This window comes from Vibrio vulnificus NBRC 15645 = ATCC 27562, from assembly GCF_002224265.1.
GTDB classification, from domain to species: Bacteria; Pseudomonadota; Gammaproteobacteria; order Enterobacterales; family Vibrionaceae; genus Vibrio; species Vibrio vulnificus.
In genome coordinates this window covers 2247428-2362770 of sequence record NZ_CP012881.1, presented here as the reverse complement: position 1 = coordinate 2362770, position 115343 = coordinate 2247428, and the positions used below count along the sequence as shown (strand labels likewise).

The window sequence follows — 115343 nt, the reverse complement described above, 5'->3', positions numbered from 1 at the left end:
TGGTGATTTGGAAAGAGAGCTCTGAAGGCGCCATTATCCGTACCGTTTTCTATAAAGTACGTTCAGGTGACACCATCAGCGCTATTGCGACCAAGTTTAAAGTCAAAAGCAACGACATTGTGAAGTGGAACGCGCTACAAAATCAAAAGTACCTGAAACCAGGTCAACAATTAAAACTCTACGTGGATGTAACTAAGGTAAGTGTATGACCCCTTCCAGTAACCCGTTTGTCATGATGCTTGACATATTTCGCTCTCCAACCTCATGTTTTCTCGCGCTTTATCAGCGTGGTGCTTGGGGCTGGCAACCGTACATTGTTCTCATATTGACCCCATTCCTGTTTTGGGGAGCGTATTTTTCTAATGTGGACTTCCAGTGGTTGAGCCAAATTTTAACCCCTCAATTTCAACAAATTAATCCAGAACAATTAAAATTCTTGGACGATCCAAACACCTTGATGGCGAGTGAGATCATTAGCGATGTGTTTGGACGAACCTTGACGATTTTGATGTTGGCATTTTGGTTCACTCTGGCAACCAAGCCCAGCCAGCATCAACACGGGTTTTGGAAATGGTTTGCCGCTGCAGCAGTGATCACCTTCCCAGCGGTGTTAGGCGACTTCGCTAGCTATGCAAGTTTGATATTGAAACATGGTCAAGTGGTGATTTACGCCGCCGATCTCAATAGTCTCAATGGGTTGATCAAGCTACCATTGACAAACGAATGGTCTCAGTTTGCCAGTTCAATGCCTTTGCTACTTCCTTGGTACATTGTGCTTGGTTATGCAGCCGTGCTGACATGGACAGAGTTTGAACGTGGACAAGCTTTGGTGATCGCCGCCCTTCCTTGGGTGGGATACTATCTGATTTGGGCTATTTATCTGTTGGTAATGTAAAGCTGACCAACAGTGGATTATGATCAGAGGCGTCCGTTTGAGGCGCCTCTGCTTTTTGCACTTCTAAGCCTTTGTAAAACACATGATCAAGCGGCAGCCCTGTGATAAAACGAGTTCGCTGATCGGGTGAGAAAGCAACTTCAATAAGCCCAGCGTTTTCCAATCGTTCCGTTACCGCTTGCAAACGTTTTTCGCTCCAAGTATTAAAATCACCCGCGACAATTGCAGGCCCTGGATGCTCTTTTAACGCCGCAATCAGGTCATTGACTTGTTGCTGATATTCTTGCACACCCCAAGTGAAATTGACGGCATGCAGGTTAACCACGATCAACATTTGGCCATCGGAGAGCGGGTACTCCGAATACAATCCCGATTTAGGCAAGCGAATCCACGGCTCCAATTGGGTGTAGCCACACGCCAAGCGAGGCTTACGCCAGCCTAATGTCAAGACGCCAGCGGCTTTATCAAACGCTTTAAACGCGTTCACTTGCTCGCCGCTCCAACCACCAGAGGCTATCCAGCGTTTTAACCCATCTTCTAAGCTGGCTTCTTGCAACAGAATTAATTGTGCCCCAACACTCATTTGGGTCAGCACAGACTGCCAATTAGCGCGATTCTGTTTGTAAATATTCCACACCAACAGGTTCAGACGCCCCTCTTGATCAATGCTGGCACGCGTTGAACTTTCATAACAATGCAGTTGCTGGTTAAACGAACCGTCGCTGATAGTGGTCATTTCAGGCTGTTCAGGGATGTGGAAAACGGTGTGGAATGCAAATATCCCACCAAACACCAACGCCAATGGCAGCCCCACCCAAATGCGTTTTCTCATTCTCTTAATCTCTACTAAATGTCAGCACTAAAAAAAGGAGCCTTAGGCTCCCTTTTTGTGTGATTAAATCGCGTCTTCATCTTCTTCACCGGTACGGATACGTACCACGCGTTCGACGTTTGTGACGAAAATCTTACCATCACCAATTTTGCCAGTTTGTGCAGTTTCGATAATGGTCTCTACGCATTTATCCGCCACATCTTCTGTTACGACGATTTCCAGTTTCACTTTTGGCAGAAAGTCGACCATGTATTCCGCACCACGGTAAAGCTCAGTGTGGCCTTTTTGACGGCCAAACCCTTTCACCTCGGAAACGGTCATTCCCGTAATACCGACTTCAGCTAGCGCTTCACGAACATCATCGAGCTTAAAAGGCTTGATAATTGCTTCAATTTTTTTCATGTTCATCCCTTAAACTTCAATTTGTTAACCTATTATCGGTGAGCCATCGACAACATTCAATCACAAACCGCCCTATTCTCCCTGTATAAGACGAAAAAGCCAGAGCAACGGCTCTGGCTTTCGTCAAATCGATTTAATTATTTCAGGCTCGCATAATAAGCCGCCAAATTAGCAATATCCGCATCATTTAGCATTGCCGCTTGCGCTTGCATCACGACCGCTAAGCCGCCGTTACGCTCTTTGTTTTTGTACGCTTTGATAGCAGAGACAAGATACTGCTCATTTTGACCTTTGAGATTTGGGTAGCCCGGGATCGTAGCCATGCCATCCGCACCATGACAAGCGGCACAAACCGCAGCTTTTGCTTGCCCTGCAGCGACATCACCTGCAGCTAGAACACTTCCACTCATCAGGCCTAACCCTAGAGCCAAACCAATAGCGACTTTCTTCATTGCTTTTCCTTTTTTATATCCATGATGGTTATTATATCCATACGATTTTTACATGAATTTGGATTATTTGCGCCAAAACAGCTCACAATCTTGACCAATAAACTGGCGATCCACAAACAATCCCGCCACCGCCACAACCTGTTGGTGATACATCAAAATTGGCGTGCGACGGCGCAACCAACTTGGTACTTGGTATTCTTGAAACAGCTTTTTCAACTTCCGACTGTGACCTCGCTCCGCCGGATGGGCACTTAGCCCCTCTGGGTTAAAGCTTATCCACAACGCCTCACTTTGCTCTGGAAGCGCGATTTGACCGAAACCACGACTTAGCGTTAACTCAATCGTCCCTAAACCATCAGGCAAAGCAAGCGGTGTATTGAGCGTGATCGGCGCATGCCAAGCAGAGAGATCCTGGTTGTCTGCAACCAAATAAAGACGCTGATTGAAACGGCGTACCTGCCCTTGGCTCAGTTGCAATATTGGATTGGCATCTGCTTGAGAAAGCGCGACTTGCTGCCAAATGAGTGACAACTGATGACGCGTTGGCATAGGATGCCCAAGCTTTGCCAGCCACATTCTGAGCAACTTAAAACGAGCCAGCTCACTTTGCTGTGACAACAGCGTGATAGCTAAGCTCTGGTCTTCGCCAAACAGTTTCTCAAATACCGGTAACAGCAGCTCATCCAGTAACGCCTCTTGCTCCGCACAGAGCGTGGCACTGCGTTGAACAGACGCCGCAAAACTTGGCCATCGTTCAGACAGCGCGGGAAGGATTTGTTGGCGAAGAAAATTACGGTCATACCGCGTGTCTTGATTGCTCTCATCTTCCACCCAATGTAAACCGATGGCATGCGCACATCGTTCAATCTCTTGGCGTCGAACGTCGAGCAGTGGACGAATCAACCGCCCTTGAGAAAAGGGCATTTGCTGAGCCATGGACGACAGTCCCTTGGGGCCACTGCCTCGTTTTAGCGCCAGCAGAAAAGTTTCCACCTGATCATCCGCGTGCTGACCGGTGAGAAGAAGATCATCGGCGTTAATATGCGAAGATAAAGCTTGGTATCGTGCGTTGCGCGCTTCTTCCTCAATGCTATTCCCTTGGCTCAAATCCAATTGAACTCGCTCCACCGTCAGTGGAATCTGTTTTTCTTGGCACCAGGCTGCGCAGCATTGAGCCCATTGATCGGCATTGCGGCTCAAACCATGGTGCACATGAACCGCACAGCACGGCAACAGGTGCTCTTGAGCGTAACGATGAGCCAACTCGAGCAGCACCCTAGAATCTACCCCTCCACTAAAGGCAACCACTAAGCGAGTGTTCGCTTTGCGGTGTCGTTCCAGTACTTGAGAGAAGTGAGAATAGAGAGCGTCCATAGTGACTCCAAATTAAAAAAGGGGCTGAACACACGGTTCAGCCCCTTATTGTATACGATGCGTCTTGTAACCTAAAACTACGGTTTAGCAGTATCCGTAATTCATTAGGCGCTGGTAACGACGCTCAAGCAACACGTCTTGAGGGAACTGTTCCAGCTCCGCTAATTGACGTAGTAGCGTTGCTTTCATGTTCGCTGCCATTTGTACATGGTTGCGATGCGCACCACCAAGTGGTTCTTCGATGATTTCATCAATCAGTTCAAGCTCTTTTAGGCGAGATGCCACAAGGCCCATCGCTTCTGCAGCCTGTGGGGCTTTGTCAGAATCACGCCACAGAATAGAGGCACAACCTTCTGGTGAAATAACAGAGTAAGTCGAGTATTGAAGCATGTTCACGTAGTCGCCCACGCCAATGGCTAATGCGCCACCAGAACCACCTTCACCAACCACGTTACAGATCACTGGCACGGTTAAACCCGCCATCTCTTTTAGGTTGGTGGCGATCGCTTCTGACTGACCACGCTCTTCCGCACCGACGCCAGGGTATGCGCCAGCAGTGTCAATAAAAGTGATGATTGGCATTTGGAAACGCTCTGCCATTTTCATTAGGCGCAGTGCTTTACGGTAGCCTTCTGGCTTTGGCATACCAAAGTTACGCTTCACTTTTTCACGAGTCTCACGACCTTTTTGGTGGCCAATGATCATCACAGGACGACCTTCTAAACGGGCAATACCTGCAACGATCGCTTTGTCATCGGCATAAGCACGGTCACCCGCAAGTTCATCAAACTCTTCAAATACGTGTTTGACGTAGTCGAGCGTATAAGGGCGTTGAGGATGGCGAGCTAACTGCGCCGTTTCCCATGCACCAAGATCACTGAAAATTTTCTTCTTCAGTTCGAGGCTCTTCTTTTCAAGCTGTTCAATCTCTTTGTCAAGGTCAATAGCTGAATCTCCGCCATGACGAGAGACGTCGCGTAGGGCTTCAATTTTTGCTTCTAGTTCAGCAATCGGCTTTTCAAATTCTAGAAAATTCAGGCTCATCTATGAATCCTTGTTGATTCGGCTCGGTTAGCCAAATTTAGTTAAATTCGAGTTCTACCTGGTCTTTACCAAGCAACATTTTTAATTCATCAAGTAATGTATCACTAGGCGTTACTCGCCATTCCGTGCCCAATGTTAACCGCGCTCTGGCGTCGGCACGCTGGTAGTATACATTGACAGGAATCGTTCCGGCTTTATGCGGTTCTAAGATCCGACTAAAGCGCTCAAAAAACTGGTCATCAATCTGTGATGCGGCAATCGAAACAGACACCCCTCTGGCGTATTTTTCACGCGCAGAACCGAGGTCCATAACTTCGCGAGCCGTCATTTTAAGGCCACCATTGAAGTCATCAAAGCTGACCTGTCCAGAAACCACCAAGATTTTATCTTTTTCCAGTAGATCTGCATACCGTTCTAACGCATCTGAGAACAACATCACTTCCATACGACCGCTGCGATCATCCAATGTCATGATACCGATACGCGTACCACGCTTGGTGGTCATCACACGGGCGGCGATCACTAAGCCAGCCAGTGTCAGTGATTGATCACGACGCGTTGGGGTGGCGTCTTTTAATCGACAACTGGTGTACTTATTGAGTTCCGTGAGATACGCATTAACTGGGTGCCCTGTCAAATAAAGGCCCAGCGTTTCACGTTCCCCTTCAAGCCACACTTTTTCTGGCCAAGGTTCCACTTGAATGTATTTGTGTTCCACCTCTTCCGGCGCATCGGTCAATACACCAAACATATCGGCTTGGCCAAATGCTTCCGCTTGATGGTGTTGGCTCGCCGCTTTCACCGCGTCATCCAATGACGCCATTAATGCAGCACGATGCGGGCCAAGTCGGTCCAACGCACCTGCGTAAATCAGTTTCTCAATCACACGCTTGTTGACTTTCTTCAAGTCAATACGCGCACAGAAGTCAAACAAGTCTTTGAAGTGCCCACCTTTGGTACGCGCTTCGAGAATCGCATCAATCGGGCCTTCACCAACCCCTTTGATCGCGCCAATACCGTAAACAATTGCGCCATTTTCGTCCACGTTGAAACGGTACAGACCTGAGTTAATATCCGGTGGTAGTACCGTGAGTTTCATGCGGAAACATTCGTCCACCAAGCCAACCACTTTTTCAGTGTTGTCCATATCTGCGGTCATTACCGCGGCCATGAACTCGGCTGGATAATGAGTTTTCAGCCAAAGGGTTTGATATGACACCAAAGCGTAGGCAGCAGAATGCGATTTGTTGAAACCGTAGCCCGCAAATTTCTCTACCAAGTCGAAGATTTTCATCGCCAACTCGCCATCGACGCCATTTTTCACCGCGCCTTCTTCAAAGGTAGCGCGTTGCTTGGCCATCTCTTCTGGTTTTTTCTTACCCATAGCACGGCGCAGCATGTCCGCACCACCAAGGGTATAACCAGAGAGTACCTGAGCGATTTGCATAACCTGTTCTTGATACAGGATGATGCCGTAGGTTGGGTCAAGAATCTCTTTTAACGACTCATGTTGCCACTTTTCATCCGGATAAGAGATGGCTTCTCGGCCATGTTTACGGTCGATAAAGTTATCTACCATGCCCGATTGCAACGGCCCCGGACGGAACAGCGCCACCAGTGCGATGATGTCTTCGAAACAGTCTGGCTGAAGGCGTTTGATCAGCTCTTTCATGCCGCGCGATTCAAGCTGGAATACCGCTGTCGTTTCCGAGTTTTGCAATATACGGAACGATGCCGGATCGTCGAGCGGGATGGACTCAATGCGAACTGGCACTTTGCCTTCACGCTCTAAGCGCGGATTAATCAAACCTAACGCCCAGTCGATAATGGTTAACGTGCGCAGTCCCAAGAAGTCAAACTTAACCAAACCGGCGGTTTCAACGTCGTTTTTATCAAACTGAGTAACGGGGAAGTTACCTTCTGCATCGGCGTAAATCGGCGCAAAATCGGTGATCGTGGTTGGAGAGATCACCACCCCACCCGCGTGCTTACCGGCATTTCGTGTACAGCCTTCCAAAATGCGGCACATGTCGATGAGCTCTTTCACTTCCTCATCAGCTTCATACAGCTCAGGTAATGCTGGCTCCGCCTTAAATGCTTTCTCCAGCGTCATACCCGGATCGGGCGGCACCAATTTTGAAATGCGATCAACAAAACCAAACGGATGGCCAAGTACTCGGCCCACATCGCGAATAACGGCTTTGGCCGCCATGGTACCGAAGGTGATGATCTGTGATACCGCATCTCGGCCATACATTTCGGCCACGTGGTCAATCACTTGGTCACGTTTATCCATACAGAAGTCGACGTCGAAATCGGGCATGGATACACGTTCTGGGTTCAAGAAACGTTCGAACAGCAGATCATATTCCAACGGATCAAGATCGGTGATTTTCAATGCGTAGGCCACCAGCGAACCCGCACCAGAACCACGGCCAGGCCCAACAGGAATACCGTTGTCTTTCGACCACTGGATAAACTCCATTACGATCAGGAAGTAACCCGGGAAGCCCATTTGGTTAATCACATCGAGTTCGACCTGCAAACGTTCGTCATACTCAGGACGACGTTGCGCGCGAATCTCAGGATCAGGGAAAAGAAACTCGAGACGCTCTTCCAAGCCCTCTTTGGATTTCATCACCAAGAACTCGGTTTCTGCCATCCCTTCGGTTGGAAACGCAGGAAGGAAATATTCCCAAAGACGCACAGTAACGTTGCAGCGCTTGGCGATCTCAACACTGTTTTCAAGCGCTTCAGGAATATCGGCAAACAGCTCGCACATCTCTTCTTCGGTGCGTAAATATTGCTGAGGGCTGTAATTTTTAGGGCGACGTGGATCTTCTAACGTATAGCCATCATGAATCGCAACGCGAATTTCGTGAGCGTCGAACAGCTCTTGTCCAATAAAGACCACTTCGTTAGTGGCCACCACAGGGAGATCGTATTGCTCTGCCAGTTCGATGGCAAAATGCAGGTAAGTCTCTTCATCTGAACGGCCCGTTCGGATCAACTCTAGGTAGAAACGGTCGGCAAAGTGTTGCTGGTAAAACGCCACACAGCTTTCGACCAATTTTTGATTGCCTTTCAGCAGTGCTTTACCTATTTCACCGTTACGTGCACCTGAAAGGATGATCAATCCTTCTGATAGCTCAATCAACCACTCTTTATCGATGACAGGTTGATGTTGAACATGACCTCGCAAGTAGGCTTTGGAAATCAGCAGGGTCAGGTTTTTGTAGCCGGTATTATCTGCCGCCAAGACGGTTAGCTGGGTAAGTTCGTCACCAAATTCGGGCGATTGCATTTTGAAATCAGCACCAATGATAGGCTTAATGCCGTTACCATGGGCTGCGCCATAAAATTTCACCAAGCCACATAGGTTGGTAAAGTCTGTCAGCGCCATTGCAGGCATACCGAGCGCCGCCACCTGTTTGACCAGAGCCGGAACTTTATTGATGCCATCCACCATTGAAAAATCACTGTGTATTCGCAGGTGAACAAATTTTGGGTCAGACATGACGTGATACCGTTTTTAACTTCTGTTTTGTGCCGATTTTACCCCAAGAAAAGGGACAAGTGACACCCTTTACGCTGGGTAACATCAGGCAGTTTGCAGTACCTGCTGCTTTGTTACTCTTCAATGCCTAGTGCTTTCTTAACCGGCTTGAAACTTTTGCGGTGTTGCTCAATCACACCGTGCTTTTCGATTGCATCAAAATGCGCTTTGGTTGGGTAGCCTTTGTGCTGAGCAAAACCAAATTGTGGGTACTGCTTGTCGAGCTCTTCCATCTCTTGGTCACGTACGACTTTGGCGATGATAGAAGCCGCACTGATTTGAGCTACGCGTAAGTCACCTTTAACCACCGCTTGACTGTCCATTGGTAAAGCTGGGCAACGGTTACCATCAATCAAAACCAAATCGGGCTGTATCCCAAGCCCTTCAACGGCGCGTTGCATCGCCACCATGGTTGCTTGCAAGATGTTCAACTGGTCGATTTCTTCTGGCGAACAGCGGCCAACAGCCCACGCCAGCGCTTTCTCTTGAATTTCTGGCAACAAGGCTAAGCGTTTTTTTTCGCTCAGTTTTTTTGAATCGTTCAACCCTTCTATCGGATTGTTCGGATCTAAAATCACCGCTGCGGTGACGACATCCCCCACCAGTGGGCCTCGCCCCACTTCATCCACCCCCGCAATGCAGTGATAGCCCTGAGGATATTCAAAAGGAGGTAACTCTTTGGTTTCTTTTGCTGCCATCTTCTATTTCTCAATCAACTTTAACACTGCATTAGCCGCTTGTTGGTCGGCATCTTTGCGGATCCAATGATGCATCTCGGTGAACTTATCCAACATTTGGTGGTTGTCACCTTCTAACAAGCGAGATACCTCGCCAAACAAATTGTCTGGCGTGCAGTCATCTTGAAGATATTCTTTTACCAACTCAGTGTCGGCCAGAATGTTTGGCAATGAGACGTATTGGGTTTTAAGCAGGCGCTTAGCGAGGAAAGCCGTCACTGCATTGACACGATAGCCCACCACCATTGGGCGCTTAAGTAACATGCATTCGAGTGCCACGGTACCCGAGGCCAGCATGACCGCATCTGAGGCGGTAATGACATTTCGCGCGGTATCATCCACCAGTTTGAAATCCAACTCTGGCGCGTATTCTTTCCACGCTTGTTCAAACTGCTCGCGGCGTTTTTGGTTGACTAACGCGACAACAAACCCCAGTTCTGGGAATACCTGTTTCAGTTTCTTACATGTTTCAATGAATGGCTGCGATAGCATTTTCAGCTCACTACCACGGCTGCCTGGCAGCACTGCCAGCCATTGCTTATCTTGTTCCAACCCGAGCAACTCACGGGCTGGTGCTTTGTCTGATTCCAACGGAATAGCATCGGCGAGAGTATGGCCAATAAACTCACAAGGGACATTAAATTTGTCGTAAAAGGCTTTTTCGAAGGGCAGAAATGCCAATACCAAATGGGTGGCTTTCGCGATTTTGAAAATGCGTTTTTGACGCCAAGCCCATACCGAAGGACTCACATAATGCACCGTTTTAATGCCGGCGTTTTTCAGATCTAACTCAAGGCGTAAGTTAAAGTCTGGCGCGTCTATACCGACAAATACATCAGGAGGATTTTCGGTAAAGTAACGCGCCAGTTCCGCTTTCACTCTCAGTAAGCGAGGTAAGCGCCCCAAGACTTCCACTAGCCCCATCACCGCCAACTCTTCCATATCAAACAGTGACTGGCAGCCTTGAGCGATCATCTTTGGCCCACCGATACCAACAAATTCTGCATCAGGATGAACGGCTTTGATTGCTTTGATAAAGCCTTCACCTAGCGTATCACCAGAGAGCTCTCCAGCGACGATTCCAATACGCAATGGCTTGTTGCTCATGGTTTACTGACCTTTTTTGTTCCACGCTAAAAACACAAAAAGACCGCCATCAGAGACGGCGATCTTTTGTACAGTATGTCAAATCCGGACGATTAGCGAATAATGCCACGCTGTGATTTTTCCAAAAACTCTAGGAAAAGTTTCACCGCAGGAAACGCTTCCGTCTCTTTCGCGATTTCTTCTTTTGCCGCTTCTAGGGTTAAACCACTGCGGTAAAGCGTTTTGTATGCACGGCGAATAGCAAGAATTTCTTTCTTCTCAAAGCCACGGCGCTTCAAACCTTCCACATTGATGCCAAACGGTGCGCAATGATTACCTTGTGCCATCACATAAGGCGGCACATCTTGAACCACAATAGAACCGCCACCCAGCATACAGTGATCACCGATATGACAGAACTGGTGAATCGCAGACATACCACCGACAATCGCTTGGTTACCGACTTTGACGTGTCCAGCTAATGTTGCATTGTTAGCAAAAATACAGCGGTCGCCGATAACACAGTCGTGAGCAACGTGCGCATTGATCATAAACAAGTTATCACTACCAACGATGGTAATACCTTTGTCTTGTACCGTGCCACGGTGCATGGTGACACTTTCACGAATGGTGTTTCGATCGCCAATAATAAGCTGCGTATCCTCACCTGCAAATTTGAGGTCCTGACACGCTTCACCAATTGATGCAAACTGGAAAATGCGGTTTTCTTTACCAATTTTGGTTGGTCCTTTCACCACAACATGAGAAAGCAGTTCCGTGCCTTCGCCAATTTCAACTTTGCTATCCACATAGCAAAAAGGACCAATTTTAACGTTGGCACCTATCACAGCGCCTTCTTCTACCACCGCTGTTGGGTGGATTTGCGCAGTTGCATCAATCATATTAAAACTCTCTACGAGCACATTTCAGTTCAGCAGAACAAACAACGTCACCATCCACTTTCGCCACACCGGTGAAAGCGGCAATACCGCGACGCTCTTTAATGAATTCGACTTCGATGATAAGTTGGTCACCGGGTACAACTGGTTTACGGAACTTAGCACCATCAACGCTGGCGAAGTAATACAGCTCGTTCTCAGAAGGAGCGCCAAACGATTTAAATGCCAATAAACCGGTTGCCTGAGCCATGGCTTCAAGAATCAGAACACCAGGGAAGACCGGAAGTTGCGGGAAATGACCTGTAAACTGAGGCTCGTTAACCGACACATTTTTAATCGCATGAAGATATTTTTCTTCTTGGAAATCTACGACACGGTCGATCAGCAAGAATGGGTAGCGATGAGGAAGTAGCTCTTGAATTTCAGAGATATTCATCGTTTTCTTTTCAGTAGTCAAAGTCTTATTCCTATATTAATTCTTGGAAATATAGCGCGTCATTATAGAAGAAAAAGACTCGCTGTTGGCGAGCCTTTTGCAAGAAATTGGAATTAATCTTCCTTTTTCTGCTCGACGATTTTCTCAATCGCCTTCAAACGCTTATTCATTTCTTCAATGCGATGGACGCGAGCTGCGGTTTTACGCCACTCTTTATTGGTTTGCAACGGAATACCTGAAGAATAGACACCTTTTTCTTCGATGCTGCGCATCACCATGCCCATACCGGTGATATTGACACCGTCAGCAATGGTAATGTGACCGTTGATCACCGATGCTCCACCAATCGCACAATACTTACCAATGGTAGTACTGCCGGCGACTACTGTACCACCAGGCATCACGGTACCATATCCGATGTGCACGTTGTGTGCGATTTGCAGTTGGTTATCCAACACCACGTTGTCTTCGATGATCGTATCATCAAGCGCACCGCGGTCGATGGTGGTACATGCACCAATCTCCACACGGTTTCCGATGCGCACGGAACCCAACTGTGGGATTTTAATCCACTCGCCACGGTCATTTGCATAACCAAAACCATCCGAACCAATCACGGTGCCCGCTTGGATTAAACACTCCGCACCAATTTGAACTTGATGGTAGATGGTGACATTAGCCCACAACTTGGTATTTTGACCTATTGTGGCATTTTTACCGATAAAGCAACCCGCGCCGATGGCGACGTTATCGCCAAGCGTCACACCTGTTTCGATCACTGCATTTGCGCCGATAGAAACGTTCTCACCCAATACCGCGTCAGCAGCAATTACTGCCGACGACGCAATGCCATCCGCCGGTTTTGGTGTGGTGTCTAAGGCTTGCGCGACTTTAGCAAAAGCAACATAAGGGTCGTCGACCACAAGAACGTGACCAGAACAATGCTTACGTTGATCTGCCTTGAGCATCACAACCGTCGCCTTACACTCGGCTAAATGTACTGCGTATTTTGGATTAGAAAGAAACGTGACGTCTCCTTCACCCGCTTTATCCATTGGAGCCACACGCGAAACGCAAACCGTTTCATCTCCGTGCAACTCTCCCCCGGTAATTTTTGCTAATTCAGCTAATGTCAGTGTCATCATAAGAATAATTATTTAATTGATTTAATCACTTTCTCAGAGATATTGTACTCAGGCTTACCATATTGTAGTGCAGTGATGTCGATGACCATGTCGTAGCCTTCTTTCTCTGCAACCACTTTGACGGCGTCTTGAATCACTTTAAACAGTTTTTGTTTCTCTTCCGCTTCGCGACGCGCGCTCGCTTGCTCTAGTGCTTGTGCTTTGATCTTGTACTTGCTGTCTAGCTGACCAATCTCGATGCGCAGTTTTTCAACTTCTTCTTGACCTAAAAGCTCGCCATCGCGTTTTAGCTTTTCGATCTTAGTCTTAGCTTCCGCCTGAATCGCTTGCAGTTCAGCGGCTTTGTCTTTGAACTCTTCCTGCATTTTCTGCAATACCACTTCACGCTGTGGCAATGCTTGGAAAACTTGCGCTGTGTTGATGTAAGCAACTTTCTGCGCAGCTTCAGCTGCCGTTGCAAACATAGAAGAACTTAGTACTAGAAGGCCAACACCAGCCGCTTTGATCATTTTGTTCAAAATCATTTCCTCTGTTTTAGAAGGTTCTGCCGATTGTGAAAGTGAAGAATTCTTCGTCGTCACCTTCGTAAATATTAATAGGTTTCGCTAACGAGAAGACCAAAGGCCCCATCGGCGACATCCATTGCAACGCCACACCGTAAGATGAACGGTAATTGGTTGGATCGGAGTAATCGTAGTAGTACTGATTGCCGTAATCGGCACCGGATTTACGGTAGTCAAATTCCGTATCCCAAACGCTCGCCATATCATAGAAAATACTGGTACGGATTTGGCTACGCGCTTCATCAGACGCAAATGGGGTTGGAACGATCAACTCAATACTGGCCAGTGCAATGGCATTACCACCCACCGAATCATCCGTCGCGGTATCCGAACCGTTATTTGAACCACTGTAGTCACGATAAACCGCTTTCGGGCCTGCTGAGTTCGAACCGAAGCCACGCAAGGTGGTAAAACCGCCTGCGTAATAGTTTTCATAGAATGGGAACAAGTTGTCATTGCCATCCGTTTGACCATAACCATTACCGTAACCCAAGCGACCACGGAACAACAAAGTGAACTCATGTTTCTTCGTTAACGGAACATACTGTCTCACATCGTACTGCATTTTAAAGTACTGAACGTCAGAGCCAGGTACGGTCATCTTGTAAAATGCACGCTGATGGTTACCTGCGGTTGGGAAGTAACCACGGTTCAGGTTGTTACGCGTCCAGGACAGTGTGACATCAAAGTCATTGGTGTTTAAAGCCCCATCAGAGTCAATATTCGACGCTTGTGCTTGTAGGAATTGTTCTACCTGTAAGTAAGGTGACAAGTTACCGATCTTGTTGTGGGTATAACCCACACCAATTTCGAAACGGTTCAACTCATCGAAGGGGAAGCCCCATGTCAAGTTGGCCCCATAACTTTCATTGGTATAGTCAACAATGCCCGCTTCAGATGCTTCAAACTCGTTGTAGAAGATCTTACCGCCTAAGCTCACACCATCGAGGTTCCAGTATGGGTCACGATAATCTAAGCTCACGTTCTTTTGGTAATCGTTCATCATCGCGCTGATACCAACGCGGTTTCCGCTACCCAAGAAGTTCTCTTGCTGCAAACCAACCTGGAAGCTCACGCCCGACTCAGTACCGTAACCAATACCAAAGTTCACGCTACCTGAGTTTGCTTCTTTTACGTTGTAAACAAGATCTACTTGGTCTTCGCTGCCCGGTACACGAACGGTTTGCACATCCACCGTTTCAAAGAAACCGAGACGATTCAAACGCGTTTTACCCGTTTCAATCGCTTTTGAGTTCAGCCAGCTACCTTCCATTTGACGCATTTCACGACGCAACACTTCATCACGTGTTGAGTTGTTACCGGTAAAGCGGATATCACGAACATAGATACGGTTACCAGCTTCAACGTGAACAACCAGTGAAACTTGTTTGTTCTCATCGTCAAATTCAGGAATCGTGCTCACTTTAGGGTAAGCGTAACCTGCTTCACCCAATACACGTTTGATGTTTTCTTCAAGCGTAGTGACGGCAGAACCGTTATACGTTTCACCTGCTTCAAAAGGCACGAGAGCCTTAAACTCTTCCTCTTTGCCAATCAGTTCACCACGGAAGTTAACCTCTTTGACGCTATACGGTTCGCCCTCATCCAGCACGAGAGTGATATAAACACCCTTCTTGTCCGGTGAAATAGCCACTTGAGTCGATTCCACATTGAACTTTAAGTAACCTCGGTCAAGGTAGAAAGAGCGCAACGCTTCAATATCACCAGACAGTACTTGTTTCTGGTACTTCTCGTCAGCAAGGAAGTTCCACCAAGGCACATCCACGTTCAAGTTAAAACGAGAAAGTAGCTCGTCGTCAGCGTAAACGGTATTGCCGATAAAGTTGATTTGCTGAATTTTGGCAGATACGCCTTCAGTGAAGACAAATTTTAAATCGGCACGATTACGTGGCAATGGCGTCACAACCGCTTTTACTGTTGCGTTGTATTTGCCCACGCTGTAATAGAAATCTTCGAGACCTTTCTCAATATTGCTGATGGTCGTTCGATCAAGCGCCTCGCCCTCACGGATACCTGAAGCATCAAGGTTCTGTTGAAGCTGTTCTTCTTTGATCGCTTTGTTACCAGAAAACGAAATACTCGCGATCGTTGGTCGCTCTTTCACTTGCACTATCAGCACATCGCCATCACGGAGAACTTTGACATCCTCAAAGTTACCTGATGCGTATAACGCCTTAATGATTGCCGATACGTCTTTTTGTTCAACCGTATCACCCACGCGGACGGGCATTTTAAGCAATGCAGCACCGAGTGCTACACGCTGTAGTCCTTCAATTTTAATGTCTTGTACAACAAAGTTTTGGGCTCCGTTTGCGGACACGCTGGTTGCCAATAATGTTGCGAACAGAATCTGCTTGATCGCCATAATTGTTTTAATTATTCCTTGCTACTGCTCTTTGTCTCTGAACCATCACAGACGAGTAAAATCATTAAATAATGCCAACGCCATCAGTGAAAAAATCACTGCACCGCCGATGCGGTATCCCATTTCCTGAATTTTCTCAGGCACTGGGCGTCGGATGACTGCCTCAATGGCAAAAAACAACAGATGTCCACCATCTAACATTGGAAGTGGCACTAAGTTAATTATCCCTAAGTTGATACTGATAAGGGCAAGAAAGCCAAGAAAGTAGACTAAACCATAGTCTGCTGTGGCACCTGCGCCTTTGGCAATAGAGATCGGCCCGCTTAGGTTATTTAAACCCACATCACCAGTTATCAGCTTCTTCAGCATGCTAATGGTCAGATCGATAACTTGCCCAGTTTTCTCAACGGCTTTGGCTACAGATTCGAATACACCAAATTGGAGATCGAAGCGATAACTTTCCGGCCATTCTGCGACTTCTGGAGCAATACCTGCAAAACCGATCACACTACCATCAGACAAAGAACGGCTGTCTGGTGTTAATGTGAGCACTTGCCTCTGCCCAGCACGCTCAACTTCAACGGACAACGATTTAGAAGGATTCGAACGAATCCACTCTACAACATCATCCCACTGTTCAATTGGTTGTTGATCGATGGACACTAATCGGTCACCGTTCACTAAGCCCGCTTTTTCTCCTGCGCCGCCCTGAGAAACATTGGCTAAACGCGTGAAAATTTCGGGTGAAAAAGGACGAAAACCGAGTGACAACATCGCTGACTCTTTTTCAGGGTCAAACTTCCAATTGGAAATATCCAACATCACCGTGCGTTCGGAGCCTATTTCCTCGGAAGGCGCTACCGTAAGCGCCATCTGAGCATCACCAATATGAGAAATCAACTGCATGTTGACCGATTCCCAATCGGGAGTTTTGATACCTGAAATGGCTTTTAGTTCCATTCCGGTTTCAATTCCCGCTTCAGCGACAATAGAGTTTGGGGTCACAGAGCCAATCACAGGTTTGACGGCGGGTATACCGATGAGAAAGACCAACCAGTAGGCAAAAATCGCAAACAAGAAGTTAAATATCGGCCCTGCAGCTACGATGGAAGTACGCTTCCATAACGGTTTGCTATCAAAAGCATATTGACGGTCATCGTCATTGAGTTCATCAACGCGTCCATCCAGCATTTTGACGTAGCCCCCTAAAGGAATTACGGAAATACTGTACTCGGTGCCGTCTTGGCCGACCTTACTCCAAATGGATTTACCGAAGCCAATTGAAAACTTCTCTACTTTCACGCCACAGCGGCGTGCGACCCAAAAGTGGCCAAACTCGTGCACGGCCACCAAAATGCCCAGCGCAACGATAAAGGAGACTAGGTTCCACAAGATATCTGTCATTGTGCACGCTCTCTAACAACTTCATCGGCTAATGTTCTTGCCATTCTATCGAGCTCTAATAAGCTTTCCAAGCTATCTAGGCCGGATGCTAACGACTGTTTACATACTTGGTTTAAAACTGAGTCATTCACCCGTGCGATATCTGTAAATTTAATTTGGCGAGCAAGAAATGCCGCCACCGCCACTTCATTGGCTGCATTGAGCGTCGTTGTCGCATGCTGACCTAAGTAACACGCCTCAATCGCTAGTGCCAAACATGGGTAACGTTCGAAATCAGGTTGTAGGAAAGTGAGTTCGCCAATTTGCGTGAAATCCAACGGTTTCACACCTGCTTTAACGCGTTCGGGGTAAGAGAGGGTTAACGCTATCGGCGTCGCCATATCTGGCTCGCCCATCTGAGCCAACACCGAGCCATCGAGATATTGCACCATCGAATGGATCACTGACTGGGGATGAATGATCACTTTAAGCTGATCTCTGCTGGCATTAAATAACCATTTGGCTTCGATATACTCTAAGCCTTTATTCATCATTGTCGCAGAATCAACCGAAATTTTTGGCCCCATCGACCAGTTAGGATGCGCAATCGCCTGCTCTGGTGTCACGGCTTCTAATTCGGCCACATCAGTGTAACGAAACGGCCCGCCAGACCCTGTCAATAAAATATGACTCACCCCTTGAGACGCTAAGTCACAGCGACCAAGGTTGCCCTGAACGGTTTGAGGTAAACATTGAAAAATGGCGTTATGTTCACTATCCACAGGCAACAACTGAGCGCCTGATTTTTCGACTTCATCAATAAACAGCTGCCCAGACATGACTAAGGCTTCTTTGTTCGCCAGCAAAATTCGTTTGCCTGCTTTGACTGCCGCCATGGTAGGGACTAGACCTGCCGCTCCAACAATCGCGGCCATCACGCTGTCTATCTGCTCAAGCGTAGCGACATAGCAAAGTGCTTCTTGTCCGCCAAGAACTTGTGTGTTGGGAGCCAAGACGGCAAGCGCCATTTTAAGACGCAGCGCAGCTTCTTTATTGGCCATAACAGCGTATTCCGGCTGCCATCGTTGGCAAAGTTGCTGCATTTTCTCCACATTTGAATCTGCAGCCAAGGCAACCACAGAAAACTTATCTGGGTTTTGTTCAATGACTTTTAGAGTGCTTGCACCAATTGAGCCTGTTGCACCTAGAATCGTTAGCTTTTGCATAACTGTTGACCGAATAGAGAAACAAAAGGGGAAACGGCATCATCTCCCCTTATAAATATCAGAACAAGAAATAAAGAAGAGCAAAAATCGGAAATGCGGCAGTAAGGCTATCGATTCGGTCAAGGATACCGCCATGACCAGGAATGATATTACTGCTGTCTTTGATGCCCGACTCTCGCTTAAACATACTTTCGACAAGATCTCCAAGCACCGAAATAACCACGGTGGCAAGCGTAATCAAAACCATGTGTAGTGGACTAGAGAATGGAATGTCAAACCAACCAGAGAAGAACCAACCAACAACAATGGCAGTAATAACACCACCAATAAGGCCTTCAATGGTTTTATTTGGACTCACTTTAGGCGCCATTTTACGCTTACCCAACGTTTTACCAGCGAAATAGGCACCGCTGTCTGCAGCCCAAACCAAGAGACACACAAACATCACCAGTTTTGCACCAAAATAAGGGGCGCTTTCAATATCAACGGCGCGTAATAAAATCACACTCCACATAAAAGGGATAAGGGTAAGCAAGCCAAAAAGGTGACGTAGAGATTTGTGACCTTGCCAACTCTGTGTGGATTTAGGATAAGTGATGGCCAAAGCACTGGCATAGAGCCACCAGATACTGCCTGCAGCGAGCATAAGATAGTGCGGCAGGCCAATTTGGTTCAGACTGGCAGAATCAGCTTCAATCCAGAAAAAACTGCCGATCGTCACAACAACCGCTGGCAGCATGGCTTTGATACGAGACTTTGCCTCAACAAATTGAGTCCACTCCCAAAAACCCAAAAAAGTCACGGCTGTAAGCGCTGCGATAAAAAGTGGTAGAGATAATTCAAAAATCCCCAGAATTACCAAAGGTGCAAGAATTAGTGCAGTAATTATTCTTTGTTTCAAACTCATTGATCCTTATTGAGCACTCATCAGGGCCTTGATTTGCTCGCCAGTACAACCAAAGCGGCGCTCGCGATTTACAAACCATGTGATCGCCTCAATCAGGCTTTCTTCACCAAAATCAGGCCAAAATACGGGCGTAAAGTACATTTCAGCATAGGCCATTTGCCACAACATAAAATTACTAATGCGGCATTCTCCACTTGTGCGAATGAGCAGGTCCACTTCTGGCAGATCTGACATGGTCAGATGCTTAGCAATGTCGTTTTCCGTAATGCCCTCAGCCGACAACTCACCAAGTGCCACTTGCTGCGCCACTTTTTGTACGGCCTGAGTGATATCCCATTTGCCACCGTAGTTAGCAGCAACATTAATCACCATACCTGTGTTACTTGCTGTTAGCTCTTGTGCTTCTACAATCTTTTTTTGCAAACGTTCGCTAAAACGTGAGGTATCACCGATGATGCGTAAACGCAGGTTGTTCTTATGTAATTTCTTCACTTCGCTAGACAGTACGGTGATGAACAGTTCCATCAACAATCCGACTTCCTCTTCAGGACGACGCCAGTTTTCACTACTAAAAGCAAACAACGTAATGGCTTGGATATTCAGTTTCGATGCAGCTGCGATGGTTTTACGAACGGCGCTAACCCCTTTTTTATGTCCGAAGACGCGAGGTTGACCCTTAGATTTAGCCCAGCGACCATTGCCGTCCATAATAATGGCAATATGCTTAGGAAGAGATTCGGTGAAGAGTTGAGAATTTTGCATAAAGAGTTAACTGAGTTCCATCAGTTGGATAGAGTAACACAAAAAAACGCTGTGCTGCGAACACAGCGTTTTCCAACAGTGATGTGAATGGAAATATTAAACTTCCATCAACTCTTTTTCTTTTGCCGCAAGAACGTCGTCGATCTTCTTCACTGCAGCATCAGTAAGTTTTTGAATTTCGTCTTGCGCTTTACGATCTTCATCTTCTGAAATTTCTTTTTCTTTCAGTAGCGCTTTAAGATCGCTGTTTGCGTCGCGACGGATGTTACGAACTGCGACACGACCACCTTCAGCTTCACCACGAACGATTTTAACTAGGTCTTTACGACGTTCTTCTGTAAGCGGTGGAAGTGGAACGCGAATAACAGTGCCTGCAGACATTGGGTTTAGACCAAGGTCAGACATCATGATCGCTTTTTCAACTTTCTGAGTTAGCTCTTTATCAAAAACAGTGATAGCCAGTGTACGCGCATCTTCCGCAATTACGTTCGCCACTTGAGTTAGCGGCGTTGCTGCGCCGTAGTAATCTACAGAGATACCAGACAGCAGACTTGGGTGCGCACGACCAGTACGAACTTTAGACAGGCTGTTTTTAAGCGCTTCAACACTTTTTTCCATGCGCTCTTGCGCGTCTTTTTTAATATCGTTAATCACGGTTTCACCTTAAAAATGTCGTCTTTCTACTAGAAAGCTTGTTCGGGGTTCGTTTACGCCATTGCCTTATCTGCAATGGCATATTAACAGCTTAGGCGGTAATTAGCGTACCTTCAGCTTCACCCATCACCACGCGGCGCAAAGCACCCGGCTTGTTCATATTAAATACGCGGATTGGCATTTTGTGGTCACGTGCCAATGTAAATGCTGCCAAATCCATCACTTTCAGTTCTTTTTCAAGAACATCGGTATAAGAAAGCTTATCATACAGCTCTGCGTCTGGGTTGGCTACCGGGTCAGCAGTAAATACGCCATCCACTTTAGTCGCTTTTAAAACGACATCCGCTTCAATCTCAATACCACGTAGGCAAGCAGCAGAATCCGTAGTGAAGAATGGGTTGCCAGTACCTGCAGCAAAGATAACCACTCGACTTTGACGAAGTTCACGAATGGCGTCTGCCCAATTGTAGTCGTCGCACACTCCCTTTAAAGGGATAGCTGACATCACACGAGCGTTAACGTAAGCACGGTGTAGCGCATCGCGCATCGCTAGGCCGTTCATCACCGTTGCTAGCATCCCCATGTGGTCACCCACAACACGGTTCATGCCTGCTTGCGCTAGACCAGCGCCACGGAACAAGTTACCGCCACCGATAACCACACCGACTTGTACACCAAGTTCTACTAATTCTTTTACTTCCTGAGCCATACGGTCAAGTACAGTAGGATCAATACCAAAACCTTCTGAGCCTTGCAGAGCTTCGCCACTCAGTTTTAACAGAATACGTTGATACGCTGGTTTAGGGTTAGTCGTCATGGAGTACACCTTACAAAAGAGAGTTGTTGGTTAACAGTCATGAATTGAGATTAGGGAAGAGCGTGGTGAGGAATGACTTTCTCACTCTCATTTCGTCACTGGCTAATACAAAAGTCAGTGTTCAATCCCAATTCATCACGGCTAAAATTTACCGCTTATTCGTAAAAAGACCGCAGCCTTGGCTACGGTCTAATCTTTGCACAATCTCTAAGGATTAACCTTTTTGAGCCAGTGCAACTTCTTCTGCGAAGCTTAGGCCTTCAGCTTTCTCGATACCTTCACCAACTTCTAGGCGAACGAAAGTAACAACAGAAGCGCCACGCTCTTTAAGGATTTCAGCAACAGATTTCTTAGGTTCCATTACGAATGGTTGACCAGTCAGAGAAACTTCGCCAGTGAATTTCTTCATGCGGCCTTCAACCATTTTCTCTGCGATTTCTTTTGGCTTACCTTCGTTCATAGCGATTTCTACTTGAACTTCACGCTCTTTCGCTACAACGTCAGCTGGTACGTCTTCTGGGTTCACGTATTCTGGGCGAGAAGCCGCAACGTGCATTGCGATGTGTTTTAGAGTTTCAGCATCACCTTCACCAGCAACAACAACACCGATTTTCTCACCGTGACGGTAAGAAGCTAGCGCAGTACCTTCAACGAACTGAACGCGACGGATGTTGATGTTTTCACCGATCTTAGCAACTAGAGCAACACGCTCTTCTTCGAATTTAGCTTGTAGCTCTTCGATAGACGCTTTAGATGCCAATGCTTCAGCTGCAACTTTGCCAGCGAATGCAGTAAAGTTACCGTCTTTAGCAACGAAGTCAGTCTGACAGTTTACTTCAAGAAGAACTGCAACACCGTTTTCTTCTTTAATGAAGATTGCGCCTTCAGCTGCAACGTTACCAGCTTTCTTAGCTGCTTTCGCTGCGCCAGACTTACGCATGTTTTCAATTGCTAGTTCAACGTCGCCGTTAGTTTCAACAAGCGCCTTCTTACATTCCATCATACCTGCGCCAGTACGTTCGCGCAGTTCTTTTACTAGAGCAGCAGTAACAGCCATTCTCTATTCCTCAGTTAATTCTGGATACGGTAAAAATCAGGGGCCAGTATTTCGGCCCCTGATGCTAACTATAACTTAGTTTATGCGACAAACAGGTTGCACATGGACTAAGTGTGACACAGAGCCGCGATTATTCAGCTTCTACGAAACCGTCTTTCTCAGCTACAGCTGCAACGTCTTTGTTACGGCCTTCAGTTAGAGAAGATGCCGCAGCGTTCAGGTATAGTTGAACTGCACGGATAGCGTCATCGTTACCTGGGATGATGTAATCAACGCCGTCTGGGTTAGAGTTTGTATCAACTACTGCGAATACTGGAATGCCCAGGTTGTTCGCTTCTTTGATAGCAATGTGCTCGTGATCAGCATCGATTACGAATAGAGCGTCTGGAAGACCACCCATATCTTTGATACCACCAAGAGACTTCTCTAGCTTCTCCATTTCGCGAGTGCGCATTAGAGCTTCTTTCTTAGTAAGCTTGTCGAAAGTACCGTCAGTAGACTGAACTTCAAGCTCTTTTAGACGTTTGATTGACTGACGAACAGTTTTGTAGTTAGTCAGCATACCACCCAACCAACGGTTGTTTACGTAGTACTGGTTGCTTGCGATTGCAGCTTCTTTAACAGCTTCAGATGCAGCGCGCTTAGTACCTACGAAAAGAACTTTACCTTTTTTCTCGCCAACTTTAACTAGCTCAGCTAGAGCTTCGTTGAACATTGGTACAGTTTTTTCTAGGTTGATGATGTGAACGCGGTTACGAGCGCCAAAGATGAATGGCTTCATTTTTGGGTTCCAGTAACGAGTTTGGTGACCGAAGTGTACACCCGCTTTCAGCATATCGCGCATTGATACAGTTGCCATTTTAAAATCCTCTATGGGGTTAGGCCTCCACATCCCCCATGTATCCGACCCTAGCCTAATCGCTGGGCACCCCGGAACATGTGTCGGAATGTGTGTGATTTAAAGAAAAAGTGTTTTTGGAAGAAGCCTGCTTCGCCATTAAGTTTCTCTTAACGAAGAGAACAGTCCTCATTTCCGGCGCGCTTTATACCATATTTTGCCCATTGAAGGCAAAAAAAAATGCATTTAGCCATGAAGCCAAACGAATGCAACCCATAAAAAATAGCCCTGGATAGGCTCTCGTTTTTCAGACAAATACACATTCTCATTTCTTCCTGTTAGAATGCCGCATCAGCACACTCTGATGTGCCCCCGAATTAAGTAGAGAAAGCCAATGTCAATTAAGATTAAAACTACTCAGCAAATTGAGCGCATGAGAATTGCCGGTAAACTGGCCGCAGAAATCCTGGAAATGATTGAGCCATACATCAAGGAAGGGGTAACAACGGATGAACTGAATCAGATTTGTCACGATTACGCTCTAGAAAAAGGTGCTTACTCTGCGCCATTGGATTACCACGGTTTTCCTAAATCGATTTGCACGTCAATCAACCACATTGTTTGTCACGGCATTCCAGCATCAAAAGATGAAATCGGCAGCAACGGCCAAATGAAACCTGCGATTTTGAAAAATGGCGACATCGTTAACGTTGATATCACGGTGATCATTCCTGATGACGAGAAGGCCGATCTCTCGCTTCGTCCTCAAGGTTTCCACGGTGATACATCAAAAATGTTCCTCGTTGGCGATGTTTCTCCAGCCAACAAACGCCTATGCATGGTGGCGCAAGAGGCCCTGTACATTGGTATGCGTCAAGTCAAACCGGGTGCGACCGTGGGTGATATTGGTACCGCGATCGAGAAATACATCAAAGACAATAATAAAAACAACCCACGCAATAAGTTCTCTATTGTGAAAGATTTCTGTGGTCACGGCATTGGTGATGAGTTCCACGAAGAACCTCAAGTCGTTCATTACCGCAATAGCGATCGTCGTGTGTTAAAAGAAGGCATGTGTTTTACTATCGAGCCGATGATCAATGCAGGTAAATTCGGTTGTACTGTCGATGCTGAAGATGATTGGACGGTTTACACTGGTGACGGTAAAAATTCAGCACAGTGGGAACACACGATTCTCGTCACTAAAGACGGTTGTGAAGTGCTCACTCTGCGCAGTGAAGAATCCATCCCTCGCCTTATGAAGAATATCTAATCCCATCGGATCATTTCGTTTTTCTATCCCCGCCTATGCGGGCAATGTAGTTCACTTAAGAGGAGCTGCCTTGCGATTAACAGGATATCGGGTCTTTGATATTTTTACCGCCCTAGGCCGATTTGGCTTAGGGCGTTTGTCTATAAAAAGGATGGATAAGTCTCCGCGCAGACTTTTTAGACGCTTCGGTGTATTACCTGGAGATACCGCTTTGCTCATTACTTTCAGTTGACTAGCGATGAACTGACAAGCGTATTTAAAACTGATTTCATTGGCCATTCGACCATGTGCTACGGCCGCTTGACTGGCTTCTCGTCTTACCAAGTTATAACCAAGCAACAGCCCCCATAACTCTTGATAGACAAGCTCGACCGTCTTACTCCTCAGCACTAACGCGTTGTGCTGCATCGAACTTTTTATGTCTCTGTACCCTAACTCAATTTCCCATCTCTCATGGTAAAGCTCGGCTACTGATTCCGCATCGTACTCTTCCCTAGGCAAAGACGTAAACACTGTTTTGTGCTTACCTTGTACTTGATAAGTAACGGCTCTGACTTGCCATTTTTCAGGTAGGTTAGGATTTTTCTTGCGAGCCTGTGGAGAGACTTTCATTTCTACCAACATGTCGTCGCTCTCTTCATCGTCCAGAAGTCTGAATTTCACCCCTTTCTTCGCTGGTAACAACCAATGCCTGTTGGAGCCACTATTTTGGAGAGAAAGAAGTAAGTCTGCGCCATAAAACCCCTTATCTAGTAAAGTCACTGAGTTATCAGGTAGAGAGTCAATAAAGGGCATTGCAAGTGGTATTTCACCACGACGATAGGGGCTTATAGCTGCGTCTACAATGACATGTGAGCGAACATTCATCATGGTCACCACCCTAAGTACTGGATGAGGTGTCTGCCTCTCGCTGGATGTATTACCTGACCCAAAATGTTCTCTTAGTTCTGATGTATCAGCGGTTCGAAAAAGAGCCCCATCAATAGCGAAGACTTGTAAGCCTTGCCAAGTATCCTCGGGGTAACGCTCTAGACCCCATGTGTGACTGCATTGTCTAAACAACCATTCTGGAGCCGCTTTACCAAGGCGTTGCCTTGCTTGCGTTAAAGCACTTTTAGCTAGCAGTTCCTCATCGGCTAAGCCCTCGGCACAGACATTCATTCGCCGTGCGACTTCTGCAATAGACTCATTGCGGAAAAACGCCATTCCAACAATAAGCCAAAGAACCATATCACTAGGTAAACGACGTCGACGAATTGTCGCTTTATCGGAAAGTGTTGCCGCTTTAGCAACCCACTCATCAGGAATATGCTCGGAGAAGGTGGTTAGCTGAGCGACATCAACAGGACTCTCTTCAAGAAAGTCAGCAAAATAGTTTTGGATAGACATAAAAAATCGGAAACCTATAAACAGGTTTCCGATTGTCTCTCATCAGAAGGATCGGTCAACCGATCCTTATCTGATCTACATTGCGCCTATGCGGGGATATTTTTTATCAGTCGCAACTCTGTTACATTCATTAGCAGATAACGATTGCACGGATAGCAAACTATGGCTTTTCAATCTCCACTCACCTTCAATGACGAACAACTGACGGTTGCCCAACTTAAATCACAGCTCGATCTTTTTGCCAATGAGCAGAAACAAGCGTTTCTTAACCATCATCCGGTGACAGACTTAGTGCTCTCACGCGCGGAATACATGGATCTGCTATTGACCCGTCTTTGGCGCTACTACGGGTTTAGCGAAATTCACAATATTTCCTTGGTCGCGGTAGGGGGATATGGCCGAGGTGAGCTTCACCCGCTATCCGACATCGATATACTGGTGCTCTCTAAACACAAACTACCCAGCGAGTTAGAGGCCAAACTGAGCGAGTTCATCACTTTACTTTGGGATTTGCGCTTAGAAGTGGGTCATGCTGTCCGTACGGTTGAAGAGTGCGCAGCAATAGGCCGTGAAGATTTGACCGTCGCCACTAACCTGCAGGAAGCTCGATTGTTGTGCGGCAGTGAAAACACCTTCCAAGATTTGAAAAAAGTGGTGCTCTCTGACTCCTTCTGGCCCAGTGAGACCTTCTACCGTGCCAAGATTCAAGAGCAGCGCGATCGCCATGCTCGTTATCACGATACCACTTACAATTTGGAGCCCGACATAAAATCGACACCGGGTGGATTACGCGACATTCATACCTTAAGTTGGGTAGCGCGTCGTCATTTTGGTGCCACTTCGCTGCTTGAAATGAGCCGCTATGGTTTTCTGACCGATGCCGAGTATCGCGAACTGGTTGAATGCCAAGATTTTCTATGGCGAGTGCGTTTTGCGCTACACATCGAGCTAAAACGTTATGACAATCGATTGACCTTCGCCCATCAAATACAGGTCGCTGAACATTTGGGCTTTAAAGGTGAAGGAAACCGCGGCATTGAAATGATGATGAAGGAGTTCTACCGCACACTACGCCGTGTTGCGGAGCTCAATAAGATGCTGCTCAAGCTGTTTGACCAAGCCATCATTAACGGCGGGGAAACCGAGCCAGCGATCATCATCAATGAAGATTTTCAACGCCGAGGCCGTTTAATCGAGGCGCGTAAACCAGCATTGTTCCAAGCACGTCCAGAAACCATTCTTGATATGTTTTTGCACATCGCCAACGATTCCACCATCGACAGTGTCAGCCCGCCAACGCTACGCCAATTGCGCACCGCTCGCCGCCGTTTGAACAAATTTCTTCATACCATTCCGGAAGCGCGTGAAAAATTTATGCAGCTGGTTCGTCACCCGAATGCACTTCATCGAGCCTTTAGCTTAATGCATAAGCTTGGGGTACTCGCCGCTTATTTGCCTCAATGGAGTCAGATTGTCGGGCAGATGCAATTTGACCTTTTCCACGTCTATACCGTGGATGAACATAGTGTGCGACTGCTCAATCACATTAACACCTTTAGTTATGCGAAGAATCACGACAAACACCCCATCTGTTGTGAGCTTTATCCAAGGCTGCAAAAGAAAGAGTTATTGATTCTTGCCGCGATTTTTCATGACATCGGCAAAGGACGTGGCGGCGATCACTCAGAAATTGGCGAGAAGGAAGCGTACGATTTCTGTATTGAACACGGTCTTTCCAAGCCCGAAGCCAAACTGGTTTCTTGGCTGGTGCGACACCATCTGCTGATGTCGGTCACGGCTCAGCGTCGCGACATTTATGACCCCGAGGTGATCACTGAGTTTGCCAAACAAGTGCGCGATGAAGAACGTTTGGAATACTTGGTTTGCCTCACCGTCGCAGACATTTGTGCCACCAACCCAGAGCTTTGGAACAGTTGGAAACGCACCTTGCTAGCGGAGCTGTTTTATTCCACCCAAAGAGCCTTACGACGTGGATTAGAAAATCCAGTCGACGTGCGTGAGCGTATTCGTCACAACCAACAGCTTGCTTCAGCTTTACTGCGTAAAGAAGGCTTTACCGCTCGAGAAATCGAAGTATTGTGGCAACGTTTCAAAGCGGATTATTTCCTGCGCCACACTCATAAACAGATCGCCTGGCATTGCGAACATATTCTGCGTATGGACAACCCTGAGCAGCCTTTAGTGCTCATGAGTAAAAAGGCCACTCGTGGCGGCACCGAGGTTTTTGTCTACACCAAAGATCAACATGCGCTATTTGCCACCGTGGTGGCAGAGCTAGACCGTCGTAATTTTAACGTGCATGACGCACAGATCATGAGCAGCAAAGACGGTTACGTACTGGATACCTTTATGGTACTCGACCAACACGGCCAAGCAATCGACGTCGACAATCACAAAGCGGTCATCAAGCATCTGATGCACGTGCTAACTGATGGTCGTCCCACCAAAGTTAAAACCCGTCGCACGCCTTATAAGTTGCAACATTTCAAAGTGAAAACCAAAGTGGATTTCCTACCCACGAAGAGTAAAAAACGCACCTTGATGGAACTGGTGGCGCTCGATACTCCAGGGCTACTTGCGATTACAGGCGCGACCTTCGCTGATATGGGATTCAACTTACATGGGGCAAAAATCACCACGATAGGTGAACGAGCGGAAGACTTATTTATTCTGACGAGTGAGAATGGCGGACGACTCAGCGAAGAGCAAGAAGTCCAGTTACGCGAAAAACTGATTTACAACATCGCCGAACTCGCCCCTTAAGCTCATCATAAAATTCTGCTTTTGATAAATCCCTCAGCATGCTCTGCTGAGGGATTTTTGCACCAAGGATACCGAGCGCGATCTCGTGCACAACTTAGTCAATTGGTCGGATTATCAGCTATCTACCACATGATTTGACTGCTACATTGAATCTTAACAGTCATACCTAAATAGAGGTCGCTTATGTATCCACACCTCACTGGACTGGGTATTCATGATCCTAGCCAGATTGAACGCTACTCGCTCCGTCAGGAAGCACACAAAGACGTATTAAAAATCTATTTCCACAAGCAAAAAGGCGAGTTTTTTGCCAAAAGCGTGAAATTCAAGTATCCACGACAAGTCAAAAATGTCCTGGTTGATAGCGGTAGTCATCAATATAAAGAAGTCACAGAAATTAATCGCAACCTCACCTTAGTCATTGATGAGCTCAATAAAATCACCAAGCCCCCCAAACAAGAAGATGTGGATATCAAACAAAAGATCCTCACCGATCTGAAGCATCTTGAGAAAGTGGTGGCGAGCAAAATTGCCGAAATTGAAGCGGATCTCGAAAAACTCAAATAAGCGAAGCTCGCCTCATTGGTTTAAAACTGCATAAATGACAAAGGGTTGATAGGACATCAACCCTTTTTACTGTGCTCACCCAATATGAATGCGTTAGTGGCTTGCGGTAAGCAAGGTGCTCGGCCACTCAAAACGTTCAAACAGCTGTTGCCAAACTTTATCGACCTCTGCTCGAATCACCACTTCTTGCTGTGTATACGGATGGACAAATCTCAGTTCAGAGGCGTGCAGCAGCAATCTCGGCGCGTCAAACTCTTCACGGAACAGCTTATTGTGTTTGCCGTCACCATGGGTGGTATCACCCACGATCGGATGACGAAGATGCGCCATATGGCGACGAAGTTGATGCTTACGACCAGTTTTCGGCTTGAGCTCCATTAATCCATAGCGGGTCGTTGGGAATTTGCCCGTTGAATAAGGAACTTCCACTTTGGCAAGCGGTTTGTAGAGCGTAATCGCGTCTTGTGCTTCCTTCTCTTGCGAAGCAAACTTATCCGCAATCTTGTCCAGTTCGACCTTCAACGCGTAGTCTAACTCTCCCGCTTCCTCTATCCAGCCGCGCACAATCGCATGGTAGGTTTTGCTCATCTCCTGCCCGGCAAACATGGGCATAACCTGAGATGCAACTTCAGAGGACAGTGCAAAAACCAGCACCCCAGAGGTTGGACGATCCAGGCGATGAAGCGGAAAAACATGCTGACCAATTTGATCGCGCAATGTTTGCATTACAAATTGCGTTTCATGTTTATCCAGCCAACTGCGATGCACAAGCATGCCCGCTGGTTTATTCACGGCCACAAAATAGTCATCCTGATACACAATCTCCAGCATTACTGGCTTACCTCATCAATCGTACGCAAAACACTCAACAACGTTTGTGTATCACGCTGTTCTTTCCAAGCTTCTTCAAAATAAGGGGTGAGCAGAAACCCCTTAGGCAGTGACGCCCCTTGTGCCATCATCTGCTGCATGCGAGCGATGAAGATCCACTGCAACCATTGTTGCGGCGCTAACGTGTCGACTGCAAAAGGCATTTCGCTTTGCAACAAGGCAGGCTCTGGGGGTATTTCATCCCACCAGCCTAAACGTTTCAGCTCCAACTCAAGTTGTCGCAATAATCCCGTCAAAGTTGAGGTGTTTGTCATTAATCTTTACATTCCGAACCTTGAATTAGCCGCGAATGATACCATTTATTGAAGAAATAAAGTTAGGACAACATGCTTCATGGATACCATACACACTCTCAGTCAACTCCTTACCGCCAGCGACTGCCAATACGCTATTTATGATTTGGGCCGTCGTATCAATCCAATCAGCCAAGCGCAATTTGCCGAGATAGAAAAAGGCTCAGCGCCTTATCCCTACCCTCTGCAACGTAAAGCCAATTTGGCTATTGTGTATTGGAATGAGCAAAAGCAACCATGGATTTGGTTTTTGAAATTTGAACTCGATGAGCGTGGTCTATTGAAACAAGCCGACATCGGCAACTTCATTAAGTTTGTCGTAGAAGCAATGGGAACGCGTTTATCGCAAGAAATGAGTGAGGAACAGCAACAAAAGTTGGCGAATAATCCTTATACGTTTAAACCTTCTGAAGACAAAATGGCAGTGTTTCATAGCTTGGTGCGCGCACAACTGCAGTTACCGACCAGCCAATATTACGAACACGCCCAAATCTATTTCCAAGGGAAATTGGGTTGGGAGAACTGGCAAACCGTTGGCTTGCAGGGCATTACCGACATCTGTGCTCGATTGGATCAAGAGCAAAATGGCGTGCTAATACGTAAAGCACTGACACACCTTCCTTCAACGCCATTGTATGCTCTGCTCGGAGCTTTAGAGCATGTCACCTTGCCTGAAAAGCTAACGGCCCGCTTAATTGAGCTCACTGAAAGTGAAATCGCCAAGCCACACCCTGATCTGTTTTTGCTCTCCGCGCTGATTCGAGCGCTGTCAGGCGCAAAACAAGCACAAGTGAAACCCTTGATGAATACACTGCTAGCCAGCCCTAGATTGAGCCATCAGGAAGTGTTGATTGGTATTGCAGGTCGCGCTTGGCATTGGTTGGCCGAAGCGGAGGTCGCACAGCTCTTTTTGGTTCGTTTGGCACAAACGGGTAATCAAAACCTGTTCAATCAACTGTTTGCCGACTTAGTGATGCTTCCACAGCTTAGAATGGTGCTACTACCTCTGCTACACTCCAGCCCATCACCAGAGCTGGCCAATGCACTTTTAAATCTACAACAGGCTACAAAAGGATAAACCATGGTCGGTGATTTGTTTGCCATTTTAGGATTGTGTTTTTTCTGTTTTCTCTTTTGGCAACAACGTCGCCAATCGGAACTGGCCAAGGCTGCGATAGCACGCAAATGCGACCAACTGGAGTTACAACTCATTAGTGTTGCGTTTGGCGGGCACAAATTAAAAACGCCAGAGGGAAGCTGGCGTTGGCATACTGTCTATTTATTTGAATTTTCAGCACTCGGTGACGACTGCTACCAAGGACAACTGATGATGACCGGATTCAGGCCGCTGAACTTTTTCCTGCCACCTCATCGGATGTAAAACGCATTGTCACGAGCGCATTACACTGACTAAGCTGGGTAACATCATAAAAGCCCAGCTTGGTGAGCACTTTGATTGCAGCGATGTTCTGAGGTTTAATGTGTGCCGTTAAGCTCTCCAACTGCAATTCATGCATCGCTTTGGGCACAAACGCCTTCAATGTTTCGCTGGCGATCCCCTTACCCCAGTACGATTTATCAAACATGAACTCCAGTTCAGGTTGACTATCTAAATGCGCGATATAGACATGCCCCATGTATTCGCGATTGTAGTTATCCAAGACGGCTCTGGCATGGATCGTTTTATCATTCAATACTTTATCAAACAGAAGCTTGGCATTGGCAACCGTGTATGGACCATTGAGTTGCGCCCGATTCTTCGCACAGCAATTTAGCATCACGAATTCGAGCTTTAATGATTCATTGTAAGGAAGGAGTAATGTCCTTCGAGTTACTATGGTCACATTCTATCCTTGATATGGCGATACCGATTTCGCGCATTGCAAATTCGTTACGCCCAATTGAGAAGCCGAAAAATTAAACCAACTTGAACAAAGAGTTATTGATCCAGATTGTTTTTTAACGTTGTTTATAAAATAGTTATATCGATCTGACGGTAGAGAGTGTGAAGAGATGACGATAAGAAAAGCCCCGACACTTTCGTATCGGGGCTATGGTCTTACTCGCAGCAGTCCGGCTACTAATAATGCTCCCTGCATCATCCTTAATAGTGGCTGAATCCTTCAGCGAATCCGTACATCGCCTTCCTAGCGGTGTCCTAAATCTTCCTGATAGCTAACTATTCCTGTTAGCGCACATCACTTGTTCCTTGAGCGGTGTCCCTTGGTATCGTCCTGATACTGTCCTTGCCTCAATCCTCGAGGTGTCCACGTCATTCCTTTGTCATCAACATCCTATTGATGATTGTTTCCTTACAAGGTCCTTCGCTCCTTGCTTGATTCCTCATCCTGAGCAACCAAATCGTCTTCCTGACGATAACCAAATCCTTGGCGTTTCCTGTTCCGTGTCAGCATCCTTCCGACAAGGTTTAATTTACTCTTTTTCTTGAACGGAGCAATCCACTGGCAAAGAAAAACGCTTATGCAAACCATTACATCACATTAACATTCCTTATTAATCATTAAGTTAGCAGTTTTTAACATCCATTCCTCTTACGATGAATTAGCTTTCTCGCACAAGCTGTGTAAGAGATCTCTCACACGCGATTACCGAAATTGCTATTCGCCAAAAACCTTAGTGCCACGTATCATGATAAACATATCGTTATCAGGAAGAAAAAATGTTAACTCAAGATGTCACCAAAGAGCTGGAAGCGGTGCTTGAACAGCTTCAGCAACAAGGAAAAGAGCCCTCTGTCGCGCTCGTGAAAGCACGATTAAAAACATCGATCCCCATGCCTGCGATCATTGCCGCGATCAAAAGCTGGAAGAGCGCCCAGCGCGTACCGAAGATCGAAGTGGCAAGTCAAACCAATCAAGATGCAGAACGTATTGCCCAACTCGAAGCCACCGTCCTGAAGTTGGCTACTCGTATCGATGCATTAGAAGCACAGCTAAAAGAGAAAAACCAATGAAGATATGGGTTGATGCCGACGCCTGTCCAAAAGTGATTCGAGAAACCATTGTCCGCGCAGCAGAGCGAACCGGTGTCGAATGCACCTTTGTTGCGAATCACGTTGTACCAGTACCAAGAAGGCCCAACATCCACAGTTTGCAAGTGCCTGCCGGCTTCGACATTGCGGATAACGAGATCGTCAAACGTGTGGAACCAAACGATTTGGTGATTACTTCTGATATTCCGCTCGCCGATGAAGTGATCACCAAAGGCGGACTTGCCTTAAGTTCACGTGGTGAGTTGTATACTAAAGACACCATCAAAGCACGCCTTAACATTCGTGACTTTATGGAAACCATGCGCTCAAGTGGAATCCAAACTGGCGGCCCTGCGGCTCTCTCGCAAACCGAACGCCGTGAATTTGCCAATCATTTGGATCGCATTTTGGCTAAGCGATAATTTGTTATCAAGCTCAGCTCTCGCCTTGGTTCATCCAATACAAAAAGCCTGCGATATTCGCAGGCTTTTGTTTTTTCGAGTCGAGATGTCGAGTTAAGGCTTATGGCGTGTAGTAGGTTGCTGCGCCTGGGCCGACTGGCAAACCAAACACAAATACCCATACGTAGAACAACAAGCTCCAACCCACCATAAAGACGATAGAATACGGCAGCATCACAGAGATCAGTGTACCGATACCCATGTTCTTCATGTAGCGAGTGGCAACAGCAAGGATCAGACCGAAGTAGCTCATCATCGGCGTGATGATGTTCGTTACGGAATCACCGATACGGTATGCCGCTTGAATCGTTTCAGGCGCATAACCCACCAGCATCAACATTGGAACAAAGATCGGTGCAGTAACCGCCCACTGAGCAGAGGCAGAACCAATCATCAAGTTAATGAAGCCACACATAAGAATGAAGGCAAAGAACAGCATCGGGCCAGTAAGACCAATGGTCTGTAGGAAATCCGCACCCGCCACTGCGAAAACTTGACCGAAGTTAGTCCACTTAAAGAAAGCAACAAACTGAGCAGCAAAGAACACCAACACAATGTACATCCCCATTGAAGACATGGATTTTGACATCGCATCAATCACATCGCGGTCATTCTTCATCGTGCCAACGACTTTCCCGTAAACAAAACCAGGGATTGCGAAGAAGACAAAAATAAACGCAACAATGCTCTTAAGGAATGGGGAACCCGCTACCGTGCCTGCGTCAGAGCGCAACACACCGTCAGCTGGCACAATCGTCCAAGCAAGTAATGCCGATACGACTAAAACCGCAACGCCCGCCAGTTTCAGACCTTTCTTCTCAATGTCAGTGAGGCTGCCCATCTTATCGTTTGAGAGATCTTCTGCAGCTTCCTCAACGTTGTATTTACCCAGTTTAGGCTCAACGATTTTTTCGGTGACAAACGCACCCAAACCTGCAATGACAAAGGTTGACGCAAACATGAAGTACCAGTTCACTTCAGGACCAACCGTGTAAGTAGGGTCGATCATTTTTGCTGCCGTTTCAGTAATACCAGAAAGCAGGGGATCCACCGTACCGATCAACAAGTTTGCCGAGTAACCACCAGACACACCCGCAAACGCAGCCGCCAAGCCCGCAAGAGGGTGACGACCTAGTGAGTGGAACAGCATCGCCGCAAGCGGGATCAGAACCACATAGCCAAGCTCAGAGGCGGTGTTCGAGATGATACCAGCAAAGACAACCGTGACGGTCACCATGCGTTTAGACGCACCCATCACCATGCCACGCATAGCCGCAGAAAGTAGACCGGAGTGTTCAGCAATCGCAACACCCAACATGGCCACCAGTACGGTGCCTAAAGGAGCAAAGCCGACAAAGTTTTTAACGAGATTGGTCACGATCAGCTCTAGTCCGTCTGCGTTCAGTAAGCTCACAACGTGAATCATACCGTCAGCAGCGCGGCCCTTGGCACCCTCAGGGCGAGGGTCGACAACGGAGACTTCAAAATAGCCCGCGATGCCAGAAGAAATTAAGATTGCCAAACAGAAGATGGCGAAAAGTGTGATTGGGTGGGGTAACAAGTTCCCCAAATATTCAACCGTGTCTAGAAAGCGCGTAAAGAGCGGTTTCTTAGGTGAAGTTTGCTTAATCGAAGCAGATGAACTCATCTGTTCCCTCCTTGTAGTTTTTCCTGTGCATTTGTGACAAAAATGTCAAAAGCCTGGGCAGGTTACTCGACAAGAGAGGGAAAACGAAATAACAAATGTTACAAAACTTTTCCGATGGCGATATTATTAACCAATTAATGTTTAAAATATGGCCTTATAAACCAGTTTATTGTTATTAACTGGAATTATAAATAAGCAAACAAACCAACACTATACGATATAAATAACCATTCAATTCTGAAGGCTATTCCAGCCAATGTCGCGCACCGTCGTTTATTTTTGTACCGCTTTAAAACGTGGATTACTTTTGCAAATAACGTATAAGCGACCACGTCGTCTGACGATCTGGCAATCTGGATGACGCGCTTTTGCGCTCTTCAGTGACTTCAGTACTTTCATTTCTTAACCTTCTTTCGAACCAAACTGAGCAAAACGACGATTGAAGTTCGCCACTCGACCCTCTTTTTGCACCACTCTTTGCTTACCGGTGTAAAACGGATGTGATTCCGAGGAGACTTCAATGGTGAAGTACGGGTAGGTTTGGCCATCTTCCCATTCGATGGTGCGGTCAGTTTGCAAAGTCGAACCGACAATAAAATAGTGATCAACACTGGTATCGTGGAACACGACTTTGCGATATTCAGGATGGATTCCTGGTTTCATTTTTCTCTCTCCGACAATTGTTATGTTATAACATATTAATTAATAATTATTATCAACAAGAAATGCAAGAGAAAACTGTGATATTTTTCAACTCATCTGTTGTTTTTTATTTGACTCACTATGCACTCCATTGATCCTATTGGCTTTATTGAGAGCCCCTATAAAGAGAAATTCGCGGTACCCAGACAACCTCGCTTAGTCCCTGCAGCGACGGCACGGGTAAAACTGGTGGGCAGTGCCAATACCCCCGAGTCAGTAAGAGGTTTGGCGCAATTTTCCCACGTTTGGTTGCTGTTTTTGTTTGATCAAAACTTAGCCGCGGGTTGGAAACCCACCGTTCGCCCTCCTCGCCTAGGTGGCAATGAGCGCATGGGCGTATTTGCCACCCGTTCAACGTTTCGCCCCAACGGCATTGGCATGTCAGCGGTGGAAATAAAAGGGATAAGCAAGCAAGGCGATCAGGTCTATCTCGATCTTGGCAGTGTAGATTTAGTCGATGGCACCCCCATCATTGATATCAAACCTTACATCCCCTATTCCGACAGCATTCCCGATGCCATCGGTGGCTACGCAGAGTCAGAACCAGAGCGCTCACCAGTAATCTTCTCCAGTGAAGCAGACGCCCTATTGGCGACACGACCAAATGGACCACTTGAAAAACAGGTCATAGAGCAAGTTTTGGCACAAGATCCTCGCCCTGCCTATAAGAAAAACAAACCGGATGAGAAAGAATATGCGGTAAATTTGTTCGATTTGAACATCAAATTCGTCATCCAAGATAAGATAGTGACGGTTAGCCGCATCGAACGCTTTTGACAATCACAAATGGCTGATATCATAGTCAGCTTAATTTTGTTCCCTCATTTTTGAGGGGTTATTCAAACCATGATGAAACGGATACCATAGAATGCGTACCAGTAAATATCTTCTTTCTACTCTGAAGGAGACTCCAAACGACGCAGAAGTAGTGAGCCATCAGCTCATGCTACGTGCAGGTATGATCCGTAAGCTGGCTTCAGGTCTTTACACCTGGCTGCCTACCGGTCTACGTGTACTGCGTAAAGTCGAAAACATCGTTCGTCAAGAGATCGACAATGCAGGTGCAATTGAAACCTTGATGCCCGTTGTGCAGCCGTTTGAACTATGGGAAGAGACTGGCCGCTCTGAAAAAATGGGCCCGGAACTTCTTCGCTTTACTGACCGCCATGTTCGTCCGTTTGTACTCAGCCCAACAGCAGAAGAAGTGATCACTGCGCTTGTTCGTAACGAAGTAAGCTCGTACAAACAGCTACCGATCAACCTATACCAAATCCAAACCAAATTCCGCGATGAGCGTCGTCCACGTTTTGGTGTGATGCGTGCACGTGAATTTTGCATGATGGATGCGTACAGCTTCGATATCGACAAAGCGGGTCTGGAAAAATCTTACCAAGCAATGCACGATGCTTACTGTAAAGCATTCGACCGCATGGGTCTTGAGTACCGCCCTGTTCTCGCAGACTCTGGTGCGATCGGTGGTAACGGTTCTCAGGAGTTCCACGTACTGGCTGAAAGTGGTGAAGACCTGATCGCCTTCTCAACGGAATCAGATTACGCAGCCAACATCGAAAAAGCAGAAGCCGTCGCTCCTGCAGTTGAGCGTGCAGCGCCAACTCAAGAGATGACGCTAGTGGATACGCCAAACGCCAAAACCATCGCTGAACTGGTTGAGCAATTCGATCTACCAATCGAGAAAACCGTTAAAACGCTATTCGTTAAAGCGTCGGACGCAATTGAAGCGCCTATCGTTGCACTGATCATCCGTGGTGACCACGAACTCAACGAAATCAAGGCAGAAAACCTAGCTGAAGTGGCGACGCCTTTAGAGATGGCAACGGAAGAAGAGATGCGTGAACTGATTGGTGCAGGTGCGGGTTCTCTTGGTCCTGTTGGCCTTAAACTACCATTCATCGTTGACCGCTCGGTTGCTGTTATGAGCGATTTCGGTGCGGGCGCAAACATCGATGGCAAACACTACTTCGGTATTAACTGGGGTCGTGATGTAGAGCTTGGCCAAGTTGCTGACCTACGTAACGTCGTCGAAGGCGATCCAAGCCCATGTGGAAAAGGCACATTGATGCTGAAACGTGGTATCGAAGTGGGTCACATTTTCCAACTCGGTAATGTGTACTCTGAAGCGATGAACTGTGGCGTTCTCGATTCCAACGGTAAAAACGTGATCCTAGAGATGGGCTGTTACGGTATCGGAGTTTCTCGCGTTGTTGCTGCGGCTATCGAACAAAACAACGACAAATACGGCATCATTTGGCCAGACGCACTCGCACCTTTCCAAGTCGCTATCGTACCAATGAACATGCACAAATCTGAGCGCGTTCAAGAAGCAGCTGAAAAGCTTTACGCCGAGTTGACGGCTATGGGTATCGAAGTGCTGTTCGATGACCGTAAAGAGCGCCCTGGCGTCATGTTCTCTGATATGGAACTGATCGGTATCCCTCACACTATCGTGATTGGCGATCGCAGCATGGACGAAGGTCACTTTGAGTATAAGAACCGTCGTTCTGGTGAAAAAACACCTGTCGCGATGGCTGATATCGTTGAGCACATCAAAGCGCAACTGAAATAACACCGAGCTCGGTGTTATAACAACAGTTAAAAGGGATTGGTCAAGGCCAATCCCTTTTCTATTAATCTTTGGTTCAGATTTCTCCCGTTATGCTTGCCTTATGTTTAGTCAGGAGAGTCGTCATGGATCTAAAAAGTCTTCTCAATCAAGCCCTCAACTCTGATCTTTTAAAACAAGGTTCAGAGGCATTGAACAAACAGACCCAAAATATCAAAAACAACACCAACGCCAGTCAACTCAAAACACTCGGTGCTGGCGCATTGGGTGGCGGCCTCATCGGCATGCTGATGGGTTCGAAAAAAAGCGGAAAGATGGCCAAGAAGCTCGGCAAGAATGCTCTCAAAATTGGTGGCGCCGCAGCCTTAGGTGCGTTGGCTTATAAGGTTTACAACGACTGGCAAGGAACTCAACCAAACACTGGCGTGACGGAAGCTTACGACCCACAAGACAATCACCACTCAGTGCTGATCATCAAAGCGATGATTGCGATGGCCAAAGCAGATGGTCATATTGACCAGCAAGAAATAGCCCAGATAGAGCAAGCGCTCAGTGAGATGAACGCCGATGAACGGGTGCGACAACTCGTTCAACAAGAGCTACAAAAGCCCCTCGACCCAACCGACATTGCCAAGTTAGCGACATCACCACAACAAGCAAGTGAAATTTACCTAGCCTCGCTGATCATCGCGGACGAACAAAGCTTTATGGAAAAAGCGTATTTGCAAGAACTGGCTAAGCAGCTACAGCTGGCTCCTGAAGTCATCGAACAACTTGAACTGCAATTGCGTTGATGAATCTTTGCTCAGGGGGAGCATTAACTTGCGCCAAAACAACTCTGAGCTTTGAGTTTCAAAACCACACTGTGTATATTTGAGAGCAGTTATCATTTGTTTAAGTTCAAGGAAAACGCCATGCAAGTATACGGCTGTTGTGAGTTAGTTCGTGAGCTTTACGCTCAAATTGGTAGTGGTGACCAAGGGTACATTCCGCAAGCAATCTCGTGTGCAGTTAAAGCACTAAACGATATTGCCGCAGATGAAACACTACCGAAAGAAACACGTGAGAAAGCCGCTTTTGCCGCCGCCAACTTACTCATTTCAGATTTTGAGGACTGATTGATGAACTTGGCAAACTTTGCATCCATGGATCCGATCATGTTGATGAGCATCGTCAACATGAAGCTGCGTGACGATTTTGCCGGTGACCTCGATAAACTCGTGCGTTATTTCGATATTGATCGTGCAGCATTAGAAGCCAAATTGGCCACTGCGGGTTTTGAGTTTCTGCCCGACGCTGGACAATTTCGATAGGTTCGAGGTTCGAGGTTCGAGGTTCGAGGTTCGAGGTTCGATTAATTAAAAAAGCTTGATGCCACCGCATCAAGCTTTTTTATCTACAGCTCTCTGGCGTTAACCAAAGGAAGCCCAAATCACCGTTGCCACCAGCACCGGACAAACGAACTTCACATACGAAGGCCAAACTTTACCAAACCAACCCAAGGTGAACTCAGGGTTGCCCTGCTCAAGCTCTTTGATTTTGCTGTGACGACTCCACACCCAACCACCAAACAAGCAGAACAGCAAAGCGGCCGTTGGCTGCAGATATTGTGTAGCGACGGTTGCCACCAGTCCAAACAGCGCGCCGAAGTTGTACACAATCACCACGCTGAACAATGCAATGAGGCCACCCAGAACCCAACTCGTGGTACTGCGTTTGGTATTAAAACGTTCGCCCACAAGCGCAACCGGGCACTCCAACATGGAGATTGAAGAAGTGAGTGCGGCAATCGTCAGCAGCAAGAAAAACACCACGGCAAATACCTGGCCGAGAAGCCCCAAGCTATCAAACATCAGTGGTAGCACGGTAAACACCAGCGTGTCTGAGCTCAGTAAAGAGCCATCTTCCGCATAGATTTGCACCCCTTTTTGCATCGCAACAAACATCGCGGGAAGCACAACCAAACCGGCAATAAAGGCCACGGCAGTATCCACCAATGTGACATTCATGGCCATCTTCGGTAAGTTCTCTTTTTTGCTAAGGTACGAACCGTAGATCAGCATTGAGCAGCCACCAATGGTTAACGAGAAGAAACCTTGTCCCATTGCCGCCAGAATCAATTTTCTATCCCACACCTTATCGAAATCTGGCACTAGATAGTGTTTTAGCCCTTCCATCGCGCCATTTTGCGTCATGATATAGACAAACAGCACAGCAAAGAGCACAAACAGAGCTGGCATTAAGCGGGTTGACCACTTTTCAATACCTTGTTTCACGCCACCTTGAACGATCAAAATAGTGAGCACATAAAAAGTAATCGTACCGAAAAGGTTGCGCTCAACACTGAATCCTTTGAACCATGCAGTCGCCGCTTCCATGCCGAGCAAGTCTGTGATTGCGCCTAGCATGAAGCAGATGATCCAACCGCCGACAATCGAATAAAATGCCAACACGGCACTTGGCACGCTAAGACCAATCCAACCAACCAGCCCACCAACTTTTTTACCCACAGGGTGACTGGTGAGTGCGCGCATACTATCGACGGGGTTCGCTTGCCCATGACGACCAATCGCCATCTCCACCACCAGCATTGGAAAAGCAACGATCAAAATCATGACTAAATAAACTAAAAGAAAAGCACCACCACCATTTGAGGCGGCTTGTGTCGGGAAGCCCCAAATATTCCCTAAGCCAACAGCCGCACCCGCTGCCGCTAGAATAAAGCCTAATCGAGAACCAAAATGTTCCCTCGGTTGAGAAGTTGTTTGCTGTGACATACGACCTAACTGCACTTGTGAACTAGTTAGCTAGTACAATACAGAAACATGTTTGGCATAACAATCTTCAACTGGTCAATAACTCGACACTTAACAAAAATATCAGACAATCACATCGTAAAATTTGGCATACACACCAGCTTTACTTTCCATAGAACACCTTGAAGTGCGCCGAAAAATTCATGTCGAGTGCTGTTACATCAGTGAACTGTACGTGATATCGAGGGAGTAAATATCATTTAATCAGCAATTTAGCCTGCAAAACGCTCCAACTTGGCTACTTATTACTCTTGAGATATTTTTATTAATGGAGAGAAAAATGAGAGTCACTTTGTTATCAAGCGCGCTGATCAGTGCGCTTGGCGTCAGCTATCAAGCGCAGGCTTATAACTGCCAAAGCCTAGCGACATGGAATAGCAGCGAGATCTACACATCCGGTAGTCAAGTTCAAAAAGAGAACCAAGCATTCGAAGCCGCCTACTGGACTCAAGGCAATGATCCTGTCACGAACTCTGGCCCTTGGGAGGCATGGAAATCTCTTGGGCAATGTGACAACGGCGGAGGTAATCTACCACCAAGCATCACCTTCTCTTCTCCAACCAATAATGCAGAAATTCCTGAAGGCGCGAGCATCACTTTGTTGGCGAATGCCAGCGATGAAGATGGCCAAGTTAACCAAGTCGAGTTTCTTGCAGGAACACAATTGATTGCGGTGGTCACACAAGCACCATTTGAAACCCCATGGACAGCGGTAAAAGGTACCTCTCAATTAACGGCCATTGCCACGGACAATGAAGGGGCAATCCAGTCCACCAACGTCAACATCAGCGTGTTGCCTCAAGGAGAGCTTGCGCCACCAACGATTTCTCTGACCAGCCCAACCGGAAGTGAAACACTGAGCGATAAAGACCGCTTAGTAGTGAGCGCTCAAGCGGCAGACAGCGATGGCATCGTGACGCAAGTGGAGTTCTTCGTCGATAATCAATCGGTCTTTGTAGATACCAACGCGCCTTACGAGTACCTCTGGAATGCGGTTGCGGGCACCCATACATTCAAAGCACAAGCGACCGATGATGCCAATTTAACCACCATGAGCCAAAACGTCTCATTGGTTGTCAGTGGCAGCCATTCTGGTGGCTGCGCGGATGCGGTTCCTTATCTGGCTGGCACGCGCTACGAAGCGGGTACGTTGGTCTCCAATCTCAATCAGAAATACCGTTGCGATGTCGCAGGCTGGTGTTCTTCTGATGCCGCTTGGGCTTACGAGCCTGGCGTAGGCCAATACTGGCAAGATGCTTGGAGTGGATTGGGCGCGTGCTCAACCCCACCGCAAATTACCATCACCTCACCGAATGACGGTGCGGTGGTACTCGCAGGCAGTAACCTAACCCTCAGCGCCGATGCCAGTGACGCAGATGGCAGCGTCACCCAAGTCGAGTTTTTCGCGAATAACTCGAGCTTAGGTGTGGTGACTCAGCCTCCCTACGTACAGACTTGGAGTGCAACTTTCGTTGGGGCCAATCAGCTAAAAGCGATCGCAACCGACAATGACAATAACGTGAGTGAGTCGGTGGTCAATGTCACGGTCAGTGATCAAGCGCTTGTCGTCACGCTCACTTCACCAACGGCTGGTCAAACGGTTGGTTTGGGTAAAAACGTGACCCTAAGTGCCGACGCGACCTCCCTCACTTCCGCGATCAAACAAGTCGACTTTGTCGTCAACGGCAGTGTGATTGCAACCGACAATAGCGCTCCGTACTCTGTCTCTTGGACACCTGCGGCGATCGGTAACTTTACCGTCAGTGCTCAAGCGGTCGACTTAGCGGGTAATCAAGCACTCTCGGAAGCGGCAGTAATCAAGGTGGTTGAACAGTCGGAAAAACGCCACAAACTGATTGGCTACTGGCACAACTTTGTGAATGGGGCTGGCTGTCCGATACGTCTCGCAGACATGTCAAACACATGGGATGTGATTGATATTGCTTTTGCTGAAAACGATCGCAACAGCAATGGTACGGTCCACTTCAACCTTTACTCAGGGGATATTTACAGCAGCTGTGCGCCGCTTGATCCGGTCCAGTTCAAACAAGATATGGCGGCACTGCAAGCGCAAGGTAAAAAGTTTGTGCTTTCCCTTGGCGGAGCAGAAGGCACCATTACTCTGAATACCGGTCAAGATGAAGCGAATTTTGTTTCTAGCTTAACCGCGCTGATCAAAGAATGGGGATTTGATGGACTCGATGTGGATCTAGAAAGTGGCTCAAACCTTGTCCACGGTTCGCAAATTCAGGCAAGATTGGGCAGAGCTCTACTGCAAATTGAACAAAATATTGGTGGCGACATGTACCTCACCATGGCACCAGAACATCCTTACGTTCAAGGCGGTATGGTGGCCTACAGCGGAATTTGGGGAGCCTACATTCCGGTCATTAACGCCACTCGCAGCACACTCGACTTACTTCATGTCCAGCTCTACAACAATGGCGGATTACCCAACCCTTACCTACCGGGCGCCGCTCCTGAAGGCTCTGTCGATATGATGGTTGCACAATCTAAGATGTTGATCGAAGGCTTTGAACTCGCCGATGGCACTCGTTTTGAGCCGCTTCGCGACGACCAGGTAGCCATTGGCCTTCCTTCAGGGCCAAGTTCAGCGAACTCTGGCCAAGCGCCGACTCAAAATATCCTAGATGCACTCGATTGTTTAACATTAGGCACAAAATGCACCACGGTGCGGCCGGCGTTCAACTACCCGAATTTTGGTGGTGTGATGACTTGGTCAATCAACTGGGATGAGCATGATGGTTTCAATTTCTCCAAACCTGTGGGAGATAAACTAACGCAAATGAATGCCCGCTAAACACAAATGTCTGTAAAACCAGAGAGCACCACGACGGGTGCTCTCTTTGTTACGAAATTAGATGGTAAATACCTGATAGTTTTTTAACTCCGGTATCTTCTTCAGCAAGTCTTGCTCTTGCACGGCCATATCGTCTAACGAATCACAAAAATCCTGAGTTTGTTGTTCAATTTCTTTGCTGTGCTGCTGCAAACGCTCTTGCACTTTCTGCTTCAACTCCGTCATGCTCTGCGACATCGCAGACAGATTCAAACCGCCTTCTTGCTTCATTTTGCTCGACATCGCGTCAAACGCACTGCTGATAAACTCTTTGTTGAAGATCTCTTGCGCTCGTTGGAAGTCATCCTGCCAAGACTCCGTCATAGACGCAAAGCTATCTGCAGGTAAAATCAAATCACCATCTTTGTAATAACGAGATTCAACATCGGTAAAAAAATCTTTTACCGCCGTTTTTACGTTATCAAATGCGTTGGGTGCATCAAGGCTAACGGCAATATCATCAATGATGTCGTTCGCCAGCGCTAAGCTCTCTTCCGCCACTTGTTTCGCTCTTGGCAGATAGGCATTAAGGTTTTCGCGATACTCTTCAATGGCCGCTTGTTGATCACCGTTGAGCTCGATTTTCTCGCCATGGATGTAAAGATTGTTGCTCGCATCCACAACGGCTTTGTCGCCGTTGGTTTGATGAATTTCCAAGACTTCACCATCTAGGCGGACTTCATTTTTGATATCGACACGACACTGCGCTGCATGAACCGAAGTGGTCACAACCAGTGGAAGAAAGATGGCCAGCTTTTTCATGACTTTCCCTTAATTGTTTTTTGCCGAACTATAACAGTTGGTGATGTGTTTTTTGTCAGTAAATTGTCACAACTCTCGTCTTGTTATTCGTCTCTTTTCACACGAACAAACTACCGTCATTGGGCTTAGACACGCGAAACATCATACTTTTTCACCTCATCTGAAGGTGAGAAAAACGGACTTTCTCGGTATGATAGCACTCTGATTTCCCGAGCAAGAGCCATCCCAACGATGCAACACGACATTCGCGATACGTTACACCATATCTTTGGTTTTGAGACATTACGCCAAGGCCAACAACAAGTCGTCGATGCGGTACTGTCTGGCCATTCTGCGGCCGCCATTTTCACAACCGGCTCAGGTAAATCTCTTTGTTATCAGTTACCCGCTTTACACCTCCCCCACTTAACGCTGGTGGTCTCACCGCTCATTGCCTTAATGAAAGATCAGTTGGCTTTTCTGCATAGCAAAGGTATTGCGGCCGCAGCCATCGAATCAGGCCAAAGCAAAGAACAAACTCAGACGATTATGCAAGCGGTCAATACCGGGGAAATAAAAATACTGATGATCTCTGTCGAGCGCCTCAAGAACGAACGTTTCCGACAGTTCATCGCCCAAGTACCGATTTCACTGCTCGTGGTCGACGAGGCGCACTGTATTTCTGAGTGGGGGCATAATTTCCGCCCGGATTACCTCAAACTTCCGAGCTATCAAGCGGCATTAAACATTCCACAAGTTCTGCTGCTGACCGCCACTGCAACTGAAAATGTGATAGCAGACATGCAACGCAAATTTTCCATCAACAAGGACAATGTGGTTGTCACCGGGTTTTATCGCGCCAATCTTGATCTCCACGTGACCCCTTGTCGCAATGAAGACAAAGCTGACGCACTGCTGAAAATAGTACAACAAGCCCCTAACGCCCCAACCATTGTCTATGTCACGTTGCAACAGACCGCAAGCCAAGTTGCTACCCTACTGCAAGACGAAGGCATACGCGCTTCAGCCTATCACGCAGGATTGGCTAACGAGTTGCGCAGCACGATCCAAACGCAGTTTATGCAAGGCCAAGTGGACTGTATCGTGGCAACCATCGCTTTTGGAATGGGGGTAGATAAAGCCAACATTCGCCGAGTGATCCATTTTGACTTACCCAAATCGATTGAAAACTACGCCCAAGAAATCGGTCGAGCCGGTCGTGATGGCCAGAAGTCCGATTGCATCGTCTTGGCCAATCAAAGTGGGTTAAGCACACTGGAAAATTTCATTTATGGCGATACGCCTGAACGAGATGACATCAGCTCGGTGATCCAACAAATACAAGCCTCTGGTGAACGATGGGAGGTGATTATCGCCCGCCTTTCTAACGATACCAACATTCGCCAACTGCCACTAAAGACACTATTGGTATACCTCGAAATGGCTGGCCTGATCGAACCCATGTACGCCTATTTTGCCGAGTATCGTTTCAAGTTTCTTCGTCCTGCCAGTGAAATTGTGCAGCGTTTTCAGGGTGAACGAGGCGCCTTTTTGCAGGCTGTTTTTGATTGTTCTCCACAAGCTAGGGTCTGGTGTCAAACCGATTTCGAGGCACTTTGGCATCGCTATCATGCCGAACGATCACGTTGTGTGGCTGCGCTAGATTACCTTCATCAACAAGGCTGGATAGAACTGGAAAGTAAGCAAATGACGGACGTGTTTGCGGTAAAGCCGATTGAGTATTCCACAGAAGATCTCACCGAACAGATTTATCATCTCTTCAAAAACAAAGAGCAAAGTGATGTCGAACGGATTCATCATATGCTCCACTTTTTTGAATCAGGTGACTGCCTCAGTCATAAGCTCGCGCGCTACTTTTCTGATCATAACGCACCACAGCAATGTGGCCACTGCTCAGCATGCCGAGGGCAGCAAGCCACTCTTCCTAAAGAAATGCTGACGGACATTCCTCAGCAAGCGCTTGATGAATGGATTGCTCAGTTGAAGAGTCAAACCTCACAGCCGCTGAGTGCAGAGCTCATCACGCGCTTCCTTTGTGGGATCAGCACACCTAAGCTCACTCAACTAAAAGCGAAAAAGTTGAAGGGATTTGCGCAGTTGGAACGCGCACCTTATGGAGAAGTACTCGCGTGTGTCAGTAAACGACGCTAATCAAACCTAGGGAAACAACAACACAAAGCGATTAGAGCAAGCTGAGTTGCCGGGCTTGCTCTTCTGGCTTAAGCATCACACTAAGCCCTAGTAAGCGAATTTCACGCCCCTTTTGACGTTGAAGAATGTCCTGCAACAATTCGCGGAAATAGGCCAGTTCGAGCTCATGGTGAACATGCTCTATCGTCGTCAATTGAAAGTCGGCGAATTTCATTTTGATCCCTTGCTTAATGATCGCTTTTTCAGGATTGGCTTTTTCTAAACGAATGGCCAGCTCGGGAAACAATTTCTCTTCGATCACTTGCCAACATTGTTCATAAGTCACAATGTTTTGCGTAAAAGTGCGTTCGACTCCAACTGATTTCCGTTCTCGCTCGACGATCACCTCTCGCTCATCAATACCATGGCTGCGCTGCCATAGCGACGCCCCTAAACGACCAAATCGCTTGAGTAACTGACGATAATCACTGTTTTTCACATCTTGGCAAACGTACAAACCCGCTTGGTTCAACTTCTCTAAACTCACTTTGCCAACCCCCGGGATTTTTTGTAAAGGCAAAGTATCAATCACACTCTGAACTTGCTCTGGTGGAATCACAAACTGGCCATTCGGTTTGTTCATGTCCGAGGCCACTTTGGCGAGAAATTTAATCGGAGCAACGCCTGCCGAGGCCGTGAGTTGCAGCTCATTCCAAATGTCACGACGAATCGCTTCGGCAATTAAGGTTGCCGAGCCATGACATTGCGTGGAATCCGTTACATCTAAATACGCTTCATCAAGCGAGAGTGGCTCAATCAAGTGAGTGTAACGTGAGAATATACTGCGAATGTGCGTTGAAACCTCTTTGTATACCTGCATTCGCCCAGGCACAACCAGCAAACTAGGACACAGTTTAAGCGCTTGTGCGGTTGGCATCGCACTTCTCACGCCAAACTTACGCGCTTCATAATTACAGGTACTGATGACCCCACGCTGCTTTTCGTGCCCTCCAACCGCCAGAGGTCGACCGCGGAAATTTGGGTTATCACGCATCTCTACTGCGGCATAGAAGCAGTCCATATCGATATGGATGATTTTTCGCATTTGCGTAGACATACAACAACACAATTAATAACTGGATAAAAACACAGTATACAGACAAATGGGACATTCTCAATCGCTCTCTATCGCCACTAATGAATCCGTATGCATGTCGTTATTTTGAGATTCAGCCCAATTAGCAAACAAAAAAATCGCTTATTTGTGGCAACTTTGTTAGTCCTACATATTATTTATGTTAGTTGTTAATAATGGTCCGGAGGCCTCTTCCTTGGGTAATAAAATACTAGTTGTAGAAGATAGCCGAGCCTTTCGTAATTACCTCCAGCAACAACTCTCCCAAGCGGGATATGACGTTTTTGCGGCAGAGAATTTAGCTGAAGCGCAAACTTTCCTTGCAGAAAATCACGAGTTTCTTTGCGCCGTTTTGGATTACTGTCTGCCAGACGGTCAAGATGGTGAAGTGATTGATCTTGCGTTACATCACCAGCAAAAAGTGATCGTCCTAACAGCCATGTTTAGCGAAGAGATTCGCTCTAAAGTGCTTGCCAAAGGGGTTTTGGATTACATTTTGAAAGACAGTATGGCGTCAGTTTCTTACCTGTTGCCTCTAATTAAACGCCTCACTAACAACCGTCAGCATAAAGCATTGGTGGTTGACGATTCCAAAGTGGTGAGAAAACACATTACACAGTTACTGGAACACCAATATATAGAAGCACTGGAAGCGGAAAATGGCACTCAAGCGCTCGAGGTCCTGAAACAACATCCCGAAGTGACGTTTGTGATCACCGACCACGACATGCCAGAAAAAGACGGCATCACCATGATTCGTGAAATTCGCGTACATACCGATAAGAACAAGTTGGCCATTTTGGGACTGTCTGGCAGCGACGATCGAACGATGACTGCACGTTTCTTGAAAGCAGGCGCGAATGACTTTCTCTATAAGCCCTTTAATCAGGAAGAGTTTTTCTGCCGTGTCCATCAAATACTTGACATGAAAGAAGCAACGAATGAGCTCTATCGTATGGCGAACCAAGACGCACTCACTGGGCTCTGGAATCGGCGCTATCTCTTTGGACAAGAGTGCAAAGGCTGTGAGTTGCGCCATATTGCGATGCTTGATATCGACCATTTCAAAAAAGTGAATGATACCTATGGCCATGATGGTGGCGATATCGCCTTAAAGACTGTCGCTAACATTCTAAAAATTTACTTCCCCAATGAAGTGGTGGTGCGATTTGGTGGCGAAGAGTTTTGTATTCAATCCTGTCAAAGTTACGACGACTTTGTCACTCGCTTAGAGCACATGAGGCAGCGGGTCGAAAAAACCACCATTACACACAAAGAGCACAACATTCATATTACCATCAGTATTGGTGTAGCCTCTTTGCAAGATGAGCTCGAAAATCAAATCAAAGAAGCCGACGGCTACTTGTACCAAGCCAAAGCCAACGGGCGAAACCAAATAGTTAGCCGATAAAGAAAACGCCCGATGCGGGCGTTTTTCATTTTAAGCGATGCGGTCTTTGTCCCACTGAGCCAATTTTTCCGCTCGCGCGGCTTCACGTGCTTCGCGTTTTTTACGCGCATCACAGGGTTCAGGGCAGTTACACACTTTTTCAATGCCAACAGCCCCCAAACCGCCACAACTTCCCTTCACCACCTTTTTCTGGAAGATGTAGCCCACTGCCATCGCGGCAATCACGGCAACAAACACACCAAAGGTAATTAGAAATGTACTCATATCAACAAACCTATATCACTTATTGATTCTTCAAATATGGCTTATACGCATCAGAAGCGATTTCTGTAAAGCCATCATCTGTTTTCACGATCATTAGCACTGGGATGCCATTTTGATTAGCGATCTCAATGCCTTTTTCTTCGCCCAACACCATTAGACCGGTTGCAAGACCATCTGCTGTCATCGAGGATTTGTCTAACACGGTGACAGAAACCACTTTATGGTTAATTGGCATGCCTGTTTTTGGATTAATGATGTGAGAATAACGAATACCATCACGCTCAAAGTAGTTACGGTAATCACCAGAAGTCGCGATCGCCATATCGCCCGGTTCGATAATATCTTGGATAGCGCGCTCTTCTATCGACGGTTTTTCAATCGCGATACGCCAAGGCACACCCTCACGGTTAACCCCTTTTAAGCGAATTTCACCGCCGATTTCGACCATGTAGTTTTGTACACCTTGAGATTGAATATAGTCTGCAACCACATCAACGCCCCAACCTTTCGCGATCGTCGACAGATCCACATAGAGATTAGGCAAGGTTTTGATCAACGTGTTATCGACAACCGACAAATGCTCAATGCCTGTTTGTGCTTTACGCTCAGCTAAATCCTCAGCACTCGGCACCATATCACGACGCGCTTCAGGACCAAATCCCCACAGGTTAACCAAAGGCCCAACGGTGACATCCAATGCCCCCAAGGTCAAATGATTGAGACGAATCGCTTCCTTAACAACGGTGGCCGTTTGTTGTGAAACCGCAAACGGCGCAGAATCACGAGACTGATTAAAACGGCTCAATTCAGAGGTTTTTCGGTACGTTGACATCTGGTCGTTAACTTCTTCTAACAAGCGATCGATCTCTTGCTGAAGCACGTCTGGTTTTGGCGAACCTTCTTGAGCGATGTATTTGATATTGTATGTCGTGCCCATCGTTGGGCCGCTAAGATGTACCTGCTCTGCGGGCTTTTCGCAACCAGCAAGCACCAATAGAGAAGCAAAAGCAACAAGCCACTTTTTCACTTGTTAAACTCCTATTGTTATTAAATGGATATGGAAAATAGGTTCACGGTTAATACACCGATTTTCTATGGCCATTTGGCGCACTATTCAAAAAAGAATAGCGAGGAAAAAAAGAATGGCTGGCTCCTACGAGCCAGCCATAGTTTCAATGGGTTAGATGAAATTAACCACCGAAGTCATCCAGTAGGATGTTTTCATCTTCTACACCGAGATTTTTCAGCATGCCGATAACAGCCGCGTTCATCATCGGTGGACCACACATGTAGTATTCACAATCTTCTGGTGCGTCGTGATCACGCAGATAGTTTTCGTAAAGCACATTGTGGATGAAGCCTGTGTAACCATCCCAGTTATCTTCTGGAAGCGGATCAGACAGTGCACAGTGCCATACGAAGTTATCATTCTCAGCCGCTAGGCCATCGAAATCTTCTACGTAGAACATTTCACGCTTAGAACGCGCGCCGTACCAGTAAGACATCTTACGCTTAGACTTCAAACGCTTAAGTTGGTCAAAGATATGAGAACGCATAGGAGCCATACCTGCACCACCACCGATGAAGACCATTTCTGCATCAGTGTCTTTCGCGAAGAACTCACCAAACGGACCAGAAATCGTACACTTGTCACCTTCTTTTAGTGACCAGATGTAAGAAGACATCTGACCCGGTGCTACGTCTGGGTTATTTGGCGGCGGAGTCGCGATACGTACGTTTAGCATGATGATGCCGAACTCTTCAGGGTAGTTCGCCATTGAGTATGCACGGATGATGTCTTCTTTTACGATAGACTCGTAACGGAACAGGTTAAACTTGTCCCAGTCACCGCGGTACTCTTCTGGTACGTCGAAATCTGCGTATTTAACGTGGTGAGCTGGTGCTTCAATCTGGATGTAACCACCAGCACGGAAAGGTACTGATTCGCCATCTGGAATTTGTAGCTTAAGCTCTTTAATGAATGTTGCTTTGTTATCGTTAGAGATAACCGTACATTCCCACTTTTTAACGCCGAAGATTTCTTCTGGTAGCTCGATATCCATGTCTGTTTTCACAGCCACTTGACACGCTAGACGCTCACCTTCACGCGCTTCACCTTTAGTGATGTGATCCAACTCAGTTGGAAGGATATCACCACCACCGCTCTTCACTTTTACGCGACACTGACCACAAGAGCCACCGCCACCACAAGCAGAAGAAACGAATACACCTGCACCAGCTAACGCGCTTAGTAGCTTGCCACCTGGAGAAGTAACGATCGACTTATCTGCGTCGCCGTTGATAGAAATTGTAATGTCACCTGTTGGTACAAGCTTAGACTTAGCGAAAAGAATCACTAGTACTAGAGCCAGTACGATCAGAGTAAACATCACGACACCAAGAATAATGTCCATTGACTATTCCTTAATTGTTGCGGTTTACCCGACTTACAGTTGAACACCAGAGAAAGACATAAAGCCTAACGCCATCAAACCTACAGTGATAAAGGTAATACCTAAACCACGTAGACCAGGAGGTACATCTGAGTACTTCATCTTCTCACGGATACCTGCAAGGGCCACGATCGCGAGCATCCAACCCACACCTGCACCGAAACCGTAGACTACAGATTCAGCGAAGTTGTAATCACGTTGTACCATGAAAGATACACCACCGAAGATGGCACAGTTAACTGTGATCAACGGTAGGAAGATGCCTAGCGCGTTGTACAAAGGCGGGAAGAAACGGTCAAGAATCATCTCTAGAATCTGTACAAGTGCCGCAATTACACCGATAAAGGTGATGAAGTTTAGGAAGCTCAGATCCACGCCTTCGACCAGCGCGTTTTCTTTAAGTACTAGGTTGTAAACCAAGTTGTTTACTGGTACGGCGATGGTCAATACCACAACTACCGCAACACCTAGACCGAAAGAGGTCTTTACTTTCTTAGATACCGCCAAGAAGGTACACATACCCAAGAAGAAAGACAGAGCCATGTTCTCGATGAAAATCGATTTAATTAACAGACTGATGTAATGTTCCATGTTGCCCTTACTCCTTCGCTTCTACTTGCTCTGGTTTGAACGTACGGATCGCCCAAATCATGAAGCCAATTAGGAAGAATGCAGATGGCGCTAGAAGCATCAGACCATTTGGCTGATACCAACCACCATTGTTCACTAGTGGTAGTACTTCCATACCAAACAACTTACCGCTACCGAATAGTTCACGGAAGAAGCCCACAGTAATAAGAACAAAACCATAACCAAGACCGTTACCAATACCGTCGATCAGTGATGGAACGGGTGCAGATTTCATCGCGAACGCTTCTGCACGGCCCATTACGATACAGTTAGTAATGATAAGACCTACGAATACCGATAGCTGTTTAGAGATATCGTACAAGTAAGCTTTCAAGATCTGGTCTACCACGATTACTAGAGATGCGATGATCGCCATTTGAACGATGATACGCACACTGTTAGGAATGTGGTTACGGATTAAAGAAACAAAGAAGTTAGACAATGCAGTTACAAACGTTACCGCTAGTGTCATAACAAACGCTGTTTCTAGTTTGGTAGTTACTGCAAGCGCAGAACATACACCAAGAACTTGTAGCGCGATTGGGTTGTTATCCAATACTGGCGCAAGAATGCTCTTTTTAATGTTTTGTGCACTAGACATTAGTTCAGGCCTCCGTCACGAACTTTTGCTAGGAATGGACCAAAGCCCATATCACCTAACCAGAAGTCAAATGTGTGTTGAACACCGTTACTAGTTAGTGTCGCACCTGACAGGCCGTCAACACCATGCTCAGAACCAACTGGCGCACCACCTTTCACTACCTTGATAGCTGGTTTGTGGTTTTCGTCAAACAGTTTCTTGCCGACAAACTGTGCACGCCAAGATGGGTTTTCAACTTCACCACCCAATCCCGGAGTTTCACCCTGCTCGTAGTAGGTGATACCTGATACTGTGTTACCGTCGGTTTCAACCGCAACGAAAGCGTACATCATTGACCAAAGACCGTTACCGTGAACCGGTAGAATGATCTTAGAAATGCTGTCGCCATTTTTCACAAGGTACACAACACCTGTATTTGCACGACGTAGAATTTTCGCGTCATCTTGCTCAGCGGTCAGTTTGATAGACTGTGCAGGATCTTTCGCGGCTTTGCGTTGGTCATACGTTGCTGCATTACCATCAACAAAGTCGCCTGTTGCGAAATCAACCAGACGTGGTTCGATGTACTGAGCAAAAAGCTCTGGTACTTTCTTACCTTTGCTGTCGATACCAGCTACTTCGATGATCTTGGATTGCTTATCCAAAACAGCGTTAGCTTTTTGCTGGTCACGCAGACCGACTGCTGCTGTTGATACGATGATTGAACAAACAAGGCTCAACCCGACAACAACACCCAGCGTCTTTTTAATGCTGTCATTACTTGCCATAGCGTGCTTGTCTCCGCTTGATGTTCTTCTCAACCACTAGATGGTCAAACAGTGGTGCAAACAGGTTCGCGAATAGAATCGCCAGCATCATACCTTCTGGGTATGCTGGGTTAACAACACGAATCATGACACACATTGCACCGATAAGAATGCCGTACCACCACTTACCTTTGTTGGTAAATGAAGCCGATACTGGGTCGGTTGCCATGAAGAACATACCGAATGCAAAACCACCTAAAACTAGGTGCCAGTGCCATGGCATGCTGAACATTGCGTTAGTATCAGAACCGATCACATTGAACAGTGTCGATACCACGATCATACCGATCATTACGCCGGCAATGATGCGCCAAGATGCGATTCGCATGTAAACGATCATTGCTGCACCGATAAGCAGTGCAAGCGTAGAAACTTCGCCGATTGAACCTGGGATGTTACCGATGAACGCGTCTAGCCACGTGATTGGCGCGCCAGTCACTGTGTTTACTAGTGCACTGTTGCCGCCTTGAGCCCACTGGCTTAGCGCAGTTGCACCAGAGAAGCCGTCTGCTGCTGTCCACACTACGTCACCCGAGATTTGTGCTGGGTAAGCGAAGAATAGGAAAGCACGACCTGCTAACGCTGGGTTCAGGAAGTTACGACCAGTACCACCAAAGATCTCTTTAGCAACCACAACACCAAAGGTAATACCTAGCGCTGCTTGCCATAGAGGTAGCGTTGGAGGAACGATCAATGCGAAAAGTATCGAGGTTACGAAGAAACCTTCGTTAACTTCGTGCTTACGCACCATACAGAATAGCACTTCCCAGAAACCACCAACGAGGAATACCGTTGCGTAGATTGGTAGGAAGTAGGTTGCACCTAGCAACATCTTACTACCCCAGCTTGCGTCAGCAGAAATCGTTCCGCCCAGCATCTCGGTTAGCCAGTAGTGCCAGTTACCTGCAATGATTTGCGCCAGTTGATCACCAGCGTACATGTGGTTTAGAGCCGCGATAGCTTGGCCACCAGCGTTGTACATACCCCAGAACATTGCTGGGAACACTGCAAACCAAACCATGATCATGATGCGTTTTAGGTCTACGCTATCACGAACGTGTGAGCTCTTTTTCGTCACCAAACCTGGCGTGTAGAATAGCGTTGCCGCAGCTTCGTACAGAGCAAACCATTTTTCGTGTTTGCCGCCTGGTTCAAAGTGGTGTTCGATGTCTTCAAGAAACTTCTTAAGGCCCATGAAACTTACCCTTCCTTCTCAATTGTATTCAGGCAGTCACGCAGCAGTTGACCGTACTCGTATTTACCTGGGCATACAAAGGTACACAATGCTAGATCTTCTTCATCCAGTTCTAGCGCACCCAGTGCTTGAGCACTGTCAGTATCGCCTGCACATAGATCGCGAAGCAGCAGAGTCGGTTCCATATCAAGAGGCACTACACGCTCGTAGTTACCGATTGGAACCATTGCACGATCACTACCGTTTGTGGTGGTTGTCATATTGAACAACTGACCTTTAAACAAGTGACCAAGGAAAGAACGGGTTACAGAGAACTTGTTCTTACCAGGCGTAGCCCAGCCAAACAGTTCTTTGTCACGACCTTCACGCAGAACAGAAACCTGCAGGTGGTAACGACCCAAGTAAGCGTGAGGACCTGTGGCATGAGTACCAGTCAGTACTGAACCAGAAATCACACGAACTTCGCCTGGCATCATTTCGCTGTCGGTTAGCTCATCCAAGCTTGCACCCATGATGGTACGAACTAGACGAGGGTTATTCACAACAGGACCCGCAAGAGAAACAACACGGTCAGTGAAAAGTTCACCAGTTAGGAACAACTGACCAAACGCAATCACGTCTTGGTAGTTGATGCTCCATGCCACGTTGTTTGCATTCACTGGGTATAGGAAATGCATGTGGGTACCCGCTAGACCAGCTGGGTGTGGGCCGTCAAATACGTGCTCTTCCACATTAGAGTGAGAAGAACGAGGTAAGCTCGTACCAGATTTACAAACGTAAACCTTCTCTTCTGTTAGGGCTGAAAGCACATCCAAACCAGCAACAAACGCTTCCGCTTGTTCATTGATTATCAACTCTGGCTTCGCTGCCAATGGATTAGTATCCATTGCGGTAACGAAAATCGCTTTAGTTGTCGATTCAATTGCTGGAACCTTGCTGAACGGACGAGTACGCAGAGCGGTCCAAAGGCCAGATTCAACCAACTGAGTTTTGATCACTTCGCGATCAAGACCTGCTAGTTGAGAGGCTTCAAACTTATCAAAGGTCACTTGCTCGTCGCCTGCCGCTTCAATCACTACAGATTGAAGTACACGCTTCGCGCCACGATTCACTTCGATAACTTTACCACTCACTGGAGAAGTAAATTTCACGCCAGGGTTCTTTTTGTCTTCAAAAAGAACTTGGGCTTTCTTCACTTCATCACCAACGCGAACATGCATCGTAGGACGCATGCCAACGTACTCTTCGCCAAGCAAGGCGACTTTTGTGATGGATTTACCATCATTAATCACCTGGGAAGGAGCTCCTGCGATAGGAAGGTCCAAACCCTTCTTTATTGTAATCATACGCACTTGCACTACTTTTATCGGGAAAAAGATTCTTTATGATTGCGTAACTTTTAGACACGACATCAGTGTCCGGTTTTGGCGATGTTTTAAACGCCAAAATCGCAACATCCTATTAAAAATCGCTTCACAGTTTAGTGGAGAGATTTATCAGGTGCGATAGTTTAGCATCTTTTCCAAACGCGATGCCATGACCAATAAACGCATTAGCCGTATTATTTGGAAAGAATTGATAGATATAGGCTAACTATTGTTCATAACTTTGACACGTCGCACAAATGGCCCAAAACCATCGTGCCAGATGAATAGGTGAGATTCATAGTTTGAAACATCCCATTCATTCTGTTCATTTGTTGAAACAGTGTTAACGCATTTCTTAACCAAATTTGTCACGCAGTTTGTCGGTTTTGTACACATAGAAAAAAAGATGGCTTGACCATCTTTTTGAATAGAATAACTGAAAATTTAACACTTCAGGTTAGAAATTGCTCAGTGGCTGGTACCACCCATACACATTGGGCTATCTGGCGCGCCATCTCGCTGTAGCTTCCATTCCTGATCAGTATAGGTATGAATCGCCAAAGCGTGGATGTTATTTTCCAGCTCATTCGCCAATGCTTGATTCACTAAACGATGTCTGGCGATCAATCTTTTACCTTCAAAAAGATCGCTCACCACAATCACCTTGAAGTGACTTTCCGAACCCGGTGGTACATTGTGCATGTAGCTCTCATTCACCACACTCAAGTGACTAGGTTCAAATGTATTGTGTAATTTTGTCTCTATGATTTCTTGAATCATATTCAAACCCTCTCTACTCACCGACTTAAAAAGTATAAGTCGAACCAACGTGAAATTTCTTACACACACTTAAATAACAGCCTTCATTCTAACAATGTCTCACTACTTAGACGAAGATCCCTGAGTGTTTTTTGCTAGCTGTGCCTATCTTGTTTGCTATCCTTCTGCGAGAATATCGTTAAAACTCAATGAAACAAACACCATTGTATGAAAACCGAACTCAATCTCTTTGACCGACAACTCACCCTATTCAGATACCCAAACAAAGCCAATGAACCCCTGCAAGCATGGGACGCGGGCGATGAATACTTGATCAATTATGTGGAAGAGTTGGCCTTAGACACCCCACAGAATATTCTTATCCTGAACGATCACTTCGGCGCTCTATCATGCTGGTTTTCTGCTCAACACCAAGTCACTATGATGAGCGATTCTTTTATCTCTCAGCAAGGGACAAAAGAAAATTTACAACGAAATCAATGCCGTGAAGTAAAGCTACTGACAACGCTAGACGCAATTCCAGTAGAGACCAATTTGGTGTTATTTCAACTTCCCAAAAACAACCGTCATTTGACTTGGCAGTTAACTCAATTGCGGAAAACGCTCTCACCAGACGTCCCAGTGGTCGCCGTGAATAAAGCCAAAGAAATCCATACCTCAACCCTCAAACTGTTTGAAAAGTACCTAGGGACCACAAAAACCTCCCTTGCTTGGAAAAAACATCGTCTCGTTTTTTGCCAAGCAGACTGCGCGCAAATGAATGACATCAGCCCAGTGACTCGTTGGAATGTTGAAGAACACAAGATGACACTCAACAACTTGCCAAACGTCTATTCTGGTGAGAGTCTCGATTTGGGCGCGCGTTTTATGCTCGAGCACATCCCGCAAGATGAGAACCTCAAGCACATTATCGATTTAGGCTGCGGTAACGGGGTGTTATCCGTCAAAGCCGCGCAGCTCAACCCGAAGGCGAAGTTAACCTTGGTGGATGAAAGCTACATGGCCATTGAGTCCGCTCGCCTCAATTTACAAGAAAATGTCACAGTGCCAGTAGATGCTGAGTATATTGCCAATAACTGTTTGGACGGGTTTGCTGGCGAGATCGCCGATCTGATTTTATGCAACCCCCCTTTCCATCAACAACAAGCGATCACGGATCACATTGCTTGGCAGATGTTTTGCGACGCCAAACGCGTCCTTAAAAGAGGGGGAAAACTGCAGGTGATTGGTAATCGCCACCTTGGTTATGATGGCAAACTCAAGCGCCTTTATGGTGACAAGAATGTGAAATTAGTCGCTTCTAATAGTAAGTTTGTGATTTTACAGGCAACTAAATAGCCTGCTAGTTTTAATTAAAGACAATCTTCACTTTAATATACGTTTACGTACAGCCTCTGCTGCTAGAAAAGGAATATACGATGAAAAAATTGGTTTTAGCTGCGTCTATCGCACTACTTTCTGCTTGTTCAGCCCCTCAACCAGAACAACTTAATCTTGCACCAACCGCAACGTTAAGCACAAATCCAATGGTGCAGAACAAAACGTATAGCATGACCAGTAAAGATGTACGCGCAGCGCAGTACGTAGCGCTGATCGACAGTGGCCGTTCGAACATCCTACCGCTACACGCTAAACAAAACATGCGCATTACGCTTGAAACCTTGCTGCAGCAGCAGTTCGCGTCACAAGGCTACAAAGCAGATTTAAACAGCAACAACCTGATCAGTCTTGAAGTTCAAGAAGCATTGGTCAATGTAAAGCATTCCGTAATGGAAAACGAAATGGACGCAAAAGTGATTCTAGAAGTCACCGCAGAAACACCCAAAGGAAAGCTAGTCAAAACCTATAACGGTGCAGCAAGCCGCAGTGGCATGTTAAGTGCCTCAGATCAAGAAGTGGAAAAAGTGCTAAATGACGTGATCACATTAGTACTTGCTGAGATTGCCAATGACCAAGAACTGCAAAGCTACATGAAGGAACGTTTCTAATGCTCAAAGTTATCTGTACTTCACTCGTACTCACGAGTAGCCTCGCCTTGGCGGGGCCAAAAGTTGAATTCGAAACCTCTCTGGGGAATTTCACTGTTGAGTTAAATGAAGAAAAAGCGCCGATTAGCGTCGAAAACTTCGTAAAATACGTGAAAGACGGCAGTTACGTAGGCTCTCAATTTCACCGTGTCATTCCAGGTTTTATGGCACAAGGTGGTGGCTTTGATGAGAAAATGAATCGTCTACCCAGTTACGCACCAATCAAGAACGAAGCAAGTAATGGTCTGAAGAACGTGACGGGCTCTATCGCAATGGCACGAACTCAAGATCCTAACTCCGCGACACGACAATTCTTTATCAACTTGGTGGATAACGAGTTTCTCGACTATGACCTACAACCTCCAGGTTACGCCGTTTTTGGTCAAGTCACCGAAGGGTTTGACGTCATTCAACAGATGGCGAGCAAGCCGACAAAAAGCCAAGGCTACATGAGAGATATTCCCGTGGAACCTATCGTGATCACCAAAGCCACACTGCTCCCATAAATATCCTCGCCCTTTGCAATGCAAGGGGCGTATTCTACTAACTACAAGGATAGGTTATGTCTTCATCACCAACAGTTTCATGGCGTGAAACTGTACAAAGTTATCTTGATCGACGCTTGCTATGGGTTTTTATGCTGGGCTGTTCCAGTGGTTTTCCGTGGGTGCTCATTGGCTCAAACATGTCTGGCTGGCTAAAAGATGCGGGGTTGACGCGTGCTGCTATTGGCTACTTTGGCAGTGTCTTTGCTGTGTACGCCATTAACTTTCTTTGGGCACCTTTGGTAGACCGAGTAAAGCTTCCTTTACTTCATCGCTCTTTGGGTCAACGCCGCAGTTGGATATTTCTCTGCCAATCCTTTGTACTGATTTGTACTTTGTTGATCGCGGGAGTCAACCCGGCCAACAATCTCATGCTGACGTCAGCACTTGCACTTGGCATCGCCATCGCGTCAGCAACACAGGATATCGCTATCGACGCTTTCCGTATCGATACCTTCCCGAAATCCGATTCATCCAAACTGCCACAAGCATCGGCGATGGCCGTTATTGGTTGGTGGACGGGTTACTCTTTACCGGGTTACCTCGCCTTTATCAACGCCGATTCAATCGGCTGGAACGGCGTGTATTATGGCATGGCGGCCATTGTCGCGCTCTTGATGATTTTTACGTTGCTGGTTGGCGAACCAACCACACGCCGAGAGCAATTGCAACAAGAGGCCGAACAGCGCCACAACCAATTGGTGGGTTCCAAAGTGGTCGCATGGTTGACGGTCACCGTGGTCGAGCCTTTCCTTGATTTCTTCAAGCGCAATGGCGTCCGAGTGGCACTGACTCTACTGCTCTTTGTCTTCTTGTTTAAGATTGGCGAAGCGTTCTTAGGCCGAATGTCGATTACGTTTTATAAAGAAGTGGGCTTTAGCAACGAACAAATTGGCTATTACTCTAAGTTGTTGGGCTGGGGCATCACCATCTTCTTTACGCTGGTTGGTAGTATGATCAACGTGAAGTTTGGCATTGTTCGCGGTCTAATGATCGGCGGCATCGCCATGGCAGCCAGTAACTTGATGTTCGCTTGGATGGCAGAAGTTGGTCCGAATGAAAACCTGTTCTTGGCGACGTTGATTGTCGACAACTTTACCTCTGCGTTTTCAACCGTTGCGTTTGTCTCCTTCTTAACCATGGTGACCGGGCAAGCCTTCTCGGCAACGCAGTACGCTCTGCTGGCATCGCTCGGTAACTTTGGTCGAACGACCTTAGCCTCCTTTAGTGGTGAGTTGGTTGACTACTTGGACAACTGGTCTGTGTTCTTTGTTATTACGGCTCTGATGGTTATCCCAAGCTTGATCATGCTCTATTCGCTGCGTCATTACTTCCATGATTTGCTTGAAAAAGCGAGAAAGGAATCGAGCGAAGAAGAGCCAAAACCTCACGACAACATCGACGCACCACAAAGTTAAAGCCACTTCGTGTGCGTGGTTCCTTCACGAAAAAGGCTTGCATTGGCAAGCCTTTTCTCGTTTGATGCATTCTCATTTTGAAAGCAGCGCTGTTCTTCTCTGGTTAAGGGTAAAGTCCTTTACCAAACAAATTAAAGACTCTGGCCACCCCTTGGGTAAAAATCAGTGGGTCTGTCAGCACGGTTAGGCACAAGCAATCTTCCCCAGCTTTGGTTTTAGGACTGTGCTTCACACTGGCGTCACGCTGCATGAAATCACCCTGCTGATATTCACCATCTTCATCACTAAAACTGCCATGCAGCACCAGCGTCGTTTCCAACCCTTTGTGGGTGTGTTGCGGGATCTGAACACCTTCGCTGATGTACATCAGATTCACTCTTGCCTCTTCACCAAAGTCCAGTTGTGAACTAAACACCTTGCCACCGTAACTGCGCCATTCCGACATCAGGTCTGCATAGCGACACAGTGTCTGTGGAAGAACAAAACGTTTCCCCTTCACCTCAATGTATCTCGGTTCGTAGACCTCTCGTGCATCTTCTTTCACATCACTTTGAACGATGGCATCAAACATCGCATCAAACAGCGACAGAGCACTCATTTCATCTTGCTTCTCAGCAGCAAAATGTTGCGCTTGCTCGCCTTCAAATTGAGCAACCAGATCTCGACAATCAGGGCAAACTTCTAGATGCGTTGCAACGACTAAACCAGAGACAGCATCAATTTCTCCACTTGCGTACGCCTGTAGCAACATGTTGTTAGGATGTGTACTCATAATTTATCCGCCTGCATTGTGTGTCTAAGCTTTTCTACTGCCAATCTCAATCGTGATTTAACGGTACCTAAAGGAATGTCGAACATTTCAGCAACCTGCTGGTGGGGTAAGTCTTCTATATAAACAGCCTGCAGAACATCTCTCTGGGCCTTGGGTAAACAATCCAAAAAACGCATAACCTGCTCTTTGAGCATGTCTTGCTCTGGGCTATAGCGTTCAACAAGGTCTAAAGGATAGTAATCTGACGGCCAAATATCGTCCGCGTGAATGTGCAAATCCTTACCGCGCTGCTTCCTAAGTAAGTCAAAGCACAGATTACGGATGATGGTGTAGACCCAAGTCGACAGCGCACTTTTCTCAGCGTCAAACAGATGTGCTTTATGCCACACTGTTGTCATGGTTTCCTGCACCATTTCCATGGCAACTTGCTCATTGCCAACATGTTTAAACGCAAACTGTTTTAACTTGGGCGCAAAGTGTCGAAACACGACGGCAAATGCTTGCTTGTCTTTGTCTTTCACTTTCGCCATGCACTCGGCCCAGTCTTGCTTAGACATCGAGCTAGGGCTGTTCGCTACCGGAGTCCGCATAACTTATCCTTTTTGTCGCCGACTTTACTTAAACTTACCCTGATACGTATTCCACAGAAAAACGATCACCAGATCCTACAAATTATTTGCCATTTAATTCAGTTTAGCCTTTCCTTCGCCTGAAGCCTTCTCGACTACCTCAGACAAAAAGCGCATCGCCGCATCACAGTTTTGCGTTCCTGCCAAATGGTCAAATTGTTTGACTGAGAGCGGTAATATCTCAAGCCAACGTCTTGCCACCCAATTGGCGTCTTGGTAGTCACTTTCAGGATACAGCTCACCAAGCTCTGGAAATTGACGGTGAACCAGCTGTAATTGGTCGCCAATGTATTTCTGAGGGGCCTTGAGCTCAATGGTTGGCCACCGTGTCAGTTGCTCCACCGAAGCTATGCGCAGGCCATCTTCCTCAACACGGACTTGTTTGATGGTGAAGCGTTGTAATCCCAACACCGTAATCCCCAGCAATCCATCCGACAATGAATCAAAATCAATAATTTTGACTTCTGTACCAAGCGACGACAACCGGCTTGCCCCACCACTACTATCGACCAAGCACATACCAAAGCTGATATTTTGTTCACAGCACTGCTTCACCATTCGTTGGTATCTAGGTTCAAAAATACGAAGTTTCATTTTTCCATCCGGCAAAACCGTCGAACTTAACGGAAAAAGCATTAACTCTCTCATAATCACCCCGCTTAAAAATCACGCTACTTTATACGCGCAAACCTTTACCTAGATCACATTCCCTCCACGCATTAACAAATTAAATACAGCTCTCAGTTTCAACAAAATCACAAATGCATCTAGATTTATAGCAAAAGAAAAGTTCCCAACTTTCGATTCAAAAGGAGATCTACATCACTCAAATTGATGAAAAATTGCACTCAAGTCACTTTTATTTGAGATTTAAATCGCTATGATGCGCGCAAATCGGATAACACGTAGCGCAAGGATTAGCGTCTAAACACCGTTACAAATATAGAGAGTTCCCCTTATGCGTAAATCACTATTAACTCTTGGTCTGTTAGCAGCAACTTCAGCACCAGTTATGGCCGCTGACTACTCAGACGGCGATATCCACAAAAACGATTACAAGTGGATGCAATTTAACCTAATGGGTGCATTCAACGAGAAAGGCGCTGGCGCTGAATCTTCTCACGATTACCTAGAGATGGAATTTGGCGGTCGCTCTGGCATCTTCGACCTATACGGCTATGTAGACGTATTCGATCTATCTAACGATCCTGGTAGTGACAAAGACGGTGCAGAAAAAATCTTTATGAAATTCGCACCTCGCATGTCTCTGGATGCTGTAACTGGTAAAGATCTTTCTTTCGGTCCAGTTCAAGAGCTTTATGTCGCAACTCTTATGGAATGGGGCGGTAACAACGGCGTTAACAACCAAAAAATCGGTCTTGGTTCTGATGTGATGGTTCCATGGTTAGGCAAAATCGGTCTAAACCTTTATGCTTTCTACGATGGTAACGAAAAAGACTGGAACGGTTTCCAAATTTCGACCAACTGGTTCAAGCCTTTCTACTTCTTCGAGAATGGCTCTTTCATTTCTTACCAAGGTTACATTGACTACCAATTTGGCATGGATGACGATGCATCATTCCGTACTAGCAATGGTGGTGCTATGTTTAACGGTATCTACTGGCACTCAGATCGCTTTGCGGTCGGTTACGGTCTAAAAGCATATAAAGACGTATACGGCTTTAAAGATGGCTCGACTCTACCTTGGGCTCCTGTCGCAGAATCTTCTGGCGTAGGTCACTACGTAGCAGTGACTTACAAGTTCTAATTGAACCTCCTAAGTTCTGTATAAATGGCGCCTGTTGGCGCCATTTTTATTTGCTTTCCTTATTTCCCTCATTATCCTTGCAGCAAACCTTTTTACTGAGAGTGTTTGGTGAATATCCTCATTTTAGGCCCGGGAGCCGTTGGCTCACTTTGGGCGACAAAACTCAAACTCGCAGGGCACAATGTTACATTGTGGGGAAGACGCGATGTACCTGAGCAGCCGTTGCAACTAGATGACTCATCAGTCATGACGTTTAAACATCGTCACCTACCCTCTTTGCAAAGTGCTGATCTCATCTTGGTCACAGTGAAAGCATGGCAGGTGATGGCGGCGATTGAGCCTTTATTGCCACACATCCACTCAGATACCATCATCATGCTGATGCACAACGGCATGGGAACCGCATCTCAGGTTGCAGAAAAGCTCGCGCACAACCCAATCGTTGTCGCAACCACCACTCATGGCGCGTATAAGCCCCATTCACAGCAGGTCTTACACACCGGACAAGGCATCACGCAGTTGGGGGGGGGTAATGCACAAGGTGCGCAATGCGATTTCCTTCAAGCGGTGCTCGATCACGCCCTACCGTCTGTTACATGGAATCCCAATATCCAACAGGCGCTTTGGACCAAACTGGCCATCAACTGTGCCATCAACCCGTTAACAGCGATTCATCAATGTAAAAATGGCGAGCTGGCCGATGAGAGGTTTCATCAACGGCTTGAGCGCATCACTCAAGAATTGGTCGACGTTATGGTCAAAGAAGGGATCGAGGTTACTTTCGATACCTTACAGAAAACCATCATGAACGTGATTCATGCAACGGCGGAAAACTATTCCTCGATGCACCAAGATGTTTTCCATCAACGCCGCACTGAAATCGACTTTATCACTGGATATTTGTTGCAAGCGGCGCATAAACACCAGATTGATGCAGCGGAAAACGCTAAACTTTATCAACACATCAAACAGATTGAACAACGCTGGACAGAACAATGAAGAAAAAAATCTTAGTGCCTATTGCTTGCGGTACCGAGGAGATAGAAGCGGTAACGGTCATCGATATGATGGTTCGAGCAGGTTATGAAGTCACGGTCGCCAGTGCCGATTTTGATGGCAAGCTGACCCTGACAGCCTCTCGTGGCGTTATCCTCGGCGCACAATGTCGCTTGGTGGATGTGGCCGATGAACAGTTCGACGTCATTGTTCTCTCCGGCGGTGTCGCGGGAGCGGAAACCTTCCGCGATAGCCCAATTCTGATTGAGATGTTAAAACAGCATATGTATGAAGGAAAACTGGTCGCTGCCATTTGCGCCGCCCCCGCACTGGTTTTGCAACATCACAATCTCTACCCTCAAGCCATCATGACTTGCCATCCGAACTTTATGTCTCATATTGCCGAGCAAAACTGGCGTCCTAAGCGCGTTACTTACGATGTGAACCACAATCTTCTTACCAGTCAAGGGCCCGGCACTGCGCTGGAATTTGCGATGGAAATTATCATCTTACTTTCTGGCAAACAGCACGCGCGCCAAGTGGCAGAACCTATGGTGACAGTGCCTGTACTCAACTACCACAAATTGGGTGATGAGTAATGTTTGACGTTCAAGCCATTCGCCAACAATTTCCTGCATTGGCGCAACAAGTTAATCAAAATGAGCTGGTCTACTTAGATAGTGCGGCGACAACACAAAAGCCGCAGTGTGTGATTGACGCAATCACACAGTATTACAGCAGCCAAAATGCAAACGTTCACCGCGGAAGCCACAGTTTGACCGCCAGTGCGACCAGCCAATTTGAGGCCGCCCGCGAATGCGTCGCTCATTTTATTGGCGCACAAAGCAGTAAAGAGATTATTTGGACACGTGGCGCAACCGAAGCGCTCAATTTGATTGCTCAAACTTACGCCCGAAGCACCCTTCAAGTTGGCGATGAAATTCTCGTCGGTGAAATGGAGCATCACGCCAATATTGTACCTTGGCAAATGGTAGCTGAGCAGACGGGTGCCAAAGTGGTCAAAATCCCCATGACCGCAGACTGTCAGCTGGACATTGAATCGTTTAAAACACTGATGAATGAGCGAGTTAAGATTGTTGCGGTGGCTCAAACCACCAACGTCACGGCCACTCGTCAACCCATCGAGTCCATCATCGAGTTGGCCCATCAACACGGTGCCATTGTGGTGGTGGATGGCGCTCAAGGTATCGTTCACGAACCTGTCGATATGCGCACATTGGACGCCGATTTCTATGTATTTTCCGGCCACAAACTCTATGCGCCCGCTGGAATTGGCGTGCTTTACGGCAAACTGGCACTGCTGGAAACCATGCCACCATGGCATGGAGGCGGTAAGATGGTGGAAAAAGTGTCGTTTGAGAAAACCACCTTTTCAGCTCTACCGGGGAAGTTCGAAGCAGGGACACCCAATGTCGCGGGTGCCATTGCGCTTGCTAAGGCACTAGAGTGGTATCAAGGTTTTGCTCGAGACGAGGTGGAATCGCACTTGCACCAACTTCAATCGGCCACATTTCGAGCACTCAGTGGGATGGAGGATATCCGTGTGATCGGATACCAAAATAACGCTTCGGTGATTACTTTTGTCATGGATGGCGTTCACCATCAAGACATTGCAACGCTGCTCGATCAGCAGGGTATCGCCGTGCGAGCGGGCCATCACTGCGCCCATCCTCTCATGGATGCGTTAGGTGTCAAAGGCACCGTCCGAGTCTCTTTCGCCATTTATAACACCATGGAAGATGTGGAGAAGTTGATTGCTGCGTTAGAGAAAGCGGTGGATATGCTTTAAAGAAAATAGGCTTAGATTTTCAATGTCTTGGCCTGTTTTTCTTCACTGATGTTTTTCACCTCACGTTGGAACTCTCCATCTCCTCCATTCGCTGTCAAATGGATCCCCGCGTTCGCGAGGATGACGAGCAAGAGCCAAGGGTGGTAAGAAATTTTGCCACTGTCTATATCCGTCATTCCCGTGCAGGCAGGAATCCATACCTCACAAGCGCTGGGCGCACGCTTTTCGTTGGTTTAATCGATTCAAAAACATCCTCTCGCTTTAAGATGGATCCCCGCGTTCGCAAGGATGACGAGCAAGAGCCAAGGGTGGTAAGAAATCTCGCTACTTTCTATATCCGTCATTCCCGCGTAGGCGGGAATCCATTCCTCAACAAGTGCTGAACGCACGCTTTTCGTTGGTTTAATCGATTCAAAAACATCCTCTCGCTTTAAGATGGATCCCCGCGTTCGCGAGGATGACGAGCAAAAGCGAGGATGACGAGCAAAAGCGAGGCGAGTAAGCACAAGCGAGGGCAGTAATAAATTTTGCCACTGTCTCTATCCGTCATTCCCGCGCAGGCGGGAATCCATTCCTCAGCATGCGCTGAACGCACGCTTTTCATTGGTTTAATCGGTTCAAAAACATCCATTCGCTTTAAGATGGATCCCCGAGTTCGCAAGAATGACAAACCAAATGAGAAAGGTCAGAAAAGCAAAAGTGGTGAGAAATAATAAAGAAAAGGAAACGCTGGGAGAAATCAGAATTGTCAGGACAGATCAGGCGTGCGAAAACCAACATGGATGCTCGCTACGCCCTCAAGGACGTAAACTAGCTCGCGATATTCTTAATCTGCTCAACAATTGCTTTAAGGCCATTGCCGCGTGATGGACTCAAGTGGGCAATTAAGCCTAGCTGCTCAAAGTAGGCTTCAATATCAAAGGCTTGGATCTGCTCTACCGTTTTACCATTGTAGGCAGCTAAGACTAAAGCAATTAAGCCACGAACGATTCTCGCGTCTGAGTCGGCACAAAACGTCCACATTCCGTCGTCTTGTTCTGCCACTAACCAAACTTGGCTTTCGCAACCTGCAACCATAACCTGCTCAGACTTCAGCGCATCAGGCATCACTGGCAATTTTTTACCCCATTGAATCACCTGACGATAGCGGTCTTCCCAGCCTTTGAATTGCTGCATGGTGGCGACGATGTCCGAGCTGGTAATCTCGTTACCAAATGGAGAGGCAGGCAAATTCGACATGGCTAGGCTCCTACACAATAGAGATAAAAAGTGATGATGACATAAAGCGGCGTCAGAAAGCCGCTTGGTATTAGAGGCAATTAGTTTTTATGCTTTTGGATCAACTTTTCAACGATACGTGCCACCGCAACAAAACCAAAGGTCGCAGTCACTACCGTCGCAGCACCAAAACCGCTGGCACAATCCATGCGTTTTGGACCTTCTGCCGTTGATTTTGCGTTACAAACAGAACCATCCGCTTGCGGGTATTTTAGCTGCTCAGTGGAAAAGACACAGTCAATACCAAACTTTCGCGCGGGATTTTTTGGAAAGTTATGATGGCGACGCAAGGTATCCTTGATCTTCTTCGCCAGTGGATCTTGGATTGTTTTGGTCAAATCCGCCACTTGGATTTGTGTCGGGTCCATTTGGCCCCCAGCACCACCAACAGTAATCACTTTGATTTTGTTACTGCGACAATAAGCCAGCAAAGAAGCTTTCGCTTTGACGCTGTCAATGGCATCTAGCACGTAATCAAACTCTTTGCTGAGGTATTCGTGTTGATTGTCAGGCGTGATGAAATCGTCAATCAGGTTCACTTTGCACTCAGGGTTAATGAGTTTGACGCGCTCTGCCATCACCTCAATCTTGCTCTGGCCGACCGTTCCCGTCATCGCATGAATTTGACGGTTAATATTGGTCACACACACGTCATCCATATCGATGAGCGTCAGTTCGCCGATACCTGTGCGGGCAAGGGCTTCTACCGCCCAAGAGCCAACACCACCAATGCCAATCACACAAACATGGGCAGCACGAAGAATCTCAACTTCGCTGTTGCCGTATAGACGGCGCGTACCACCAAAACGTTGGTTGTAGCTATCAGAAGCAGGAGTATCAAGTTCGCGCATAGTGATGATTCCAAAATCGCCAGAAAAACAAAGAGTGCGATTTATACGCACTCTTCAACAAAATGTCCAGATAGAGAAACGCTATTGTAGCTTTTCTGGTGGCAAAGCCCAAGGCGCTTGCGTTGGAGAGTTTTCCAAGCCCAGTTTCCACACGCGGCCAAAGTGTTTGTAATGGCCCGCTTCGGTGCCCGCTCGTGGGCCCATTCCGTGGTAGAGATCGAGATGATTCTGTTTTACTGCGCCACCGGTATCGAGCACGATCAACAAACGCAGTTGATGCGCACCACTCCAAGTACCGTCAGCGTTCAGTAATGGCACTTCTGCCAAAATCGGCGTCCCCATAGGGAAAATTGTGCGATCGCCCGCCACCGATGCCATTGGAAGTAATGGAATCCCTGCAGAACCTGTCACAGGCGCCGCCGCTCTCGGCTCAAAGAAAACAAAAGAAGGATTTTGCTCAAGCAGCTCTTGAACGGTGGCCTCATCGTTTGCAAGCACCCAGTCTTTGATCGCTTTCAACGACATCTTCTCTCTTGCAACTTGATCACGTTCAATCAACACGCGGCCAATGCTCACATAGGCTTTGTTATTTTTTCCCGCATAAGCGAAGTATTCCAATGTATCGTCATCTTCAAAATGGACAAAACCACTGCCCTGCACTTCCATGATAAACGGGTCAATCATGTTCTCTGCATAGCCCAGTTCAAGCCCTAATCCATCGAGTGCCCCATCGTAGATCTGAGCTCGCGTCGGGCAATCTTCACTGCAGTCAGGTTTAGCGTAAACTGGGTATTTAAAACGTTCATCGGCTTGATGGCGCAGCTCCATTACTGGTGAAAAATAGCCAGTAAACAGGACGTTACCTTGCTTATCTCCCCCACCTAACTGGGCCGTTTCGATGCCATAAGCACCGAGTTCGCTCGGGTCACCACTTTGCAGTACCCACTCATTTAAACGCTCATAAAGCGGTTGATATAAGTTGGCCAAACTAGGTGAATTGCTGATCACCGCTTCAGATTGACGTTGAAATTCGGTGAAGTCGCGAGGTTTGTCCGAGCTCACAACGTCGACTCGATTGAGCACATCACTGAATTCATTGTCGAGATACTGCTGTGCACGATCGGTTGGCTGAGCACAGCCAAACAACAAGACCGATGCAAAGAGCGGAAAATAAGCTTTAATCACTGGTTACTACCCATCAAATAGAATTTGATGCAGCATGACAAAGTCGAATTTTAAGTGCAAATGAAAAAGGGACGCGATTGCAGTCCCTTACAAAAAAATGACGGATATTGAATGAGAAAACATCAATTTGGCAGCAGCATCACTGCTTATCTCAGCGAGAGATTCTGCTTCCCTTCTAATTGAAAAATGGGAAGGTAGTGCGCGTCACTATCCAACTTCATTTCGATGTACTGCTGACCAATGAATCGAAAGCGACGAATTTCACCACCGACACGATACTCAAAATACTTGCCATCAAAATCAAAATTGGTCGTCACCAAAGAGCCGTTAACGGTGACACCACTTTCATTGAGGATCAGCACCTCACGAGCATAGGGAGCGACATCCTGCTCAACCCATTTTCCGTAAATCATGCTTTTCGGCATCGGCGGATTGATCAATCGAGTAATCAAATCGCCATACATCAACAATACAATCACGGTTCCTACAAGGGCCAAGCCCATTAGGATTCGCTCTAATAATTTGCGTTTTTTACGACGTAGCTCTTCAGTGAGTAACTGTCCGTTGACGGCGGTTGACTTTTTACTGGCAGAAGACATTTTTTTCTCGTTCATGTTTACAAGCCGCCTATGTTACACCGCTGGTCAAAGCAAACAACTCACTCAGATCAAAGGTGGTTAAATTAATAAAAAACCGCTTGCCAACAAGAGAATAAAAAGACAATATTTCAGCATAAATAGTCACAAGGAAGTCATATTGTGAAAATTCGCAGCACGGCATTAGTTAAAGGTTTCAGACAATCCACTCCATACGTAAACGCGCACCGCGGTAAAACCATGGTTATTCTCCTTGGTGGTGAAGCGATCGCTGACAAAAACTTCAGCAATATTATTAATGATATAGCTCTAATGCACAGCCTTGGTGTTAAAGTGGTTTTGGTCTATGGTGCAAGACCGCAAATCAATCATTTACTTGATAAGCAATCAAGCCAGACCCCTTATCACAAGCACATTCGTGTGACTGACGAAAACTCACTTTCGATAGTTATGCAAGCCGCCGGACAGTTGCAATTGGCGATCACTGCCAGCCTCTCCATGAGCTTGAATAATACGCCGATGGCCGGAACGCACCTCAATGTGGTCAGTGGCAATTTTGTCATCGCTCAACCATTAGGTATAGATGAAGGTGTCGATTACTGCCACAGTGGTCGCATTCGTCGCATTGATACTGAGGCCATTAATCGTTCTTTGGATCAAGGCTCTATCGTTCTGCTTGGGCCAATTGCCAGTTCGGTCACTGGTGAATGCTTTAACTTGCTTTCTGAAGAAGTCGCGACACAAGTGGCGATCAAGCTCAAAGCAGACAAACTGATTGGCTTTTGTTCTGAGCAAGGCGTGATTGACGACAATGGCAACGCCGTGGCCGAATTGTTCCCTAGCGACGCAGAGAAGTTTATTCAAAAACTCTCGATTGATGTGGATCCGGAAAGTGATTTCCACTCAGGCACATTGCGTTTTCTCAAAGGGGCAGTGGCAGCTTGCCGCGCAGGTGTTCCTCGTAGCCATCTCATCAGCTACAAGATCGACGGTGCGTTGATCCAAGAGCTGTTCTCGTTTGACGGTATCGGTACACAAGTGGTCATGGCCAGTGCTGAACAAGTTCGTCAGGCTTGCATTGATGATATTGGTGGCATTCTTGAACTTATCCGCCCTCTGGAAGAGCAAGGCATTCTAGTAAGACGCTCTCGCGAGCAACTTGAGCAAGAGGTCGAACGCTTTACCATCATTGAGAAAGATGGCCTGATCATTGGCTGCGCCGCCTTGTACCCTTATATCGATGAGCATATGGCGGAAATGGCATGTGTGGCCATTCATCCTGATTATCGCGATGGTAACCGTGGTCTGTTGCTGCTCAATTACATGAAGCATCGCTCGAAATCCATCGGCATTGAGCAAATTTTTGTTCTCACCACGCACAGCGTTCATTGGTTTAGAGAGCAAGGTTTCTACGAAATTGGCGTCGATTCACTGCCAATGGCGAAGAAAAGTTTGTACAACTATCAGCGTCGTTCAAAAATTTTGGCACTACCGCTTTGAGCTAAAGTTAGAGTTTCCTACTGATGAACAGGGTTAACACCATATGCAATGCTTTACATCTTGCCTGTTCAAAGTTTGTGCTTTTTTTCGTTCGGTGACTCGTCTATAATCCGCGCAAATCGGGGTTAACCCGAGCCAAGGAACTTGGTGACGAGACACCGCACGGACTGCTCGATTCATTACTTACCCCGTCAGTTGGGATTAAGCAATCAAAGAGCATTACTATGAGAACCATTATTTGTAACTCGCTGCAAAGCTTTTGGGATATGGCTGATAACCAGTTTCTAGAGGGACTTGACGTTCATTGCGTCTTCCCAGTGACAGAAGCACTTCGAGAGTTCATCTTGAACTATAAAGAGCAATACCACATTCGCAGCATTACTTTTACGCAAGCATTTCAACGCTAGCTAGAATGTGAAAGGCCAGAAGTTCCACTTCTGGCCTTTTTCCTTATCGACTTAGGCTGCTCTCATAAACCTTACTGGCCCAAACGGTATGGCAGGCCACTCGCTCGCTGTGTCTTTATCTTCATACCACGTTTAAGGACTTGAAGATCGGCATACAGTGCTAAACGCTTTTTCGCTCGAGTAATGCCGGTGTAGATCAGCTCTCGCGTCAGTATTGGGCTGAAGTCAGCAGGCAAAATCATCAAGGTAAAATCAAATTCGCTGCCTTGTGATTTATGTATTGTCATCGCATAAGCTGTTTCATGTTCTGGCACTCGGCTTGGTAATACCGCTTTAACGCTGCCGTCGGCCAGCTCAAAATAGACTTTTAAACGCGGATCTTCATCAGTGTCATCCCACATGCAGATGCCAATGTCACCGTTGTAAAGCCCAAGCGCGTAATCATTACGCGTCACCATCACTGGCCTGCCGTGATACCAAATCTCGTCCTTCACTTTAATCAAGTTCCTCGCAGCTAAGGCTCTTTCAATGCGAAGGTTAAGCCCGGCCACACCAAAATTCCCTTCACGCACGGCGCAAAGTAACCGACAACGATGAAACAAATTCAGTCCCGCTTTGGCTCGATCAGCACTGCTTTCTCTCTCTTTCGGCTCAAGATGCTGCTGAGTTAAGGCAATGCGAGCAAGATAATGTGAGTACTCACTTACAAGCGTTTGCAACATATGGTTGTAGTGGCTGGCATCCAATGGGTGATGTTCGATATCGCTAAACTCTCGCTGCCATACACTCTCTAACGCCGCCACGGAACCGGCATTGATCGCTTTTGCCAATTGGCCAATTCCTGAGCGAGCATCAAAACGATAGCTCTTTTGCAACATACACAAGCTATCTGCGACGGGAGCCAAACGGCTGGCACTCTTTGGCAGCGCTTGATAACCCGTTAACTTCGTGAGCGTTGCTGCTTGCTCTGCGCTGTATCCGGAAGCAGAAAATGCGCAGATATCCCCCAACACCGCCCCCGCTTCAACAGAGGCCAGCTGATCTTTATCACCAAGTAAAATCAAACGAGCATGTTTAGGTAACGCATCAATCACTTTATACATCATCGAAAGATCGACCATTGAGGCTTCGTCCACCACCAGCACATCCAAATGCAGCGGGTTTTGACTGTGATGACGAAACTCAGCACTACCGGGGATAGCGCCTAACAAGCGATGTAAGGTTGAGGCTTCTGTGGGGATTAACGCCTTTAAACTCGGCTCTACGGCTAAAGATTGCACCGCTTTACCGATGGATTCGGTCAAACGTGCAGCCGCTTTACCCGTTGGTGCCACCAAACGAATGGTGGGCGTTTGTGCTCCGGCTTGCTCAATCAGCGCCGCCAACAATTTCGTGACGGTGGTGGTTTTGCCTGTTCCCGGCCCCCCAGAGATCACCGCAAAACGACGCGTCAACGCCACTGCGGCAGCCACCTTTTGCCAATTAATGCAGGCCGCATGAGGCACGAGATGATCCAGCGCGTTGAGATCCGAGACTTTGCGTACTTGGCTAAGCACTTGTTCAATCGCCGTCCAATCCAAACAGTGCTCTTCAACTACGTCGAGAAAATCACACACCCATTGCTGTCGCTGCACTTGGGTACTGCCGCTCGCTTGCGCGGCAATCAGCATTTCAAACAAAAAGCGGTAATCACGCGCGAACAATCGATCCAGCAGTGCGGATAACGATGCCGCTGAGCTGGCGTTAAGTTCAATACCGTGACTCAATTGATTAAGTTTTTGCGCCAAAACGACTTCATAGTGCCAATAGCGATGCAGATAAACTCGTTCCCCATCGAACATCAAGGGCACCGCTTCCCCTTGGGTGCCAACCAAGCGACTGGTTTGCAGCAACGCTCGCCAGTCGATCGGCTGCAACTGGGCGTTCAGCTCTGTGGCCGCCTCACCAAACAAGCCAATTTTACTGGCCAATTCACTGACTTGGCCAAGTTCATCAAACAAAGGCAAGCAAATATGCCCTTTGCCTAACTCGGCACTGACCGCAGCGGCCAACAGCGCTAATCCGCTGTGCTGACTCTGCTCACCAATAAAGCGCGCAAATTGATAATCCAATAAGCGCAGGTAGCCTTGTTGGGCTTGCCGTTCAAGCATCAACAGCGTCGCTTGGAGTGACCCATTCAACATCATAGTAACTCCATCTGACCACCTTGGGTCGATCTAGGTTGAGGCTCAAGACCGTCAATCAAACGGTCCATTTCCGTTAATAAATCCAACGAAGGCTTGGCAGAAAAAATACCGTGTTCACTTTCGCCATCCATACCACGAAGAAACAGATAATAGACGCCACCAAAATGATGCTGATAATCATAGTTGGCCAAACGGCTGCGCAGAAAACGGTGTAGCGCCAACGCATAGATTTGGTATTGCAAATCGTAGCGATGATCCACCATCGCCCCTTGCAATGCCTCACCATGATAAAAATGCACCGCGTCACCCAAATGGTTGGACTTCCAGTCCAGCACGTAATATTTGCCTTGGTGTTCAAACACCAAATCAATAAAGCCTTTGAGCATGCCTTGCACCGTTTGGAAACCGAGATCCCCCGCGCGAGCAGAAAGGGGATCATGACGCTGAATGACTTGGTTTAAACTGGCAGCGCTGAGCACTTCTATCGGCAATAAGAACTCCATTTCCACCAGACGCTGTGACGGCGTTTTTTGGTTGAGGTACAAATGTTTGCCATCAAGCGGCGTTGACAACACGGTATCCACCAGCTGCTGCAAAACGGGCAACCATTCAAGGTCGATCAAGTTTTTTTCCATCAGCTCGGTGATCACTTGGCGATTCTGTTCAGAGTCCGCCGCTTGAGTAAACTCCACCTCTTCAAACAACGAGTGCAAAAACGTACCGGCGCTGGCGCCACGGGGGAAGGTAAAAATCGACTTCTCCACTTCTTGGATTGGCGCTTGCGGATCTTCGGTGGAAGAGTCGATATCAAACCCCACCACTTCTAAACTGGCGTCGTAGTCGCTTTGATGGCTACCTTGTTTGACCAAACCGGAGTAACTGGTGATGCGCCATAAACGATCGATCGGCGTGGCCAGCTCTTGCGCAGAGAGCGACAACGCGGGCGTTGCGATAGGTTGATATCGCTCATCCGGCAAGGTTGGCGGTGAGATAACGACAATGCTGTCTGACTGCGTTTGTTGTCCTGCCAACGCTTGTTGCAGCGTGGCAATTCCCCCTTCTTGGCCATTTTGCACCAAATACCCCATGGCACTGCGATGCACGCCCGTGGGTTCTTTAGTGGAGCGACCGTTGCGCAGTGGCGCCGCGCCAATGAAACAGCCATAAACGGCGCGAGTGAGCGCCACATAAATAAGGCGTAAGTCTTCCGCTAATCGTTCTTTGTCCGCTTGTTGCAGCGCGGCATCACTGGCGGTGATATCTAACACGGTGCGATCGGTTTGCGCGTCGTAAAACTTCGCTTCGCTGGCTTCTCGATGGGCAAAGACAAACGGGAGAAAAACCAGATCGTACTCAAGCCCTTTTGATTTGTGGATGGTGACGATCTGCACCAAATTGCGTTCCGATTCGAGACGTTGGATCTGCTCATCGCTGCCGCCAATACCATTGTGCGCATCGCTAATGGCTTGAGCAAACCAACGCAACAAACCGTGGTCGCTGTCGATCTCATTGCTTGCTTGCTGCAGCAGCTCGGCTAAATGCATCAAGTCCGTGAGTGTGCGCTCACCCTCTTGCTGAGTCAGCAAACGTTCTGCGATATGACGTTTGGCCATCACCGCTCGCAGCATCGGCATCACGCCACGAGAAAGCCACAGCTTACGGTATTCTTTAAACTCACTGAGCGCTTTTTCCCACGCATTTTCATCGTTATTCAATTTATCCAGACTGGCGGCATCAAGGGCAAACAGCTCACAAGCCAATGCCGCCCGCAATGCGCGATCGTCTTCACTGGTGAGCACCGCTTGCAATATGCGCTGAACATCTTGCGCGACGGGGCTGAGAAAAACGCTGTCGCGGTTCGAGAGATAGACACTGGCGATGCCTTGCTTAGCGAGAGTTTGCTTAATCAATCGCCCTTCGCTGCCGGTTCGTACCAACACCGCAATGTCACCCGCTTGAATGGCGTGCTGTAGCTCACCTTGCTGGAATGACGCCTGACCTTGCTGTGAGAGCGTCAGAATCTGCTGAATCTGACTGGCGGTCGCCTCGGCCATCGCTTGCTGATATTCCCCTTTCGCCACGGGTTTTTCTTCGCACTCTTGTAACCAGTAGGTCAGGGCTGGCTGCTTTTGGCCTGCCATGTTCCAAATGCGTTGTTCCGCTTTGGGGCTAAAACTGACTGGCAAAAATGGAATGTCTTGATCATAAATAAATGGGCTGTCTGGTTGTTGAAACAGTTGGTTTACCGCCAACACCATTTCAGCACTGGATCGCCAGTTTGTTCCCAAGGTGTAGTGGGCACTCACTTGGTTACGCGCTTTGATGTAAGTGAAGATATCAGCCCCACGGAAGCCGTAAATCGCCTGCTTCGGGTCGCCGATCATAAACAGCCCAGTTTGTGGGTGTTCCAAATAAATACGACTAAAGATACTGTATTGCAAAGGGTCGGTATCTTGGAACTCGTCAATCATGGCAACGGGGTAAAGAGTACGAATTCGACTTGCCAATAACTGCGCTTCATCTTGATCGATCGCCGCGGATAAACGCGTTAACAAATCGTCAAATGACAAACGCTGTTTCTGCTCTTTGGCTTTGGCCAGCCATGCGCGACATTGCTCAATCGCGTGTGCCAACAATGGGGCTTTTAAGCTAGCCGGGTTGGCCAAAAACGCGTCAATTTGCTCAAATAGCGGATGCGTTGGCGCAGTGCCTTTGGCTGTTTTGGCCAGCAGCTCGCTTTGAGCAAATTTGGCCAGCTTATCTGGGTAGTGGTAATCAAACGTGTCGCTTTCCGCCCAGCGATTCACCGTATCTAACCACTCTGGTAATGACTTTTTGGTGTAACTGCGTTTGTTGATATCAGATTGTTCTATGAGCGTTTGCAATTCAGGCTGCGCCGCTCGCCAAGCACTTTTGAGCTGCGTAATTTTTTGCAGGTTTTCTTGATGCAACGCCGCAAGATCACCACTCATCGCGTTGACGCTCAGCGCCAATGGCGCACCAGTGAGATAACGGCCAATGTCGCTCAACAACGCCGCGGGTGAACCCCAAATCTGGCGCACTTCACCGGCCAATGTTGTGGGCAAGGGATAGAAATTGCGTCGCCAATAATCGGCCACCACTTGCGCTTTTAACTGACTTTCATCGGTGACAAATTCGTTGTTAAAACGGCTGCCGGATTCAAACGCATTTTGCGTGAGCATCCGTTGGCAAAAACCGTGAATAGTGAACACCGCCGCTTCGTCCATCTGCCTTTCGGCTTGCAGCAAAATAGCGGCAGCCTGCTTGTGATCGGGAAAGTCACGCAGCAGCGGCTCAATGATGGGATCTTGGCTGTGTCCTCGAGCAAACGCCAAACGCGCATCATGAATACGCGCACGAATGCGATCACGCAGCTCACCGGTTGCGGCTTCGGTAAAGGTCACGACCAAGATTTGATCCACCGTCAGTGGAGCTTGATGACGCGTCTCTTCACTGCCATGCCCAAGCAGTAAGCGCAAATACAATCCAGCAATGGTGAAAGTTTTACCTGTCCCCGCCGACGCTTCAATTAACCTTGCGCCATGTAATGGAAAGGTCATGGTTTGTAACGGGGTTGGCTCAGGCTTGTGCGTCATCTTACTCACTGTCTCCGGATCATCTGCTGTTTGATCTGTGATCAAACCTTAAAAACGCTATGAATTTATCTTAACTCTCTAAATATTAGGATGTTGTGGGATCTTACTCACGGAACATCCTCGCCGCTCTGGGTAGTATGCGCCTCACGAGATCAAAGGGTTCGACACGAACCACTCAACCGAATCATGGTCCCTCTGACCTTGTGGCCGTACAGCAAACGCCCTACACGATAATGATTTTCTGGCGGCCACCCTACTTCCTCTCCATTGCAGCGCTTTTATCCCATTGTTGACGTTGAGCGACATCGTTTATGCTTCCTCTGACGCATCCACAACGGACAATCTTGCCCCTTGCAGCACCAAACTACTCATCAAACGCACTTGATGGGCCAGTTGATCATTCCATTTTGGCCAAATACGACTGATGTAACTGTCTGCGCCTTCCCCTGCGCCCAAGAAACCATCATTGAAGGTATCCGCCATTTTTTTCAACGCTTTCTCTTCATCATCATTCCATTGCCCGCGGCTTATGCCAGCTTCGATGGCCGCCAATGCGGTTTTGGGGAAATACGCCAAAGGCTGGGTCATGCCTTCGATATACAGGCGGATCAATTCGTTAAGCAAGGATTTGGCTTGGCCAGCATCCGCCATCGCCGGGTATTTGAGGTGCACAACCCCCTCTTTCTTGTCGTAGCCAATCAAATGCGTCACTTTGGCAACGCCCATAGCCGACATCGAAAGGTGATCAATCCAACCCGCTAAGTAATCTTGAGAGCGAATTTTGCCACTGCGATAACGCAGTAACCCAGATTGATAGTGCTGTGTTAACCAACCGCTCAAATGAATCGTTTTGCCTTCACCAACTGGCGTAAAGGCCAGATCCACTTCGAGATCATCCAAAGCCGCGTGAGATAGCCCGGTTAATTTTTCCATTAATGCTTCAGCTTGCACGCGGTTAGTATCAAATTCCAACTCGCCAAAGGCACCGATCGGCAACTTGCCCTGAGCACGCAATTCACTGCGTACTTCCTCAATCAGCGGCTGTGCCATGTCAGGCGTGCTGTTTTCATCCGATAAGAGACGATGCAGCAACTGTTCACGCAATTGGAAGCTGTTGAGTCCATCCAAAATAAACGGCTCTTCATCGGCCATCACGGCCATTGGTGGCTCGAAAACGACTTTCAAACGGCGATTGAAGAAGTACTGCACTGGCAGTCGCCAGAAACGTTGCAACTCAACCAGATCCAGTTCAAGCGGGAACGTGGCACCCAGTAAATAATCGTCAAGGGCTTGATAAAATGGCGCACTTTGCTGCGATGGCATTTGGCCTTCACTCTGCTGCTGGGCCGCTGGAATCCACTCTTTGGCATAGCTTTTCGCGTTGCTTGGAGGTTCGCCTAAAAACGCTTGGGGGCTAAATGGCACCATGGGATGCTCGCAGGTGATCATCTTTAATAGGCGCGCACCAGATTCATCCACACCGAGATGCTCATCTCCCGCTAAACAGTAGTTTTGCTGGCAATACTCCATCAACTCAGCCACCAGCACCGACGGCACTTTCTCGGTGTTGTCTTGCACGGAACGTCCGACATAGCTGATGTAAACACTTTGCTGCGCAGACAAGAGAGCCTCTAGGAACAAGTAGCGGTCATCGTCGCGGCGAGAGCGGTCCCCCGCTCTGGCGCGGCCATGAATTAAATCGAATCCTTCCGGTGCCACACTGCGTGGATAGACGCCATCGTTCATCCCCAATAAGCAGACGGTACGAAATGGAATCGAACGCATCGGCATCAAGGTACAAAAATTCACTTGTCCAGCAAGAAAACGCTGACTTACACGGCTACCGGACAGTTTATTGAGCAGGTATTGACGAATCACACTCGGTGATAATTCCGCCTCAAATGCCGCATCACTCAACTGTTCTTTTAGCTGACCCAACGTATCGCGAATCGATTTCAACGCCACTTCGCCTTCCAAGTCGACGGCAAAGAAATCCGCCAAGACACCGTGTAGTTGCTGTCGCCATGCGTCAATGTTTTGCGCTTGAGCTAAGGCGTGGCGATAGCTGCGAACTTTTTCAATGAAGTAGCTCAGTTTGCCCGCCAGCTCCGCCCCCATTCCCTGAACTTCGTTGTAAGGTGCGAGCCATTCGTCGCCACTTTGGAACAAGCCAGCCGATTCTGGCATCGCGTAGCCAAGTAACATGCGTTGAATACCAAACTGCCAGGTGTTTTGTTTTGTCTGCGGTAGGTCAAACTCACATCCGGTCTGCTCATCCAGCCCCCAACGGATACCCGACGCTTCCACCCATTGTTTTGCTTGCAGGAACTCCGTTTCACTCAAGGAGAATTTCTGCAAAATCGCGGGGGTTTCTAGCAGTTCCAACAGCTCTGACGCCAAACAGCGCATTTGTGGCAGATTCACTAAAGTCAAAAACGCATTGAGAATCGGGCTTTCTTGGTCGGCGGTTCGATCCGAAATGGAATAGGGAATGAATCGCTCACCTGGTGCGTTACCGAACACCGCTTGAATCGCTGGGCTGTAAGCATTGATGTCTGCCACCATCACGATAATATCGCGCGGTTTGAGTGTTGGGTCGGCATCGAACATCGCCAGCAATTGATCGTGCAGCACTTCCACTTCACGCATTGGGCTGTGGCAAACGTGCAGGCTCAAAGAGCGATCATTCGCCTCGATGAGCGGTTTATGATGGCTACTCTCGATATGGTCGTCATCTTGGTGCTCCTCCAAGTTGAGGATATCGGCTTGCAGTTGATGCAATAGCGAATCTCGGTCGATATCGACAAACGCTTCAATCTCATGCGATTCCAACTGAGACAACAAGTACATGTTGTCACGGCCAAGTTTGCCCATGGAAGCCAACAAACTGTTGCCCACCACCTCGGTATGCAGTTCATCAACAAGGTTGTCTTCAATACTGCCTTTCAGCTGCTCACTTTGTCCCTGAAGCTGCGAATGATCTTGTTGCCACACAAGGTGCTGACGCTGCTTTGCCGCCAAACGAGCAAGAAATTTTCGATCGCGCACTTCACCCCAATAGTATCGACAAGGGTTGGTAAACATCAGATGCACGTCAATATGCTGGCCGAGCGCTTTCAGCGCGTCCATGTAGCGTGGCGGCAATGAGGTAATACCGAAAACAAACAAGCGCTGCGGCAAGTGTTCAAACTGGCCCGTGTAGTTGTCTAAGCTATCAATGAAGTGTTCGTATAAGTTGGCGCGATGGTACGGCGATTGCCCAAGCGCGACGGTATGGTCATACAGCGCTTGCCACAACATGGGCTGCCAAGGGTGCTCATCACCAATCTCAGCCACGGCCTTCCCCGCTTCCCAATCACGTATCCATTCAGGGCGATACACCAAATAACCATCAAAAATATCGGCAATTTTTTCCGACAGTTGGTAAAGCTTTGCACCTTCTTCATCGTCCTGAAGATAGCGAGCTAAGGGCGAGAACTCCGCCAGTGCAAGTTGCTGCGGCAACAAATGCATCAGCTTCCACGTCATCGCTTCTTTGTTGAAAGCACTGCGTTTTGGCACATCCGCCAAAACGTGGGTAAACATATCCCAGATAAATGTCGCGGGTAGCGGAAATTCGATGTTTGCAGCCACGCCAAACTCTTTCGCCAGTTCCATTTTCAACCATTGAGACATACCAGGGCTTTGTACCAAGATCTGCTCTTTGTCGAAGGGATTTTGCAAAGGATTGAGGCGAATCAGTTCCACCAACAGAGATTTGAGCACATCCACTTGATTGGAGTGATAGACAGTAAACACGAGTTAGCTTCCGGAAAGACAATCACTAAGCGTTAGCTTAGCACAGCTCGCTGAGTGGCCACATAGTTCTAACTCACTGATTTCCAGAAAGGTTATATCGGTAGCGATTCTTGGTCAGTTTGTCAGCAAAAGGCATTGTCAGGAGAAACTTACACTTCCGTACCAAATGTGACACACTTCACGTCTTTAAAGTTAAAAAACACTGTTTTATACTTCTGCTCGTTTTTATCAATTTTATTTATAACTCGCTATGGGATTCAAAAAGATGTTGCGAAAACTCTCCTCCAATAGCGCGTGGCTGATTGCTTTTTTTGCTTGCTTCACGGTTTATCTGTCCATCGCCTGTTACCCGTTTGTACTCTCGTCTGATCCCTCTCAAGATCTGTCTGGAATACAGAGCGTCTATCTTATTGCTACCCAGTTGGGCTGGCTCGGTTTACTCAGCTTCCCCATCATGCTGCTCAGTCTTCCACTGACGCTGTTGCCAACTCGGCTGTTTAAAGGCATCGTCATCACACTTGCCGCTCTGTTAGTGATTGCGCTGAAGATCGACATCACGGTTTTCCAACACTATAAATTTCATATTAACGGCTTGCTGATCCGCATGTTTTTTGATGGCGGAAATGAAGTCTTCAATATCTCTTGGCTAAGTTGGTTAATTTTCATCTCGGAGATTGCGGTGATGTTCATTGGCCTCGCCATCGCGGTATGGCTCAGCAAGCTTCTCGCTAACAGCAAACTCAAGTTCGCTTTTGTCGCATTGTGGTTTGTTATGTTGCTGAGCAGCCAAATGGTGCATGCGTATAAAAATGCGTTGTACGACAATGAGGTCAGCCAATTTACCAATAACTGGCCGCTTTATTACCCACTCACCGCCCGCTCCTTCATGTACAAAAATGGCTTTGTCGATGAAAAGATTGCGGCGCAAAATCGCGTTGAGTTGAAAAACGTCGAGGGCAGTCAACTGGACTACCCACTTGAGCCCGTCAGCTTGCCGACACAAACAAAACAACCCAACGTGCTGTTTATCTTAGTGGACGCTTGGCGACACAGTGACGCCACGGCTGAAATCATGCCTAACGTTAGCCAATTTGCGCAAAAAACGGCCAACTTTTCGCAACACATGAGTGGCGGCAATTCTACCCAAGCGGGCATATTTAGCCTGTTCTATAGCCTGCCTGCCACCTATTGGGACAGTTTTTACGCCAGTCAAACCGCCCCAGTGTTTATGGATAGCCTGCAAAGCGCCGGATATCGCATGGGAATCTTCGGTTCAGCGTCGCTAACCAGCCCTCCACTGTCACGCACAGTGTTTAAAAACGTCAAAGATCTGCGCTTGAAAACACCAGGAACAACGCAAGTTGAACGCGACGCGCGCATTACTGAAGACTTTATCGCCTTTGAAGCTCAGCCGAGTAACCAACCCTATTTCGGTTTTCTGTTCTACGACTCTGCCCATGGCACCGAGTTCCCTGAACCAGAAGGCGCGAAATTCACACCGTATTGGGAACGCGTAGATCACATCTTGCTCAACAACGATTTTGATGCCGATCTGTACCATAATCGCTACAAGAATTCGCTCTACTACATTGATGGCTTAATCGGCAAAGTACTGAGCAAGATTGATTTGGAGAACACCATCGTGGTTATCACCTCGGATCATGGTGAAGAGTTTAACGATAATCGCATGAACTATTGGGGGCATTCAGGCAATTACAGCCAAGCGCAAATTCACGTACCTTTGTACCTCTACGCACCAGGCCAAGCCGCCAAGACTTACGATTATCGCACCACCCACTTTGATGTGGTGCCCACACTGATGGCGATGCTTTTTGATAATAAAATGAATACTGCCGATTTTAGCGTTGGAGACAACTTGTTCGACGCGAGCAAATCTCGAGATTGGTTTATCGCGGGGAGCTACTACAACTATGCACTCGTCGGCCAAGAGATGATGATGGTGGTTAACCCGGCAGGAAACTCAAAACAGCTCAACAACCAATTGAAAATTGTTAAAGACCACAAAGTGCCGGTTAATGTGATTCAGCAATCACTGGAACTGATGTCGCGCTTCTATCACAAGGGCTAACGACCGTTTTTCTCGCCATTAAGCAAAAACGCCTCGCATGATCTGCGAGGCGTTTTTTCTCTACGACACCATTCGATACTAGGCAAATTTGCCAAGCACGCTGCGTTTTGGCAACACCACTAAATTGTAGAAGTATTGCACCGCGACATATCCCACCACAATCGTGGCCACCAACAGCTCGACACCAGCCAGCATTCTCACTTGTTCAACATAGTGGCCGCTTAAACCTGCCTGTTGCATCCAGTTGGCCATTTTAAACAGTGCAGTGGCACCAATCACCATTGGGAAAGTAAACGCCGCATAGCCAGGGCTAAAAGGCAAACGAAGCAACTTAACAAACGCGAGGTAAATAATCGCCGTCATCAGTACGGCAATACCAAATAGCAACGCAATAATCACTGGCGAAGGTTGAGCCGTCACGGTTAAGTAACCTGCCAATGAAAGGCTCGCTGGTGCGGCCATAATTGCCATCGTTGGTTTGGCGGCATCTGGCACTTCATGCGTAAACATAAAACGGTAGATCATCAATGGCAACATCACCGCGTAAGCCACCATACCAAACACAAGTGCACCGTGCGCAATAGGGGCTAAAGCAGGATTACCCGAGAAAGAAACATCCGCAACAATGATACCGACCGGTGGTACAAACCAACTTGGTACCATGTGGTGAAGTTCGAAGTTTTGAGCACGATGGTACAAGAAGCTCACAAGAAACACGATATGCAGTACAACGGCGACCAACCAAAGTACATCTCCCGCAACAGGGAAAAAGTGCCCTAGCGAGTTTGAGACGACCATCGTTCCCATCGCAAATGTTGGTACAACACTCCCCACTACTGGGTGTGCAAGATCTTGCTGCAATAGGTGGCGATGAAATAGAAATTTAATCGCCAAGATAACCAGCAAACCGCTGGCGATTGCCGCACTTATCCACTGTCCATAGCCGTTTAATGTTGCCAAGTTTTCCCAACTCCAGCCTAAGCTCGCAATACCAAGCGCCAAACCTGCCATCGGTGTTGGAGCGCCCATTACTTTTGCTTTTGTTCTTTGAATCATCACGACCTCAACAAGGCTATCTTTGTATGGCGCTATTTTATGCTTGCTTAATGTTTGAAGATATCTAATTATTTAGAACCAACGTTCAATATTATTTAACGAGAGAGCATGGCAAGTCACATTTCTCTGAAACAACTCAAAGTGTTTACCACCATCACTCAGCACAACACGCTCACCGCGGCTTCGGAAAGTCTCTTTCTTTCCAAAGCGGCAGTGAGCATGGCGCTGTCCGAGTTGGAGAAGCAAATTGGTCATCATCTGTTTGATCGCGTTAATAACCGTTTGATTCTCAATCAAGAAGGGCAAAAGCTCTTGCCATTGGCCGATGAGCTGTTGAGCCGAGCCAGCGCGATTGAGTCGCTGTTTGATCAAGACATGACACTGTCAGGTCAACTTCGTATTGGCGCTAGCGACACCATCGGTAATCAAGTTGCGCCCTATTTGCTCAGCGATTTTCGCCGCCACACCCAGCATCAAGCACAGAGCCTGTTCATTTCTAACTCGGCGCAGATCTGCGATATGCTGGTGGACTACGAGCTCGATATCGCCCTGATTGAAGGCAAAACACTGCATCCCGAACTTAATGCGACCCAGTTTAGCGAGGACGAAATGTGTGTCATTTGTCCGCCCGATTTTCCTCTTGAACTGAATGGCTCAATCTCACTCACTGAACTGGAGAACAGTCAGTGGATTTTGCGCGAAGCCGGCTCTGGCTCACGTGAATTTTTCCATCGAGTTATCGCGCCACGCATAGAGCATTGGCATGAAGCCTTTCAGCTCAACACTACCGAAGCGTTGATCAATTCGGTTTCCGCAGGACTTGGGCTTGGCTGCTTATCCCGCCTCTCGGCTGACCATGCTGTACGAGATGGTCGCGTGAAAATGATCCCGATGCCACTCGACATGAAGCGCCGCTTTTGGCTGCTGGTACACAAAGAAAAGTATCAAAGTCCGTTACTTAAAGCTTTTATCGATTTTTGCCACCATTGGCATCCCGAACGATAGCGGAATTCAGCTCTCATTTTGACGCGAGTCAATGGACATTACTGATGAAAAGCTGTATAAACGCACAGTACAATTTCTGGACTATTTAACTTAGAGGATTAACCATGGCTGTTATCGTCAAGTACGTGGTAGAACGCAACGGAGAAGAGAAAATGACTTTTACCTCTAAAGCGGAAGCTGACGCATACGACAAAATGCTGGATATGGCAGATGAGCTTTTCGACTTACTAGGTAAAAGCGATCTTCTTGAAGATGAAGGCAAACAAGAAGACTTGGCGATGTTCCTCGCTCAGAACAAAGAAGAGCTTCTTTACGCGCTAGGCGCAAAACGCCGCCCAACGCCGAAAAAAGAAAAGAAGCTAGCCGCGGTTGCTGATGACGCAGCCGGCGAAGATGAATCAGCAGAAGACGCCGCTTAATCTTCGCAAACAATGTCGAATAAAACCGTCGCCCTGTGCGGCGGTTTTGATTTTGGCGACAAAATACAAAATATACCCAAACCACTTGAAGTTGCGGGTAGGCGGCAAATGAGTGAATCCCATGAGCATAGATAACCTATGTGATTGGTGTGAACGAATGCAGCCAACACCGCTGCAGCTTCAAGTAGGAAGGATATAGCCATACGAAGAAATATATCGTTAAAAAGACAAAGGGTATCCATCTACAGACTTTCTCCCTTTGAGGGGTTTAAAGTCTTTTTTTGTCTCTTTATGATGGCTATAACTTAATTCCAGCGCTTGCCAGTGAATGGCGCGTGACAAAGACTCAACACATGGAGATCAACTATGGCTTTCTTTTCTCTCGCCTTTGGTACAGCAACCAAAAACCGCGACGGCAAAATCATCGAAGCGTTTTTTCCAAACCCTGTTCTTAACCCAAGCGAGGCGCTAGTCAACGCTCTAGCAGCCGTTGCGGGCTACGAGCAAGGCAACCAAGCTATCGAGATCTCTGCGGCGCAAAGTGCAGAACTGGCAGCAGCGTTTGAAGCAAATGGTGATGCAGCAAACGCCTCTTTCGCAGCAAAAGCGGCAGAGTCAGCACAACCACTGGTACTGGTTATTCTTGCTACTGACGAGCAGCCACAAAGCGTTGCTGAAGGTTTCCTAAAACTGCAACTCATCTCTAACCGCCTAGTTCAACCACACGGTACCGTACTGGACGGCATTTTCGGTCTACTGCACAACATCGCATGGACCAACGAAGGTCCAATCGATCTACCTGAACTGGCAGAACGCCAAATCGAAGCGCGTTTAGCTGGCCGTGTCCTCACTGTCGATTGCGTCGACAAGTTCCCTAAAATGGTGGATTACGTGGTACCAACAGGCGTGCGTATCGCCGACACGTCTCGCGTACGTCTTGGCGCTCACGTTGGTGAAGGCACAACTGTCATGCACGAAGGCTTCATCAACTTCAACGCGGGTACCACTGGCGTAAGCATGGTTGAAGGCCGCATCTCTGCGGGTGTTGTTGTCGGTAACGGTTCTGACATTGGGGGTGGTGCATCGATCATGGGTACCCTATCTGGCGGCGGTAAAGTGGTCGTGTCTATTGGTGAAAATTCACTACTTGGTGCAAACGCAGGTCTTGGTTTCCCATTGGGTGATCGCTGTACGGTAGAATCTGGCCTTTACGTAACCGCTGGCTCTAAAGTACGCATGCTTGATTCCACAGGCCAAGAAGTCGAAATGGTTAAAGCGCGCGATTTAGCAGGTGTATCTGACCTACTGTTCCGTCGCAACTCAGTGACGGGCCAAATTGAATGCTTGGCGAACAAAACTGCGGTAGAGCTCAACAGCGAGCTGCACAAAAACAACTAATCTCGTGCATTCTGAGATAGCGTTAGTTCGAGCCCTTCATCAATGAAGGGCTTTTCTTTTTCGAAAATTCTCCTCAACCGCTTCGCTTTCCTTTTCACTCCAATTGGTACGACCAGAACTGCATCAATCTGCTGAGATCGTATCCAAACAGCAATAGACAACGAAATTCATATCACATTTCCACAACACGCTTCAGACGATTACGTTAATTAAATGTAATATTCACAGCCACTTACACTCATTCACTACGCATATACTTCCTTTAATATTGCTTACGGAAGCTGATTTATTGCTGCCTTCTTATCCGTAAGAGTGAAAAAGTTCAAATGATGACTTAATTAACAAAAAACCTACCTTTCATTAATGAATTTATGCTCGAACGCGCATTTTGAGTGTTTGTTTATTTTCGCAATCGTTTAAATGTGCAAAATAGCTTGTGTGCATGCAGTAGATAATAAAAAGCACAAATAACGTGAACTTAAAGGACGCTTACCATGACTAACAAAAAACACACTCTTTTCGGAGAGTGCCTGGCCGAATTCATCGGTACAGGGCTACTTATATTTTTCGGTGTTGGCTGCGTGGCAGCACTGGTGCTTGCTGGTGCTCAGTTCGGCCAATGGGAAATCAGTATCGTTTGGGGCTTTGGTGTCTCGATCGCGATTTACTGTACGGCTGGGGTATCCGGCGCGCACATCAACCCCGCGGTCACCATTGCCTTAGCGGCATTCCACGGCTTCGATAAAGCGAAAGTGGTCCCTTACATCATCGCGCAGTTACTGGGCGCATTCTGCTCTGCGGCTCTGGTTTATACCCTCTACAGCAACTTGTTTACTGACTACGAGATCGCGCATAACTTTGTTCGCAGCAGCCAAGAAGCCCTTGCTACAGCAGGTATCTTCTCCACCTACCCACACGCTTCACTCTCCTTCTTTGGTGCGTTTGCGGTGGAATTTGTCATTACTGCGGTATTGATGTTTGCCATCCTCGCCTTAGGTGACGAGCACAATGGTGCACCACGTGGCGCTATGAACCCGCTGTTGATTGGTATCTTGATTGCGGTGATCGGTGGTTCATTAGGTCCACTAACGGGCTTCGCTATGAACCCAGCACGTGACTTCGGACCAAAACTGTTCGCTTACTTCGCAGGTTGGGATTATGCCCTAAGCGGTGGTCGAGACATTCCTTACTTCATCGTACCGATTTTGGCGCCGATTGCAGGTGCGTGTTTTGGTGGCTGGCTCTATCCAAAAGCGATTGCGGCATACTTACCGAAAGTAGGCTCAGGTTGCACCATTCCGAACCAATGTGAAACGGAAGAAGAAGCCAAAGAAGCACGCGCATAATTAGCCGCTTGCTCTGAACGACACAAAATTAACTAAAATAGTAATAACGAAACAAAAGGATCCTACCATGACTGAGCAGAAGTACATCGTTGCACTGGACCAAGGCACCACCAGCTCTCGTGCTGTGGTTTTAGATCACGACGCGAACATCGTTTCTGTCTCCCAGCGCGAGTTCACTCAGATTTACCCACAAGCAGGCTGGGTAGAACATGATCCAATGGAAATTTACGCGACTCAGAGCTCTACACTCGTTGAAGCACTGGGTAAAAAAGGCATCCGCAGCGACCAAGTGGCTGCCATCGGTATCACCAACCAACGTGAAACCACCATCGTTTGGAACAAAGAAACAGGCAAGCCTGTTTACAACGCCATTGTTTGGCAGTGCCGTCGTACTGCCGACATCTGTGAGGACCTAAAAGCGCGCGGATTGGAATCTTACATCCGCGAAAACACGGGTCTTGTACTTGACCCTTACTTCTCGGGCACCAAAGTAAAATGGATTCTCGATAATGTTGAAGGGGCACGTGAAGACGCCGAAGCGGGCAAACTGCTGTTTGGTACCGTTGATACTTGGCTGGTCTGGAAGATGACCCAAGGCCGCGTGCACGTCACTGACTACACCAATGCCTCCCGCACCATGCTGTTCAACATCAATGACCTATGTTGGGATAGCAAACTGCTCGAAGAAATGGGCATCCCAGCGTCGATGATGCCAGAAGTAAAACGCTCATCGGAAATTTACGGCCAAACCAACATTGGTGGTAAAGGCGGTACGCGTATTCCTATCTCAGGCATTGCGGGTGACCAACAAGCGGCTCTGTACGGCCAAATGTGTGTCGAAGCAGGCCAAGCGAAAAATACCTACGGAACGGGTTGCTTCTTGCTGATGAACACCGGACAAGAGAAAGTGACCTCACGCAACGGTTTGTTGACCACACTAGCGTGTGGACCAAAAGGCGAGCCTGCCTACGCACTGGAAGGGGCGGTCTTTATGGGCGGCGCTTCGATTCAGTGGCTGCGTGATGAGCTGAAACTGATTTCCGATGCGCATGATTCCGAATACTTCGCCACAAAAGTGGACACATCAAACGGCGTGTATGTGGTGCCAGCCTTTACGGGTTTAGGCGCACCGTACTGGGATGCCTATGCTCGTGGTACCATCGTTGGCCTAACTCGTGGCGTCAACTCAAACCACATCATCCGCGCAACGTTAGAAGGCATTGCCTATCAAACCCGTGATGTACTGGACGCCATGCAAGCAGACTCTGGCATTAAGCTCTCTGCTCTACGCGTAGATGGCGGCGCTGTCGCCAACAACTTCCTCATGCAGTTCCAATCTGATGTGCTTGATACCGAAGTGCATCGTCCAAAAGTCACTGAAGTGACCGCACTGGGCGCTGCGTACCTAGCGGGCTTGGCCGTGGGTTACTGGAACAGCATTGATGAGCTTCAAGGCAAAGCAGAGATCGACCGCAGCTTCCTTCCTCATCAAGATGAAGAGAAACGCAGCCGACGCTATAAAGGCTGGAAACGTGCAGTCAAATGTGCGCAAACTTGGTCTGAATTGCGCGATCTCGAAGATTAAAATCACCTCCCCCCAATTTTGGGCGTCTTTTGACGCCCTTTTTTGTTGTTTCACACGAATTCTTGACCTCGACAACTTCTATGAACTCATCATTTAGCGCACAATAGCCTGAGTGATTATTTTCGAATGCCAGCATTTCTGCCAAAAGGATCATTGAGGCAGAGGCATCAGGGAGACAAAGTGAAACAGATTCCAAGACACCAACAAATTATCGAGATGGTGAAAAAACAAGGCTACGTGAGTACCGACGAGCTAGTCGAGAAGTTCAATGTCAGCCCACAAACCATTCGCCGCGATCTGAATGAGCTTGCCGATGCAAACAAAATTCGCCGCTACCATGGTGGAGCAACTATCCCACTCAGTTCAGAGAACACCTCTTACTCCACGCGCAAAAAAGAACATTTCACCGAAAAAGATTTGATTGCCGAAGAGTTGGTGCAGCACATTCCCGATGGCGCAACGCTGTTTATTGATATCGGCACTACACCAGAAGCGGTGGCCAAAGCTCTGAATAAAAACCACAAGCAGCTGCGCGTTGTCACCAACAACATCAACGTTGCCAGTATTTTGCTGAGCAATCCTGAGATTAAAGTGATTCTTGCCGGCGGCGAAGTTCGCAACCGTGATGGCGGTATCGTCGGTGAAGCAACACTCGACTTCATCAAGCAGTTCCGTTTGGACTTCGGCATTCTTGGCATCAGTGGCATCGATTACGATGGCTCACTACTCGATTTCGACTACCATGAAGTGCGTGTGAAACAAGCCATCATCGAAAACAGTCGCAGCGTGTATCTGGCCGTTGACCACAGTAAATTTGGCCGCAATGCGATGGTCAAGCTGGGGAATATTTCGCAAATCAATATGCTGATCACCAATGAACAGCCACCAGAAGAGATCACGGCGATTTTGAAAGAGCAGCAGATCCCTTGCGTTGTCGCCGGCGAATAAACTTAAAAGGCATTTCCAAGCCCCGTCACTAAGTGTCGGGGCTTTTTTTGTGTTCAAATCACACAAACGAGCACAAACGAAAATAATAGCTGATCTCATTCGAAACTTAAGTTATGCTCATTTAAGTTTCAAAAATGCTCGTTCGAACAAAAACAACATTAGGTCAGCTCAAATGAAGAACAACTCCTCCACACCTACATCAACACTCGACATCTTGGTTGTCGGGGGCGGTATCAATGGCGCAGGCATCGCAGCAGATGCGGCAGGACGTGGCCTTAGCGTCGCACTTTTTGAAGCCAAAGATTTTGCCTCGGCGACCTCTTCAGCCAGCTCGAAACTGATCCATGGTGGTTTGCGCTATTTGGAACATTATGAGTTTCGTTTGGTCTCGGAAGCTCTGGCAGAGCGCGAAGTGCTGATCAAAAAAGCGCCGCACATTGCCTTTCCAATGCGTTTTCGCTTGCCGCACCGCTCCTATCTTCGCCCCGCGTGGATGATTCGTTGCGGGCTGTTTTTGTATGATCACTTAGGTAAGCGCACCACACTGCCTAGCAGCCATAAGGTGAACCTTGCTGAAACCGGGCTGCTGAAAGACGAAATGAAAATTGGCTTTGAGTATTCCGATTGTTGGGTCGACGATGCTCGCCTCACGTTATTGAATGCCATCAGTGCCAAACGCAATGGCGCAGAAGTGCGTAATTACTGCAAAGTGAGCAAAGCTGAGCGTGTTGACGGCCTTTGGAAAGTCACCATTGAAGATCAGCAAAATGGTGAGCAGTTTGTGCGTTACGCCAAAGCCTTGGTCAACGCCGCGGGCCCTTGGGTGAAACAATTTTACGATGACAGTTTAGATGGCCCATCACCACGCAACATTCGTTTGATCAAAGGCTCTCACATTGTCGTGCCACGCGTACATCCCGATCCGCAAGCTTACATCCTGCAAAACAACGATGGGCGGATTGTGTTTGTGATTCCTTATTTGGATAAATTCTCAATTGTCGGCACAACGGATGTCGAATACACCGGTGACCCTCGCCACGTGGCGATATCAGAACAGGAAGTTGACTACTTAATTGATATTGTTAATCAGCATTTTGTCCATCAACTGAGCAAACAAGATGTGGTGTGGACTTACAGCGGCGTCCGCCCGCTGTGCGATGATGAATCCGATTCACCACAAGCAATCACACGTGATTACACCATCGAGCTGGAACAGGAGCTCGACCAAGCTCCGCTGCTCTCTATTTTCGGTGGCAAACTGACGACATATCGCAAGTTGGCGGAGTCTGCCATGCGTAAACTCGCCCCTTATTTTGACAATATGGGCACACCGTGGACGGCACAGCAAACACTTCCCGGCGGTGATTTTAGCTGTACACGTGAGCAACTCGCCCACGCGTTACGCCAACAATATCCTTGGTTGAGTGCAACCTTAGCCTTCCGTTATGTCTGCCAATACGGCAGCGATGCACGCCAATTGCTCGCGGGGGCAGAAGAGGTATCAGCGATGGGTATCGAACTTGCCCCAGAGGTTTACCAGCGAGAACTGGATTACCTGATGGCGCATGAATTTGCGCAATGCAGTGAAGATATTTTATGGCGTCGAACCAAACTGGGCCTCTACCTCACCCCAGAGCAAGTACAAAGCGTGGAAAACTACATTGCAAAAAAGCATGCCGCCGCTCAGTCGCCTCAGTTACAACAGGCGAGCTGATCTTTCCCTAAGCTATTTGCACAATGATTAGAGTAGCCAAACTCCCCCAAGTCGCGTAACTTGGGGTGAGTTTCAATCACCAAAGCGACTCTTTGTTATGGGATTTTTGATCGATCACTGGGATTTTTCCACCACACCAGCAAGCCAGCCAGATAACAACTTTCAAACGATAAACGCGAATCACTGGTACCACTGTGAACGCCATCACCCAGACATTCGCGCTTGGTTACTCGAAAACCAAGTGCCACTTAGCACCGTGAACCATCTATTGGCCGATGAAACGCGCCCCTCTTTCCATCGTTATGACGACGACAGCTTTATGCTGATCTTACGTGGCGTCAATATGAATGAAAACGCTGTGCCGGAAGATATGCTCAGTATCCGAATTCTCTATTTCAATGGCACACTGATCTCCACACGCAAAACATCCTCCAAAGCCATTTCTGAAATTCGCGAAGCGCTTGTTGAGCAAAAAGGTCCCGCGGCGATTGCCGATCTTTTGCTGGCGATTGTCGATGGTTTAACCGGCAAAATGCAGCACTATCTGTTGGATATTGAGGAACAGATTGAGCAGTTCGAACTCGATACCGATCAGATTGGTGACATCATTGAAGTGCAAAAAGCGCTGTTGAGGATCAAGCGCTTTATTCGCCCGCAGCAATACGCCATTGCAGATTTCGCCATGGCCGAACTGAGTTTGTTGGAGAAAAAGCAGCTGATGCTCAATTACGCGTTGAGTAACATTACCCGCATTAACGAAACCATTGATTTCTTTCTGGGTGAACTGGCGCTGCTCAAAGAACAGATTCAGCAGTTACGCGAAGACAAAATCAGCCGCAACAGCTACTTGTTTACATTAATCGCCAGTATTTTCCTGCCTACCAGTTTTTTAACTGGCTTGCTTGGTATCAATATCGGTGGCATTCCGGGGGTAGAATCCCCGCTCGCCTTCTTGTGGTTCTGTATTGGATTGGTGGTCATTTTTGCCGCCGAAGTTTTACTACTCAAGCGGCTCAAATTCTGGTGATGCTTACACTTTTACGCGGTCTGGGTGGATAACCACACAGGCCGTGTGCTTTTGCTTGCCAAAACCGATAATTTGCGACAACGCTTTTTTACTGACCGTCACGTGCGCAGATGCCATCGCCTCTTCTTCCGATTCCGCGTGGGGATCGTGAATAAAGAAAAAACGCTCACTCATGCCACTTAGCAGCACCCAGTGTGGCTCTTTGCTGCCATTAAATCGATAGGTGCTGATCAGCAGCAACACGCTCGCGCCCATACTGATCCATTCTTCCAACTGGCTTTGCGATGGCGGCGCTTCAATGGTGCTCACGGGGTATTCTTCTAACTGCTGACAGAAATCCTGATGCACAATTTCAATCACTTGCTTCTTGTTTTCGTCACGTACACTATCAATGAACGGCGTCGATTTCGCATGACTCCACAGCTCTACCGTGTAACCTCGGCGTGCAGCCGCTAACGCCAAACCATGCCCGCTGCACCCACCGTGCCCTGCGGCCATAAAAATGGTGGTCGCTTCACGCCAAAGCTGCAGCTCTAGCTTGCGTGATGGCTGAAAACTGGCGTCGTGATGGGCAAACGCCATCAGCAAACAAGCCGCACCACAAGTAAAAGGCGTGGTCTGTACGTAGAGTGGCATAGGCAGCAAAGTTTTGGGCCCATAATGCGCCAAACGCTTCTGCATTCGGATCCCATCACTCAAGTCATCATAATAGTGAATAAGGATTTTAAGCTTTTGATAACCAAGCTTTTTGTACAAATTTATTGCGGCACTATTGTCTTCACGAACTTCTAGGCGTAATGTAGTGAAACCCTGTTCGATGGCTGACTGCTCACAGAGTTCAATCAGTGACTGAGCAATCTTCTGCCCCCGAAATTCAGGTCTAACGGCAATCGAATACAATCTTGAGAGTTGTGTTCCTTGATGAAAAAGTAACAGTGCATACCCCGCGAGCTGTTGGCCATTATCTGCCACCAACAAAACGGCATGTTCAGATTGGATAAAACGCTTCATTTGTCTTGGTGCAATTCTATCACCGACGAAAAGTTCCCTTTCCAATCGGTTTAACGCGTCAAGATCGGCAATTTTCGCGACACGAAAATCCATGTAACACCTTCAGGAATAAGTGAGAAAGCACCCTCATCATAGCTCGTTTATTAAGGAAAGAAATAGATGGCAAATCTTTTAATTGTGACTGACCAAACTAGTGATTGGCAGCAGTATTTCCCATCTGAACAAGTGGTTGATGTTGCCCAGTATCTCGACAGTGACTGGCAACACAATCAACGTAGCGTACAGGTGGTGAACCTGTGTCGCGATTATGGTTACATGAGCAGCGGTTACTATTGTTCACTGATGGCTGGTGCACGTGGTCATCGAGTCATTCCGACGGTGACCGCCATTAATGACATCACTCAGCCTCTACTGATTTCATCTGGTTTTCTCAAACTGGGTAAGTTGGCGAAAGATCAAGAGAGCATCAGTTGTAAGATCTACTTTGGTCGTACTGAGCACAAAGGTTTAGAGAAACTTGCCCGTCGTCTGTTTGAACAGTTTATGGTGCCCGTCATTGAGTTAAAAATGACCAAAAACCAGCATAATTGGCAAGTTGACTCTGTTGCGCCGTTTCCTTTCCAAGAACTTAACGATACGGAAGAGAACTTCTTTATCGAGTCACTGGAACTGTTCTCCAACAAGATTTGGCGTAAACCCAAACAAGAGAAAAAATATCGTTACGACATCGCGATGCTGATTGATGAAGAGGAAAAAATGCCCCCTTCATGCCCACAAGCGTTGAAACGCTTTAAACGTGCAGCATCGCGCTTAGGGATGAACTTAGAGACCATCTCTAAAGATGAAATTTCTCGTTTGGGTGAGTTTGATGGCTTGTTTATTCGTAGCACCACCAACATCAGTAACTTCACCTACCGTTTTGCTAAAACCGCGGAAAAACTGGGCCTAATCGTGATGGACGACTCTGAGTCGATCATGAAGTGCACCAACAAAGTCTTTCTCACTGAGTTGCTGAAAAACAACAAAGTGCCCGCGCCAGCGAGCGTTATTTTGAAAAACTTTGACCCAGAATGGAAAAGTGATCTGCTCAATGAGCTGGATTTCCCAATGGTGTTGAAGATTCCAGACGGCGCATTCTCACGTGGCGTGGTGAAGGTACGTAACGAAGAAGAGTTGGAAAAAGAAGCGGCAGCGCTGTTTGAAAAAAGTGAGCTAATTTTGGCACAAGCCTTTATGCCAACTGACTTTGACTGGCGTATTGGTATTTTGAACCGCCAAGCGATTTTCAGCTGTAAGTACATGATGAGTCGCGGCCATTGGCAGATCTACCAACACCACAATAGTGGCCGAGTGTCGTCCGGTGGTTTTGAAACCTTGGATTTGAAACAAGTGCCGAAAAACGTGGTTGATGTGGCGCTCAAAGCCGCCAACTTGATTGGTAACGGTCTGTATGGTGTTGACCTCAAAGAAGTGGATGGCCAAGTGTATGTCATCGAAGTCAATGACAACCCAAGTATTGATCATCACGTTGAAGATGCTTTCCTTGGCGATTTGCTCTACGACCGTGTGATGACCGAGTTCTTACGCCGCATTCAAATGCGCGGGTTTTAACATCCCGCTTCAATGCACTTTTAAGCAATAAGCTTTGAATAGCAAAAAGCCACTCCTCGTGAGTGGCTTTGTTGTTTATCTCATGCAGAGCTTAGCCCGGGTGACCATCAGCTCGCGGCGTCACGAGCATATAACCAAACTTCCAGAGAAACAGTGTAAACGCGAATACCCACAGCGCGGCACTGATGTCGATCCAGATAAACAGTTGTGCGGGCGCAAAAATGACACCAAAACTGCGCACCAAAGCCGCGAGGAAGAGTGCGCCAAACGCCAGACTCATATTCGGCCCTTGGTAAATCATTCGTCCCGTGTGCCCCATGGTGACTCGCGCAATCATCGCCAGAATAAGCCCAGCCAAAGCCCCAATCGCAAATAAGTGGATCAAGTTGTGTGACGCGAACGGATTATCCAGCAAACCGCGCAACAGCAGACTCAGCGGTAAACACAGATAAGCGGCGTGCAACGACCAAACCAACGGCTCACTTAGGGTCAACCAAGGTTTCCAACGGATAAAGCGCACCAGTTGCGCCACACCCGCGATCACCATCAGTGGCTGTCCAAGTTGTGCCATGGTCACTGGGAAAAAGCTGAGCAAAAACAGCATCACCAAAGGTAAGTTTGCCACCCAATCAAGCCAAACAATTGGATTGGCTTTTTCAAAGTTGAAACGACGAGCGGTAAAGAATGGGATCACGCGTGCCCCCATCACCGACAGCAGCAAGGTGAACCACCAGAGCATCGCTTGCCAAACTGCCGAAGAGGTAAATGGCGGCATGCCTTTTATTGTCGCGTAGCTGGCAAAATTAGCACCAATCGCCAACAAAAACAGTGGGACGAAAAAGAGATTACGCCAACCTTTGGCCTGCACCACTCGACTACCGATTTCAAAGGCCACCAAAGCAAGAAACAGCGCTTCAATGCTGGAGGTTAGCCACAGTGGTGCTGGCGTCCAAAGCAAAATTCTCGGCAGCAACCACAGTGCCACCAGCAGTGCCAAACGATAATGTTTGGTGCCGTTGATGCCCGTCCAGTTTTGTACCGCGGTTAACAGGAACCCAGCCACGATAGCCATCGCAAAACCAAACAGCATTTCATGCACATGCCACCACAGTCCTGGCACCTGGAGTTGCGCTGGCTGACCGGTTTGAAAAATCCATACCCACACTGCAATAGCGATAATGGCGTACACCGAGCCTAATAAAAAGAAAGGTCGAAAACCCAGTCTCAGCCAAGCGGGAATTTTTTCTTCCACTTTTTTGTCAGTAATATTTAGCACGTTTCGCCCCCTCCACATGCTGATTAAATTCACAACAAATGCAGTGTAGCACTAAAGATGCATTAAAAATACAACTTTAAAAATTTTACCTCTTAGGTATAACGGTCATTAGGAATATGGCTCAAGGAATACAGATGTACATTTTTGGTTATGGCAGCTTAATCAATGCTGCGTCGCGTCAATTGACAGGTCAAACGGGTGAGGCTATCCCGGTGATTGCTCACGGCTTAGTGCGCTATTGGGGCAAAGTCGACGACAGCTACATTCTCTCACCGTTGGTTGTAAACCGTGGCGAGAGCCAAGTAAATGGTGTGCTACTGGAAATTGATGATCGTGCACTCGCTGAGTTCGATCGCCGAGAGAGAGGCTACCATCGCATTGAAATTACGCCAGATCAGATAGAAACCGACCACGCATTCAATCGTGCCCATCCAATTTGGGTGTATGTAAAAGACGATCCGCAACCACCCTGCCCTCTGAGCCCGATCATGCAAACGTATGTCGATACGGTACTCGCGGGATGCTTAGAGATCTCCGAAGCGTTTGCCCAACATTTTGTGCAATACACCGTAGGCTGGCATTTTCCTAAAGAAGACGATCGCCACGCGCCAAAATATGGCAATTTGGCTGGAGTGGAGCCACATCACTATCCATTGATTGACGCGCTCATAATACAAAAGGGAGCATGACGCTCCCTTATCAACTACACAATTCTCACTCCCGCCGGCATCGCTCTTTCTGGCGTTAAGAGAACACTTTCGCTTTCATCGTCCGTTTCCGCGCACAGCAACATGCACTCTGAGGTTTCTCCACGCATTTTCGCTTTGGCAAGGTTGCACAACACCACCACTTGTTTGCCCATCAGCTCTTCTTCGCTGTAATACGGTACAAGGCTAGTGACGGTTTGCAGCGTTTTCTCGCCAACGTCTATTTGTACGATATAGAGTTTGTCTGCATTCGCATGACGGGCGACTTCAATAATTTTCCCAGTACGAATTTCCAGCTTGGCAAAATCAGCGTAAGCGATCGTTTCCATGTAAGATAACCTCAGTAAAGTTTTACTAAAAAGATAACGTTTACACTATCATTAGGGCCTGATATTACAAGTGGTAAAGATCGCATTTTTAAAATGAAAATTCACAGTTATTTGCCTAATTTACAGTTCAGAGGTTTAATGAGAGCAGCATAGAAATGAGGTAACACATGGCCACAATTAAAGATGTCGCTCGCGAAGCAGGCGTTTCCATCGCCACCGTCTCACGAGTGATTAATAAATCGCCCAAAGCCAGTAAAGCGTCGATTGAATCCGTCACCCTAGCAATGGCCAAATTGGGATACCGCCCTAATGCCGCCGCCAAAGCGTTGGTGAGCCAAAGCACCAATACCATGGGCGTATTAGTCGGTGATGTATCGGATCCCTTCTTCGGCACGCTGATTAAAGCCGTTGATGAAGTGGCCCATGAAAATGGCAAGCACCTACTGATTGGTAATGGCTATCACAATGCCGAGGAAGAGCGCAGAGCCATTGAACTGCTGATCAATAGCCGTTGCGATGCGCTGGTGATTCATTCTAAAGGCTTGAGTGACGAAGAGTTGCTGTCATACGCGCAAGAAGTCCCGAGCTTAGTGATCATCAATCGCCATATTCCACAAATCGCGCAACGCTGCATTTCCCTCGATAACTACAAAGGAGCCTATTTGGCTACAGAGTATTTGATTCGCCATGGCCATCAACACATCGCCTGCATTTCATCGAGCCACAAAATTGAAGACGCCGACGCGCGCATCGCTGGGTATCTCGCCGCATTAAGAGACAATCACATTGAGCTCTCTAGTGCGTATATCGAACAAGGCGAGCCCAATAGTGATGGTGGGGAAACGGCAATGACTAACTTGCTAACAAAATCTCTGCCGATCACTGGCGTGGTGGCTTACAACGACTACATGGCGGCAGGTGCGCTATCGGTATTGGATGAGAATGGCTTAAAAGTGCCAGAGCAAGTCTCGATGATAGGATTCGATGATGGTTTGATTGCTCGCTATGTCAGCCCTCGCCTCACCACCGTGCGCTATCCAATACAGATGATGGCAGAGAAAGCGGCAAGACTGGCGATCGATTTGGCTCACCAGCAAGAGGCAGACCACAGCACCATGATCTTCTCACCCACTTTGGTAAGAAGAGATTCTGTGGCCAAGCTCTCTTAGCGCCTTTTCCTCATCAAAGCTTAAATCGCGTCATCTTCTGATCAAGCTGGCGCGACAAATCGGCCAAGGTTTCACTCTCTTCCGCTAAGAAGTTGGCCGCTTGCGACATCTCCATCGCCGCGTCATTGATACCACTGACGTTGCGATTCATCTCCTCTGCCACCGCGCTCTGCTCTTCCGCTGCCGTGGCGATCTGCGTTGCTTTATCGCTCACGTGACGAATGTGATTGACGATCAATTGCAAATCCTCTCCCGCGTGCTCCGCTCGAGCGACACTGCTTTGTGCCAGTGATTGGCTTTTCTCCATCGCCGCCACGGCAGAAACGGCTAACTGCTGCAGTTTATTGATGGTGGTTTGTATTTCATCGGTCGATTGATGAGTGCGCCCAGCCAGATTTCGCACTTCATCAGCCACCACCGCAAAACCCCGCCCTTGCTCTCCTGCCCTTGCCGCTTCTATTGCAGCATTGAGTGCAAGCAAATTGGTCTGCTCTGAGATACTGCTGATCACATTGGTGAACTCGCTGATCTGCATCACCCCTTCTTTGAGCTTGGCGACCTGATCATTGGCCACTTCGAGTTCAACAGACAGCGACTTAATGCTGTCCACGCTGGAATGCACGTCTTTATCGCCCAAGTTGGCTTCTTTGGTCGCATCCAGCGTATCTCTGGCGGTGTCCTCGGCGTGGCCGGCCACATCAGCAACCGTTGCGCTCATCTCATTCATTGCCGTGGCTAACTGATTCAGTTGGTCTCGCTGGCTCAGCACCGCTTGGCTGGTCTCTTCCGCTGATGATGCAATGCGCACCGCGGCATCAGCCACCTCGGAAGCAGATTGAACCGATTCAAACAGCGCCTCTCTGACCGAGCCGATACTCTGATTGATGTCCTGCGCCAAGCGGCCAAATTCATCTTTACCCAACACCGCCACTTGAGCGGTTAGATTTCCTGCCGCGACTTGCTTCATACTCTGGCGAATGGCATTTAACGGCTCAATCACCGCGCGGCTAATCAGCATCCCCAGTGCACTCATGACCAAGGCAATCGCGAGAGTGGCAATGCCCATTTTCAAAATTTGTTGATTCACCGCCGCTTCGATATCGTCCAATAACATCCCAGCGCCAATGATCCAGCCCCAAGAAGCAAAACCGTGCACCACTGAGAGTTTGTCTGCAGGTTGACCGCGACTGTTTTGCCACAGATAGGTGAGTGAGCCTGTGCCCCCCGCTCGGCCTAAATCCACCATGGTGAACCAAAACTGACCATCGCTGCCATTGCCCATCTGCTGGCCAACCAACTCAGGTTTGATCGGATGCACTACGGTATTGCGATTTTCATCAATGACAAATAGATAGTTGTTTTCATCAAAACGCGTGGCTGAGATCAACGCCTTGGCCAGATTTTGCGCCTCTGATTTGGCGTATGTTTGGCTGAGTGATTCCACTTGTGACAATACCGTATGGATTACGGCGTTCAACCGCGCGTGACGCTCAGCAATCAAGTTCGTTTTGAGAGTATTAACAGAGATAAACAGTAGGAGTAGGAATCCTAAAATTCCGACAGCAACAATCATTGCCAGCTTATAGCTGACTTTCATATTTCTTAGCTTCAACATGACGTACCCATCCCGACAGAGATTCTGACTCAGATTTTCAAGGCTGATAGATTTGTTATTTTTATAACTGCTCTTTATAGAATGGTAGAGGGGAAACGCTTTGCCACTGGCAACACTGAGTTTGTTAACTGGATCACTAAAAAATATGCAACCAAGAGCATTGATTGCTTTTGAGGAAAGAATGAAAAAGGCTCCAACATGCAGAGCCTTTTATTTAAACATCTAAAAATCAAAATGATAGGAGGTAAAGTAACGATACTCTTCGCCAGGAGAAAGCAGGCAACTGGGTTGTGGCCAATCCGAATGGTTCGGCGAATCAGGCAAAAATTGGGTCTCCAGCGCCAATCCTGCGTAGTCTCGATATTCACTGCCACTGCGGTTTGGTGTGCCTGCCAACCAATTACCCGTATAGAGCTGAATGGCGGGTTTGTTGGTACAAACAGACAAACGAATCAACTCATCAGGCGAGGTCACACACGCAACGGGCAGAGACACATCGCGCTCTCGTTCAAACAAATAGCTGTGATCATACCCTTTGGCACATTGTTGCTGCTCATCTTGTAGCAAAACTTCACCAATGGCTTTTTCAGTATTGAAATCAAAACTGGTGCCAGAAACCCTTCGCAGCGTACCCAATGGAATGCCAACGTCATTGGTCGGCAAATAGCACGGGGCATTTAATACCAACTTATGCTGCAAGCAATCATGCCCCGATTCCGCCCCCATTAGATTGAAATACGCATGGTTAGTGAGATTCACTGGCGTCACGGCATCGGTTGTTGCCCAGTAACGAATGGTCAGTTGATTCTCGTCGGTCAACTGATACTTCACGTTAACGCTAAGATGGCCGGGAAACCCCTGATCGCCATTTGGAGATTCGAGTGAAAACGTCACTTCGCTACTTGATTGCGATTCAATGTGCCAACGTCGTTTATCAAAACCTTGCGCTCCACCGTGCAAACAGTTCCCCGCTTGGTTTACCGAAACTTGGTACACCACATTATCAATCGAAAAAAGCCCATTGGCGATGCGATTTGCATAACGCCCGACGGTTACCCCCATGTAACTTGCCTGACGCTCGAAGTTCTGCATCGTCCCCACGCCTAACAGAACTTCTCTTCGCTCCCCGCTCGCCAACGGTAATTGGCAACTTAGCCAAGTCGCGCCAATGTCCATTAAAGTCACAGACATACCCGCACGATTTGACAGTTCCACTAATTGGGCAGGCTGGCCATCAAAGGCCGCCTGCTCAGTCATAGTTTGGTTCAATTGAGCAATCATCCCGCCGTCCTACAGCACTTCAACCAAACCCGCGCCATCTTTGGCTTGGCACACGTAGATGGATTCTTTTAAGCCTGTGGCCGCTTGGTATTTCGCTGCCACAGTGGCTTTCACGTCATCAACCAGTGCCGGTGGTACAAGTGCCACAATACAACCACCAAAGCCACCGCCAGTCATGCGCACGCCGCCTTGGTCACCAATCACCTCTTTGACGATCTCCACCAGCGTATCGATCTCTTTTACCGTGATTTCGAAATCATCGCGCATTGACGCATGAGACTCGGCCATCAGCTCGCCCATACGCTTCATGTCGTGCGCTCGCAGCGCTTGCGCCGCTTCCACAGTACGATCGTTTTCTGTGATGACGTGACGGGCACGTTTTGCCACCATTTCATCCAGCTCAGCAACTTTCTCGTTGAACTGCTCAATCGTCACATCGCGCAGCGCTTTCACACCGAAAATGCGCGCCGCTTCTTCACATTGCTGACGGCGAGTGTTGTATTCACTGTCGACCAAACCACGTTTTTTATTCGAGTTGATGATCACGACAGCCATCTCTTCTGGCATCGAAACCGATTCTGTTTCTAGGCTACGGCAATCCAATAGCATCGCGTGATTTTCACGCCCTTCCGCGGAAATCATTTGGTCCATGATGCCGCAGTTACAACCAACGAATTCGTTCTCGGCTTGCTGACCGTTTAAGGCGATTTCCGCTTGGCTGATCTCAAGATTGAACAGCACTTTGAACGTCTGGCCAATCACCACTTCCAACGCCGCCGATGAGCTCAAACCCGCACCTTGAGGCACGTTGCCGCTGACTGAAATATCCGCTCCCGTGAACGCGTAACCGCGTGCAAGAAGGCACTTCACTACGCCGCGAATGTAGTTTGCCCACATTTTGTCTTGCTGGAAGGTTATGGCTTGCGTGATATCGAACTCGTCCACTGCGTTGCCGTAATCGACTGAGACCACACGCACGAGATTGTCTTCACGCTTTGCTGCTGCAACCACGGTTTGGTAGTTAATGGCACATGGCAACACAAAACCATCGTTGTAGTCGGTGTGCTCACCAATTAGGTTCACGCGTCCAGGCGCTTGGATGATGTGGCTTGGTGCGTAACCCAGCACTTGTTCAAAGGCGGTTTTCACATTTTGGATAAGTTCAGACATAGGGACGTTCTCTTAGCATAGTAATTTGATGGGGGATAGCGCGTTGAGCCTAACTTTCTATCGGTAAAGTCGCGCTATCCCGTGATTCGTTATCAGTCCAATTTAATGGCTTAGCATTCTTTGTAATGGACATCACTCACATCACGCAGACGCTGCGCCGCCTGCTCTGCGGTAAGGTCTCGTTGGCTTTCTGCCAGCATTTCGTAGCCCACCATAAACTTGCGAATCGTCGCGCTACGCAGTAACGGCGGATAGAAAAGAGCATGAAGTTGCCAATGGTCGATGTCAGTGCCTTGCTCAAAAAACGGCGCGTAGTGCCAACCCATTGAGTAAGGGAAAGAACACTGAAACAAGTTGTCGTAGCGGCTGGTCAGCTTCTTAATCGCTCGCGCTAAATCGTCTCGTTGCTCATCGCTAAGTTCGCTCATACGGCGAATGTGCGTTTTCGGCAGCAGCATAGTTTCGAATGGCCACGCCGCCCAGTAAGGTACCACCGCCAACCAGTGCTCGGTTTCCACCACGATGCGCGAGCCATCTTTGAGTTCCGCTTGCACGTAATCCACCAGCAAGTTGCTGCCGTGTTCTTGATAGTACGCTTTTAGGTTGTGCTCTTTACGCTCAATTTCGTTTGGTAAGAAGCTATTCGCCCAGATCTGACCGTGTGGATGCGGCTGAGAACAGCCCATGGTCTCGCCTTTGTTCTCGAATGCTTGAACCCAAACGTACTCTTTGCCGAGCTCTTCAATTTGTTCGTTCCAGGTCTCAATCACGCCGCGAATTTTTTCCACTGGCAGCTCAGGTAAGGTTTTGCTGTGATCTGGCGAGAAGCAAATCACTCGGCTTAAACCGCGCACACCTTGGGTTTTGAATAGCGGGTTGTCTGACTCCGGCGCATCCGGTGAGTCCACCATCAAAGCAGCAAAATCGTTCTTAAACACGTAAGTGCCTTGGTAATCTGGATTAACATCGCCAGAGACACGTTCGTTAGTTGGACACAAGAAACACTTCTCATCGTAACTTGGCAATTCATCAATGGCCGGTTTCTCATCGGCGCCGCTCCAAGGACGTTTTGCACGATGAGGGGAAACCAAAACCCACTGCCCCGTCAGCGGATTAAAACGGCGGTGTGGATGATCCACAGGGTTAAACTCAACATTCGACATAGTACTTACTCAACTCTTCAAATTTCTTCAAAATTCTTCAAAATTCTTCAAACTCAGCTTCCCAACACCGTGAGAAGCGCAGATGACAACGCAGAAACGTCAATTACGCTGGGGAATAGCCATTAGGATTGTTTGACTGCCAGTTCCACGTATCGGCGGTCATTTCCGCCACCGAACGTGTTGCCTTCCAGCCAAGTTCGCGCTCGGCTTTTTCTGTGCTTGCCCAACATTCGGCAATGTCACCCGGACGACGCGGGCATAACTCGTAAGGCACCGGTTTACCGCAAGCGGCCGCGAACGCCTCCACCATCTCAAGTACGCTCGAACCTTTACCTGTGCCTAAGTTGTAAATGTGCAAACCCGATGTTGCCCCGACCGATTTCAATGCGGCGATGTGGCCATCGGCCAGATCCATCACATGAATGTAATCGCGCACGCCCGTGCCATCAGGGGTTGAGTAGTCATTGCCAAACACGGAGAGTTTTTCACGGCGACCAACGGCTACTTGGGCGATAAACGGCATCAAGTTGTTGGGAATGCCTTGTGGATCTTCCCCCATGCTGCCCGATGGATGCGCACCAACCGGGTTGAAGTAACGCAATAAAGTAATGCTCCAGTCATTTTCCGCGTGGAACAGATCGCTTAAACATTGTTCCACCATGTATTTACTGCGCCCGTATGGGTTGGTGGTGGCGCCTGTTGGTGAATCTTCCGTAATCGGAACGATTTCTGGGTCACCATAAACCGTCGCAGACGAGCTGAAGACGATGCTTTTCACGCCGGCTTTGCGCATGCAGCGCGCCAGCACCAACGAGCCATTGACGTTGTTGTCGTAATATTCGAGTGGTTTTGCCACCGATTCGCCAACCGCTTTGAGGCCAGCAAAGTGGATCACCGCTTGAATATCATGCTGGGCGAACACGGAGTCCAAAAAGGCTTCGTCACGAATATCACCTTGGTAGAAGGTAGGTTGCTTACCCGTGAGCGCTTCAATACGGCTTAACACGTCCACTTTCGCATTGCATAAGTTGTCGACGATGATAGGTTCCATACCGGCTGCCATCATCTGCACACATGTATGGCTACCGATGTAACCCATGCCACCTGTCACTAAAACGTTCACCCTTGCCTCTCCTGATCTCAAATTTGCTCAATGGCTTTGCTTGTTTAAAAGCTTACCAAGCATGTTGGATCGGGTTCCGTGATCCAATTCGCAAAGTGTAAACGTTTTCACTGCTTTTCATAAACAATCCTTTTTACACTGAGATTTAGTGAAAGACATTCCACCACACAGCGAGTGTTCCAGTATCATAAAAACACTCATGACTCGATTTTTACTAAAAAAACGGATGCATCACGCAGCCTCTTGATTACAATAGAGAACAGATGAATTCACTCAGCACAGTGCGCTGTGCCAACAGGAAGAAGAATGGCTACGTTAAAAGATATTGCCACGGAAGCGGGCGTTTCCCTGGCCACGGTGTCGCGAGTGCTCAATGAAGACCCGACCCTGAGTGTCAAAGAAGAGACCAAACACCGCATCTTAGAAATTGCGGAGAAACTGGAATACCGCACCAGCAGCGCGAAAAAGAACAGCATTGCCGCCGTGCCGGCCCATCATTTCCTAGCATTGTACAACTACAAGCCAGAAGCTGAGATTAACGATCCTTACTATCTCTCTATTCGCCATGGCATTGAAACCCAGTGTGAAAAACTCGGCATCGATTTAACCAACTGCTACGACAGCAAAATCGACCCCGACGTGAAAAAGATCACGGGTGTCCTTATGGTAGGCAAAACCACCCCAGCCGCGATGCTGCGCGCCAGCAAGATGACCGACAACATCTGCTATCTCGATTTTAGTGATGACCATGGCAACTTCGACAGCGTGGATATTGATCTGGTAAAAATCAGTAAAGAAGTAACCGATTTCTTTATCAGCCAAGGTTTTGATCGCATTGGTTTTATTGGCGGTCAAGACGAACCCGGCCAAGCCGACATTCGTGAAATGGCCTTTGCTGAATATGGTCAGTTGAAAGGCGTGGTCAATGATGCGGACATTTATCGCGGCGATTTCTCCAGTTCATCTGGCTACAAGTTGGCAAAAAGCATGTTAGAACGCAGTGATTATCCGAAGGCGCTGTTTATCGCTTCCGACTCCATCGCGATTGGCGTGCTGCGCGCTTTGCTCGAACATGGGCTCAACATTCCCCGCGATATTTCGCTGATCAGCGTCAACGACATTCCCAACGCCAGATTCACTTTCCCGCCTCTCTCGACGGTGAGAATTCACTCGGAAATGATGGGCATTCAAGGCGTTAACTTACTGGTTGAAAAAGCGCGTGATGGCCGAGCACTGCCGCTTAAAGTGTATGTGCCAAGCAAACTCAAGCTCCGAGGAACGACGCATGAGAGAGGAAGCATACATGAACAGTGAGAAACTGCTTAAAGAGCTGGAAGAAAACGCCTGTCTTGATCTGCATAAACTCTATTACGCCAACCCAGACAAGCGCTTTTATGCTCTGCTGGCGGAGCTTTACCAGTTACGCAAACAACATGGGCTGACAACACGTTTATCTCCCTACGTCACGGAAATTGAATCTCTGACCAAAGCGCTAGGCCTGACCAAAGAACGAAGTCTTAGCGATGAGCAAAAGGGTCACACCGTGGCAGCAGAGCAATTTGACCACTTAGTTGAAACGCTCGACTTTAACCAAAGGGCCCACCGCATGAGTCGTTTTATTTTGACCAAAGATAACCACAAAACGTTTAGTAAACCGGTTGAGCTGGTGATGTACGGCGATTCCATCACCGAGTGGGGCCCTTGGCACGATGCTTTTTCCGGTTTTCAAGTCGCGAATCGCGGGCTTGCGGGGGATACCACCGCAGGCATGCTTGAGCGCATTGACACCACGTTGGTGTGTCAACCAAAACTGGTGTGCATCATGGCGGGGATTAACGATTTGGCGCAAGGCTACTCGGTGCAACAAGTCGTGGAAAACTACCGTCGAATGCTGGCCATTTGGCAAGAACACGGCATTGAAGTATGGGTGCAGTCCACGCTTTATGTGGGGGAGCGAATGTCATCATTGAACCCACTGGTCAGCGAGTTAAATCGTCAATTGAGGCAAATATGTCAGGCGCAATCGCTGCGTTTTATCGACCTCAACGCCACGCTCAGCCCAGAGCAGACACTGCCTCTTGAGTGCAGTTGCGATGACTTACACCTTAACTCGCACGCTTACGCACAATGGCTCTCTGTGCTCACGCCAATGCTGGATGCTCGTTTCGCTGCGGCATAAGGCGATGACGCCACTTTTATCCAAAGCACGCTGAGCGTGCTTTATTTTTATCTTTATTTTTCAATAAGTAAAGTGTAAACCTTTTCCGTTTTTGCCGTATTCCCTCTTCACTTAACACTCCTATCCGCCACGGAAAAGCCGCTAAAACTGGTTAAACATTATTCTTTAACTCGGATCACACCTTTCACTCTTTCCCACTGAGAATTCGTGATCAAGTTAAAGTAAAACGTTTTCACTAATTCTATTTAGTAAAAGTTTTACTAATATATTTTCCAGATATCCAAATCTCTATTTAACAGAACGTCGGCGGATCCTTTGATCGAAGTCGCCGAGGGGAGAAAAAACGTGAACAACTGGGAAAACTTCCTTCATTTACATGAGAACAGAATGGCGCCGCGTGCGTACTTCTTCTCCTATGATACCGTTCAACAAGCTCAAACCTTTCAGCGTGAGTTGAGCAGCCGCTTTATGCTGCTAAGTGGTCAGTGGCAATTTCATTACTTCAGCAACCCAATGCTGGTACCTGATGAGTTTTACTCACAAACCATGAACGACTGGGGGCACATTACCGTACCCAACATGTGGCAAATGGAAGGCCACGGCGATCTTCAATACACAGACGAAGGTTTCCCATTCCCAATTGATGTGCCTTTTGTACCAACCGACAACCCAACGGGCGCTTATCAACGCACCTTCACTTTGGGCCCTCAATGGGACGACAAACAAACCATCATCAAGTTCGATGGCGTAGAAACCTACTTCGAGGTGTACGTCAACGGCCACTATGTCGGTTTTAGTAAAGGCAGCCGTCTTACTGCAGAGTTCGACATTTCTGCCTACGCACAACAAGGCGAAAACTTGCTCTCTGTGCGTGTGATGCAATGGGCCGATTCGACTTACATTGAAGACCAAGATATGTGGTGGACGGCAGGGATCTTCCGTGATGTTTACCTTGTGGGCAAAGAGCCGGTTCACGTCCAAGATCTCACTATTCGCACCGATTTCGCCGACGATTACCAAAGTGCGACGCTCAGTGCTCAGGTTGAATTGGAAAATCTTTCTACCGCGATTGCGTCTGGCTATACGCTGGAATACGCACTGCATGACAAAGGCACTGTCGTAGCCTGCGGCCACTGTGACGCGCTAACCATTCAAGAGACCAGCCACGTGAACTTCGCCATTGATATGGTGAACCCAACGCATTGGACAGCAGAAAACCCTTACCTTTACCACTTGTTCATCACCTTAAAAGATCACCAAGGCAAGGTCGTGGAAGTGATCCCACAACGCGTCGGTTTCCGTGACATCAAAGTGCGTGACGGCCTGTTCTACATCAACAATCAATACGTGATGCTGCATGGTGTCAACCGACACGACAACGACCACCTAAAAGGTCGCGCTGTGGGCATGGACCGCGTGGAAAAAGATCTGATTTTGATGAAGCAGCACAACATCAACTCAGTTCGCACCGCGCACTACCCGAACGACCCGCGCTTCTACGAACTGTGTGATATTTACGGCCTGTTTGTGATGGCAGAAACCGATGTGGAAACCCACGGCTTTGCCAACGTTGGCGACCTAAGCCGCATCACCAATGATGCAGCATGGGAAGCGGTGTTTGTTGATCGCGCAGTGCGCCATGTGCACGCACAGAAAAACCACCCATCGATCATCATGTGGTCACTCGGCAATGAGTCTGGTTACGGTTGTAATATCCGCGCCATGTACGCCGCCACCAAAGCCCTTGATGACACCCGTTTGGTGCACTACGAAGAAGACCGCGATGCTGAAGTCGTCGACGTGATTTCCACCATGTACTCGCGCGCGCAACTGATGAACTACTTTGGTGAGCATCCACACGAAAAACCGCGCATCATCTGCGAATACGCCCACGCGATGGGTAACGGACCGGGTGGTCTAACCGAATACCAAAATGTGTTCTACGCGCATGACCACATTCAAGGCCACTACGTGTGGGAGTGGTGTGATCACGGCATTCTAGCGCGTGATGAGCACGGTCAAGAGTTCTACAAATACGGCGGCGATTACGGCGATTACCCGAACAACTACAACTTCTGTATGGATGGTCTGATTTATCCAGATCAAACCCCAGGCCCAGGCCTGAAAGAATACAAGCAAGTGATTGCACCGGTGAAAATCCGCGCCGTTGAGGGTTGCCACGACCGCTTCATCGTTGAGAACAAACTGTGGTTCACCAACCTAGATGACTACACCATCACCGCTGAAATTCGCGCCGAAGGCGAAACCTTGCGTAGCGTGCAGTTTAAAGTCGAAGCACTGGCCGCCAATAGCGCTCGTGAAGTGAGCATCGACTTGCCAGAATTGGATGAGCGCGAAGCTTTCATCAACTTTACCGTACGAAAAGACAGCCGTACCCTGTACAGCGAAGCCAACCACGACATCGCGGTGTACCAGTTCCAGCTAAAAGAAAACACCGCCACGTTGTCTGCGTTGCTCAACCACAATGTTCAACCATTGGTGCATGAAGAAAGCCGCCTGGAGCACGTGATCACAGGTCATAACTTCACGCTCACTTTCTCGAAAGTAAACGGCAAACTGACCTCATGGCGTGTGAATGGTGAGGAGTTGATTCAAGCAGAGCCAAGATTGAACTTCTTCAAACCAATGATTGATAACCACAAACAAGAGTACGAAGGGCTGTGGCACCCTGCGCATCTGCAAATCATGCAGGAACACTTCCGCACGCTGAGCGTGGAAGCGAGCGAAGAGGCCATACTGATCACCACCAGCAGCATTGTAGCGCCTCCTGTGTTCGATTTTGGCATGCGTTGTACCTACCGCTACCAAATCAACGCGCAAGGACATTTGAACGTGGAACTGAGTGGCGAGCGCTACGGCGACTACCCTCACGTGATTCCGGTCATTGGCTTAGATTTGGGCATCAACGGCAGTTTTGATCAAGTGAGTTACTACGGTCGCGGCCCTGAAGAGAACTATCAAGACAGCCGCCAAGCCAACATCATCGATCTGTACCACACCAACGTGGCGGACATGTTCGAGAACTACCCGTTCCCACAAAACAACGGCAACCGCCAGCACGTGCGTTGGGCATCGCTCACCAACCGTCATGGCAGTGGGTTATTGGTGAAACCTCTGCAAGAAATCAACTTGAGCGCGTGGTTCTACACCAACCAAAACCTGCATCAAGCGCAACATACGATTGAGCTAGAAAAGAGTGGCTACATCACCCTTAACCTTGACCATCAAGTGATGGGCTTGGGTTCAAACTCTTGGGGCAGTGAAGTGCTCGACTCTTACCGCGTGTATATGGATGCGTTCCGCTATGGCCTCACCCTGATGCCATTGCAAGCAGGCGATTGCAGCGCTCAAGTCATGGCAAACCATGATTTCGACAACGCATTTTTCACTTCAACCGATACCAAAATCGTTAACGAGGCGTAACCCATGATCGTGTTAGACAGCTTAGAGCAATTCAAACAGGTATATCGCAACGGTCGTAAATGGAACCGCTGTGTGGAAGCGATTAATAACCTCAACCATATCAAACCCGGGGTGATGCATTCGATTGGTGATTCCTTGGTTTATATGCTGGTGGAAGGCAGCTCTCAAAGCGGTGAAACCTTTACCGGAAACCGTCGTTACTTTGATGTGCATTACTACCTTGAAGGCGGCGAAACCGTAGAGTTTGCCGCCAAATCCGAACTCGAGACCGTGACCCCTTATCGCGATGAAACCGATCGCGAGCAACTGCAAGGCCAAGGAGAAACGCGCCAACTACAACAAGGTCAAGTGGCCATTTTTGAAAACGACAAAGCCTACCGTTTTTGCGGCAACCAAGCGGTAAAAAAGGTGGTGCTGAAAGTGACGATCGAGGATGGCTATTTCCTCAATAAATAAACACTGCCACAGCAAAAAATAGACCAATAAAGATAAATAAAGACGAGAGCGACAGCATGAACTGTCGCTCCACCCTACAAAATAACGTGCCTCTTCGGAGAAAAAACATGTCTGATACTAAACGGAACACCATAGGTAAATTCGGCCTCTTGTCCCTGACATTTGCCGCTGTGTTTAGCTTCAATAACGTCATTAACAACAACATCGAGATCGGACTGGCATCAGCGCCGATGTTCTTCTTAGCGACCATTTTTTACTTCATCCCTTTCTGTTTGATCATCGCGGAATTCGTTTCGCTCAATAAAAACTCCGAAGCGGGAGTTTACGCTTGGGTGAAAAGTTCACTGGGCGGCCGTTGGGCTTTCATCTCCGCTTACACCTACTGGTTTGTTAACCTGTTTTTCTTTACCTCGTTGCTGCCGCGCGTCATCGCCTATGCGTCTTACGCGTTTTTGGGCTACGAGTACATCCTTACCCCGTTTGCCACCACCGCATTGAGCATGCTGTTGTTCGCTTTTGCCACTTACGTCTCCACCAATGGCGCGAAAATGTTGGGCCCGATCACTTCAGTAACCTCTTCACTGATGCTGCTCCTCA

At 47.7% G+C, this 115343-nt stretch carries 103 protein-coding genes (2 of these 103 running past the window's edge); 44 read left to right on the top strand and 59 right to left on the bottom strand.

Translation table 11 applies throughout. The annotated features are described in order from the left end of the window. Positions 1 to 209, top strand: the 3' end of a protein-coding gene (locus AOT11_RS10985) for a lytic transglycosylase (RefSeq protein ID WP_026050193.1). Its footprint begins 1375 nt before the window's first position; only the last 209 of its 1584 coding nucleotides appear in the window; the start codon falls outside the window, past its left edge; the stop codon is at positions 207 to 209. Then, positions 206 to 895, top strand: a complete 690-nt coding sequence (locus AOT11_RS10980; RefSeq protein ID WP_011079783.1) for a YIP1 family protein — start codon at positions 206 to 208, stop codon at positions 893 to 895. The genes AOT11_RS10985 and AOT11_RS10980 overlap by 4 nt, the downstream gene beginning before the upstream one ends. Here the strand turns inward: AOT11_RS10980 and AOT11_RS10975 are convergent. From AOT11_RS10975 to rpsB, 21 genes are all read right to left on the bottom strand, one after another. Then, the gene (locus tag AOT11_RS10975; protein ID WP_013571273.1) at positions 873 to 1727 is read right to left on the bottom strand and encodes an endonuclease/exonuclease/phosphatase family protein; all 855 of its coding nucleotides are present in this window, start codon (positions 1725 to 1727) and stop codon (positions 873 to 875) included. The two genes, AOT11_RS10980 and AOT11_RS10975, sit on opposite strands and share 23 nt — an antisense overlap. A 63-nt stretch (positions 1728 to 1790) precedes the next feature. Continuing rightward, positions 1791 to 2129 carry a nitrogen regulatory protein P-II gene (gene glnB / locus AOT11_RS10970; RefSeq protein ID WP_013571272.1) on the bottom strand — a complete coding sequence of 113 codons (339 nt, stop codon included), beginning with the start codon at positions 2127 to 2129 and terminating at the stop codon, positions 1791 to 1793. Positions 2130 to 2266: 137 nt separating this feature from the next. After that, on the bottom strand, positions 2267 to 2581 hold the full coding sequence (locus AOT11_RS10965; protein ID WP_011079780.1) for a c-type cytochrome: 315 nt from the start codon (positions 2579 to 2581) through the stop codon (positions 2267 to 2269). Positions 2582 to 2644: 63 nt separating this feature from the next. After that, entirely contained in the window at positions 2645 to 3955 is a 1311-nt protein-coding gene (gene tilS / locus AOT11_RS10960) for a tRNA lysidine(34) synthetase TilS (RefSeq protein WP_017419555.1), read from the bottom strand. An 84-nt stretch (positions 3956 to 4039) separates the two neighbouring features. Further along, on the bottom strand, positions 4040 to 4999 hold the full coding sequence (gene accA, locus AOT11_RS10955) for an acetyl-CoA carboxylase carboxyl transferase subunit alpha (protein ID WP_011079778.1): 960 nt from the start codon (positions 4997 to 4999) through the stop codon (positions 4040 to 4042). A 37-nt stretch (positions 5000 to 5036) separates the two neighbouring features. Next, entirely contained in the window at positions 5037 to 8516 is a 3480-nt protein-coding gene (gene dnaE, locus AOT11_RS10950; RefSeq protein ID WP_017419556.1) for a DNA polymerase III subunit alpha, read from the bottom strand. Positions 8517 to 8629: 113 nt separating this feature from the next. Beyond that, positions 8630 to 9253 carry a ribonuclease HII gene (rnhB, locus tag AOT11_RS10945; RefSeq protein ID WP_017419557.1) on the bottom strand — a complete coding sequence of 208 codons (624 nt, stop codon included), beginning with the start codon at positions 9251 to 9253 and terminating at the stop codon, positions 8630 to 8632. 3 nt (positions 9254 to 9256) lie between these two features. Further along, positions 9257 to 10399 (bottom strand): lipid-A-disaccharide synthase, encoded by a 1143-nt coding sequence (lpxB, locus tag AOT11_RS10940; protein ID WP_017419558.1) that lies wholly within the window; start codon positions 10397 to 10399, stop codon positions 9257 to 9259. A 92-nt stretch (positions 10400 to 10491) separates the two neighbouring features. Beyond that, entirely contained in the window at positions 10492 to 11280 is a 789-nt protein-coding gene (gene lpxA, locus AOT11_RS10935) for an acyl-ACP--UDP-N-acetylglucosamine O-acyltransferase (protein WP_013571268.1), read from the bottom strand. Position 11281: 1 nt separating this feature from the next. Continuing rightward, positions 11282 to 11734 (bottom strand): 3-hydroxyacyl-ACP dehydratase FabZ, encoded by a 453-nt coding sequence (fabZ, locus tag AOT11_RS10930; protein ID WP_011079773.1) that lies wholly within the window; start codon positions 11732 to 11734, stop codon positions 11282 to 11284. Between the two features lie 92 nt (positions 11735 to 11826). Further along, positions 11827 to 12858 carry a UDP-3-O-(3-hydroxymyristoyl)glucosamine N-acyltransferase gene (lpxD, locus tag AOT11_RS10925; protein ID WP_017419560.1) on the bottom strand — a complete coding sequence of 344 codons (1032 nt, stop codon included), beginning with the start codon at positions 12856 to 12858 and terminating at the stop codon, positions 11827 to 11829. Positions 12859 to 12866: 8 nt separating this feature from the next. Further along, complete coding sequence (locus tag AOT11_RS10920; RefSeq protein WP_013571265.1) at positions 12867 to 13376, bottom strand: OmpH family outer membrane protein; 510 nt, start codon at positions 13374 to 13376, stop codon at positions 12867 to 12869. 16 nt (positions 13377 to 13392) lie between these two features. Continuing rightward, a complete protein-coding gene (bamA, locus tag AOT11_RS10915; protein WP_017419562.1) occupies positions 13393 to 15807 on the bottom strand; it encodes an outer membrane protein assembly factor BamA in 2415 nt (804 codons plus the stop codon). Positions 15808 to 15852: 45 nt separating this feature from the next. Further along, positions 15853 to 17211, bottom strand: a complete 1359-nt coding sequence (gene rseP, locus AOT11_RS10910) for a sigma E protease regulator RseP (protein WP_017419563.1) — start codon at positions 17209 to 17211, stop codon at positions 15853 to 15855. Then, entirely contained in the window at positions 17208 to 18416 is a 1209-nt protein-coding gene (gene ispC, locus AOT11_RS10905) for a 1-deoxy-D-xylulose-5-phosphate reductoisomerase (protein WP_017419564.1), read from the bottom strand. Before ispC ends, rseP begins: the two co-directional genes overlap by 4 nt. 58 nt (positions 18417 to 18474) lie before the next feature. Beyond that, on the bottom strand, positions 18475 to 19317 hold the full coding sequence (locus AOT11_RS10900) for a phosphatidate cytidylyltransferase (RefSeq protein WP_026050194.1): 843 nt from the start codon (positions 19315 to 19317) through the stop codon (positions 18475 to 18477). Positions 19318 to 19329: 12 nt separating this feature from the next. Further along, the gene (locus AOT11_RS10895; protein ID WP_017419566.1) at positions 19330 to 20085 is read right to left on the bottom strand and encodes an isoprenyl transferase; all 756 of its coding nucleotides are present in this window, start codon (positions 20083 to 20085) and stop codon (positions 19330 to 19332) included. A gap of 96 nt (positions 20086 to 20181) precedes the next feature. Then, positions 20182 to 20739, bottom strand: coding sequence for a ribosome recycling factor (gene frr, locus AOT11_RS10890; protein ID WP_011150962.1), 558 nt, complete (start codon positions 20737 to 20739; stop codon positions 20182 to 20184). Positions 20740 to 20830: 91 nt separating this feature from the next. Then, positions 20831 to 21556 carry a UMP kinase gene (gene pyrH / locus AOT11_RS10885; RefSeq protein ID WP_026050195.1) on the bottom strand — a complete coding sequence of 242 codons (726 nt, stop codon included), beginning with the start codon at positions 21554 to 21556 and terminating at the stop codon, positions 20831 to 20833. Between the two features lie 214 nt (positions 21557 to 21770). Continuing rightward, positions 21771 to 22613 (bottom strand): translation elongation factor Ts, encoded by an 843-nt coding sequence (tsf, locus tag AOT11_RS10880; protein ID WP_011079763.1) that lies wholly within the window; start codon positions 22611 to 22613, stop codon positions 21771 to 21773. Positions 22614 to 22743: 130 nt separating this feature from the next. Continuing rightward, complete coding sequence (gene rpsB / locus AOT11_RS10875; RefSeq protein ID WP_011079762.1) at positions 22744 to 23472, bottom strand: 30S ribosomal protein S2; 729 nt, start codon at positions 23470 to 23472, stop codon at positions 22744 to 22746. A gap of 373 nt (positions 23473 to 23845) precedes the next feature. Between rpsB and map the strand changes: the two genes are divergently transcribed. Further along, positions 23846 to 24724 (top strand): type I methionyl aminopeptidase, encoded by an 879-nt coding sequence (map, locus tag AOT11_RS10870; protein WP_017419568.1) that lies wholly within the window; start codon positions 23846 to 23848, stop codon positions 24722 to 24724. 51 nt (positions 24725 to 24775) lie between these two features. Here the strand turns inward: map and AOT11_RS10865 are convergent, their stop codons facing one another. After that, positions 24776 to 26113: an IS4-like element ISVvu3 family transposase gene (locus AOT11_RS10865; protein WP_011149570.1), complete on the bottom strand. Its 1338-nt coding sequence runs from the start codon at positions 26111 to 26113 to the stop codon at positions 24776 to 24778. A gap of 162 nt (positions 26114 to 26275) precedes the next feature. Between AOT11_RS10865 and glnD the strand changes: the two genes are divergently transcribed. Together glnD and AOT11_RS10855 are read left to right on the top strand one after the other, a co-directional pair. Then, positions 26276 to 28897 (top strand): bifunctional uridylyltransferase/uridylyl-removing protein GlnD, encoded by a 2622-nt coding sequence (glnD, locus tag AOT11_RS10860; protein ID WP_017420202.1) that lies wholly within the window; start codon positions 26276 to 26278, stop codon positions 28895 to 28897. A 183-nt stretch (positions 28898 to 29080) separates the two neighbouring features. Continuing rightward, positions 29081 to 29464, top strand: a complete 384-nt coding sequence (locus AOT11_RS10855; protein ID WP_011079759.1) for a DUF3461 family protein — start codon at positions 29081 to 29083, stop codon at positions 29462 to 29464. 93 nt (positions 29465 to 29557) lie between these two features. On the opposite strand, the gene truC is transcribed toward AOT11_RS10855, so the two are convergent. Both truC and AOT11_RS10845 read right to left on the bottom strand, forming a co-directional pair. Beyond that, on the bottom strand, positions 29558 to 30295 hold the full coding sequence (gene truC / locus AOT11_RS10850; protein WP_017420203.1) for a tRNA pseudouridine(65) synthase TruC: 738 nt from the start codon (positions 30293 to 30295) through the stop codon (positions 29558 to 29560). After that, on the bottom strand, positions 30295 to 30609 hold the full coding sequence (locus tag AOT11_RS10845; protein WP_017420204.1) for a YqcC family protein: 315 nt from the start codon (positions 30607 to 30609) through the stop codon (positions 30295 to 30297). The genes truC and AOT11_RS10845 overlap by 1 nt, the downstream gene beginning before the upstream one ends. 79 nt (positions 30610 to 30688) lie before the next feature. Here AOT11_RS10845 and AOT11_RS10840 point away from each other — a divergent pair, with 79 nt between their 5' ends. Together AOT11_RS10840 and AOT11_RS10835 are read left to right on the top strand one after the other, a co-directional pair. Continuing rightward, the gene (locus tag AOT11_RS10840; RefSeq protein ID WP_017420205.1) at positions 30689 to 31726 is read left to right on the top strand and encodes a DUF3549 family protein; all 1038 of its coding nucleotides are present in this window, start codon (positions 30689 to 30691) and stop codon (positions 31724 to 31726) included. A 3-nt stretch (positions 31727 to 31729) separates the two neighbouring features. Then, complete coding sequence (locus tag AOT11_RS10835) at positions 31730 to 32029, top strand: DUF3301 domain-containing protein (RefSeq protein WP_017420206.1); 300 nt, start codon at positions 31730 to 31732, stop codon at positions 32027 to 32029. Here AOT11_RS10835 and AOT11_RS10830 read toward each other — a convergent pair. Further along, entirely contained in the window at positions 31989 to 32492 is a 504-nt protein-coding gene (locus AOT11_RS10830) for a GNAT family N-acetyltransferase (protein WP_017420207.1), read from the bottom strand. The genes AOT11_RS10835 and AOT11_RS10830 overlap by 41 nt on opposite strands. Before the next feature lie 836 nt (positions 32493 to 33328). Between AOT11_RS10830 and AOT11_RS10820 the strand changes: the two genes are divergently transcribed. Both AOT11_RS10820 and AOT11_RS10815 read left to right on the top strand, forming a co-directional pair. Then, positions 33329 to 33622: a hypothetical protein gene (locus AOT11_RS10820; protein ID WP_017420209.1), complete on the top strand. Its 294-nt coding sequence runs from the start codon at positions 33329 to 33331 to the stop codon at positions 33620 to 33622. Then, a complete protein-coding gene (locus tag AOT11_RS10815; protein WP_017420210.1) occupies positions 33619 to 34062 on the top strand; it encodes a YaiI/YqxD family protein in 444 nt (147 codons plus the stop codon). Before AOT11_RS10820 ends, AOT11_RS10815 begins: the two co-directional genes overlap by 4 nt. Before the next feature lie 100 nt (positions 34063 to 34162). Here the strand turns inward: AOT11_RS10815 and AOT11_RS10810 are convergent, their stop codons facing one another. From AOT11_RS10810 to AOT11_RS10800, 3 genes are all read right to left on the bottom strand, one after another. Next, positions 34163 to 35749: an AbgT family transporter gene (locus tag AOT11_RS10810; protein ID WP_017420211.1), complete on the bottom strand. Its 1587-nt coding sequence runs from the start codon at positions 35747 to 35749 to the stop codon at positions 34163 to 34165. Between the two features lie 273 nt (positions 35750 to 36022). Further along, positions 36023 to 36148, bottom strand: coding sequence for a type B 50S ribosomal protein L36 (ykgO, locus tag AOT11_RS10805; protein WP_011150971.1), 126 nt, complete (start codon positions 36146 to 36148; stop codon positions 36023 to 36025). Between the two features lie 3 nt (positions 36149 to 36151). Further along, positions 36152 to 36412, bottom strand: a complete 261-nt coding sequence (locus AOT11_RS10800; RefSeq protein ID WP_017420212.1) for a type B 50S ribosomal protein L31 — start codon at positions 36410 to 36412, stop codon at positions 36152 to 36154. A gap of 120 nt (positions 36413 to 36532) precedes the next feature. On the opposite strand from AOT11_RS10800, the gene tsaA reads away from it, so the two are divergent. The 5 genes from tsaA (at position 36533) to AOT11_RS10775 (ending at position 40345) form a co-directional block, all read left to right on the top strand. Next, positions 36533 to 37228, top strand: coding sequence for a tRNA (N6-threonylcarbamoyladenosine(37)-N6)-methyltransferase TrmO (gene tsaA, locus AOT11_RS10795; RefSeq protein WP_017420213.1), 696 nt, complete (start codon positions 36533 to 36535; stop codon positions 37226 to 37228). A gap of 91 nt (positions 37229 to 37319) precedes the next feature. Further along, a complete protein-coding gene (locus tag AOT11_RS10790) occupies positions 37320 to 39035 on the top strand; it encodes a proline--tRNA ligase (protein ID WP_017420214.1) in 1716 nt (571 codons plus the stop codon). A 122-nt stretch (positions 39036 to 39157) separates the two neighbouring features. Then, a complete protein-coding gene (locus tag AOT11_RS10785) occupies positions 39158 to 39826 on the top strand; it encodes a tellurite resistance TerB family protein (RefSeq protein WP_026060771.1) in 669 nt (222 codons plus the stop codon). A 120-nt stretch (positions 39827 to 39946) separates the two neighbouring features. Further along, a complete protein-coding gene (locus AOT11_RS10780) occupies positions 39947 to 40150 on the top strand; it encodes a YaeP family protein (RefSeq protein ID WP_017420216.1) in 204 nt (67 codons plus the stop codon). Between the two features lie 3 nt (positions 40151 to 40153). Continuing rightward, the gene (locus tag AOT11_RS10775; RefSeq protein ID WP_011079741.1) at positions 40154 to 40345 is read left to right on the top strand and encodes a DUF4250 domain-containing protein; all 192 of its coding nucleotides are present in this window, start codon (positions 40154 to 40156) and stop codon (positions 40343 to 40345) included. A gap of 99 nt (positions 40346 to 40444) precedes the next feature. Here the strand turns inward: AOT11_RS10775 and AOT11_RS10770 are convergent, their stop codons facing one another. Next, complete coding sequence (locus AOT11_RS10770; protein ID WP_026060772.1) at positions 40445 to 41809, bottom strand: sodium-dependent transporter; 1365 nt, start codon at positions 41807 to 41809, stop codon at positions 40445 to 40447. A gap of 319 nt (positions 41810 to 42128) precedes the next feature. On the opposite strand from AOT11_RS10770, the gene AOT11_RS10765 reads away from it, so the two are divergent. Beyond that, complete coding sequence (locus AOT11_RS10765) at positions 42129 to 44669, top strand: Ig-like domain-containing protein (protein ID WP_026060773.1); 2541 nt, start codon at positions 42129 to 42131, stop codon at positions 44667 to 44669. Between the two features lie 57 nt (positions 44670 to 44726). Here AOT11_RS10765 and AOT11_RS10760 read toward each other — a convergent pair whose 3' ends face one another. After that, positions 44727 to 45470, bottom strand: coding sequence for a YggN family protein (locus AOT11_RS10760; RefSeq protein ID WP_017420219.1), 744 nt, complete (start codon positions 45468 to 45470; stop codon positions 44727 to 44729). A 231-nt stretch (positions 45471 to 45701) separates the two neighbouring features. On the opposite strand from AOT11_RS10760, the gene AOT11_RS10755 reads away from it, so the two are divergent. Further along, on the top strand, positions 45702 to 47621 hold the full coding sequence (locus tag AOT11_RS10755) for a RecQ family ATP-dependent DNA helicase (RefSeq protein WP_026060774.1): 1920 nt from the start codon (positions 45702 to 45704) through the stop codon (positions 47619 to 47621). A 31-nt stretch (positions 47622 to 47652) separates the two neighbouring features. On the opposite strand, the gene dinB is transcribed toward AOT11_RS10755, so the two are convergent. Beyond that, a complete protein-coding gene (dinB, locus tag AOT11_RS10750) occupies positions 47653 to 48717 on the bottom strand; it encodes a DNA polymerase IV (protein ID WP_026060775.1) in 1065 nt (354 codons plus the stop codon). Between the two features lie 214 nt (positions 48718 to 48931). Here dinB and AOT11_RS10745 point away from each other — a divergent pair, with 214 nt between their 5' ends. Next, entirely contained in the window at positions 48932 to 50146 is a 1215-nt protein-coding gene (locus AOT11_RS10745) for a response regulator (RefSeq protein ID WP_026060776.1), read from the top strand. 30 nt (positions 50147 to 50176) lie between these two features. Here AOT11_RS10745 and nqrM read toward each other — a convergent pair whose 3' ends face one another. The 9 genes from nqrM to AOT11_RS10700 all read right to left on the bottom strand — a co-directional run bounded on the left by nqrM (position 50177) and on the right by AOT11_RS10700 (position 58242). Next, positions 50177 to 50410, bottom strand: coding sequence for a (Na+)-NQR maturation NqrM (gene nqrM / locus AOT11_RS10740; RefSeq protein WP_011079734.1), 234 nt, complete (start codon positions 50408 to 50410; stop codon positions 50177 to 50179). A 19-nt stretch (positions 50411 to 50429) separates the two neighbouring features. Further along, entirely contained in the window at positions 50430 to 51437 is a 1008-nt protein-coding gene (locus AOT11_RS10735) for an FAD:protein FMN transferase (protein WP_017420222.1), read from the bottom strand. Positions 51438 to 51600: 163 nt separating this feature from the next. Continuing rightward, positions 51601 to 52824 (bottom strand): NADH:ubiquinone reductase (Na(+)-transporting) subunit F, encoded by a 1224-nt coding sequence (gene nqrF, locus AOT11_RS10730; RefSeq protein WP_011079732.1) that lies wholly within the window; start codon positions 52822 to 52824, stop codon positions 51601 to 51603. Positions 52825 to 52857: 33 nt separating this feature from the next. Then, positions 52858 to 53454, bottom strand: coding sequence for an NADH:ubiquinone reductase (Na(+)-transporting) subunit E (gene nqrE, locus AOT11_RS10725; RefSeq protein WP_011079731.1), 597 nt, complete (start codon positions 53452 to 53454; stop codon positions 52858 to 52860). 7 nt (positions 53455 to 53461) lie between these two features. Next, on the bottom strand, positions 53462 to 54094 hold the full coding sequence (locus AOT11_RS10720) for an NADH:ubiquinone reductase (Na(+)-transporting) subunit D (RefSeq protein ID WP_011079730.1): 633 nt from the start codon (positions 54092 to 54094) through the stop codon (positions 53462 to 53464). Then, positions 54094 to 54861 (bottom strand): Na(+)-translocating NADH-quinone reductase subunit C, encoded by a 768-nt coding sequence (locus AOT11_RS10715; RefSeq protein ID WP_011079729.1) that lies wholly within the window; start codon positions 54859 to 54861, stop codon positions 54094 to 54096. The genes AOT11_RS10720 and AOT11_RS10715 overlap by 1 nt, the downstream gene beginning before the upstream one ends. Continuing rightward, positions 54851 to 56095, bottom strand: coding sequence for an NADH:ubiquinone reductase (Na(+)-transporting) subunit B (locus AOT11_RS10710; protein WP_011079728.1), 1245 nt, complete (start codon positions 56093 to 56095; stop codon positions 54851 to 54853). The genes AOT11_RS10715 and AOT11_RS10710 overlap by 11 nt, the downstream gene beginning before the upstream one ends. A 5-nt stretch (positions 56096 to 56100) precedes the next feature. Then, entirely contained in the window at positions 56101 to 57441 is a 1341-nt protein-coding gene (locus tag AOT11_RS10705) for a Na(+)-translocating NADH-quinone reductase subunit A (RefSeq protein ID WP_026060777.1), read from the bottom strand. Positions 57442 to 57930: 489 nt separating this feature from the next. Further along, the gene (locus AOT11_RS10700; protein WP_026060778.1) at positions 57931 to 58242 is read right to left on the bottom strand and encodes a BolA family protein; all 312 of its coding nucleotides are present in this window, start codon (positions 58240 to 58242) and stop codon (positions 57931 to 57933) included. A 207-nt stretch (positions 58243 to 58449) separates the two neighbouring features. Between AOT11_RS10700 and AOT11_RS10695 the strand changes: the two genes are divergently transcribed. From AOT11_RS10695 to AOT11_RS10680, 4 genes are all read left to right on the top strand, one after another. Then, the gene (locus AOT11_RS10695) at positions 58450 to 59580 is read left to right on the top strand and encodes a methyltransferase (RefSeq protein WP_017420224.1); all 1131 of its coding nucleotides are present in this window, start codon (positions 58450 to 58452) and stop codon (positions 59578 to 59580) included. 80 nt (positions 59581 to 59660) lie between these two features. Then, on the top strand, positions 59661 to 60230 hold the full coding sequence (locus tag AOT11_RS10690) for a YajG family lipoprotein (RefSeq protein ID WP_017420225.1): 570 nt from the start codon (positions 59661 to 59663) through the stop codon (positions 60228 to 60230). Next, a complete protein-coding gene (locus tag AOT11_RS10685; RefSeq protein WP_017420226.1) occupies positions 60230 to 60775 on the top strand; it encodes a peptidylprolyl isomerase in 546 nt (181 codons plus the stop codon). The genes AOT11_RS10690 and AOT11_RS10685 overlap by 1 nt, the downstream gene beginning before the upstream one ends. Before the next feature lie 56 nt (positions 60776 to 60831). Then, positions 60832 to 62232, top strand: coding sequence for an AmpG family muropeptide MFS transporter (locus AOT11_RS10680; protein WP_017420227.1), 1401 nt, complete (start codon positions 60832 to 60834; stop codon positions 62230 to 62232). A gap of 103 nt (positions 62233 to 62335) precedes the next feature. Here the strand turns inward: AOT11_RS10680 and AOT11_RS10675 are convergent, their stop codons facing one another. The 3 genes from AOT11_RS10675 to AOT11_RS10665 form a co-directional block, all read right to left on the bottom strand. Continuing rightward, positions 62336 to 63004, bottom strand: coding sequence for a ChrR family anti-sigma-E factor (locus AOT11_RS10675; protein ID WP_017420228.1), 669 nt, complete (start codon positions 63002 to 63004; stop codon positions 62336 to 62338). Continuing rightward, on the bottom strand, positions 63001 to 63594 hold the full coding sequence (locus AOT11_RS10670) for an RNA polymerase sigma factor (RefSeq protein ID WP_017420229.1): 594 nt from the start codon (positions 63592 to 63594) through the stop codon (positions 63001 to 63003). Before AOT11_RS10670 ends, AOT11_RS10675 begins: the two co-directional genes overlap by 4 nt. Positions 63595 to 63687: 93 nt before the next feature. Further along, positions 63688 to 64281, bottom strand: a complete 594-nt coding sequence (locus AOT11_RS10665; protein ID WP_072600041.1) for an LON peptidase substrate-binding domain-containing protein — start codon at positions 64279 to 64281, stop codon at positions 63688 to 63690. A 310-nt stretch (positions 64282 to 64591) separates the two neighbouring features. Here AOT11_RS10665 and AOT11_RS10660 point away from each other — a divergent pair, with 310 nt between their 5' ends. The 4 genes from AOT11_RS10660 (at position 64592) to csdA (ending at position 68207) form a co-directional block, all read left to right on the top strand. Continuing rightward, positions 64592 to 65401, top strand: a complete 810-nt coding sequence (locus AOT11_RS10660) for a nucleoside-specific channel-forming Tsx family protein (protein WP_017420231.1) — start codon at positions 64592 to 64594, stop codon at positions 65399 to 65401. A 108-nt stretch (positions 65402 to 65509) separates the two neighbouring features. Beyond that, on the top strand, positions 65510 to 66400 hold the full coding sequence (gene panE, locus AOT11_RS10655; protein WP_026060779.1) for a 2-dehydropantoate 2-reductase: 891 nt from the start codon (positions 65510 to 65512) through the stop codon (positions 66398 to 66400). Further along, on the top strand, positions 66397 to 66996 hold the full coding sequence (locus AOT11_RS10650; RefSeq protein WP_017420233.1) for a DJ-1 family glyoxalase III: 600 nt from the start codon (positions 66397 to 66399) through the stop codon (positions 66994 to 66996). The genes panE and AOT11_RS10650 overlap by 4 nt, the downstream gene beginning before the upstream one ends. Beyond that, positions 66996 to 68207 carry a cysteine desulfurase CsdA gene (gene csdA, locus AOT11_RS10645; RefSeq protein ID WP_017420234.1) on the top strand — a complete coding sequence of 404 codons (1212 nt, stop codon included), beginning with the start codon at positions 66996 to 66998 and terminating at the stop codon, positions 68205 to 68207. The genes AOT11_RS10650 and csdA overlap by 1 nt, the downstream gene beginning before the upstream one ends. 810 nt (positions 68208 to 69017) lie before the next feature. On the opposite strand, the gene csdE is transcribed toward csdA, so the two are convergent. The 4 genes from csdE to AOT11_RS10625 form a co-directional block, all read right to left on the bottom strand. Continuing rightward, a complete protein-coding gene (gene csdE, locus AOT11_RS10640) occupies positions 69018 to 69446 on the bottom strand; it encodes a cysteine desulfurase sulfur acceptor subunit CsdE (RefSeq protein ID WP_026060780.1) in 429 nt (142 codons plus the stop codon). 80 nt (positions 69447 to 69526) lie between these two features. Beyond that, positions 69527 to 70336 (bottom strand): tRNA cyclic N6-threonylcarbamoyladenosine(37) synthase TcdA, encoded by an 810-nt coding sequence (gene tcdA, locus AOT11_RS10635; RefSeq protein ID WP_026060781.1) that lies wholly within the window; start codon positions 70334 to 70336, stop codon positions 69527 to 69529. Positions 70337 to 70417: 81 nt separating this feature from the next. Continuing rightward, positions 70418 to 71521, bottom strand: coding sequence for a murein transglycosylase A (mltA, locus tag AOT11_RS10630; RefSeq protein WP_011151002.1), 1104 nt, complete (start codon positions 71519 to 71521; stop codon positions 70418 to 70420). 146 nt (positions 71522 to 71667) lie between these two features. Beyond that, positions 71668 to 72135 carry a DUF2850 domain-containing protein gene (locus AOT11_RS10625; protein ID WP_017420238.1) on the bottom strand — a complete coding sequence of 156 codons (468 nt, stop codon included), beginning with the start codon at positions 72133 to 72135 and terminating at the stop codon, positions 71668 to 71670. 144 nt (positions 72136 to 72279) lie between these two features. Here AOT11_RS10625 and argA point away from each other — a divergent pair, with 144 nt between their 5' ends. Together argA and AOT11_RS10615 are read left to right on the top strand one after the other, a co-directional pair. After that, entirely contained in the window at positions 72280 to 73617 is a 1338-nt protein-coding gene (gene argA, locus AOT11_RS10620; protein ID WP_017420239.1) for an amino-acid N-acetyltransferase, read from the top strand. Between the two features lie 224 nt (positions 73618 to 73841). Continuing rightward, positions 73842 to 74024 (top strand): hypothetical protein, encoded by a 183-nt coding sequence (locus tag AOT11_RS10615; protein WP_011079706.1) that lies wholly within the window; start codon positions 73842 to 73844, stop codon positions 74022 to 74024. A gap of 71 nt (positions 74025 to 74095) precedes the next feature. On the opposite strand, the gene recD is transcribed toward AOT11_RS10615, so the two are convergent. The 3 genes from recD to recC form a co-directional block, all read right to left on the bottom strand. Continuing rightward, entirely contained in the window at positions 74096 to 76210 is a 2115-nt protein-coding gene (gene recD / locus AOT11_RS10610; RefSeq protein WP_017420240.1) for an exodeoxyribonuclease V subunit alpha, read from the bottom strand. After that, the gene (gene recB, locus AOT11_RS10605) at positions 76207 to 79827 is read right to left on the bottom strand and encodes an exodeoxyribonuclease V subunit beta (protein ID WP_026060783.1); all 3621 of its coding nucleotides are present in this window, start codon (positions 79825 to 79827) and stop codon (positions 76207 to 76209) included. The genes recD and recB overlap by 4 nt, the downstream gene beginning before the upstream one ends. A gap of 309 nt (positions 79828 to 80136) precedes the next feature. Then, positions 80137 to 83625: an exodeoxyribonuclease V subunit gamma gene (gene recC, locus AOT11_RS10600; protein WP_017420242.1), complete on the bottom strand. Its 3489-nt coding sequence runs from the start codon at positions 83623 to 83625 to the stop codon at positions 80137 to 80139. 265 nt (positions 83626 to 83890) lie between these two features. Here recC and AOT11_RS10595 point away from each other — a divergent pair, with 265 nt between their 5' ends. After that, positions 83891 to 85714 (top strand): DUF3413 domain-containing protein, encoded by a 1824-nt coding sequence (locus tag AOT11_RS10595; protein ID WP_026060784.1) that lies wholly within the window; start codon positions 83891 to 83893, stop codon positions 85712 to 85714. Positions 85715 to 85792: 78 nt separating this feature from the next. Here AOT11_RS10595 and AOT11_RS10590 read toward each other — a convergent pair whose 3' ends face one another. After that, positions 85793 to 86770, bottom strand: coding sequence for a TDT family transporter (locus AOT11_RS10590; protein ID WP_026060785.1), 978 nt, complete (start codon positions 86768 to 86770; stop codon positions 85793 to 85795). Positions 86771 to 86878: 108 nt separating this feature from the next. On the opposite strand from AOT11_RS10590, the gene AOT11_RS10585 reads away from it, so the two are divergent. The 8 genes from AOT11_RS10585 to AOT11_RS10545 all read left to right on the top strand — a co-directional run bounded on the left by AOT11_RS10585 (position 86879) and on the right by AOT11_RS10545 (position 96212). Then, positions 86879 to 87775 carry a LysR substrate-binding domain-containing protein gene (locus AOT11_RS10585; protein ID WP_011079700.1) on the top strand — a complete coding sequence of 299 codons (897 nt, stop codon included), beginning with the start codon at positions 86879 to 86881 and terminating at the stop codon, positions 87773 to 87775. Positions 87776 to 87879: 104 nt separating this feature from the next. Then, entirely contained in the window at positions 87880 to 88194 is a 315-nt protein-coding gene (locus AOT11_RS10580) for a YebG family protein (RefSeq protein WP_017420245.1), read from the top strand. A 366-nt stretch (positions 88195 to 88560) separates the two neighbouring features. Next, complete coding sequence (dapD, locus tag AOT11_RS10570) at positions 88561 to 89592, top strand: 2,3,4,5-tetrahydropyridine-2,6-dicarboxylate N-succinyltransferase (protein ID WP_017420246.1); 1032 nt, start codon at positions 88561 to 88563, stop codon at positions 89590 to 89592. Between the two features lie 494 nt (positions 89593 to 90086). Then, the gene (locus AOT11_RS10565) at positions 90087 to 90938 is read left to right on the top strand and encodes an MIP/aquaporin family protein (RefSeq protein WP_011079697.1); all 852 of its coding nucleotides are present in this window, start codon (positions 90087 to 90089) and stop codon (positions 90936 to 90938) included. A 67-nt stretch (positions 90939 to 91005) separates the two neighbouring features. After that, positions 91006 to 92523: a glycerol kinase GlpK gene (glpK, locus tag AOT11_RS10560; RefSeq protein WP_011079696.1), complete on the top strand. Its 1518-nt coding sequence runs from the start codon at positions 91006 to 91008 to the stop codon at positions 92521 to 92523. Between the two features lie 180 nt (positions 92524 to 92703). Beyond that, a complete protein-coding gene (locus AOT11_RS10555; protein ID WP_011079695.1) occupies positions 92704 to 93471 on the top strand; it encodes a DeoR/GlpR family transcriptional regulator in 768 nt (255 codons plus the stop codon). 172 nt (positions 93472 to 93643) lie between these two features. After that, positions 93644 to 95185 carry a glycerol-3-phosphate dehydrogenase gene (glpD, locus tag AOT11_RS10550; RefSeq protein WP_017420249.1) on the top strand — a complete coding sequence of 514 codons (1542 nt, stop codon included), beginning with the start codon at positions 93644 to 93646 and terminating at the stop codon, positions 95183 to 95185. Positions 95186 to 95282: 97 nt separating this feature from the next. Beyond that, complete coding sequence (locus AOT11_RS10545) at positions 95283 to 96212, top strand: zinc transporter ZntB (protein WP_017420250.1); 930 nt, start codon at positions 95283 to 95285, stop codon at positions 96210 to 96212. A 3-nt stretch (positions 96213 to 96215) separates the two neighbouring features. Here the strand turns inward: AOT11_RS10545 and AOT11_RS10540 are convergent, their stop codons facing one another. Further along, positions 96216 to 97316: a GNAT family N-acetyltransferase/peptidase C39 family protein gene (locus AOT11_RS10540; RefSeq protein WP_017420251.1), complete on the bottom strand. Its 1101-nt coding sequence runs from the start codon at positions 97314 to 97316 to the stop codon at positions 96216 to 96218. A 66-nt stretch (positions 97317 to 97382) separates the two neighbouring features. Here AOT11_RS10540 and AOT11_RS10535 point away from each other — a divergent pair, with 66 nt between their 5' ends. Continuing rightward, positions 97383 to 98834 (top strand): RimK family protein, encoded by a 1452-nt coding sequence (locus AOT11_RS10535; RefSeq protein WP_017420252.1) that lies wholly within the window; start codon positions 97383 to 97385, stop codon positions 98832 to 98834. A gap of 91 nt (positions 98835 to 98925) precedes the next feature. Here AOT11_RS10535 and AOT11_RS10530 read toward each other — a convergent pair whose 3' ends face one another. Beyond that, entirely contained in the window at positions 98926 to 100110 is a 1185-nt protein-coding gene (locus tag AOT11_RS10530) for an NnrS family protein (RefSeq protein ID WP_026060786.1), read from the bottom strand. A gap of 134 nt (positions 100111 to 100244) precedes the next feature. Here AOT11_RS10530 and AOT11_RS10525 point away from each other — a divergent pair, with 134 nt between their 5' ends. Then, positions 100245 to 100799 (top strand): gamma-glutamylcyclotransferase family protein, encoded by a 555-nt coding sequence (locus AOT11_RS10525; RefSeq protein WP_026060787.1) that lies wholly within the window; start codon positions 100245 to 100247, stop codon positions 100797 to 100799. Positions 100800 to 100813: 14 nt separating this feature from the next. On the opposite strand, the gene AOT11_RS10520 is transcribed toward AOT11_RS10525, so the two are convergent. Next, positions 100814 to 101146, bottom strand: a complete 333-nt coding sequence (locus AOT11_RS10520) for a tRNA-binding protein (protein ID WP_017420255.1) — start codon at positions 101144 to 101146, stop codon at positions 100814 to 100816. Positions 101147 to 101313: 167 nt separating this feature from the next. Here AOT11_RS10520 and AOT11_RS10515 point away from each other — a divergent pair, with 167 nt between their 5' ends. Continuing rightward, complete coding sequence (locus AOT11_RS10515; RefSeq protein WP_017420256.1) at positions 101314 to 102315, top strand: substrate-binding domain-containing protein; 1002 nt, start codon at positions 101314 to 101316, stop codon at positions 102313 to 102315. Positions 102316 to 102328: 13 nt separating this feature from the next. On the opposite strand, the gene AOT11_RS10510 is transcribed toward AOT11_RS10515, so the two are convergent. From AOT11_RS10510 to galE, 5 genes are all read right to left on the bottom strand, one after another. Next, positions 102329 to 103930 carry a methyl-accepting chemotaxis protein gene (locus AOT11_RS10510; protein ID WP_017420257.1) on the bottom strand — a complete coding sequence of 534 codons (1602 nt, stop codon included), beginning with the start codon at positions 103928 to 103930 and terminating at the stop codon, positions 102329 to 102331. Positions 103931 to 104152: 222 nt separating this feature from the next. Continuing rightward, the gene (galM, locus tag AOT11_RS10505; protein ID WP_017420258.1) at positions 104153 to 105211 is read right to left on the bottom strand and encodes a galactose-1-epimerase; all 1059 of its coding nucleotides are present in this window, start codon (positions 105209 to 105211) and stop codon (positions 104153 to 104155) included. 9 nt (positions 105212 to 105220) lie between these two features. Further along, positions 105221 to 106381: a galactokinase gene (gene galK / locus AOT11_RS10500; protein WP_061778586.1), complete on the bottom strand. Its 1161-nt coding sequence runs from the start codon at positions 106379 to 106381 to the stop codon at positions 105221 to 105223. Between the two features lie 110 nt (positions 106382 to 106491). Beyond that, positions 106492 to 107544 (bottom strand): UDP-glucose--hexose-1-phosphate uridylyltransferase, encoded by a 1053-nt coding sequence (locus tag AOT11_RS10495; protein ID WP_058667173.1) that lies wholly within the window; start codon positions 107542 to 107544, stop codon positions 106492 to 106494. A gap of 103 nt (positions 107545 to 107647) precedes the next feature. After that, positions 107648 to 108667: a UDP-glucose 4-epimerase GalE gene (gene galE / locus AOT11_RS10490; protein WP_061778585.1), complete on the bottom strand. Its 1020-nt coding sequence runs from the start codon at positions 108665 to 108667 to the stop codon at positions 107648 to 107650. Between the two features lie 306 nt (positions 108668 to 108973). Between galE and ebgR the strand changes: the two genes are divergently transcribed. From ebgR to AOT11_RS10465, 5 genes are all read left to right on the top strand, one after another. Beyond that, positions 108974 to 109981, top strand: a complete 1008-nt coding sequence (gene ebgR, locus AOT11_RS10485; protein ID WP_039447062.1) for a transcriptional regulator EbgR — start codon at positions 108974 to 108976, stop codon at positions 109979 to 109981. Next, positions 109971 to 110846, top strand: a complete 876-nt coding sequence (locus AOT11_RS10480) for an SGNH/GDSL hydrolase family protein (RefSeq protein WP_061778584.1) — start codon at positions 109971 to 109973, stop codon at positions 110844 to 110846. The genes ebgR and AOT11_RS10480 overlap by 11 nt, the downstream gene beginning before the upstream one ends. A gap of 345 nt (positions 110847 to 111191) precedes the next feature. Continuing rightward, a complete protein-coding gene (ebgA, locus tag AOT11_RS10475; RefSeq protein ID WP_061778583.1) occupies positions 111192 to 114290 on the top strand; it encodes a beta-galactosidase subunit alpha in 3099 nt (1032 codons plus the stop codon). A 3-nt stretch (positions 114291 to 114293) separates the two neighbouring features. Then, positions 114294 to 114746 carry a beta-galactosidase subunit beta gene (locus AOT11_RS10470; RefSeq protein ID WP_017428719.1) on the top strand — a complete coding sequence of 151 codons (453 nt, stop codon included), beginning with the start codon at positions 114294 to 114296 and terminating at the stop codon, positions 114744 to 114746. A gap of 107 nt (positions 114747 to 114853) precedes the next feature. Beyond that, positions 114854 to 115343: the 5' portion of an amino acid permease gene (locus AOT11_RS10465; RefSeq protein WP_026050281.1), read on the top strand. Its footprint extends 944 nt past the window's final position; the window shows 490 of its 1434 coding nt (coding positions 1-490); it begins with the start codon at positions 114854 to 114856; the stop codon falls past the right edge of the window.

Bases quoted from the DNA above. Each gene is read 5' to 3' on its own strand.
- AOT11_RS10980 (WP_011079783.1), top strand. From the start codon at position 206: ATGACCCCTTCCAGTAACCCGTTTGTCATGATGCTTGACATATTTCGC.
- AOT11_RS10975 (WP_013571273.1), bottom strand. From the start codon at position 1,727: ATGAGAAAACGCATTTGGGTGGGGCTGCCATTGGCGTTGGTGTTTGGT.
- glnB (WP_013571272.1), bottom strand. From the start codon at position 2,129: ATGAAAAAAATTGAAGCAATTATCAAGCCTTTTAAGCTCGATGATGTT.
- AOT11_RS10965 (WP_011079780.1), bottom strand. From the start codon at position 2,581: ATGAAGAAAGTCGCTATTGGTTTGGCTCTAGGGTTAGGCCTGATGAGT.
- tilS (WP_017419555.1), bottom strand. From the start codon at position 3,955: ATGGACGCTCTCTATTCTCACTTCTCTCAAGTACTGGAACGACACCGC.
- accA (WP_011079778.1), bottom strand. From the start codon at position 4,999: ATGAGCCTGAATTTTCTAGAATTTGAAAAGCCGATTGCTGAACTAGAA.
- dnaE (WP_017419556.1), bottom strand. From the start codon at position 8,516: ATGTCTGACCCAAAATTTGTTCACCTGCGAATACACAGTGATTTTTCA.
- rnhB (WP_017419557.1), bottom strand. From the start codon at position 9,253: ATGGCAGCAAAAGAAACCAAAGAGTTACCTCCTTTTGAATATCCTCAG.
- lpxB (WP_017419558.1), bottom strand. From the start codon at position 10,399: ATGAGCAACAAGCCATTGCGTATTGGAATCGTCGCTGGAGAGCTCTCT.
- lpxA (WP_013571268.1), bottom strand. From the start codon at position 11,280: ATGATTGATGCAACTGCGCAAATCCACCCAACAGCGGTGGTAGAAGAA.
- lpxD (WP_017419560.1), bottom strand. From the start codon at position 12,858: ATGATGACACTGACATTAGCTGAATTAGCAAAAATTACCGGGGGAGAG.
- bamA (WP_017419562.1), bottom strand. From the start codon at position 15,807: ATGGCGATCAAGCAGATTCTGTTCGCAACATTATTGGCAACCAGCGTG.
- rseP (WP_017419563.1), bottom strand. From the start codon at position 17,211: ATGACAGATATCTTGTGGAACCTAGTCTCCTTTATCGTTGCGCTGGGC.
- ispC (WP_017419564.1), bottom strand. From the start codon at position 18,416: ATGCAAAAGCTAACGATTCTAGGTGCAACAGGCTCAATTGGTGCAAGC.
- AOT11_RS10895 (WP_017419566.1), bottom strand. From the start codon at position 20,085: ATGCAAAATTCTCAACTCTTCACCGAATCTCTTCCTAAGCATATTGCC.
- pyrH (WP_026050195.1), bottom strand. From the start codon at position 21,556: ATGACGACTAACCCTAAACCAGCGTATCAACGTATTCTGTTAAAACTG.
- tsf (WP_011079763.1), bottom strand. From the start codon at position 22,613: ATGGCTGTTACTGCTGCTCTAGTAAAAGAACTGCGCGAACGTACTGGC.
- rpsB (WP_011079762.1), bottom strand. From the start codon at position 23,472: ATGGCAACTGTATCAATGCGCGATATGCTGAAAGCGGGTGTACACTTC.
- map (WP_017419568.1), top strand. From the start codon at position 23,846: ATGTCAATTAAGATTAAAACTACTCAGCAAATTGAGCGCATGAGAATT.
- AOT11_RS10865 (WP_011149570.1), bottom strand. From the start codon at position 26,113: ATGTCTATCCAAAACTATTTTGCTGACTTTCTTGAAGAGAGTCCTGTT.
- glnD (WP_017420202.1), top strand. From the start codon at position 26,276: ATGGCTTTTCAATCTCCACTCACCTTCAATGACGAACAACTGACGGTT.
- AOT11_RS10855 (WP_011079759.1), top strand. From the start codon at position 29,081: ATGTATCCACACCTCACTGGACTGGGTATTCATGATCCTAGCCAGATT.
- truC (WP_017420203.1), bottom strand. From the start codon at position 30,295: ATGCTGGAGATTGTGTATCAGGATGACTATTTTGTGGCCGTGAATAAA.
- AOT11_RS10845 (WP_017420204.1), bottom strand. From the start codon at position 30,609: ATGACAAACACCTCAACTTTGACGGGATTATTGCGACAACTTGAGTTG.
- AOT11_RS10840 (WP_017420205.1), top strand. From the start codon at position 30,689: ATGGATACCATACACACTCTCAGTCAACTCCTTACCGCCAGCGACTGC.
- AOT11_RS10835 (WP_017420206.1), top strand. From the start codon at position 31,730: ATGGTCGGTGATTTGTTTGCCATTTTAGGATTGTGTTTTTTCTGTTTT.
- AOT11_RS10820 (WP_017420209.1), top strand. From the start codon at position 33,329: ATGTTAACTCAAGATGTCACCAAAGAGCTGGAAGCGGTGCTTGAACAG.
- AOT11_RS10815 (WP_017420210.1), top strand. From the start codon at position 33,619: ATGAAGATATGGGTTGATGCCGACGCCTGTCCAAAAGTGATTCGAGAA.
- AOT11_RS10810 (WP_017420211.1), bottom strand. From the start codon at position 35,749: ATGAGTTCATCTGCTTCGATTAAGCAAACTTCACCTAAGAAACCGCTC.
- ykgO (WP_011150971.1), bottom strand. From the start codon at position 36,148: ATGAAAGTACTGAAGTCACTGAAGAGCGCAAAAGCGCGTCATCCAGAT.
- AOT11_RS10800 (WP_017420212.1), bottom strand. From the start codon at position 36,412: ATGAAACCAGGAATCCATCCTGAATATCGCAAAGTCGTGTTCCACGAT.
- tsaA (WP_017420213.1), top strand. From the start codon at position 36,533: ATGCACTCCATTGATCCTATTGGCTTTATTGAGAGCCCCTATAAAGAG.
- AOT11_RS10790 (WP_017420214.1), top strand. From the start codon at position 37,320: ATGCGTACCAGTAAATATCTTCTTTCTACTCTGAAGGAGACTCCAAAC.
- AOT11_RS10785 (WP_026060771.1), top strand. From the start codon at position 39,158: ATGGATCTAAAAAGTCTTCTCAATCAAGCCCTCAACTCTGATCTTTTA.
- AOT11_RS10780 (WP_017420216.1), top strand. From the start codon at position 39,947: ATGCAAGTATACGGCTGTTGTGAGTTAGTTCGTGAGCTTTACGCTCAA.
- AOT11_RS10775 (WP_011079741.1), top strand. From the start codon at position 40,154: ATGAACTTGGCAAACTTTGCATCCATGGATCCGATCATGTTGATGAGC.
- AOT11_RS10770 (WP_026060772.1), bottom strand. From the start codon at position 41,809: ATGTCACAGCAAACAACTTCTCAACCGAGGGAACATTTTGGTTCTCGA.
- AOT11_RS10765 (WP_026060773.1), top strand. From the start codon at position 42,129: ATGAGAGTCACTTTGTTATCAAGCGCGCTGATCAGTGCGCTTGGCGTC.
- AOT11_RS10760 (WP_017420219.1), bottom strand. From the start codon at position 45,470: ATGAAAAAGCTGGCCATCTTTCTTCCACTGGTTGTGACCACTTCGGTT.
- AOT11_RS10755 (WP_026060774.1), top strand. From the start codon at position 45,702: ATGCAACACGACATTCGCGATACGTTACACCATATCTTTGGTTTTGAG.
- dinB (WP_026060775.1), bottom strand. From the start codon at position 48,717: ATGTCTACGCAAATGCGAAAAATCATCCATATCGATATGGACTGCTTC.
- nqrM (WP_011079734.1), bottom strand. From the start codon at position 50,410: ATGAGTACATTTCTAATTACCTTTGGTGTGTTTGTTGCCGTGATTGCC.
- nqrF (WP_011079732.1), bottom strand. From the start codon at position 52,824: ATGGACATTATTCTTGGTGTCGTGATGTTTACTCTGATCGTACTGGCT.
- nqrE (WP_011079731.1), bottom strand. From the start codon at position 53,454: ATGGAACATTACATCAGTCTGTTAATTAAATCGATTTTCATCGAGAAC.
- AOT11_RS10720 (WP_011079730.1), bottom strand. From the start codon at position 54,094: ATGTCTAGTGCACAAAACATTAAAAAGAGCATTCTTGCGCCAGTATTG.
- AOT11_RS10715 (WP_011079729.1), bottom strand. From the start codon at position 54,861: ATGGCAAGTAATGACAGCATTAAAAAGACGCTGGGTGTTGTTGTCGGG.
- AOT11_RS10710 (WP_011079728.1), bottom strand. From the start codon at position 56,095: ATGGGCCTTAAGAAGTTTCTTGAAGACATCGAACACCACTTTGAACCA.
- AOT11_RS10705 (WP_026060777.1), bottom strand. From the start codon at position 57,441: ATGATTACAATAAAGAAGGGTTTGGACCTTCCTATCGCAGGAGCTCCT.
- AOT11_RS10700 (WP_026060778.1), bottom strand. From the start codon at position 58,242: ATGATTCAAGAAATCATAGAGACAAAATTACACAATACATTTGAACCT.
- AOT11_RS10695 (WP_017420224.1), top strand. From the start codon at position 58,450: ATGAAAACCGAACTCAATCTCTTTGACCGACAACTCACCCTATTCAGA.
- AOT11_RS10690 (WP_017420225.1), top strand. From the start codon at position 59,661: ATGAAAAAATTGGTTTTAGCTGCGTCTATCGCACTACTTTCTGCTTGT.
- AOT11_RS10685 (WP_017420226.1), top strand. From the start codon at position 60,230: ATGCTCAAAGTTATCTGTACTTCACTCGTACTCACGAGTAGCCTCGCC.
- AOT11_RS10680 (WP_017420227.1), top strand. From the start codon at position 60,832: ATGTCTTCATCACCAACAGTTTCATGGCGTGAAACTGTACAAAGTTAT.
- AOT11_RS10675 (WP_017420228.1), bottom strand. From the start codon at position 63,004: ATGAGTACACATCCTAACAACATGTTGCTACAGGCGTACGCAAGTGGA.
- AOT11_RS10670 (WP_017420229.1), bottom strand. From the start codon at position 63,594: ATGCGGACTCCGGTAGCGAACAGCCCTAGCTCGATGTCTAAGCAAGAC.
- AOT11_RS10665 (WP_072600041.1), bottom strand. From the start codon at position 64,281: ATGAGAGAGTTAATGCTTTTTCCGTTAAGTTCGACGGTTTTGCCGGAT.
- AOT11_RS10660 (WP_017420231.1), top strand. From the start codon at position 64,592: ATGCGTAAATCACTATTAACTCTTGGTCTGTTAGCAGCAACTTCAGCA.
- AOT11_RS10650 (WP_017420233.1), top strand. From the start codon at position 66,397: ATGAAGAAAAAAATCTTAGTGCCTATTGCTTGCGGTACCGAGGAGATA.
- csdA (WP_017420234.1), top strand. From the start codon at position 66,996: ATGTTTGACGTTCAAGCCATTCGCCAACAATTTCCTGCATTGGCGCAA.
- csdE (WP_026060780.1), bottom strand. From the start codon at position 69,446: ATGTCGAATTTGCCTGCCTCTCCATTTGGTAACGAGATTACCAGCTCG.
- tcdA (WP_026060781.1), bottom strand. From the start codon at position 70,336: ATGCGCGAACTTGATACTCCTGCTTCTGATAGCTACAACCAACGTTTT.
- AOT11_RS10625 (WP_017420238.1), bottom strand. From the start codon at position 72,135: ATGAACGAGAAAAAAATGTCTTCTGCCAGTAAAAAGTCAACCGCCGTC.
- AOT11_RS10615 (WP_011079706.1), top strand. From the start codon at position 73,842: ATGAGAACCATTATTTGTAACTCGCTGCAAAGCTTTTGGGATATGGCT.
- recD (WP_017420240.1), bottom strand. From the start codon at position 76,210: ATGATGTTGAATGGGTCACTCCAAGCGACGCTGTTGATGCTTGAACGG.
- recB (WP_026060783.1), bottom strand. From the start codon at position 79,827: ATGACGCACAAGCCTGAGCCAACCCCGTTACAAACCATGACCTTTCCA.
- AOT11_RS10595 (WP_026060784.1), top strand. From the start codon at position 83,891: ATGTTGCGAAAACTCTCCTCCAATAGCGCGTGGCTGATTGCTTTTTTT.
- AOT11_RS10590 (WP_026060785.1), bottom strand. From the start codon at position 86,770: ATGATTCAAAGAACAAAAGCAAAAGTAATGGGCGCTCCAACACCGATG.
- AOT11_RS10585 (WP_011079700.1), top strand. From the start codon at position 86,879: ATGGCAAGTCACATTTCTCTGAAACAACTCAAAGTGTTTACCACCATC.
- AOT11_RS10580 (WP_017420245.1), top strand. From the start codon at position 87,880: ATGGCTGTTATCGTCAAGTACGTGGTAGAACGCAACGGAGAAGAGAAA.
- dapD (WP_017420246.1), top strand. From the start codon at position 88,561: ATGGCTTTCTTTTCTCTCGCCTTTGGTACAGCAACCAAAAACCGCGAC.
- AOT11_RS10565 (WP_011079697.1), top strand. From the start codon at position 90,087: ATGACTAACAAAAAACACACTCTTTTCGGAGAGTGCCTGGCCGAATTC.
- glpK (WP_011079696.1), top strand. From the start codon at position 91,006: ATGACTGAGCAGAAGTACATCGTTGCACTGGACCAAGGCACCACCAGC.
- glpD (WP_017420249.1), top strand. From the start codon at position 93,644: ATGAAGAACAACTCCTCCACACCTACATCAACACTCGACATCTTGGTT.
- AOT11_RS10545 (WP_017420250.1), top strand. From the start codon at position 95,283: ATGGGATTTTTGATCGATCACTGGGATTTTTCCACCACACCAGCAAGC.
- AOT11_RS10540 (WP_017420251.1), bottom strand. From the start codon at position 97,316: ATGGATTTTCGTGTCGCGAAAATTGCCGATCTTGACGCGTTAAACCGA.
- AOT11_RS10535 (WP_017420252.1), top strand. From the start codon at position 97,383: ATGGCAAATCTTTTAATTGTGACTGACCAAACTAGTGATTGGCAGCAG.
- AOT11_RS10525 (WP_026060787.1), top strand. From the start codon at position 100,245: ATGTACATTTTTGGTTATGGCAGCTTAATCAATGCTGCGTCGCGTCAA.
- AOT11_RS10520 (WP_017420255.1), bottom strand. From the start codon at position 101,146: ATGGAAACGATCGCTTACGCTGATTTTGCCAAGCTGGAAATTCGTACT.
- AOT11_RS10515 (WP_017420256.1), top strand. From the start codon at position 101,314: ATGGCCACAATTAAAGATGTCGCTCGCGAAGCAGGCGTTTCCATCGCC.
- AOT11_RS10510 (WP_017420257.1), bottom strand. From the start codon at position 103,930: ATGTTGAAGCTAAGAAATATGAAAGTCAGCTATAAGCTGGCAATGATT.
- galM (WP_017420258.1), bottom strand. From the start codon at position 105,211: ATGATTGCTCAATTGAACCAAACTATGACTGAGCAGGCGGCCTTTGAT.
- galK (WP_061778586.1), bottom strand. From the start codon at position 106,381: ATGTCTGAACTTATCCAAAATGTGAAAACCGCCTTTGAACAAGTGCTG.
- AOT11_RS10495 (WP_058667173.1), bottom strand. From the start codon at position 107,544: ATGTCGAATGTTGAGTTTAACCCTGTGGATCATCCACACCGCCGTTTT.
- ebgR (WP_039447062.1), top strand. From the start codon at position 108,974: ATGGCTACGTTAAAAGATATTGCCACGGAAGCGGGCGTTTCCCTGGCC.
- AOT11_RS10480 (WP_061778584.1), top strand. From the start codon at position 109,971: ATGAACAGTGAGAAACTGCTTAAAGAGCTGGAAGAAAACGCCTGTCTT.
- AOT11_RS10470 (WP_017428719.1), top strand. From the start codon at position 114,294: ATGATCGTGTTAGACAGCTTAGAGCAATTCAAACAGGTATATCGCAAC.